Source organism: Breznakia pachnodae, from assembly GCF_030814225.1.
In the GTDB taxonomy this organism is placed as follows: domain Bacteria; phylum Bacillota_I; class Bacilli_A; order Erysipelotrichales; family Erysipelotrichaceae; genus Breznakia; species Breznakia pachnodae.
Map to the genome: position 1 here is coordinate 115,344 of NZ_JAUSUR010000001.1, position 115,343 is coordinate 230,686.

Annotated in this window: 119 protein-coding genes, 8 tRNA genes and 1 other annotated feature (2 of these 128 cut by a window edge); of the genes, 30 read left to right on the forward strand and 97 right to left on the reverse strand. The window is 31.8% G+C overall.

Annotated elements, in window-relative coordinates; translation table 11 throughout:
- Both J2S15_RS00550 and J2S15_RS00555 read right to left on the reverse strand, forming a co-directional pair.
- Nucleotides 1–167: the start of a VWA domain-containing protein gene (locus tag J2S15_RS00550; protein WP_307404446.1), read on the reverse strand. 1,597 nt of this gene lie to the left of the window's left edge; the window shows 167 of its 1,764 coding nt (coding positions 1–167); it begins with the start codon at nt 165–167; its stop codon lies beyond the left edge, outside the window.
- A 130-nt stretch (nt 168–297) separates the two neighbouring features.
- Nucleotides 298–1,482 carry a cation diffusion facilitator family transporter gene (locus J2S15_RS00555; protein WP_307404448.1) on the reverse strand — a complete coding sequence of 395 codons (1,185 nt, stop codon included), beginning with the start codon at nt 1,480–1,482 and terminating at the stop codon, nt 298–300.
- 348 nt (nt 1,483–1,830) lie between these two features.
- Between J2S15_RS00555 and J2S15_RS00560 the strand changes: the two genes are divergently transcribed.
- The 3 genes from J2S15_RS00560 to J2S15_RS00570 are packed head-to-tail and all read left to right on the forward strand — an operon-like array spanning nt 1,831 to nt 6,114.
- The gene (locus tag J2S15_RS00560) at nt 1,831–2,508 is read left to right on the forward strand and encodes a WxL domain-containing protein (RefSeq protein WP_307404450.1); all 678 of its coding nucleotides are present in this window, start codon (nt 1,831–1,833) and stop codon (nt 2,506–2,508) included.
- A 33-nt stretch (nt 2,509–2,541) separates the two neighbouring features.
- A complete protein-coding gene (locus tag J2S15_RS00565; protein WP_307404452.1) occupies nt 2,542–3,585 on the forward strand; it encodes a WxLIP family cell surface protein in 1,044 nt (347 codons plus the stop codon).
- A gap of 21 nt (nt 3,586–3,606) precedes the next feature.
- Nucleotides 3,607–6,114 (forward strand): pectate lyase-like adhesive domain-containing protein, encoded by a 2,508-nt coding sequence (locus J2S15_RS00570; protein WP_307404454.1) that lies wholly within the window; start codon nt 3,607–3,609, stop codon nt 6,112–6,114.
- Nucleotides 6,115–6,152: 38 nt separating this feature from the next.
- Here J2S15_RS00570 and ppdK read toward each other — a convergent pair whose 3' ends face one another.
- The 7 genes from ppdK to J2S15_RS00605 form a co-directional block, all read right to left on the reverse strand.
- Complete coding sequence (gene ppdK, locus J2S15_RS00575; protein WP_307404456.1) at nt 6,153–8,780, reverse strand: pyruvate, phosphate dikinase; 2,628 nt, start codon at nt 8,778–8,780, stop codon at nt 6,153–6,155.
- Nucleotides 8,781–8,923: 143 nt separating this feature from the next.
- Nucleotides 8,924–9,565, reverse strand: a complete 642-nt coding sequence (locus tag J2S15_RS00580; RefSeq protein ID WP_307404458.1) for an ABC-2 transporter permease — start codon at nt 9,563–9,565, stop codon at nt 8,924–8,926.
- Nucleotides 9,546–10,301 (reverse strand): ABC transporter ATP-binding protein, encoded by a 756-nt coding sequence (locus tag J2S15_RS00585; RefSeq protein ID WP_307404460.1) that lies wholly within the window; start codon nt 10,299–10,301, stop codon nt 9,546–9,548. Before J2S15_RS00585 ends, J2S15_RS00580 begins: the two co-directional genes overlap by 20 nt.
- Nucleotides 10,298–10,756, reverse strand: a complete 459-nt coding sequence (locus J2S15_RS00590; RefSeq protein WP_307404462.1) for a helix-turn-helix domain-containing protein — start codon at nt 10,754–10,756, stop codon at nt 10,298–10,300. The genes J2S15_RS00585 and J2S15_RS00590 overlap by 4 nt, the downstream gene beginning before the upstream one ends.
- A gap of 134 nt (nt 10,757–10,890) precedes the next feature.
- A complete protein-coding gene (locus J2S15_RS00595) occupies nt 10,891–13,509 on the reverse strand; it encodes a valine--tRNA ligase (protein WP_307406393.1) in 2,619 nt (872 codons plus the stop codon).
- A 10-nt stretch (nt 13,510–13,519) separates the two neighbouring features.
- Nucleotides 13,520–14,044, reverse strand: a complete 525-nt coding sequence (locus J2S15_RS00600; protein ID WP_307404464.1) for a GNAT family N-acetyltransferase — start codon at nt 14,042–14,044, stop codon at nt 13,520–13,522.
- 31 nt (nt 14,045–14,075) lie between these two features.
- Nucleotides 14,076–14,280: a binding site (T-box leader), on the reverse strand.
- A gap of 36 nt (nt 14,281–14,316) precedes the next feature.
- On the reverse strand, nt 14,317–15,504 hold the full coding sequence (locus tag J2S15_RS00605; protein ID WP_307404466.1) for an FprA family A-type flavoprotein: 1,188 nt from the start codon (nt 15,502–15,504) through the stop codon (nt 14,317–14,319).
- Between the two features lie 135 nt (nt 15,505–15,639).
- On the opposite strand from J2S15_RS00605, the gene J2S15_RS00610 reads away from it, so the two are divergent.
- Nucleotides 15,640–15,957, forward strand: coding sequence for a hypothetical protein (locus J2S15_RS00610; protein WP_307404467.1), 318 nt, complete (start codon nt 15,640–15,642; stop codon nt 15,955–15,957).
- A 104-nt stretch (nt 15,958–16,061) separates the two neighbouring features.
- On the opposite strand, the gene yihA is transcribed toward J2S15_RS00610, so the two are convergent.
- From yihA to J2S15_RS00755, 29 genes are all read right to left on the reverse strand, one after another.
- A complete protein-coding gene (yihA, locus tag J2S15_RS00615; protein ID WP_307404469.1) occupies nt 16,062–16,643 on the reverse strand; it encodes a ribosome biogenesis GTP-binding protein YihA/YsxC in 582 nt (193 codons plus the stop codon).
- On the reverse strand, nt 16,643–18,955 hold the full coding sequence (gene lon / locus J2S15_RS00620) for an endopeptidase La (protein ID WP_307404470.1): 2,313 nt from the start codon (nt 18,953–18,955) through the stop codon (nt 16,643–16,645). Before lon ends, yihA begins: the two co-directional genes overlap by 1 nt.
- Nucleotides 18,956–19,158: 203 nt before the next feature.
- Nucleotides 19,159–20,433, reverse strand: coding sequence for a trigger factor (gene tig, locus J2S15_RS00625; RefSeq protein ID WP_307404472.1), 1,275 nt, complete (start codon nt 20,431–20,433; stop codon nt 19,159–19,161).
- Nucleotides 20,434–20,460: 27 nt separating this feature from the next.
- The gene (locus tag J2S15_RS00630; protein ID WP_307404475.1) at nt 20,461–21,186 is read right to left on the reverse strand and encodes a DUF3196 family protein; all 726 of its coding nucleotides are present in this window, start codon (nt 21,184–21,186) and stop codon (nt 20,461–20,463) included.
- 69 nt (nt 21,187–21,255) lie between these two features.
- Nucleotides 21,256–21,669: an NUDIX hydrolase gene (locus tag J2S15_RS00635; protein WP_307404477.1), complete on the reverse strand. Its 414-nt coding sequence runs from the start codon at nt 21,667–21,669 to the stop codon at nt 21,256–21,258.
- A complete protein-coding gene (locus J2S15_RS00640; RefSeq protein WP_307404479.1) occupies nt 21,669–22,130 on the reverse strand; it encodes a methylated-DNA--[protein]-cysteine S-methyltransferase in 462 nt (153 codons plus the stop codon). Before J2S15_RS00640 ends, J2S15_RS00635 begins: the two co-directional genes overlap by 1 nt.
- A gap of 8 nt (nt 22,131–22,138) precedes the next feature.
- Nucleotides 22,139–22,432, reverse strand: coding sequence for an MGMT family protein (locus tag J2S15_RS00645; protein ID WP_307404480.1), 294 nt, complete (start codon nt 22,430–22,432; stop codon nt 22,139–22,141).
- An 8-nt stretch (nt 22,433–22,440) separates the two neighbouring features.
- Nucleotides 22,441–23,049, reverse strand: a complete 609-nt coding sequence (locus J2S15_RS00650; RefSeq protein ID WP_307404482.1) for a DNA-3-methyladenine glycosylase family protein — start codon at nt 23,047–23,049, stop codon at nt 22,441–22,443.
- Entirely contained in the window at nt 23,042–23,458 is a 417-nt protein-coding gene (locus J2S15_RS00655) for a PTS sugar transporter subunit IIB (protein ID WP_307404484.1), read from the reverse strand. The genes J2S15_RS00650 and J2S15_RS00655 overlap by 8 nt, the downstream gene beginning before the upstream one ends.
- A complete protein-coding gene (locus tag J2S15_RS00660; RefSeq protein WP_307404485.1) occupies nt 23,455–24,093 on the reverse strand; it encodes a non-canonical purine NTP pyrophosphatase in 639 nt (212 codons plus the stop codon). The genes J2S15_RS00655 and J2S15_RS00660 overlap by 4 nt, the downstream gene beginning before the upstream one ends.
- Nucleotides 24,094–24,197: 104 nt before the next feature.
- On the reverse strand, nt 24,198–24,452 hold the full coding sequence (locus J2S15_RS00665) for a GlsB/YeaQ/YmgE family stress response membrane protein (protein WP_307404487.1): 255 nt from the start codon (nt 24,450–24,452) through the stop codon (nt 24,198–24,200).
- A 29-nt stretch (nt 24,453–24,481) separates the two neighbouring features.
- Nucleotides 24,482–24,937 (reverse strand): hypothetical protein, encoded by a 456-nt coding sequence (locus tag J2S15_RS00670; protein ID WP_307404489.1) that lies wholly within the window; start codon nt 24,935–24,937, stop codon nt 24,482–24,484.
- An 89-nt stretch (nt 24,938–25,026) separates the two neighbouring features.
- Nucleotides 25,027–25,419 (reverse strand): Asp23/Gls24 family envelope stress response protein, encoded by a 393-nt coding sequence (locus J2S15_RS00675; protein ID WP_307404491.1) that lies wholly within the window; start codon nt 25,417–25,419, stop codon nt 25,027–25,029.
- A 5-nt stretch (nt 25,420–25,424) separates the two neighbouring features.
- Entirely contained in the window at nt 25,425–25,655 is a 231-nt protein-coding gene (locus J2S15_RS00680) for a DUF2273 domain-containing protein (RefSeq protein WP_307404493.1), read from the reverse strand.
- A 1-nt stretch (nt 25,656) separates the two neighbouring features.
- Nucleotides 25,657–26,226: an alkaline shock response membrane anchor protein AmaP gene (gene amaP, locus J2S15_RS00685; RefSeq protein ID WP_307404495.1), complete on the reverse strand. Its 570-nt coding sequence runs from the start codon at nt 26,224–26,226 to the stop codon at nt 25,657–25,659.
- Nucleotides 26,227–26,381: 155 nt separating this feature from the next.
- Nucleotides 26,382–27,119 carry a hypothetical protein gene (locus J2S15_RS00690; protein ID WP_307404497.1) on the reverse strand — a complete coding sequence of 246 codons (738 nt, stop codon included), beginning with the start codon at nt 27,117–27,119 and terminating at the stop codon, nt 26,382–26,384.
- A 15-nt stretch (nt 27,120–27,134) separates the two neighbouring features.
- Nucleotides 27,135–27,956 (reverse strand): endonuclease/exonuclease/phosphatase family protein, encoded by an 822-nt coding sequence (locus J2S15_RS00695; protein WP_307404499.1) that lies wholly within the window; start codon nt 27,954–27,956, stop codon nt 27,135–27,137.
- Between the two features lie 148 nt (nt 27,957–28,104).
- Nucleotides 28,105–28,416 carry a PTS sugar transporter subunit IIA gene (locus tag J2S15_RS00700; RefSeq protein WP_307404501.1) on the reverse strand — a complete coding sequence of 104 codons (312 nt, stop codon included), beginning with the start codon at nt 28,414–28,416 and terminating at the stop codon, nt 28,105–28,107.
- A 241-nt stretch (nt 28,417–28,657) separates the two neighbouring features.
- Entirely contained in the window at nt 28,658–30,559 is a 1,902-nt protein-coding gene (locus tag J2S15_RS00705; RefSeq protein ID WP_503128505.1) for an ABC transporter ATP-binding protein, read from the reverse strand.
- On the reverse strand, nt 30,546–32,285 hold the full coding sequence (locus J2S15_RS00710) for an ABC transporter ATP-binding protein (RefSeq protein ID WP_307404504.1): 1,740 nt from the start codon (nt 32,283–32,285) through the stop codon (nt 30,546–30,548). Before J2S15_RS00710 ends, J2S15_RS00705 begins: the two co-directional genes overlap by 14 nt.
- Nucleotides 32,286–32,490: 205 nt before the next feature.
- Complete coding sequence (locus tag J2S15_RS00715) at nt 32,491–33,261, reverse strand: ChbG/HpnK family deacetylase (protein WP_307404506.1); 771 nt, start codon at nt 33,259–33,261, stop codon at nt 32,491–32,493.
- A 3-nt stretch (nt 33,262–33,264) separates the two neighbouring features.
- Nucleotides 33,265–34,674 (reverse strand): PTS transporter subunit EIIC, encoded by a 1,410-nt coding sequence (locus tag J2S15_RS00720; RefSeq protein ID WP_307404508.1) that lies wholly within the window; start codon nt 34,672–34,674, stop codon nt 33,265–33,267.
- Between the two features lie 85 nt (nt 34,675–34,759).
- On the reverse strand, nt 34,760–35,593 hold the full coding sequence (locus J2S15_RS00725) for a PRD domain-containing protein (protein ID WP_307404510.1): 834 nt from the start codon (nt 35,591–35,593) through the stop codon (nt 34,760–34,762).
- Between the two features lie 14 nt (nt 35,594–35,607).
- Nucleotides 35,608–36,087 carry a PTS sugar transporter subunit IIA gene (locus J2S15_RS00730; protein ID WP_307404511.1) on the reverse strand — a complete coding sequence of 160 codons (480 nt, stop codon included), beginning with the start codon at nt 36,085–36,087 and terminating at the stop codon, nt 35,608–35,610.
- Between the two features lie 168 nt (nt 36,088–36,255).
- A complete protein-coding gene (locus J2S15_RS00735; RefSeq protein WP_307404513.1) occupies nt 36,256–37,338 on the reverse strand; it encodes a HAMP domain-containing sensor histidine kinase in 1,083 nt (360 codons plus the stop codon).
- Complete coding sequence (locus J2S15_RS00740) at nt 37,335–38,006, reverse strand: response regulator transcription factor (RefSeq protein ID WP_307404515.1); 672 nt, start codon at nt 38,004–38,006, stop codon at nt 37,335–37,337. Before J2S15_RS00740 ends, J2S15_RS00735 begins: the two co-directional genes overlap by 4 nt.
- A 292-nt stretch (nt 38,007–38,298) precedes the next feature.
- Complete coding sequence (locus J2S15_RS00745; protein ID WP_307404517.1) at nt 38,299–38,958, reverse strand: hypothetical protein; 660 nt, start codon at nt 38,956–38,958, stop codon at nt 38,299–38,301.
- Nucleotides 38,959–39,088: 130 nt separating this feature from the next.
- On the reverse strand, nt 39,089–39,613 hold the full coding sequence (locus J2S15_RS00750) for a hypothetical protein (protein ID WP_307404519.1): 525 nt from the start codon (nt 39,611–39,613) through the stop codon (nt 39,089–39,091).
- A 129-nt stretch (nt 39,614–39,742) separates the two neighbouring features.
- Nucleotides 39,743–40,087 (reverse strand): recombinase family protein, encoded by a 345-nt coding sequence (locus J2S15_RS00755; RefSeq protein WP_307404521.1) that lies wholly within the window; start codon nt 40,085–40,087, stop codon nt 39,743–39,745.
- A 364-nt stretch (nt 40,088–40,451) separates the two neighbouring features.
- On the opposite strand from J2S15_RS00755, the gene J2S15_RS00760 reads away from it, so the two are divergent.
- From J2S15_RS00760 to J2S15_RS00770, 3 genes are all read left to right on the forward strand, one after another.
- Nucleotides 40,452–41,348, forward strand: a complete 897-nt coding sequence (locus tag J2S15_RS00760; RefSeq protein WP_307404523.1) for a DegV family protein — start codon at nt 40,452–40,454, stop codon at nt 41,346–41,348.
- A gap of 156 nt (nt 41,349–41,504) precedes the next feature.
- Nucleotides 41,505–43,874 (forward strand): InlB B-repeat-containing protein, encoded by a 2,370-nt coding sequence (locus tag J2S15_RS00765; protein WP_307404525.1) that lies wholly within the window; start codon nt 41,505–41,507, stop codon nt 43,872–43,874.
- 194 nt (nt 43,875–44,068) lie between these two features.
- Nucleotides 44,069–44,995: a hypothetical protein gene (locus J2S15_RS00770; RefSeq protein ID WP_307404527.1), complete on the forward strand. Its 927-nt coding sequence runs from the start codon at nt 44,069–44,071 to the stop codon at nt 44,993–44,995.
- A gap of 39 nt (nt 44,996–45,034) precedes the next feature.
- On the opposite strand, the gene J2S15_RS00775 is transcribed toward J2S15_RS00770, so the two are convergent.
- Both J2S15_RS00775 and J2S15_RS00780 read right to left on the reverse strand, forming a co-directional pair.
- Nucleotides 45,035–46,102: a HAMP domain-containing sensor histidine kinase gene (locus J2S15_RS00775; protein ID WP_307404529.1), complete on the reverse strand. Its 1,068-nt coding sequence runs from the start codon at nt 46,100–46,102 to the stop codon at nt 45,035–45,037.
- A complete protein-coding gene (locus J2S15_RS00780) occupies nt 46,089–46,769 on the reverse strand; it encodes a response regulator transcription factor (protein ID WP_307404530.1) in 681 nt (226 codons plus the stop codon). Before J2S15_RS00780 ends, J2S15_RS00775 begins: the two co-directional genes overlap by 14 nt.
- Before the next feature lie 142 nt (nt 46,770–46,911).
- Between J2S15_RS00780 and J2S15_RS00785 the strand changes: the two genes are divergently transcribed.
- Nucleotides 46,912–47,472, forward strand: coding sequence for a DUF308 domain-containing protein (locus J2S15_RS00785; protein ID WP_307404532.1), 561 nt, complete (start codon nt 46,912–46,914; stop codon nt 47,470–47,472).
- 17 nt (nt 47,473–47,489) lie between these two features.
- Nucleotides 47,490–50,153 (forward strand): calcium-translocating P-type ATPase, PMCA-type, encoded by a 2,664-nt coding sequence (locus J2S15_RS00790; protein ID WP_307404533.1) that lies wholly within the window; start codon nt 47,490–47,492, stop codon nt 50,151–50,153.
- Between the two features lie 33 nt (nt 50,154–50,186).
- Here J2S15_RS00790 and J2S15_RS00795 read toward each other — a convergent pair whose 3' ends face one another.
- Complete coding sequence (locus tag J2S15_RS00795) at nt 50,187–50,354, reverse strand: hypothetical protein (protein WP_307404535.1); 168 nt, start codon at nt 50,352–50,354, stop codon at nt 50,187–50,189.
- Nucleotides 50,355–50,478: 124 nt separating this feature from the next.
- Between J2S15_RS00795 and J2S15_RS00800 the strand changes: the two genes are divergently transcribed.
- The 4 genes from J2S15_RS00800 (at nt 50,479) to J2S15_RS00815 (ending at nt 53,155) form a co-directional block, all read left to right on the forward strand.
- Nucleotides 50,479–50,700, forward strand: coding sequence for a hypothetical protein (locus tag J2S15_RS00800; protein ID WP_307404537.1), 222 nt, complete (start codon nt 50,479–50,481; stop codon nt 50,698–50,700).
- Between the two features lie 142 nt (nt 50,701–50,842).
- Nucleotides 50,843–51,322 carry a protein-tyrosine phosphatase family protein gene (locus J2S15_RS00805; RefSeq protein WP_307404538.1) on the forward strand — a complete coding sequence of 160 codons (480 nt, stop codon included), beginning with the start codon at nt 50,843–50,845 and terminating at the stop codon, nt 51,320–51,322.
- Nucleotides 51,323–51,359: 37 nt separating this feature from the next.
- Nucleotides 51,360–51,809, forward strand: coding sequence for a hypothetical protein (locus J2S15_RS00810; protein ID WP_307404540.1), 450 nt, complete (start codon nt 51,360–51,362; stop codon nt 51,807–51,809).
- Nucleotides 51,810–51,910: 101 nt separating this feature from the next.
- On the forward strand, nt 51,911–53,155 hold the full coding sequence (locus J2S15_RS00815; protein WP_307404542.1) for an Ltp family lipoprotein: 1,245 nt from the start codon (nt 51,911–51,913) through the stop codon (nt 53,153–53,155).
- A 652-nt stretch (nt 53,156–53,807) separates the two neighbouring features.
- Here J2S15_RS00815 and J2S15_RS00820 read toward each other — a convergent pair.
- Nucleotides 53,808–54,422, reverse strand: a complete 615-nt coding sequence (locus J2S15_RS00820) for a hypothetical protein (protein ID WP_307404543.1) — start codon at nt 54,420–54,422, stop codon at nt 53,808–53,810.
- A gap of 1,438 nt (nt 54,423–55,860) precedes the next feature.
- The gene (locus tag J2S15_RS00825; RefSeq protein ID WP_307404545.1) at nt 55,861–56,754 is read right to left on the reverse strand and encodes a hypothetical protein; all 894 of its coding nucleotides are present in this window, start codon (nt 56,752–56,754) and stop codon (nt 55,861–55,863) included.
- A 376-nt stretch (nt 56,755–57,130) separates the two neighbouring features.
- Between J2S15_RS00825 and J2S15_RS00830 the strand changes: the two genes are divergently transcribed.
- On the forward strand, nt 57,131–57,577 hold the full coding sequence (locus tag J2S15_RS00830) for a hypothetical protein (protein ID WP_307404547.1): 447 nt from the start codon (nt 57,131–57,133) through the stop codon (nt 57,575–57,577).
- A gap of 123 nt (nt 57,578–57,700) precedes the next feature.
- On the opposite strand, the gene J2S15_RS00835 is transcribed toward J2S15_RS00830, so the two are convergent.
- The 16 genes from J2S15_RS00835 to J2S15_RS00910 all read right to left on the reverse strand — a co-directional run bounded on the left by J2S15_RS00835 (nt 57,701) and on the right by J2S15_RS00910 (nt 73,292).
- The gene (locus J2S15_RS00835; RefSeq protein ID WP_370872442.1) at nt 57,701–58,516 is read right to left on the reverse strand and encodes a DUF4238 domain-containing protein; all 816 of its coding nucleotides are present in this window, start codon (nt 58,514–58,516) and stop codon (nt 57,701–57,703) included.
- A gap of 61 nt (nt 58,517–58,577) precedes the next feature.
- Nucleotides 58,578–58,748 (reverse strand): hypothetical protein, encoded by a 171-nt coding sequence (locus tag J2S15_RS00840; protein ID WP_307404550.1) that lies wholly within the window; start codon nt 58,746–58,748, stop codon nt 58,578–58,580.
- 62 nt (nt 58,749–58,810) lie between these two features.
- Nucleotides 58,811–59,698, reverse strand: a complete 888-nt coding sequence (locus J2S15_RS00845) for an SAV1803-related protein (RefSeq protein WP_307404552.1) — start codon at nt 59,696–59,698, stop codon at nt 58,811–58,813.
- 80 nt (nt 59,699–59,778) lie between these two features.
- Entirely contained in the window at nt 59,779–59,925 is a 147-nt protein-coding gene (locus tag J2S15_RS00850) for a hypothetical protein (RefSeq protein ID WP_307404554.1), read from the reverse strand.
- Nucleotides 59,926–60,011: 86 nt separating this feature from the next.
- Nucleotides 60,012–60,974, reverse strand: a complete 963-nt coding sequence (locus J2S15_RS00855; RefSeq protein ID WP_307404556.1) for a hypothetical protein — start codon at nt 60,972–60,974, stop codon at nt 60,012–60,014.
- Entirely contained in the window at nt 60,964–61,629 is a 666-nt protein-coding gene (locus J2S15_RS00860) for a hypothetical protein (protein WP_307404558.1), read from the reverse strand. Before J2S15_RS00860 ends, J2S15_RS00855 begins: the two co-directional genes overlap by 11 nt.
- A 59-nt stretch (nt 61,630–61,688) precedes the next feature.
- Nucleotides 61,689–63,311, reverse strand: a complete 1,623-nt coding sequence (locus tag J2S15_RS00865) for a hypothetical protein (protein ID WP_307404560.1) — start codon at nt 63,309–63,311, stop codon at nt 61,689–61,691.
- Nucleotides 63,312–63,400: 89 nt separating this feature from the next.
- Nucleotides 63,401–64,324, reverse strand: a complete 924-nt coding sequence (locus J2S15_RS00870; RefSeq protein ID WP_307404561.1) for a hypothetical protein — start codon at nt 64,322–64,324, stop codon at nt 63,401–63,403.
- Complete coding sequence (locus J2S15_RS00875; protein WP_307404563.1) at nt 64,324–65,541, reverse strand: MBL fold metallo-hydrolase; 1,218 nt, start codon at nt 65,539–65,541, stop codon at nt 64,324–64,326. The genes J2S15_RS00870 and J2S15_RS00875 overlap by 1 nt, the downstream gene beginning before the upstream one ends.
- A gap of 19 nt (nt 65,542–65,560) precedes the next feature.
- Complete coding sequence (locus J2S15_RS00880; RefSeq protein ID WP_307404565.1) at nt 65,561–66,265, reverse strand: hypothetical protein; 705 nt, start codon at nt 66,263–66,265, stop codon at nt 65,561–65,563.
- Nucleotides 66,266–66,520: 255 nt separating this feature from the next.
- Nucleotides 66,521–70,255, reverse strand: coding sequence for a hypothetical protein (locus J2S15_RS00885; RefSeq protein ID WP_307404567.1), 3,735 nt, complete (start codon nt 70,253–70,255; stop codon nt 66,521–66,523).
- A gap of 19 nt (nt 70,256–70,274) precedes the next feature.
- Nucleotides 70,275–70,685, reverse strand: a complete 411-nt coding sequence (locus tag J2S15_RS00890; RefSeq protein ID WP_307404569.1) for a hypothetical protein — start codon at nt 70,683–70,685, stop codon at nt 70,275–70,277.
- Between the two features lie 309 nt (nt 70,686–70,994).
- A complete protein-coding gene (locus J2S15_RS00895; RefSeq protein WP_307404572.1) occupies nt 70,995–71,270 on the reverse strand; it encodes a hypothetical protein in 276 nt (91 codons plus the stop codon).
- A 263-nt stretch (nt 71,271–71,533) separates the two neighbouring features.
- On the reverse strand, nt 71,534–72,172 hold the full coding sequence (locus J2S15_RS00900; protein ID WP_307404574.1) for a hypothetical protein: 639 nt from the start codon (nt 72,170–72,172) through the stop codon (nt 71,534–71,536).
- A gap of 82 nt (nt 72,173–72,254) precedes the next feature.
- Entirely contained in the window at nt 72,255–72,458 is a 204-nt protein-coding gene (locus J2S15_RS00905; RefSeq protein WP_307404576.1) for a hypothetical protein, read from the reverse strand.
- 690 nt (nt 72,459–73,148) lie between these two features.
- Entirely contained in the window at nt 73,149–73,292 is a 144-nt protein-coding gene (locus J2S15_RS00910) for a hypothetical protein (protein ID WP_307404579.1), read from the reverse strand.
- Between the two features lie 125 nt (nt 73,293–73,417).
- Between J2S15_RS00910 and J2S15_RS00915 the strand changes: the two genes are divergently transcribed.
- Nucleotides 73,418–73,948: a site-specific integrase gene (locus J2S15_RS00915; RefSeq protein WP_307404581.1), complete on the forward strand. Its 531-nt coding sequence runs from the start codon at nt 73,418–73,420 to the stop codon at nt 73,946–73,948.
- Nucleotides 73,949–74,032: 84 nt separating this feature from the next.
- Here the strand turns inward: J2S15_RS00915 and J2S15_RS00920 are convergent.
- From J2S15_RS00920 to J2S15_RS00950, 7 genes are all read right to left on the reverse strand, one after another.
- Nucleotides 74,033–74,109 (reverse strand) — tRNA-Arg (locus J2S15_RS00920).
- Between the two features lie 77 nt (nt 74,110–74,186).
- The gene (locus J2S15_RS00925) at nt 74,187–74,651 is read right to left on the reverse strand and encodes a metallophosphoesterase family protein (RefSeq protein ID WP_307404583.1); all 465 of its coding nucleotides are present in this window, start codon (nt 74,649–74,651) and stop codon (nt 74,187–74,189) included.
- Between the two features lie 2 nt (nt 74,652–74,653).
- Nucleotides 74,654–75,613 (reverse strand): metal ABC transporter substrate-binding protein, encoded by a 960-nt coding sequence (locus tag J2S15_RS00930; RefSeq protein ID WP_307404585.1) that lies wholly within the window; start codon nt 75,611–75,613, stop codon nt 74,654–74,656.
- An 8-nt stretch (nt 75,614–75,621) separates the two neighbouring features.
- On the reverse strand, nt 75,622–76,182 hold the full coding sequence (gene mreD, locus J2S15_RS00935; RefSeq protein WP_307404586.1) for a rod shape-determining protein MreD: 561 nt from the start codon (nt 76,180–76,182) through the stop codon (nt 75,622–75,624).
- On the reverse strand, nt 76,183–77,037 hold the full coding sequence (mreC, locus tag J2S15_RS00940) for a rod shape-determining protein MreC (protein ID WP_307404587.1): 855 nt from the start codon (nt 77,035–77,037) through the stop codon (nt 76,183–76,185).
- An 84-nt stretch (nt 77,038–77,121) separates the two neighbouring features.
- A complete protein-coding gene (gene radC / locus J2S15_RS00945) occupies nt 77,122–77,802 on the reverse strand; it encodes a RadC family protein (protein ID WP_307406394.1) in 681 nt (226 codons plus the stop codon).
- Nucleotides 77,803–77,913: 111 nt separating this feature from the next.
- Complete coding sequence (locus J2S15_RS00950; RefSeq protein ID WP_307404589.1) at nt 77,914–78,792, reverse strand: hypothetical protein; 879 nt, start codon at nt 78,790–78,792, stop codon at nt 77,914–77,916.
- 154 nt (nt 78,793–78,946) lie between these two features.
- Between J2S15_RS00950 and J2S15_RS00955 the strand changes: the two genes are divergently transcribed.
- Nucleotides 78,947–79,022 (forward strand) — tRNA-Lys (locus J2S15_RS00955).
- Nucleotides 79,023–79,095: 73 nt separating this feature from the next.
- The gene (locus J2S15_RS00960; protein ID WP_307404591.1) at nt 79,096–79,587 is read left to right on the forward strand and encodes an NUDIX hydrolase; all 492 of its coding nucleotides are present in this window, start codon (nt 79,096–79,098) and stop codon (nt 79,585–79,587) included.
- 83 nt (nt 79,588–79,670) lie between these two features.
- Here the strand turns inward: J2S15_RS00960 and J2S15_RS00965 are convergent, their stop codons facing one another.
- Together J2S15_RS00965 and J2S15_RS00970 are read right to left on the reverse strand one after the other, a co-directional pair.
- On the reverse strand, nt 79,671–80,249 hold the full coding sequence (locus tag J2S15_RS00965) for an SOS response-associated peptidase (RefSeq protein WP_307404593.1): 579 nt from the start codon (nt 80,247–80,249) through the stop codon (nt 79,671–79,673).
- Entirely contained in the window at nt 80,249–80,839 is a 591-nt protein-coding gene (locus J2S15_RS00970; protein ID WP_307404596.1) for a LexA family protein, read from the reverse strand. The genes J2S15_RS00965 and J2S15_RS00970 overlap by 1 nt, the downstream gene beginning before the upstream one ends.
- Before the next feature lie 132 nt (nt 80,840–80,971).
- Between J2S15_RS00970 and dinB the strand changes: the two genes are divergently transcribed.
- Together dinB and J2S15_RS00980 are read left to right on the forward strand one after the other, a co-directional pair.
- The gene (gene dinB, locus J2S15_RS00975; RefSeq protein ID WP_307404598.1) at nt 80,972–82,240 is read left to right on the forward strand and encodes a DNA polymerase IV; all 1,269 of its coding nucleotides are present in this window, start codon (nt 80,972–80,974) and stop codon (nt 82,238–82,240) included.
- Entirely contained in the window at nt 82,237–82,479 is a 243-nt protein-coding gene (locus J2S15_RS00980) for a hypothetical protein (RefSeq protein ID WP_307404600.1), read from the forward strand. Before dinB ends, J2S15_RS00980 begins: the two co-directional genes overlap by 4 nt.
- Nucleotides 82,480–82,531: 52 nt before the next feature.
- Here J2S15_RS00980 and J2S15_RS00985 read toward each other — a convergent pair whose 3' ends face one another.
- The 7 genes from J2S15_RS00985 to J2S15_RS01015 form a co-directional block, all read right to left on the reverse strand.
- A complete protein-coding gene (locus tag J2S15_RS00985; protein ID WP_307404602.1) occupies nt 82,532–82,705 on the reverse strand; it encodes a hypothetical protein in 174 nt (57 codons plus the stop codon).
- A gap of 102 nt (nt 82,706–82,807) precedes the next feature.
- Nucleotides 82,808–83,296 carry a DNA-deoxyinosine glycosylase gene (locus J2S15_RS00990; protein ID WP_307404604.1) on the reverse strand — a complete coding sequence of 163 codons (489 nt, stop codon included), beginning with the start codon at nt 83,294–83,296 and terminating at the stop codon, nt 82,808–82,810.
- Nucleotides 83,293–84,591 carry a 30S ribosomal protein S12 methylthiotransferase RimO gene (rimO, locus tag J2S15_RS00995; protein ID WP_307404606.1) on the reverse strand — a complete coding sequence of 433 codons (1,299 nt, stop codon included), beginning with the start codon at nt 84,589–84,591 and terminating at the stop codon, nt 83,293–83,295. The genes J2S15_RS00990 and rimO overlap by 4 nt, the downstream gene beginning before the upstream one ends.
- 112 nt (nt 84,592–84,703) lie before the next feature.
- Complete coding sequence (locus J2S15_RS01000) at nt 84,704–85,948, reverse strand: ABC transporter permease (protein ID WP_307404608.1); 1,245 nt, start codon at nt 85,946–85,948, stop codon at nt 84,704–84,706.
- The gene (locus tag J2S15_RS01005; protein ID WP_307404610.1) at nt 85,948–86,862 is read right to left on the reverse strand and encodes an ABC transporter ATP-binding protein; all 915 of its coding nucleotides are present in this window, start codon (nt 86,860–86,862) and stop codon (nt 85,948–85,950) included. Before J2S15_RS01005 ends, J2S15_RS01000 begins: the two co-directional genes overlap by 1 nt.
- A 93-nt stretch (nt 86,863–86,955) precedes the next feature.
- Entirely contained in the window at nt 86,956–87,408 is a 453-nt protein-coding gene (locus tag J2S15_RS01010; protein ID WP_307404612.1) for a hypothetical protein, read from the reverse strand.
- Nucleotides 87,409–87,609 (reverse strand): helix-turn-helix transcriptional regulator, encoded by a 201-nt coding sequence (locus J2S15_RS01015; RefSeq protein WP_307404614.1) that lies wholly within the window; start codon nt 87,607–87,609, stop codon nt 87,409–87,411.
- A 143-nt stretch (nt 87,610–87,752) separates the two neighbouring features.
- Between J2S15_RS01015 and J2S15_RS01020 the strand changes: the two genes are divergently transcribed.
- Nucleotides 87,753–88,385, forward strand: coding sequence for a flavin reductase (locus tag J2S15_RS01020; protein ID WP_307404616.1), 633 nt, complete (start codon nt 87,753–87,755; stop codon nt 88,383–88,385).
- A 38-nt stretch (nt 88,386–88,423) separates the two neighbouring features.
- Here J2S15_RS01020 and J2S15_RS01025 read toward each other — a convergent pair whose 3' ends face one another.
- From J2S15_RS01025 to J2S15_RS01045, 5 genes are all read right to left on the reverse strand, one after another.
- Entirely contained in the window at nt 88,424–89,356 is a 933-nt protein-coding gene (locus J2S15_RS01025) for an RluA family pseudouridine synthase (RefSeq protein ID WP_307404617.1), read from the reverse strand.
- Nucleotides 89,357–89,362: 6 nt separating this feature from the next.
- The gene (locus J2S15_RS01030) at nt 89,363–89,863 is read right to left on the reverse strand and encodes a phosphatase PAP2 family protein (RefSeq protein WP_307404619.1); all 501 of its coding nucleotides are present in this window, start codon (nt 89,861–89,863) and stop codon (nt 89,363–89,365) included.
- A 65-nt stretch (nt 89,864–89,928) separates the two neighbouring features.
- The gene (locus tag J2S15_RS01035; protein WP_307404622.1) at nt 89,929–91,107 is read right to left on the reverse strand and encodes an aminotransferase-like domain-containing protein; all 1,179 of its coding nucleotides are present in this window, start codon (nt 91,105–91,107) and stop codon (nt 89,929–89,931) included.
- Between the two features lie 94 nt (nt 91,108–91,201).
- A complete protein-coding gene (locus J2S15_RS01040; RefSeq protein ID WP_307404623.1) occupies nt 91,202–92,059 on the reverse strand; it encodes an SDR family oxidoreductase in 858 nt (285 codons plus the stop codon).
- 70 nt (nt 92,060–92,129) lie between these two features.
- On the reverse strand, nt 92,130–92,996 hold the full coding sequence (locus J2S15_RS01045) for an aminoglycoside 6-adenylyltransferase (protein ID WP_307404625.1): 867 nt from the start codon (nt 92,994–92,996) through the stop codon (nt 92,130–92,132).
- A gap of 137 nt (nt 92,997–93,133) precedes the next feature.
- Between J2S15_RS01045 and J2S15_RS01050 the strand changes: the two genes are divergently transcribed.
- Nucleotides 93,134–93,562: a Dps family protein gene (locus J2S15_RS01050; RefSeq protein ID WP_307404627.1), complete on the forward strand. Its 429-nt coding sequence runs from the start codon at nt 93,134–93,136 to the stop codon at nt 93,560–93,562.
- Nucleotides 93,563–93,588: 26 nt separating this feature from the next.
- Here J2S15_RS01050 and J2S15_RS01055 read toward each other — a convergent pair whose 3' ends face one another.
- The gene (locus J2S15_RS01055; RefSeq protein ID WP_307404629.1) at nt 93,589–94,518 is read right to left on the reverse strand and encodes a DUF5996 family protein; all 930 of its coding nucleotides are present in this window, start codon (nt 94,516–94,518) and stop codon (nt 93,589–93,591) included.
- A 107-nt stretch (nt 94,519–94,625) separates the two neighbouring features.
- Nucleotides 94,626–96,257 carry a flotillin family protein gene (locus J2S15_RS01060; RefSeq protein ID WP_307404631.1) on the reverse strand — a complete coding sequence of 544 codons (1,632 nt, stop codon included), beginning with the start codon at nt 96,255–96,257 and terminating at the stop codon, nt 94,626–94,628.
- A gap of 195 nt (nt 96,258–96,452) precedes the next feature.
- Here J2S15_RS01060 and J2S15_RS01065 point away from each other — a divergent pair, with 195 nt between their 5' ends.
- Nucleotides 96,453–96,911: a hypothetical protein gene (locus J2S15_RS01065; RefSeq protein WP_307404633.1), complete on the forward strand. Its 459-nt coding sequence runs from the start codon at nt 96,453–96,455 to the stop codon at nt 96,909–96,911.
- A 94-nt stretch (nt 96,912–97,005) separates the two neighbouring features.
- Here J2S15_RS01065 and hflX read toward each other — a convergent pair whose 3' ends face one another.
- From hflX to J2S15_RS01105, 8 genes are all read right to left on the reverse strand, one after another.
- Nucleotides 97,006–98,262 carry a GTPase HflX gene (gene hflX, locus J2S15_RS01070; RefSeq protein ID WP_307404635.1) on the reverse strand — a complete coding sequence of 419 codons (1,257 nt, stop codon included), beginning with the start codon at nt 98,260–98,262 and terminating at the stop codon, nt 97,006–97,008.
- A gap of 207 nt (nt 98,263–98,469) precedes the next feature.
- Nucleotides 98,470–99,291: a MerR family transcriptional regulator gene (locus J2S15_RS01075; RefSeq protein WP_307404637.1), complete on the reverse strand. Its 822-nt coding sequence runs from the start codon at nt 99,289–99,291 to the stop codon at nt 98,470–98,472.
- A gap of 90 nt (nt 99,292–99,381) precedes the next feature.
- Complete coding sequence (locus J2S15_RS01080; protein WP_307404639.1) at nt 99,382–100,242, reverse strand: aldose 1-epimerase family protein; 861 nt, start codon at nt 100,240–100,242, stop codon at nt 99,382–99,384.
- Between the two features lie 404 nt (nt 100,243–100,646).
- Nucleotides 100,647–101,258, reverse strand: coding sequence for a thermonuclease family protein (locus tag J2S15_RS01085; RefSeq protein WP_307404641.1), 612 nt, complete (start codon nt 101,256–101,258; stop codon nt 100,647–100,649).
- Nucleotides 101,255–101,845 (reverse strand): TlpA family protein disulfide reductase, encoded by a 591-nt coding sequence (locus tag J2S15_RS01090; RefSeq protein ID WP_307404643.1) that lies wholly within the window; start codon nt 101,843–101,845, stop codon nt 101,255–101,257. Before J2S15_RS01090 ends, J2S15_RS01085 begins: the two co-directional genes overlap by 4 nt.
- Nucleotides 101,842–103,020, reverse strand: coding sequence for an AI-2E family transporter (locus J2S15_RS01095; RefSeq protein WP_307404645.1), 1,179 nt, complete (start codon nt 103,018–103,020; stop codon nt 101,842–101,844). The genes J2S15_RS01090 and J2S15_RS01095 overlap by 4 nt, the downstream gene beginning before the upstream one ends.
- 53 nt (nt 103,021–103,073) lie before the next feature.
- Nucleotides 103,074–104,186, reverse strand: coding sequence for an alanine racemase (gene alr, locus J2S15_RS01100; RefSeq protein WP_307404647.1), 1,113 nt, complete (start codon nt 104,184–104,186; stop codon nt 103,074–103,076).
- Nucleotides 104,187–104,194: 8 nt separating this feature from the next.
- Nucleotides 104,195–104,620, reverse strand: coding sequence for a hypothetical protein (locus J2S15_RS01105; RefSeq protein ID WP_307404649.1), 426 nt, complete (start codon nt 104,618–104,620; stop codon nt 104,195–104,197).
- A 337-nt stretch (nt 104,621–104,957) separates the two neighbouring features.
- Here J2S15_RS01105 and J2S15_RS01110 point away from each other — a divergent pair.
- From J2S15_RS01110 to J2S15_RS01135, 6 genes are all read left to right on the forward strand, one after another.
- A tRNA-Val gene (locus tag J2S15_RS01110) sits at nt 104,958–105,033 on the forward strand.
- 5 nt (nt 105,034–105,038) lie between these two features.
- Nucleotides 105,039–105,115, forward strand: a tRNA-Thr gene (locus J2S15_RS01115).
- 9 nt (nt 105,116–105,124) lie between these two features.
- A tRNA-Tyr gene (locus J2S15_RS01120) sits at nt 105,125–105,208 on the forward strand.
- A gap of 18 nt (nt 105,209–105,226) precedes the next feature.
- Nucleotides 105,227–105,302 (forward strand) — tRNA-Gln (locus tag J2S15_RS01125).
- A 13-nt stretch (nt 105,303–105,315) separates the two neighbouring features.
- A tRNA-Lys gene (locus tag J2S15_RS01130) sits at nt 105,316–105,391 on the forward strand.
- A 12-nt stretch (nt 105,392–105,403) separates the two neighbouring features.
- Nucleotides 105,404–105,477: transfer RNA gene (locus J2S15_RS01135), tRNA-Gly, on the forward strand.
- A 179-nt stretch (nt 105,478–105,656) separates the two neighbouring features.
- Here the strand turns inward: J2S15_RS01135 and uvsE are convergent.
- The 4 genes from uvsE to J2S15_RS01155 form a co-directional block, all read right to left on the reverse strand.
- On the reverse strand, nt 105,657–106,913 hold the full coding sequence (gene uvsE / locus J2S15_RS01140; protein ID WP_307404651.1) for a UV DNA damage repair endonuclease UvsE: 1,257 nt from the start codon (nt 106,911–106,913) through the stop codon (nt 105,657–105,659).
- 26 nt (nt 106,914–106,939) lie between these two features.
- Entirely contained in the window at nt 106,940–107,647 is a 708-nt protein-coding gene (locus J2S15_RS01145) for an alpha/beta hydrolase (RefSeq protein ID WP_307404654.1), read from the reverse strand.
- A 100-nt stretch (nt 107,648–107,747) separates the two neighbouring features.
- Nucleotides 107,748–108,419: an ABC transporter ATP-binding protein gene (locus tag J2S15_RS01150; protein ID WP_307404656.1), complete on the reverse strand. Its 672-nt coding sequence runs from the start codon at nt 108,417–108,419 to the stop codon at nt 107,748–107,750.
- Nucleotides 108,420–108,421: 2 nt separating this feature from the next.
- Nucleotides 108,422–109,495 (reverse strand): ABC transporter permease, encoded by a 1,074-nt coding sequence (locus J2S15_RS01155; RefSeq protein ID WP_307404658.1) that lies wholly within the window; start codon nt 109,493–109,495, stop codon nt 108,422–108,424.
- A 305-nt stretch (nt 109,496–109,800) separates the two neighbouring features.
- Between J2S15_RS01155 and J2S15_RS01160 the strand changes: the two genes are divergently transcribed.
- Together J2S15_RS01160 and J2S15_RS01165 are read left to right on the forward strand one after the other, a co-directional pair.
- Nucleotides 109,801–112,764 carry a SpaA isopeptide-forming pilin-related protein gene (locus J2S15_RS01160; RefSeq protein WP_307404660.1) on the forward strand — a complete coding sequence of 988 codons (2,964 nt, stop codon included), beginning with the start codon at nt 109,801–109,803 and terminating at the stop codon, nt 112,762–112,764.
- 120 nt (nt 112,765–112,884) lie between these two features.
- Nucleotides 112,885–113,655, forward strand: a complete 771-nt coding sequence (locus J2S15_RS01165; RefSeq protein ID WP_307404661.1) for a formate/nitrite transporter family protein — start codon at nt 112,885–112,887, stop codon at nt 113,653–113,655.
- Nucleotides 113,656–113,668: 13 nt separating this feature from the next.
- On the opposite strand, the gene J2S15_RS01170 is transcribed toward J2S15_RS01165, so the two are convergent.
- The 3 genes in view from J2S15_RS01170 to J2S15_RS01180 are tightly spaced (each overlapping or abutting the next) and all read right to left on the reverse strand, a layout consistent with a single transcriptional unit that may run on beyond the window.
- Nucleotides 113,669–114,103, reverse strand: a complete 435-nt coding sequence (locus tag J2S15_RS01170; RefSeq protein ID WP_307404663.1) for a threonine/serine exporter family protein — start codon at nt 114,101–114,103, stop codon at nt 113,669–113,671.
- Entirely contained in the window at nt 114,103–114,867 is a 765-nt protein-coding gene (locus J2S15_RS01175; protein WP_307404665.1) for a threonine/serine exporter family protein, read from the reverse strand. The genes J2S15_RS01170 and J2S15_RS01175 overlap by 1 nt, the downstream gene beginning before the upstream one ends.
- Nucleotides 114,864–115,343 carry the 3' portion of a YgiQ family radical SAM protein gene (locus J2S15_RS01180; RefSeq protein ID WP_307404667.1) on the reverse strand. Its footprint extends 1,377 nt past the window's final position, so the window shows 480 of its 1,857 coding nt (coding positions 1,378–1,857); the start codon falls outside the window, past its right edge — the gene reads right to left on this strand; it ends in the stop codon at nt 114,864–114,866. The genes J2S15_RS01175 and J2S15_RS01180 overlap by 4 nt, the downstream gene beginning before the upstream one ends.

Here is a 115,343-nt window from a genome sequence, read left to right on the forward strand (position 1 = left end):
AACCATAAATTATCATCGGTTGTTGTTGTGCCATTTTCTAAATGAGTGAGTATAATAACATCGTTTTCTGCTGCATAGATACTTACACGATTATGATTTGGTATAGCTACAGTTACAAATGACAAGCAGATACAAACTACCATTTTAAACAGTGTTCGACGTTTCAATTTACATCACCTCTTTTTTGTTATTAATCATTTATAATTTATATACCTTTTACAACCTTATTGTAATATCTCTTTTAAAAATAAGCAAATAAGTGTCACGAAAATAAAAAAAGTGTCATTTTTTGACACTCTACTGTCCATTTTCGACAACTGCTATATAAGCATGGTCGATAGTGATAACTGCATAATTCGGTATATCACCTTGTGGGACTTTTTCTTTAATTAAATTAATCAGTTCATTATCCTTCATTTTAAATTCAATTGGCACATCCACATCAAAGATAAAATTATTGTGAGTATCACCTCTTACAACCCTAAAATCATGAATTGATAAACTGTGATCGATTTTCTTCACTTCCTTTTCAACTGCTATTCGCATTTCATTCGTGAATGCATCATTCATATCCACTGGATCCATATGAATCACCAGATTAATTTGTTCATGAGTTGCGAAGTCTTTTTCAATATTATCAATCATATCATGACTCTTCAGAATATCTACTTTACAACTTACCTCTACATGTACAGTAACAAATGTTTTTCCTGGCCCATATGTATGAACAACTAAATCATGAACACCCAGTACCCCATTATATGTTAAAATCTTTTGAATAATATTTTTAGTAAAATCTGGATCTGGTGCTTCTCCAATCAGCTTGTTTAATGTATCACTAACAATCTCATATCCACTCTTCATTACAAATAAGGCAACTACGATTCCTAAGTATCCATCTAATTGAATACCAGTAAAATATGCAATGATCGTTCCTATTAAAACAACACTAGTTGCAGCAACATCACTGAAACTATCAACTGCCGCACCATGCATAACAGTAGATTTTAAAAGTTTTGAATATTTATTGTTGTATAAGTACATATAAATCTTAACTAGAATCGAAAATACTAAAACGATAATCATCGCAATATTAAACTCTACATCACCTGGATTAAATATCTGATCAACTGAGCTCATCATTAACTGTAGTCCAAAATACATAATAATAAAAGCTACAATCATACTGAAGATATACTCTAGACGTTCATGTCCGAATGGATGATCTTCATCCGCTGGTTTGCTTGAAAAAACAAAACTGGCCAATGATATGATACTGCTTCCTGCATCACTTAAGTTATTGAAGGCATCAGCTGTAATCGAAACACTGTTGAATATTGTACCAACGACAAGTTTACTTATAAATAAAATAATATTCCAGAAGATACCATAAAAACTTGCAAGTTTTCCATAAGCAGCTCGAACTTTTGTATCTTTTATATTTTTATAATCTTTAATAAAAAATTTAATTAAGAATGACATATACCTCTCCATTTAACAGGCTTTTATTATACTATTTTTCACTACAAAAAGGAAGTGTGTCGCAATTATCACACTTTTTATAAATTCATATCATTTTGGTAGGCTATCTAATTGACGACTTTTATTCTTTCCTATATACTCGTGATGAAGCAAGAGCAGAAAATATAAAATGCTTCGAAGGGCGATATATCAAGGGCAATATCTTGTTATGATTTTTACTATCTATAGATAGTTGATATAATTCTTAAATTCGAATCTATTATTACTGGACGTGAAACCATGAAATTCTAAGGCTTCACTTTTTTACGTTTTGCTCTTTGCTTGAGAAAGAGAGGAAATATACATATAATGAAGAAATTTATTCTATTAGTCGCACTGGTATTAGGGGTATTTACATTCAGCAATACACAAGTAGTAAATGCAGAAGAAGAATCTACATCTACTGGTGCCACAATCACATTTACTGGTGATAATACGGACCCAACAAATCCTGTTGATCCAACTGATCCAGATAACCCTGGTACTGGACCTGGTACTGGAATGGAAGGGCCATTGAGTCTTGACTATGTTCCACAAATGGCATTTGGTTCTCAAAAAATAACTGGTAATGTTGAAACTTATGATTTAACAGATTTAAAGCCATATATTCAGGTTACTGATAAACGAGGTACTGGTGCTGGTTGGAAAGTTTCAGTATCATTATCTGCTTTTGAAAATACAGATGCATCAAAATCTTTTGATGGTGTCATTACTTTCAAGAATGGTACTACTGCAACAACAACTGGAAATAGTTCTGTAAGCCCTACAGCATCTGACCCAGTAACAATTACTTCTGGTAAAAGTGAACAAAAACTTGTAGGTACTACTGCTAATAATCAGGGTATGGGTACTTGGGTAACACGTTGGTTCCCTACCGAGAGTGAAGCAACGACAAATGATTCAGTTCAATTAACAGTCAACACTGCTAATGTTTCTACTGATTCATACAAAGCAAATTTAAACTGGATTATTTCAAACGCTCCATAAAGAGAGCGTTTTGTATAAAGGAGGACGACCGTAATGAACAAAATTACAAATAAAATCAAGTTTTTAACAATTATATCAATACTTATAGCTAGCTTTAGCATTGCGGTCACCTCTGCATATGCACAAAGCGAAAATCCAATCACCTTTTCTGTGAGTGCGATCATTCCAGAAAATCAGATTGATGAAAATTTAAGTTATTTCGATTTAAAGATGGACCCAGAGATGGAACAGACAATTCAAGTTATGATTACTAATAACAGTAATGAAGAAATCACAAGTTATATTGCAGTAAATTCTGCATCTACTGGGATCAATGGAGTAATTGCTTACAGTGAGCATGGGATTCAAGATAAGAGTATGAAACACTCGATTGAAGAAATCGCCGTGGTAGATACTCCTGAAGTAGTTATTCCTGCAAATAAAAGTACTGTTGTAGATATTCAGCTAACCATGCCTAAAGAATCTTATGATGGTGTGATCTTAGGTGGAATCTATATAACTGCAGAAAGCAATGCTGAAAATGAAGAATCATCAAGCGATGGTTTTGAAATTGAAAACAAGATTGCTTATGCACTTGGTTTAAAACTTACTGAAACTGAAAAACAAGTAAAACCAAATATGAATTTGAAAACAATTGAGCCATCATTAGAAGCAATGCGTACTGCAGTGAATGTTAAATTGCAGAATAGTGAACCTATTATCATGAAAAATGTAATGATTGATGCTCAAATATATAAAAAAGGCGAAAGTGAAGTTCTACACTCAGCTAAAACAGCAACTGCAGAAATCGCTCCAAATTCGAGTTTTGATTTTGTAGTTGATTGGGAAAACAATAAAATTGAACCAGGTCAATATCGATTAAAAATGCGTGTTGAATACGAAGATGATTATTGGGAATGGGATGAAGAGTTTGAAATAAAAGATGACACATCTTCATCCGTAAATGATGAAGCAATCAATGTTGATGATGAATTCCCTATTTGGATTTTTATCATTGCTGGTGTTGGTATATTAAGCTTATTATTATACCTTGCATTCATCTTTGGTAAACGTTCAAAGAAAGACGAAGACAAGTAACGTAAAGGAAGGAGTGGTCTTGTGAAGAAAATAAAAATTACCAGCTTAATTGTTATTGTTATTCTCGCTATAGTTACATTATTTTCATCAGTGTATGGAAATGAAGTGATTACAACAGAAGATAATGATGATAGTAGTGAAGAAACAACTAAAGATTCAACTGTTGAAGCTAACAAGACCAAGGAAACTCCTGTAACAGAGGAAGTAGTTGAAGTTGAAGCAAATAGTGAAAGTGAAGTGATTGAGGAAGGTCAAGTTGAGCCATCTGCATTAGCAACGAATGAAATCGTAGTGTCATCATATGGAGATCTGAAAACAGCTCTTGAATCTTCTACAAATGGTATTGATACCATTTATCTTGGTAGTGATATCACAATGGAAACGACTGGAATAACTGTTAGTAGTACAAAATCTAACGTTACAATAAACGGGTCATATGAAGGTGTACGTCATACTTTAACAGAAGGTAAAGCCGCTAGTGCGACTAGTAATATTTATATAAATAATGCTTCCATGAATAACTTTACATTAAAGAACCTTGATATTTATGGATACAATTACTATGGAACAGTCAAAGTTGCTGATGCTGTAAGTGGTGTGACGTTAACCTACGATAATATTATCTATAATGGTCCACAAATTACGCATAATCCATATGGCCATGCGGTTTACAAAGATACTACAATTAATATTCAGTATAATGGAACCTCTGCCGCAAACGAGGTTGCTGAAGTAGTGAACGTTGATTTCTATGGAACAGTAGCAATTACTCATAGTAGTGCAAATAATATTTTTTATTTCTATCAGCCATCTACTATGACTTTTCATGAAGGAAGTACAGTTACAGTGAATGCTGGAAGTAATCCAATGTTTTATAATTCAACTGTTGCAATTGTTATGGAAGAAAATGCCGCTTTTTATTATATTAGCAATGGACCTAAATTAAGTAACGTTAACAATTCGATACGTTCCATGGACCTTGGTAAAAACAGTATCTTTGATGTAAAACTTAACGGTACTACTTCCCTTGATTATGCGACTAGATTTAGTGGTGAAGTTATTATTCGTGAAAATGCGAATTTTAATCTGGCTTCAAAACCAACAATATCTAGTTATCTAATTTATGGAACTACAGCAAACAACTGGACCCTGAATGGTGGAAATGTAAATATTGAGACAAATTCCAATGTAGCAAATGTTATGTCTGCAAACAAAGTAACAATTAATAGTGGTAAATTCATCATTAACAACAATGGAACTCAAGCCATTGGTGTAACCTTATCTAATGGGATAACAGTTGAAAGTGATGGTCAATACTACCAATACAGCAAGCAGGCAACCGCTTATTCATTTAATGCAACAGGGACAGGTACTGGAAGTGGAATCAATATCAATGGTGGTTCCTTCCATATTGAAGGTGGCACTATTACTGCACAGTATTTGTTAGGATCAACAGCACCATTTATGATTGGTGAAAATTCTGATGTATATTTATATGCAGGAAGTGGACCAGGTACTGCACTTATTTACATGACAGCAGCTGCTGGTTATATAGATATCAACAATCCAAAAAGTGTATTGTTTTATAGTCCAGGAAAAAGAGTAATTCAGTATACAGGTGCACGTCAGTTCAATATGAATGCAAACCAAATAAACTATTGGACTACGGCAGCGCTTCCAGGTTACCAGATGTGGGATCCTCCCCATTATTATTGGAATAAACAATATACTGCTGATAACTATACCATTAATGGAACATTGGCTGCAGGAGCGAATGGTAGCTACAACATTACTTCATCTAACTACGAAGCTGATGATGGTTCAACTGGAAATCCTGTAAATCAGTTTACAATGAGTAATTTGAACGCACTTTCTTTAGGACGTTTGGAATTATCATTAAACCCTATCTCAGTTCAAAATACAACACTAAGTGGAAGTAGTGTTCCCAATGCAATATTATTAATTGAATATAACAGTAAAGAAGTAACGATCAATGCTGATCAAAATGGAACTTTTAGTACTACATTAAGTGATCTTAGTGTTGGTGATCGCATCAATGTAACTGCGAACAATCGATATTATTTATATCAGAGTGCAGATGTGATTGTAGAGGATAATGGTGGTTTATCATTTCGTTATGTTCCTGAAACTTTAGCATTCCATACAATTGATATTCCTTCAACCCCTACCCTTGTACAACGGCAAGTAGATGACTGGCAGATACAGGTTGAGGATACACGTACAACAAAGACTAACTGGAAATTATTTGTAACCCTTGAGCAGCCATTCGTGGATCAAGACAATAAAATTATGGATAATTTAGAATTAGTATTTGTCGATGAAAATGATGAGGAAGAAAAATTATCTTCACAGCCTTATCTTGTATACGACAGTAATGATACGCAGGAACTGACAACTATCACCTGGAATATGAGTCAGGGTATCTTGACTAAAATCTTCCCTGGTGCTGTCTATAGGGATAGTGAATACAATGCGAAAGTAACATGGACCTTACAGGATGCTCCATAAGAAAGCGACGAGAATATAATCTCGTCGCTTTTTTTAATCTATTTGTTTCTTAATGCTGCTTGTGCAGCTGCCAATCTTGCGATTGGAACTCTAAATGGTGAACAAGAAACATATTGTAACCCTATCTTGTGACAGAATTCAATTGATGAAGGATCTCCTCCATGTTCCCCACAGATACCAAGTTTGATATCAGGTCTTGTTTCTCTTCCTAATCTCGCTGCCATTTCAACCAATTTACCAACACCTTTTTGATCTAAACGAGCAAATGGGTCTTGTTCATAAATACGTTTGTCATAGTAGTCGTTTAAGAATGAACCTGCATCATCTCTTGAGAATCCAAATGTCATCTGAGTAAGGTCATTTGTTCCAAATGAGAAGAACTCAGCTTCTTTTGCGATTTCATCTGCTGTTAATGCTGCTCTAGGAATTTCAATCATCGTACCAACTAAGTAGTCTAATTTCACTCCATTTTCTTTGATAATTTCATCCGCTGTTTTTGTTACAACATCCTTAACATACTTAAGTTCTGCAACTTCTCCAACTAATGGAATCATAATTTCAGGAACTACATTAAACTCTGGATTCGCTTTATTAACATTGATTGCTGCTTCAATAACTGCTCTTGTCTGCATTTCTGCAATCTCTGGGTAAGATACTGCCAAACGAACTCCACGGTGTCCCATCATTGGGTTAAACTCGTGTAATCCTTGGATAATTCCTTTTAACTCATCCACTTCCATTCCCATATCATCTGCTAATGTAGTGATATCATAAGAAGAAGTTGGTAAGAATTCATGTAACGGTGGGTCTAAGTAACGGATTGTTACTGGTCTACCTTCCATTGCTTCATAGATTCCTTCAAAGTCTCCACGTTGCATTGGTAATAATTTAGCCAGTGCACGTTCTCGTTGCTCTTTGGTTTTCGCTACAATCATTTCACGAATTGCCTTGATACGTTCACCTTCAAAGAACATATGTTCGGTACGAACTAATCCAATACCTTCTGCCCCAAATGTTAATGCCTGTTTTGCATCTCTAGGAGTATCTGCATTGGTACGTACTTTTAATGTTCTAAATTCATCAGCCCATGACATAAAGATTTCAAAGTCTCCTGCAATTTGTGCAGGAACGGTCTTTAACTCTTCACCATATACATTACCAGTAGAACCATCCAATGAAATATAGTCATATTCTTTAAACACTCTACCATTGATTTTAAATGTTTTTGTTTCTTCATTGATTTTAATATCACCACAACCAGATACACAACAGATACCCATTCCTCTAGCTACTACAGCAGCATGACTTGTCATACCACCACGTACTGTAAGGATACCTTTTGCAGCATTCATACCTTCAATATCTTCAGGTGATGTTTCTAGACGTACTAAGATTACACGATGTCCCTTAGCTGCGTAAGAAACTGCATCTGCAGCATTAAACACAACTTGCCCTGTTGCTGCTCCTGGTGATGCCGGAAGACCTCTAGTGATTGCAACAGCATGTTTTAATGATGCTTGATCAAACGTTGGATGTAACAGTGCATCCAACTGTTTTGGATCTACCATTAATACTGCTTCTTCTTTCGTTAATAGTTTTTCTTCAACTAAGTCACGAGCAATACGAATTGCTGCTTTTGCAGTACGTTTCCCATTTCTTGTTTGAAGCATAAACAATTTCTTATTTTCAATTGTAAACTCCATATCCTGCATATCACGATAGTGAGATTCCAATTTCTTTGTAATCGCTACAAACTCATCATATACTTCTGGCATTACATCACGTAATTCACTAATGTGATTTGGTGTACGAATACCAGCAACAACATCTTCCCCTTGTGCGTTCATTAAGAACTCACCATATAATTTATTTTCTCCAGTACTAGGGTTACGAGTAAAGGCAACTCCGGTACCACTTGTATCACCCATATTACCAAATACCATCATCTGTACGTTAACTGCAGTTCCCCAGCTTGAAGGGATATCGTTCATCTTACGATAGTAAATTGCTCTTGGATTGTTCCAAGATTTAAATACTGCTTCTACTGCTTTTTTCAGTTGTTCTCTTGGATCTGTAGGAAAATCTTCATGCAATTGAGCATGATAGAACGCTTTGAAACGTTTTACCATTTCCTTTAAATCATCTGTTGATAATTCAGTATCCAAATATACTTTCTTCTCTGCTTTAATATCATCGATAATTGTTTCAAATTTTCCTTTTGATAATCCCATAACAACATCGGCAAACATTTGAATAAAACGACGATAAGAATCATATGCAAAACGTGGATTATCTGTAAGTTTTGCTAGTCCTTCTACTACATCATCATTTAGTCCTAAATTAAGAATCGTATCCATCATTCCTGGCATACTAGCTCTTGAACCTGAACGAACCGATACTAATAATGGATTCGTAGGATCACCAAATGTTTTTTCTGATAATTTTTCTAATTCAGCAAGATGATCAAAAATTTCACTAACGATAGCATCGTTAATAACCCCACCATCATCATAATACTGGTTACACGCTTCAGTAGTAACGGTAAACCCATAAGGGACAGGCATACCAAGATTTATCATCTCAGCTAAGTTAGCACCTTTTCCACCAAGCAAATCACGCATTTCACCGTTTCCTTCATGAAACGTATAAACAAACTTTTTCCCCATAAAGAGACCTCCTTTTGTAATCGCTTTCATATTTACTATTATACCTAATTCGTAGACATAATTCTACTGTTTTTAGTGTACCATAAAGCATTCCGAATGAAAAATCGACATTGCAGTAAGAAAAAGCATCTTAAAATAAGATGCTATAAGTCTACATTTTCAAAATTTTTGACTGACTTTTTATACGTTATCCAAATACTTATCGTAAACACAATGATTCCGACAATTAGTATTGGTAATTGATATATCATATCATTCATCGCAACACTATCAATCCATTGCACAAATGGAATATGTCCTAAACTCTCAATAACTAACATTCCTAAAACAACAGGAATTAGTGCCAATACAAATGATGTCCCCACCTTATAGGCAGTTTTATAAAAACGTGTAAAGAATATATAATTAAACATTGCATAAACAATAAATCCAAATCCATAGAAAGCAATATTTGCGTTTAATCCAACTGCATTCCCTTCACTAAATAAGTGGTAGCGAAGAATGGCAAATGGTACAGATAATAGAAGCTGTCCTAATTCTGCAATTAAGATAAGCATAAACTTCCCTTTGACTACATCACTTTTTTTCACTGGTAATAGTGCTGTATACACTGCATCATTGTTTTCTCTTGCAAACATAAAGGTAATTGCAGGACCAAGCGTTCCATATAAGAAAATAGTACTATATGGATAGGCTGGAACTAATACCAGACAACCAAGTGCTGCAAATATAAATAAATTTGGATGCGCAGCTAAGCGAATTTCTTTATACAATAAATTCTTCATTTCCATCCCTTCTTTCTAAACGAACCATAATCTCTTCCATTCCAACTGTTTCTTCTCCAGATTCTTTCAAATATTGATATTGTTTAATAAACGCTTGTTTATCGCAACTAGTCAGTACTTTTCCTTTTTGAATATACGTGATATCATCTGCACATTTCTCTAAATCGGAAATAATATGTGTTGAAAACAATATACTTCTTGTCTTATCTTTTACTAATGTTTGAAATAGATGTATCAATTCATCTCTTGATACTGGATCCAATCCACTGGTTGGCTCATCAAATATAAGTAACTTTGCCTGATGTGAAAGTGCCAATGTGAGTAGATATTTTACCTTCATTCCATTTGATAATTCTTTTACTTTCTTCTTTTCATCTAATTCAAAGTATTTCATATACTTTTGATAAGTCTTTTCATCCCAATTTTTATAGAAACGTTTTGTAACATTGGTAATTGTCGATAACTTCTTTAGATTATAGAAATCAATTCCACCTAATACTACACCAATTTCCTGCTTCCATTCTTGTTCTTCATTGTAGAAGTCAAAACCTAGTACATCTATTTCTCCTGAGTCTTTCTTTACCATGTTTAATACGGATTTGATAATAGTACTTTTACCCGCACCATTCTTTCCTATTAACCCCATGATTTTACCTTCTTCCATCTCAAAAGAAACATCTTTCAGTTGAAATCCAGTATAACTTTTATTTAGTTGATTAATTCTTAATGCATTCATTCTTCATCATCCTTATCTGTCGCTACATTCTTATTAATCATTGTTGTCAAATGGGTCATATATTTAGCTGGTACTAGTGCAATACCTGCAGTTCCAGGATTTTCATCAGTGAATACGATCAGTTTATCTCCTGCTTTTAAATCAAACATCTCTCGTGTGTCTTTTGGTAAGACTACCTGTCCACGTTCCTGTAATGTAACAAGTCCCATAATATGTTTTCCTTTAGGTCCAATTGGTTGTCCAATTTTTGATTCATCATGATGAAGTAAATCCTCCAGTGCTACATCATATAAATCTGCCAATGCTATGCAATTGATAATATCAGGAAGGGTTTCTCCACTTTCCCATTTTGCAATCGCCTGACGACTTACTCCAATCTTTTCAGCCACATCTTCCTGCGAGTATTTTGCACTCTTTCTTAAATATGTTAAATTCTTTTGAATCATGATTTTCATACTTTTCACACCTTTCATATATTTCGTACTTTTATTGTACAATCATATTTCCATTATCACCACCAACTTTCGATAACATTTTTTGTATGTTTTAGTTGCATAAGAAAAAGAGTGAGAAATCCCCACTCTTTGCATTACTTCTGTAATTCGTTTAAACGGTTGGTTACAATTTCAAATTGTGATTTATAACCTTCCAGTTTTTCTTTTTCAGCATTTACTTTTGCTTCAGGAGCTTTGTTTACAAAGTTAGGATTGGCAAGCATTCCTTCTCCACGTTTAATTTCTTGTTGAAGTTTTGATTGTTCCTGTTTCAAACGTTCAATTTCTTCATCAATATTTACTAGTGCTGCCAAAGGAACCGAAATCGATCCTTGAACAATTGGTCTTACCACCATTTCTTCAGCACTTGCCTGTGCAATCCAGTTGGCACGACACATTTGATTTAGTAATGATGAAATAAATTCATTCACTTCTTCGATGTTTCCTTCACTATCATTAACAATTACGTCAATCTCAGCACTTGGTTTCAACTTATAAGCAGCTTTGATTTCACGTACTGCACTTACCATTGACAACAAACGTTTTACTTCTTCCATTTCTGTATTTGAAATATCTGTAGGTATTACTGTTGGCCATGATTCTAAATTAATACTGTCTTGTGTATGTGGAAGTGATAAATAAATCTCTTCTGATACAAATGGCATAAATGGATGAACCATCTTTAAGATTCCTTCCAGTACTACTAATAATGTAGATTTAGCAGCAAGTTTTACTGCTTCATCTTCACTTTGTAGTTCGGCTTTTGATAATTCAATATACCAGCTACAGAAATCATCCCAGATAAAACTGTATAATTCATTACCAACTAATGCAAATTCATATTTATCCATATTTGCAGTAACGTTTGTTAATGTTTCGTTGAAGCGATTTAAAATCCACTTGTCAATCGTACTTGCATTTGTAAGATCAACATTGCTTACTTCAAATTCATCTCCTAAATGCATCAGTACAAATTTTGAAGCATTATAGATTTTATTAATAAAGTTACTAGAACTTTCTACTTTTTCTTCAATATAACGTAAATCTTGTCCTGGTGTTGAATTTGTTGTTAGGAAGAAACGCATCGCATCACAACCATGTTTTTCAACTACTTCCATTGGGTCTACACCATTCCCCAGTGACTTTGACATCTTACGTCCCTGATCATCACGTACCAATCCATGGATAAGTACATCCTTAAATGGTCTTGAGTCTGTACAATAACGTGCCTGGAACGCCATACGAGCTACCCAGAAGAAGATTATGTCATAACCTGTCACAAGGGTATCATTTGGATAATAACGCTTGTAATCGTCGCTCTCGTGTGGCCAACCTAATGTTGAGAACGGCCATAGTGCACTTGAAAACCAAGTATCTAGTACATCTTCATCTTGTTGCCAGCTATCTAAGTCTTTTGGTGGTTCTTCACCTACATAGATTTCCCCTGTATCTTTGTGATACCAGGCTGGGATTCTGTGTCCCCACCATAATTGTCTTGAAATACACCAGTCTTCAATTTTTTCTAACCATTGGTGAAAGGTGTGCTCAAAACGTTTTGGTGTAAAGTGAATCTTTTCATCTTCGATTTCTTGATTCTTTAATACTTCATCAGCCAGTGGTCTCATTTTAACAAACCATTGTTTTGACAAGTATGGTTCTACTACTGCATCCGTACGTTCTGAGTGACCAACCTGATGCATATGTTTTTTAATCTCTACCAGATTACCTGCTGCTTTGATATCTTCTACCAGTTGTTTACGACAATCAAAACGATCCATGCCTTCATATTTACCACATAAATCATTCATTGTTCCATCTGGATTCATACAAATTGGTTTTGGTAAGTTATACTTTTCTCCAATTGTAAAGTCATTCGGATCATGTGCAGGTGTACACTTCATTACCCCTGTACCAAACTCCACATCAATATAGTCATCTGTTATAATTGGCAGTTTTTCACCATTTGCTGGATTGATTACATGTAATCCAACAACATCTGTATAACGCTTATCATCTGGATGAACTACTACACAAACATCTCCAAACATTGTTTCTGGACGAGTAGTTGCAACATGTAACTTCTGTCCTGTTTCTACTACCTCATATACAAAGGTGTACATTGCACCTTCAATTTCTTTATGAATTACTTCGATATTAGAAAGCGCTGTCTGTGCATCTGGATCCCAGTTAATAATTCGTTCACCTTGATAGATTAATCCATCATTGTATAAATCAACGAATACTTTCTTAACTGCTTCACTTAATCCATCATCAAGGGTGAAACGCTCTCTTGTATAATCCAAAGATAAACCTAGCGTAGCCCACTGTTCACGAATATGTTTTGCATATTCATGTTTCCAGTTCCAAGCATGTTCTAAGAACTTCTCACGTCCTATATCATAGCGAGAGATTCCTTGTTCCTTTAAGCGTTCATCTACCTTTGCCTGTGTCGCGATACCAGCATGATCCATACCCGATACCCATAGTACATCAAATCCCTGCAGACGTTTGTATCTCGCAACGATATCCTGTAATGTCGTATCCCAGGCATGACCTAGATGTAACTTACCAGTTACATTTGGTGGAGGTATCACCATACTGAAGGCTTGCTTACTTTTATCTCCTGCAGTAAAGTAACCTTGTTTTACCCAGTGATCATAATATTTATTTTCGATTTTTATATGATCATATTTTACATCTAACTTGTTTCTCATATCTTTTCCTCTAACTTTCTTCATTTCTTACCACAAATAAGAAATGAGGCATATCGATTCCTCGATAGTGTTTTATATATCTTTTTTCAATGTGCATACCATTACGAATTGCAACATTCATGGAAGCAATATTCGTATCACGAATAATTGAATATACAGCATCTGTTTTTAATACATTGAATGCATAATCTCTACAGCCTCTGGCTGCTTCTGCTGCATAACCCTTATGCCAGTGATTCTTATGGAATAAATAACCAACTTCTAACAATTCCTTACCTTCCACATTCTGGACAGTAATTCCACACTGACCAATCATTTCATCATTCGCTTTTAAGACGACAGCCCATAAACCATGTCCATGTTGTTTGTAACTATCAAGTAACCAATTCATCCAATTTTTTACTTCTTCATCACTGAATGCACCTTCATAAGCATACATGGTTTCTTCATCTTGTAATATTGATGATAATGATGCATAATCATCATTGCTCATCTCTCGTAGATACAAACGTTCAGTTTCAATTAAATGATTCATTTTACCCCCTTAAAAATAAAAAAGCACTCATCCAAAGGACGAATGCTCGTGGTACCACCTTACTTCACGCCTAACAGCGCCTTTAACATGTAACGTATGTGACTCGGATCATCCTACTGTTAGTTCAGACAACCTACTCCTAGACTACCTTCCTTTAATTCGTCCATCTTTTTTCACCAACCAAAGACTCTCTATGTTTCAGATATTAAAGTACTCCTTCTATTCTTCGTATTTATTTCATATTATAACAACATCAAGGTAAATATTCAACCTTAAATCTTGCTAATGAAGTTACGTGCATATGCACGAATCTCTTCTCTTTGTGCATCACTTGGTTTAAACAATACACGATATCCATCATCAACAACTTTCATCCGTTGCTGTTTCAAACGTACCAATAAATTAGGAACGGCTTCTCCACTCCATCCATAGCTACCAAATGCAGATACTTTTTTCACTCCATGATAACCACTAATCATACGATTCATAATATTGTAAATTGGAGGTAGTGCATCAGCAAGTATTGTACATGATCCATATAAAATCGCATCTGCCTGTACCATTTCATCAAATACCATATCATTATCTGTAACTACTAAATCATACATTTCACAATCCATGTTGTTCGCTCTTACTTCTTCACAAATAATTTCAGCAATCTCTTTTGTATATCCATATGCAGTAACATAAGGAATTACAACTTTTACACGCTCATTCTTTACTTCATTCGCAAAGTCAGCATACTTTTGAATTGCATGATCAATCTCTGTATCAATAATCAAACCATGACCTGGTGCAATTAAATCAATATCCAAAGGTTTAATCTTTTCTAACGCCTTTTTGATAAATGGTTTAAATGGACTCATAATCATTGTTGTATAGTATTGGAATGCATCTTCATAATTCGTTCTGTCTTTTACATTCGACAATAACATTTCATCACTTGCATAATGTGCTCCAAATGAATCACAAGTTACAAGCGTTTTATCTTCAACAATATACGTATAAATCGTATCAGGCCAATGCAAGTTCGGTACACTTAAGAATCGTAATGTCTTATTCCCTACCTTTAACTCTTCGTTGTCTTTTACAATCATTGAATTAAAGTTTCCATTTACAATTTCATTTAAGTTACGGTTTGCGGCAAAGCTAGATACAACTGAAATGTTTGGATTCATTTCTAATAGTCGCTGTACTGATCCACTATGATCAGGTTCTGTATGTGAACATACAATATACTTAATATCTTCAATACTTGTTAATTCTTTTACCTTTTCAATATATTGGTCAAAAAACTTCACTTTCACTGTTTCAAATAACACAACACCACTATCTGTCTTCAACAGATAAGAATTGTAAGTAGTTCCATATTCGGTTTCCATTATAATATCAAAAACTTTTAGTTCTCGATCCTGAACCCCAATCCAATAAAAATCATCCTTCAATTTTAAAATATTCATGTTTGTTCTCCTATTTTCGTACATTATAAGTATATAAATTTTTCGTGTGACTTACAAACTGTTTGCTCGCTTTTGAGGCAAATTTTACATTTTATTACCTTTTATGATACAGTAAACGTAAGAAAGGAGGATATTATGTCAAAGGCAAGTATGATTGCTTCTCTACTTCTTGAAGGTAAAACAATTGAAAAGTACAAAGAAGCAGGAAATAGTATGTTGCCGATTCTAAAATCAAATCAGCCTGTAACCTTAGTTCCGGTAAGTGATATTGATTTGAAAGAAAATGATATTGTGTTTTGTAAAGTGAAAGGTAATTATTATACGCATAAAATTACTGGAATCAAAAAACAGAAAGATAATATCAAGTATCAGATTTCCAACAATCATGGATTTATCAATGGTTGGATTAAGAAAGAGAATATTTATGGAATCGTAACAAAGATTTGGAAATAGTATTTCCAGATAACATATGTTTGTATAGTTTAACGGGAAAACAGCAATAGCAGAACAAGGTTCAATTCCTTAAACAAGCACAAAAAAAAGAGGACGTGGTCCTCTTAATATAATGATTCTATTTTTTTCCAAGCTGCATCTACTCCTAATCTAGTTTCGCTAGAGAAAGGAATAATTGATTCAACTGGCAATTCAAGAACTTCACTGATTTTCAGTAGGTTCTTTTTTCTTTCGTTCTTTTTTAGCTTATCAAATTTTGTAGCAATCACAATTGTATTCATCTGATGATAACGAGCAAATTCAATCATCGTAACATCATCTTCTGTTGGTTTATGACGACTATCTACAATTAATACCAACCCAACCTTCTGTTCTCGATTTGCGAAATAATCTTCCATCATGTCGCCAAACTGCATCAGTTGTTTCTTTGAAATATTTGCATATCCATAACCAGGAACATCCACAAACATCAATTCATCATCAATGTTGAAGAAGTTTAATAATCTTGTCTTCCCTGGAGTATTTCCAACATATGCTAATTTCTTACGATTGGTAATTGTATTAATAAAACTTGATTTACCAACGTTACTTCTTCCAGCTAATACAACTTCAGGTAACGTTGTATCTGGCCAAGACTCACGGTCTGGCGCAGATATAACTAATTCACATTTGTTACAGGTTCTCATTATTTTACAAGTGCTGCATTTAACACTTGAGATACATGATCAACTGGAATGAATGTAATACTTTCTTTTACTGTTTCAGGAATATCATCTAAATCTTTAATGTTTGCCTTTGGCATAACGATTGTAGTAATACCTGAACGATGAGCTGCCATTGATTTTTCTTTCAATCCACCAATTGGAAGTACATTACCACGTAATGTAACCTCTCCAGTCATCGCAACATCATTCTTAACTGCTTTGTTGCTAAGTGATGAAATAAGCGCTGTAGTAAGCGTTACACCAGCACTAGGACCATCTTTAGGGACAGCACCTTCTGGTACATGGATGTGAACATCCTGGTTTTCAAACATCTTACTATCGATTTTGTATTTGTCAGCATTTGCTCTAACGTAGTCAAAGGCAATACTAGCACTTTCTTTCATTACATCACCTAATTGTCCAGTAACTACTAACTTACCTTTACCATCGAAGTGGTTAACTTCAATTTGAAGAATATCTCCACCAAATGAAGTGTAAGCAAGTCCAGTAACTGTACCAACTTGGTCTTTGTGTTCTTTCTTACCATAGTCAAAGATTTCTTTTCCTAAGTAAGATTGAATCATTTTCTTAGTTAATGTAATTGATTTCTTTTTATCTTTTAGAATCGCAAGTACACACTTTCTAGCAAGTGCAGCAATTACTCTTTCTAACTGACGTACTCCACTTTCTCTAGTGTAGTATTTAATAATATAAGAAATCATATCATCCTTGATTTTAAATTGGGCTGGTTTTAAACCATTTTCTTTAATTTGCTTTGGAATCAAGTGACGTTTTGCAATTTCAAGTTTTTCAACTTCAGTATAACTTGATAACTGAATAATTTCCAAACGGTCTCTAAGTGCGTGAGGAATGTTATCAAGGTAGTTTGCAGTTGCAATAAACATAACCTTACTTAAATCATATGGTTCTTCCAAGTAGTGATCAGAGAACAATGCATTTTGTTCAGGGTCAAGTACTTCTAACATTGCACTTGATGGATCCCCTTTATAATCAGCACCCATCTTATCGATTTCATCAATAAGGAATACTGGGTTTACTGTCCCTGCTTTTTTCATTCCTTGAATAATTCTACCTGGCATACTTCCTAAATAAGTACGACGGTGACCACGGATTTCTGATTCATCCTTTACACCACCAAGTGAAATCTTAACAAATTCACGATTTAGTGAACGAGCCACTGATTTTGACAATGAAGTTTTCCCAACACCTGGAGGACCTACTAAACAAATAATTGGAGCCTTAAGTGAATCCGTCATTGTTTTAACTGCCAAGTATTCCATGATTCTTTCTTTGATTTTTTCTAAACCATAGTGATCTTCATCAAGAATTTCTTGTGCTCTGTTTAAATCTTCATTATCTTGGCTTTCTTGCCACCAAGGTAAATTTAACAACCAGTCCAAGTAAGTTTTCACAACTCCACTTTCACCTGATGCACTTGGTAACATCTCATAGCGAGATAATTCTTCCAATGCTTTTTCTTTAATTGCTTCTGGATATGGGTTTTCTGCGATCATGCGACGATACTCTTCGGTATCTGATTCACGATCAGCCACATCTCCTAATTCTTCTTTGATTGCACGCAACTTTTCGCGTAAGTAATATTCACGTTGATTTTCGTCCAAACGTTGTTTCACTTTATCGTTAATCAATGTATCTAGTTCATTGATTTGCTTTTCGTTTTCCATTTCCTGAATAATGTATAACAGACGATCATTTACATCTGCTGCTTCAAGAATACGCTGTTTTGATTCAACTGAGAACGGGAAAATTTGTGCAACCTGATCTGCTAAGTGTGTAGCTGAAATTCCCTCAGCTAACTTTGTAATCATGTCTTTTGGTAAATCTTGGTTTAATACTTCAACATTTTCTAACTGACGAGCAATACGACGTACCAATGCCAATTCTTCATTCACATCTGTTTGTACATCTAATATTGGGTCAACACTTCCGAATACCATTTCATCAGTAAACTCAAGACTACTGATTTTTGCTCTTTCCAAACCTTTAAATTTTACTCTTAAATACCCGTCCATATGGCGGATATGTTGTATATGACAAATGGTACCTACTTCATATAGGTCATCCATTCTAGGATCTTCTAAAGCTAAATCTCTTTGAGCAACCAACATTACTTGGCTTTGAAAATGCTCTTGTGCCTCTTCAAGTGCGTATACACTCTTTTTTCTTCCAACATCAATGATAATTTCATTGTTAGGAAAAACAATGACACCACGCGTGCACACTACTGGTAATTCAACCTTTACATTTCCCATAACTGTACCTCCTCTTTAGCACTCTTTTTGCTAGAGTGATAATATATATTTTACACAATATTAGCACTCTGTCAACTGGAGTGATAAGAAATATCAAATTTTTATATTTTAATATCTCTTCTATACTTCTATTATAACGTAAAATGTATGCATAATATCTGCATTTGGGTGAAAAAAGACGCTGCAGCGTCTTTTCTTTTGTATTAAGCTACGCTGTCTTTTACTAATTCAACAGCTTTTTGAAGTCTTAAGTCATAATTTAAAGCATCAGGGTTGATTGCTTCTTTAACTTTGTCCACTTCCATGCCATAACGATTAGCAATTTCTTCGTATTCAACTTCTACATCTTTTTCGCTAATCTCAATTTTTTCTACTTGAGCTATTTTATCCAAAACTAAACGAACATTTACTTTTTGTTTCGCTTCAGGAATCATTTGTTCTTGAAGTTGTTCAGCAGATGTTCCAGTCATTTGGTAATATTGCTCTAATTGGAATCCTTGTTGAGCAAGTCTTCCTGCGAAGTCGTTCATCATTTGAGCAACTTCATCATCGATCATAACTTGTGGGATTACCACTTCTGAGTTTTCAATCAATTTCTCAAGTAAATCGTTTTCAAATTTTCCTTGAGCTGTTTGTTCTTTTTGTTCTTTTAAATTATTCTTTACATATTTTTTGTAGTCTTCAACTGTTTCTACACCTTCTACTTCAGCATCTTTGATTAAGTCATCATTGATTTCTGGAAGTGTCTTTTCTTTAATTTCGTGTACTTTTACTTTGAACACTACTGCTTTTCCAGCTAAGTCTTCTGCACCATAGTTTTCTGGGAATGTTAAATCGATGTCTTTTTCTTCATCAGCTTTCATTCCGATTAGTTGTTCTTCGAATCCTGGAATAAATGATCCTGAACCGATTTCCAGTGGATAGTTTTCACCTTTACCACCTTCGAAAGCAACTCCATCTTTGAATCCTTCAAAATCAATTACAGCTGTATCACCACTTTTGATTTCTCCGCCTTCTTTTACTACTAGTTCACTAAAACGTGTTTGTAGTTGTTCCAATTGTTCGTCTACTTCTTTCGCACTAACACTTACTTTGTCTTTCTTAATTTCAAGACCTTTGTAATCTCCTAGTTTTACCTCAGGTTTTACTGTTACATTGAAGTTCAACATTACTGCTTCCTTAGTTACTTCATCAACACCTAATTCTGGTCTTGCGATAATCCATAAGTCGTGTTCAGTAATTCCTTCTTGTAAAGCGTGTCCAGCAACTTCATCAATTGCTTCCATTAGAATGCTTTGTTCTGACACTTGTTTTTTAGCGATTTCATCAGGAACTTGTCCTTTTCTAAATCCTTTTACTTCAATATCTTTTGCTAGTTTTTTAAACGCCTTTTTTTGCGCTTCTAGCCATTTTTCTCCTTCAACCTTTACTTTTAATTCTCCTTGAGAATTTTCATTTAATTTCCATGTTGAACTCATTTTCTTACCTCCGTAAAGTCAATTTCATTAAATCTCGTACTTATATAATAATAAGTCATAACCCTTGTACATTGCAAGGTTTTTTTCATGAATAAAGCGTTTAAATGCTTCTTCGTCTCCATTTGCCTTATATACATACTCAATAATCGCATAAAGTGCATAATCTAGCTCATCTTCATCTACTGAAAATGGTAATTTCAGATATAATTCTTTCATCAGACTATCCACACACATTCGATAGAATGTTGGATTGTCATTTTCGAAATAATCACTTAATTTCTGCACCATAAGTTTGGTTTCATCACGATCTTGAATTCGCTGTACATAAGTTGGTTTAAATTCAACCATTAACCCTTCATAGTTCAGTTGAATCTCATCACTTACATCTTGTTCCATCAGTGTTTCAATTAAAAGGGTACGAATCAGATAATTTGGTGCTTTCTTCAAGTATGTTTCAACAACATCCAAATAATTTCTAATATTGCTTCCTTTTAATATCTCACAAGCCATACAGGCTTCATCAACACTACCAAACAATAAAGTCTCAATATCTTCTTGATGATACTTTGTTGCCCGCTTTTCAATACTCAATTCCTGTTTACACTCCAAAAACATTTTTTGTAAAGTTTCTTCATGAGTGTACGGTATATAAGGCATATTCAATTCTTCTTTTAAGATTGAATATGCCTCATTGTAGTTTTCTTCTTTCATGAGTGTGTTTACTTTATCAACTAATGTATCATAATAATCCATATTAATTCCTCACATAATAGTATACTAAATAACTATTTCCTTGAACACTGATATGATTGTACTTTGTGTTTATTTGTCATCCAATATCTTAGATTCTTTTACCAATGCTAAGATATGACCTAAATTCCCATCTCCTGCAAACTCTGTAGGATCAAAGAAATTACTGTCACAGGATTTCCAGTACAATGCATTTACTTCTTCCTTTAATTCCACTGGATGCTGTAATTTCCCAACATATACTTCCAAAATGAAATTACTACTATAATAACAAAAATCCATAAAATGATGAAGTACAATCTCTTCTTTTTGTATTCCTGTTTCTTCTAACAGTTCGCGATATGCTGCATCATCACTATCTTCATTATCTTCTACTTTTCCACCTACCAGATTATACAATCCTTTGTATGGCTCTTTTTTACGCAAACATACCAACATATTCTCTTGTGTATGGTCAAATACAGCAATCACATTCAATCTGCGCATCACAGAACTCCTTCTAAGCGCAGCAACTGCTCTTTGATGTCCAATCCACCACCATAACCAACTAGCATACCACTGGCTCCTATGACCCTGTGACAGGGATAGATGATGGCAATAGGATTCTTGTTGTTGGCCATTCCAACAGCACGAAAACCTTTGGGACTACCAATTGCCTCGGCTACATCTTTATAAGTTCTTGTTTCACCATATGGAATTTCAGATAAATAAGTCCACACCTTCTTTTGAAATTCTGTTCCATGTAACTTCATCTTCAAATCAAAGGCTGTTCGTTTCCCATCAAAGTATTCCTTTAACTGTTTCCTTGCATTCTTTAAATTATCAGATGGTTGCTTAACTGCAGTTTCATCTTCACCATCTGCAAACGATACTTCTTCAATCCACCCATCAACTTCTACTATCTTCAGTTTCACAATTGGTGAATCATAATATATTACTTCTCTCATATTCCCTCCTATGGTTTCCATTTATATAACTTCATATCTACTTTCTTATTAGGTTTCAGTTTTACCCCTTCTTCTAACAGTAAGGATTCTTGTTCATCCCAGCCCATGACTAACGTACCATCACTATGAATGACACGATGACATGGATAATCACCAAAGAATTCAGCATTGGATAAAACCTTACCAACTTTTCTGGCATTCTTGGGATATCCTGCAATCTTTGCGATATCCCCATAACTGCTTACCTTGCCTTTGGGTATTTCATTTACTACTTCTAAAATTAAATATGCAAAATCGTCCATCTCACACCTCACTCATGGGATAACTGCCATAAATATATTGAAGCAATTGAGTTATAAGGTGAAAAACGTTTACGACATTCTTCAAACGCTTCTTTCTCAATTGATTCTAGTCCATATAAACGACAGATTCCTCTATGTATTGCCAGATCTTTATAACTAAGAACATCTTTTCGTTGTAAGGAAAAGAGCATAATCATTTCAGCTGACCACTCTCCTATACCCTTAATTGAAGATAATTCCTTAACTACTTGTTGATCTGATAAGTTTTCTAATCCTTCTAAATCCAATTCTTTTGATAATACTTTGCTTGTAATATCTTTAATTGTTTCTGCTTTACGATAACTCAGCCCACAGCCTCGTAACTGCTCCACTGAGAGTTTATTAACCTTTTCTGGAGTAACTTTACCCGCCAACGTTTCAAGTCTCCCATAAATCGTTCTTGCAGCTTTAGAAGACAACAGTTGTCCAACAACTGTATCGACAAGTGCAATATATACATTAGGAGTGATTTTCCGTTTGATAACGCCATAGCGGTCAATTACTTCCGATAAAGATGGACACACAGATTTCAGATACTGCATTTCTGTTTCACCATATTCAAAATAATTATCACTCATCTCTTTCTCCTTTATAGTTGCGATAAGCAACCGTTCTTTTCACATGTAATATATTTTCTTCGCCATCAAAATGAAATGGATTCATTTTCTTTTTGGAAAATTCTTCAATCACATCCTGTGCATCAATTAAAAGTTCCATCGCACTCATTGATCCATAAATCTTCATTGGCATTATATATACCGGAACTTTATCTTTAATATGCTCTTCAATCATATTCTTAACATAATATTGAAGATGAGAACAACACATAATAATATCGTATTGATCCAGTTTATTCTTAACAAGAATAAACGCACTGTAGTCAATGGTTACAGAATTATCCATATTTGCTTCTTGCAGTTCATCTTTCAGTTTTCTAACCAATGCACTTGAAGAAGAACCATTGGTACAACAGATTAATATTTTCATTTACCCAAAAGTCCTTTCTTTACAAATTCTTTCAGCTTATCAATTTCTAATTTCATTTTTATTCTACGCTCTTGCAATTCCTGATCATCTTCAGAAATATCATAATAATATCGAAGTGACTGTTTACTTACTGATATACTATTCAAGGGTTCTCCTTCAACCATTGTCTTATGCTGTTTATCTACTATATAAAAAGAAAATGCTTTACTGTTTTGTGATTGATAAGTAAACGCAATCCCATCTTTATTAACCAGTGCATATCCATCCACGTAATACGCAGATAACTTACCACCATTTATTCGTGCTACTTTCATATAATAATCAATCATTTCATCATCATTTAACGTTTTTCCATTTATTCTTCTTATTTTATCTTTAGGTTGAATTGGATCATCCAATGCAAAGTCTTCAAAATAAAGAGCAGAATCAAATGCAATGCTGGGTAATTGAGTAGCTTTATAAAATGCCTGTGCTTTTAATAGAGCATTTTCTACTGGTGTACTTCCAGTTTCTTTCACATTAACACAAATTTCCAACTCATCAATTGTAACTAATTTCAGTTCATTTTTATCGATTAATTGCTCAAAGTATTTCTTTTTTGATGGATTGTTTGTTGCACACAATAACTTTTTCATAGTATCCCCTAATTTTAACTATTACTATCATACTATTTATTGAAGTTTTTCGAAACCTCAAAACAGAAAAAAAAGCCAAGGAACTTACCTTAGCTTTTCTATAATTAGTTATGTGCTGATTGTCTAAAGAAGAATGAGTAAACAGCAATCGTAATTACTGCACCAATCAATGCTGGTAAGATTGCGAATCCACCGATTAGTGGCCCAAAGTTACCAAACAATGAAGTACCAACCCAACTTCCTAAGAAACCAAAGATAATATTACCAATGATTCCTGCTGGATTTCCTTTACCAACAATTGCACCTGCAATCGCTCCAATTATTCCTCCGACAATTAATGACCATATAAAACTAAACATAAACTATACCTCCCTTTCCGTTCACTTTCCTAGTGTGTAGCTCTTTTAGCTTCGTTTGTAGCTTTTGTAGCTTTCGTCTTTGTATTTTTGGCTGCTTTCTTTGTTTCGTTTTCAGCTTTTGATGCTTTTGTCTTAGCGTCTTTCTTTGTATCTTTCGCTTTCTTTTCTACGTCGTTTTTAGCATCTTTTGCTTTTTTCTCAACGTCGTCCTTAGCACCTTTTGCTTTCTTTTCAACATCGTCCTTAGCATTTTTAGCATCTTTCTTTAGGTCTTCACCTTTTTCTTTTGCTTTACCACTAAGGTCTTCAGCTTTATCAACTACTTTATCTTTTAAATCTTCTGCTTTGTCTCCAGCTTTATCAAATGCATCTTTTACATCATTTGATACTTCTTTACCTTTTGCTTTGGCTTTGTCACCAAATTCTTCTGCTCTGTCGACTACCTTGTCTTTCAAGTCTTTTAATTCTTTTTTTAAGTCTGCCATAATTCTTTTCCTCCTTGAGGACCTTTCCTGTCCTATCTGCCTTTTATATTACCACTTTAAAATTCAAAATCTATTATAATGCTCGAAATCTATTCTTTCTCTTTTTTATAACGTTCATTAAACTCGTCTTCACCAAGAATATTTTCGACATGCATATTTAATTCAATTACATCTAATCCAGTCATTTTCTTTACTGCTTCTGTAGCTTTCTTAACGACTTCATCAAATGCTTTTGCTACATCTACGCCATAACGACATACAACATTTAAATCTAATGCAACTTGTTTTTGACCAACTTCTGCATCAATACCAACTGTATTTTCATCTGCACCAGTTATCTTATCCGTTACATTCTCCATAAAACTGCTATTTAATGGTTGAATACCATCTACCTCTGCTGTAGCTAATCCTACAATTTTCTTAATCACTTGATCATCATAGGTTAAACTCTTATTTACTTCTGTTTCTTTTGCTTTTGCCATTTCCTTTACCTTGCCTTCCTTTTTCTGCCTTTGTTTTTACTACTTGTGTCTAACTTACCATCGAATGCACTTCCAATCACATAACTGATTGTCAGGATGATTACTGTTAGCAATGTCTTCCAAAATCCAAAAAGTAACCATAAAATTAAAACAATTAAGCCTATTCCAATTGAAACGATTCGCCAAAAATATGGCTGAAACTCTTCTGGGAATTTACGATATAAATATACAAACATCTTAAATTACCCTTGGTGGCTTCTTTTTGTTTTGAGCCGTTCTTTCTTCTGGCGTATATTGACTTACTCTTACATTTACTTTGTCAATATCAACACCCAAAGAACCACTGACCACTTCTTTTACTTTGCTAGTTACTTCTTGAGCTAATGTTTCATAATCTACATTTGACAACACTTCTGCATTCACTTTAAGTGTTACCTTCTTATCACTTGGTTTGCCTTGTACATCAACAGCATAACGTTTGATTTCTCTAATTCCATCCAACGCGAACTGCGCAGAAGAAATGATACTTTCATCTGAGATTGTTAAATCACCAGCATCCTTGTGAATTGTAAACTCACGATCTTCCTCTTTTTGAACTACCGTTTTAACGATAAGAACGAATAATAAAATAGCTGTAATTATTAAACTTCCTACTACAATGTATTGAAGCCATTCATTACGCATGATGGTATAAAAGATATTCCAACTTACATCAGGAATTCTAATAAATATCATTGACACAACGACTGCATTCACTAGTAATAGAAATGAAAAAATAACAGCTATCCATTTCAAAATTCTTTTCATAATAGTACCTCCCTTTCCTTTCGTCCTACTAAATTTATAACACTCCTTTCTTTTACTCTCAAACAATATGCATAACTTTTTTTGATAAAAATTCCTATAAAAAATAAAAAAAGACACCTGCCTAGTAAAAGCAGATGTCATGATAACGATTGAGTTTAACTATATCTTTGAAGTGTTTTCACTCCTATAACACTTAGGATTGCTACTACAATTGTAGCTAGTATTGTCTGAATAAATAAGGTGTCTAAGTAATTATTGATTTCCCCTACAAAGGTCATAATGTAGAATACATTCATACCTAATTCTTGTTCTTGAATAAAGTTAGGAAACAGATATATTTGAATTGCTAGAAGTGCAATAATCAAAACAATAAACACTAATATTTGAAAAATACGCTTATACAGTTTTCCAAATCTTCTTACTAATGCAATACTGAAACCTGCCACAAATAAAAGTTGCAGACAAAACATAAATGTATAAACAAACAGTATCATCAACGTTCCGCCCAAGCCATAATTATTGAGTGTATTGTACATTCCATAGATACTCACTCCTCGACTTAAATGTTCAAGAATAAAACTTGTAATATACAAAGAAAGATACATGCATACTAAAATTAATGAAGCATATACAATTTTAGTAATTATTTCTTTTGTAATTGATGTGAATAAACTTGAGCTCAATTTAAATGTTCTTGATACAAATATAAATGTACCACCAATTATAAACACTAAAGACCAGATAAAAAGAAACATTAGAAAAGCAATCATTGGATTAGAGTAGTCGGATGTAAAAAGACTTAAAAGTAGTGAGAACACAATCGGAAATACATAAAAACTTACGAGTAATTTATTCTTTTTTATTAATTGATTCTTTAATATATCAAAATACATAATGTTCTCCCTTCTTTATTTCTCTAAACGAACAACACACCAAAATAAACGATGATCAGAAAATGAGGTATCCGTTACAATAATATCGGTTACTTCTAGATTGTCAGAGTAATAGATATTATCAGTAAATGCGCTTTCACGGAACGTAACAAACGTTCTATCTTTTGTGTTTAAAGATTGAAATCCATCAATTGTATAAATATCTTCAACAAAGAAGTTATTCATATCCCCCATAAAAATAGTGTTTTCTTGGTTTTTCATGATATCAGTGATTGCATCAACCTGGCTATCTCGAATTCCACGATTAAAATAATTCAGATGTGTATTATAAATATGTAAGATTTCTCCATTTACATCAATTTTTGCACCAGCCAGAATTCTAGGCTCCGAAAAGGTTCCTGCTGGCAGTTCAGTAGATGTCACTTCTAAGATAGGATACTTACTGATAATACCTAGACCATAAGAGCCATCGAATAACCACATACTTTCATAAAAATAATAGTATTCATATCCAGCACCTTCTGCCATTTCTTTTACCATATCCATATCATTGGAACGCCCAGCATTCTGATCCACTTCCTGTAAAGCAATAATATCTAAATCTAATCCTTCGATATCATTGATAAATTTATCTAAATCGCTACCATTGTTTAATAACTTTACATTATAAGTTGCGATATTAAGAGTTTCTGGAACTTCTTGATTAGATACTTCTTGATCTTGGATTGTGATTGTATAATCTCGATCACGATATCGCCAGAAACAAAACAATAGAAATGATGTCATAAATACAATTACAAAGCTTATTATCAGTATTATTTTTGTTTTCTTTTTCATGAGCCCTCCATCTCTATAGTTAAACATATATAACTTAATGTTTATTTTATCATAGATTTTATATGTTTCTAAGTATACTACTTGAAGTACACTATAAGTCAAGAAAAAAACTACATAAATTTATGCAGTTTTATCATACTTTAATAATTTAATTTCCTATTTTTTTATAAAGGTCAATAAACTCACTAGCAATAATTTTAAATGCATCCGCACTCATTAGCTGGTCTTCTGCATGAACTAACAGTAAGTTAATCTCTGTTGGTTTATCATCTGCCTCCTGTTGAATTAATTCTACATGTGCACGATGTCCTTCAACAAAATTTCTGTCCCCTTCTTCCATCATTCGCTTTGCACCTTCCATATCCCCTGCTTTGGCTAACTGCACTGCTTCAATATACAAACTTCTGGCAGTCCCTACTGATGCAATGATTTTAAATGATACTAATTCTAGTCCTTTCATATTACCTCCCAATCTATCTTTCTCATCTTTTTATAACTCTATATTTATCTACTTCCCTAGTATCACACGTTATTATCGAAGAATCAACAATTTATTCAATTGGTAAATATTAAACGCATCCACCCACATGTTTACAACTACTTTTGGTTTCATGTTCCCCTCCTATTAACAGCATTATTGTATCATGTAACTTATTAATAAAACAAAAAAACAGACAACCTTTCGATTATCTGTTTGACGATTATTCTAATTCAAATGCTCCAGTATATAACTGATAGTATTTTCCTTTTTCCTCAATCAGTTGGTCGTGTGAACCACGTTCAATGACTACTCCATGGTCCAATACCATAATTACATCAGAGTTCTTTACTGTTGATAGACGGTGAGCAATTACAAATACAGTTCTTCCTACCATTAACGCATCCATTCCTTGCTGAATGATTTGCTCTGTACGAGTATCAATTGATGATGTTGCTTCATCCAATATCATAACTGGTGGATCCGCAATTGCAGCACGTGCAATTGACAGCAATTGTCGTTGCCCTTGTGAAAGACTTTCTCCACTTCCATCAATTTGGGTGTTATAACCTTCTGGCAAGCGAGTAATGAAATCGTGTGCTCCTGCTAATTTAGCTGCAATGATACATTCATCATCTGTCGCATCTAAACGACCATAACGAATATTATTAATAACTGAATCCGAAAACAAATTAGTATCCTGCAATACAATTCCCAAAGAACGCCTTAGCGAGCTCTTTTGGATTTTATTGATATTGATTCCATCATAGCGAATCTTACCGTCCTGGATATCGTAGAAACGATTCAGCAAGTTGGTAATTGTTGTTTTCCCTGCACCAGTAGCACCAACAAAGGCAACCTTCTGCCCAGGTTGTGCAAACAATGAAATATCATGCAGAATTGGTTTTCCAGGAACATATGAGAAATCAACATCTTCCAAGCGCACGTCACCAGCTAATTTTGTATAAGTAGTTGTTCCATCTTCATGGGGATGTTTCCATGCCCATATTCCTGTTCGTTGCGGTTGTTCGATTAGTTTACCATCTTCTTCAGTTACATTTACCAAAGTTACATAACCATCATCAACTTCTGGTTCAACATCAAGCAACGTAAAGATACGTCCTGCTCCTGCAAGTCCAGTAACAACTGCATTAATCTGTTGAGACACCTGGTTAATATTTCCAGCAAACTGTTTTGTCATGTTCAGGAATGGAACGACAATACTAATGCTAAACGCAAGTCCAGAAATACTAAAGTTAGGTACATTGAATAATAACAATGCACTACCTACAATCGTTACTACAACATAAATAACATTTCCAATGTTATTTAATATTGGACCTAGAGTATTTGCATAGCGATTCGCTTTTTCTGACTCTTTAAATAGTTGTTCATTTAATTCATCAAATGCTTTTTCACTTTCTTCTTCGTGGCAGAATACTTTTACTACTTTCTGACCATGCATCATTTCTTCTATAAAACCTTCTTCTTTGGCTAATGAAGTCTGTTGACGAATAAAGTACTTTGATGCTCCTCCACCAACTCTTCTAACTACCTTCAACATAACAAATACACCAACTAATACTACAAGCATTAACCATACACTATAGTAAATCATAATGATAAAGATAGTTAATACGGTTACTCCCGAAATCAATAGTTGAGGTAAACTTTGTGATATCAATTGCCTTAAGGTATCTATATCATTCGTATAATAACTCATGATATCTCCATGATTATTTTGGTCAAAATAAGAAATTGGTAACTTCTGCATTGAATCAAACATATTGATACGAAGTTTACGCAGTGATCCCTGCGTAATGATCGCCATCATTTGATTATACGCAAATCCAGAGATTAATGATAATACATAGAATGTTGCTAAAATGCTTACAAATCCTAGAATCTGAGTACTTACACCATTCCAGTCTCCACTTTGCCAACTACTTTCAATAAGCGAAATTACATTCTGCATAAATATTGCAGGTATAGAACTTGCAACTGCATTAAAAATAATAAAGAACAGGGTCAATGGGACCATAACTGGATAAAAACGAACAAGCATTTTCAACAATCTTATAACGGTTCCTTTTTTGTTTATTTCGCCTGGATTATTCATCATCATCCCCCCTATTCTGTGAATTGTATACTTCTTGATAGATATCACTTGTCTTCATTAAATCTTCATGACTACCAATCGATTGAATCTTTCCACCATCCATAACAATAATACGATCACAATCTTCTACTGAAGATGTTCTTTGTGCAATAATAATTTTTGTTGTTTCTGGAAGAAAATCATTCATCCCTTTACGAATTAATGCATCTGTCTTTGTATCAACAGCACTAGTAGAGTCATCAAGAATCAAAATTTTTGGACGTTTCAATAATGCTCTAGCAATACACAAACGTTGTTTCTGTCCACCAGAAACATTGGTACCACCTTGTTCAATATAAGTGTCATATCCTTCTGGAAACAAATCAATAAACTCTTGTGCCTGTGCTAATTCACACGCCTCTTTAATTTGTGCATCTGTTGCTTCTTTATTACCCCACTGTAAGTTTTCTCTGATGGTACCAGAGAACAATACATTCTTTTGTAATACCATTGCAACCTGATTACGTAAAACTTCCAAGTCATATTTCTGTACATCTTCACCACCAACACATAACGTTCCATCACTAACATCATATAATCGAGGGATTAGTTGTACTAATGTTGATTTTGATGATCCAGTACCACCAATAATTCCAATCGTTTCTCCTGAACGTATATCTAAATCAATATTCGCAAGGGCTCTACGATCAGCATTTTCATCATATTTAAAACTAACATTCTCAAAACGAATGCTTCCATCTTTTACTTCCATTAATGGTTGTTCAGGGTCGTGTAATGTACTTTTTTCATTCAATACTTGTACAATTCGCTTTCCTGATTCTCCAGCTAATGCAATTACAACAAATACCATTGATAGCATCATTAAACTGTTAAGAATCATAAAACTATAAGTTAGTAATGCTGAGAATTGTCCCACATCTAAATCCATACCTCTACTTGTAATGATAGTATAAGATCCATACGATAATACAAAGATCATTACTGCATAAATACAGAACTGCATAATTGGACTGTTTAATGCCAATATTTGCTCTGCCTTTGTAAAGTCTTTACTAACATCAGTAGCAGCTGCATTAAATTTATTACTTTCATAATCTTCACGTACATATGATTTTACTACGCGCATTGCTTTCACATTCTCTTGAACAGAATTATTTAAGTTGTCATATTTTGTAAATACCTTCTTAAATAGTGGGAATGTCTTGTAAATTACAATCGCCAATGCAACACCTAAAATAGGAACAACAACCAAGAAAATCATTGCCATTCTTCCACCCATTATAAATGCCATTGAAAATGCAAATATCAACATTAACGGTGCCCGAATTGCTGTACGAATAATCATCATATATGCCTGTTGCACATTGGTAATATCTGTTGTCAAACGAGTAACAAGTGAAGAATTAGAAAAACGGTCAATATTTTCAAATGAATAGTCCTGAATTGCATAGAACATATCTTTTCTTAAGTTTTTCGCTAATCCACACGATGCACTTGCACATCGATATCCTGCCAATGTTCCAAACAATAAGGATAACATTGCTAGAATAACAAGTATTACTCCATAAAAAAGAATTGTGCTGAATTCTGCTTCTGCTTTAATTAGATTTACTAAATTCGCAATTAAAAAAGGGATGATACATTCGATCACCACTTCTATAGAAACAAATACTGGCGACATAATTGAATCTTTCTTATATTCTCGAATACTTTTTGAAATTGTCTTTATCATAAGATTCCCCCTTCACTAAAATTTCATAACTACTATTTCAATATTTCACTAATAGCAATTATGACATAATATCACAAAAACATGAACTCAATCAAACGTTTTTTTACTAAACATTAACAAAACTCAAATTAACATAAATCAGTAACTATATTACCTATCAAGAAAAGAGCTGACAGTTATTAACTGTAGCTCTCCTTTTCATAATCTAACCTTTTAATGGTATTTGTGAATATGTTACTAACTCGATGTCGTTTGCTTTAATCCAGTCTTTTAATTCATCACACATAAAGTTGTATGCATCATTACATCTTGCATTGGTTAATGATGATAACTGCATTAATTCATAATCTACATATCCTGGATGTGCAGCTAACTCATAAATATCATCACTCTTTAACATATCATCATTAAAGAAATTGATAATATCTTCTGGCTCAATTGGAATTGACCAATCTTCTTTCATAATTAAACACATATTAGGAATTACATAGTCACTGTCTGGATGATTTCCTTGCGGTAATGTAAAGAACCTTCGGACTGGCAACTGATGTTTCTTCGCCAGTTGTAACTGGATTGCTTCGGCACCAGGAATCATTTCAATTCCGTGATGCGAATTAATATGCGTTGGCAGTTGTCCTGTTAACTCCACAAAGTAATCAAACTGTGCTGTAACTTCTTTTCTTATCTCTTCAGGATCTACAACCGCATCCTTATTCATTGCATCTTTGTTCAAATTTCCATCTGCATTTACAAGTGTTTTCAAATCTTTTGTTAGTGGTTTTCCTACTGTAAGATTCAAATGAATACCAACACTTAAGTCAGGATATTCTTTCATTAATTCTACAGCATGTGGAAATCCTGGCATATTTGTCATCATACTTGTAGATGTCAGAAAGCCATATTTATAACAATCAATAATCGCATAATTACATGCTCTTGTAATTCCAAAGTCATCACCATTCACAATTAATTTCATAGGTTATAACACTCCTTCGTTATTTCTTACCTCTAAATCTTTTTTACTAAATCCAAAAAAGTATGTAAGAACTGCTGTTCCAATCAATCCTATTGCTGATGCAATTATACCATTGATTAGGTTAGTTGTACCACCACCAACATATCCTAGAACCGCTAAGAAGTTAGTAGCTCCAAGTACATACGTTGCAACACCAGTAATACCTGCATATAATCCACCAACAAATCCACCAATCGCCATCGCAATAAATGGTTTTTTATATTTCATTCCAATTCCATACAACGCTGGCTCGGTAACGCCACCTACAATTCCGGAAATAAAATATCCCAAACTTAATGATTTTTCATTTTTATCTTTTAATTTGAAGAATGCTCCTAATGCCATTCCAAAACATGACCAAGTAGCAATTCCACCAGCTACTAAAATACAAGATTCAGATCCTTGTTGCATAATGATTGTGATACCAGTTACGATTACTACTGAATGCATTCCAGTCATTACTAAGAATTCCCATAATGCCGCAATTACAGCAACAGCAATAAACCCTCCATTGTTACTGAACCACACTAATGCTTCACCAACATAATCCCCAACAAATCCTCCTAATGGAGCCAGTGCACATAATCCAACTGGAACCATTACTGCTGCAGTTAGGAATGGCACAAAGATTGTTGATAATGTAGTAGGAACAATCTTTTTAAAGAAACGTTCAACATATGACATCACCCATACAATTAATAGTATAGGCACCAAAGTTTGCCCATAGTTATTTACAACTGTTGGAATCCCATAAACAGTGAATGAAACCCCAATATTTGCTAGTTCTACAAAAGCTGGAACTACTAATATACAACCCATATACATCCCAAGTACTGGTGTAACTCCAAGCGTTTTTGCTGCTGTATAACCTAGATAAATTGGCATGAAGTAGAACCCTGCGTCATACAGGAAACTAAGTAATATATACATATCACTTTCAACCCCAAATACATTTAGCATGTCTGGTCCAAAAATTACTAATACCGTTTTAAACATTGCTGCTGTAATCATTACCGGAATAAAGGAAGACAGTGAACTAGATAAATAATTTAATATCTTTCCTCCAACATTTTTTAATGTTAATGGTTCTTTATCTAAGTTTTCATCTAATCCCGCAGTTTTAGCAAATCCTCCTAGATCACAGATTTCACTATATACTTTATCTACATTCTGACCAACAATTACTTGTAATTGTCCACCAACAATCTGACAGCCCATAATACCATCAACTTTTTTAATATCATCTACATTCACAAGACTTTGATCTTTTAAAGTAAACCTAAGTCTTGTCATACAGTGCAATACACTTGTTACATTTTCTTTACCACCAACTGCACTTAGCACATCTTCTGCTATTTTTTTATTTTTATCCATATATTTTTCCTCTTTTTGTTTTTACTTTTATATGCAAACAATATATGCGCGCTTATATATTGGTATTGCCAAACGACAACTGCTCTTAATTACTATCTAATCTGCTACATAATCGATTTACATGAAGCATTAGATACATTAATTCTTCTTCATTAACATCCCAATCAAGTGAGCCACTTAAATAAATCTTGATAGTATATACACATTTATAAATACTCGGAAACTCTTCTTTCATTGATTCAAAAATCTTTAAGTTATCCGTAGACATTTGTGTATTTGTATTCTTTCGTTTCAATAAATAATAGATATGAGATACAAACCTGGAATAATTAAATCCACTCTTATCAATTTGCAAGCGAAGTTCCTCCTCAATAATGCGAGTGACATCTTCAACAACTTTCTCATCATCAATTTCTTGACTCATATCTCTACGAATTCTTTCGGCATTAATAAAGTGAAATGCAATTCCAAATACTTCTTCATATGGCAACGAAACATTCTTCTTTGCATTTATATAGCGAACCGCTTCTTTTGCCACTTCCATTTCCAACTCATAGAAATGTTCAATCTCATGAGTAAATGGCATCTTAATATTCATATATGTTTCATTTCTCTGAAGTGCAAATTGAATATGATCAGCAAGTGTAAATACTATATTGGGATTCATCTCAATATCAATTTTTGCTCTTGCCAAGTCAACAATCTTCGCAGCAATTCCAAAGATATCTTCAGGTATCTTTTTCAATAAATCAATACATGATTCATTCACTCCATAGAATGTTCGTTGAATAATTGATAAATCATCAAGTTCATATGGAATTTCAGGAAATGAGATCCCTTTTCCAAATGCTATTAATTCATGGTTATTATTATCAACACATACTGCGACATTATTATTGATTTTTTTTACAACCCTCATGATTGTACCTCCATCTACTTAAATGTAATCAATTTCGTCTTTCCTTTAACAACCAAATCCTCACCTGGTTCAATCACAAATGTTACTTCAGCACCATTTGTGATAACCATTGGTGTGATTAAATCAACTGCTTGTTCTTCCATAAATGCTCTATCTATTTCAAGCAGTAATTCCCCTTTTCTTACTCTTGAGCCTTGTTCTACAAATCGTTTAAACCCTTTTCCTTCTAAGTTAACCGTATCCAAACCTACATGAATTAGTATCTCAGCACCATTAGTTGCAGTAATACCAATTGCATGCAAAGTGTTCGCTATCATTGTTACTTTTCCATTACACGGTGCACAGATAGCATTACCTTCTAACTCAAAAGCAACTCCATCACCCATCATTTTGGATGCAAACACCTGATCTGGCACATTCTCTAATGCAATTCTTTTTCCATCTACAGGTGAGTACAAATCTACACTTTGATTCTTCTTAAATTTTTCGAACATTTGTCTCGTCCTCTCTTTCATTATAATAGGAAAAACTCCCATAAAAAAACCAAAAAAACAAATTACTTCGCTTTTTCGGTTATGCCTCTTATGGGAGTAACAATCCTAAATTCAATTTTGTTAGACAAATAATATCATCAAGTGTAAGCGCTGTCAACACTCAAATGTTTAATTTTGATATTTCTGCTTATTTGGATACAGAGTAACAATAAACTGGGTACCTTTTCCTAAGATACTATTGACCTCAATGCTACCACCTAGAATATCAACTACTTTTTTAACTAACGACAATCCTAAACCATTTCCCTGTTGTGAATGAGAAGTGTCTCCCTGATAGAATTTATCGAAGATATGTTTTCTTGTATCACTGCTGATTCCACATCCATTGTCTCTTATTTTCATTACAATAGCATCATCTATTTCTTGCAGAGATACTTTGATGGTTCCACCATCATCACTAAATTTAATTGCGTTAGAAATAAGATTATTCCAAACCAGTTCCAACATTCCTTCATCTGAAGTAATCATCACTTCATCTAAAGAATCTTGAATCGTGATATTTTTCTTTTCCCAAAGATCTTCATATGCAAGAATACTAAATCGTAATTGTTCACTTAAATCAAAAGTTGTGTATTCTGCAGTAATCTCTTGGTTTTCAAGTTTATTTAGTTTTAGAATATTCCCTACCAGATTTGATAGTTTTTTAGAAGCCGATATAATTGTTTCCGTATATTCGATTTTTTCACTTTCGCTTAGTTTATCATCTTGTAATGCAAGAGCATAACTTTGAATCACTGAAAGTGGTGTTTTAATTTCATGTGATACATTCGCAATAAAATCACTTTTTAGTGTCTCTGTAGTGTTTAACTCTTCTACCATTTTATTAAAATCTTCATAGGTATCATTGATAAAACTATCATTATTATTTTTTAATGGCCGTATACGTACTCCATAATCCCCTTCCGTCACCTGTTCCATTGCTTCACTTAATCTGCGCATCGGTTTTTCATAAGAGAACTTACGAAGCAATACAACAATGAATCCAGCTAAGAAAGTCATTAACATCAGATAACCAATTAATGAAGGTGCAATGATAAAGTTAGAATCAATTCCACTCTCCTTAAAACTTGAATAAATCATAATCAGACAACTACTGGCAACTGCAATAACAAAGAAAATAACAATATACATTCTTACGGATAATAATGTACTGCTACTTTTTTTCTTATCCTTTTTCTTCTCTTTTGTCATTTTAAAACCGCCTTATATCCTAACCCATGTACGGTTAGAATATCAAAATAAGGATTATCCGCAAACTTATCTCTTATCTTAGTAATATAGACATCAACACTCCTAGGTGTACTTTCACTATCAACACCCCAAAATTCATCTTTTAACTGATTTCTTGTGAAAGTGCGTTTTGGATATGATAATAACTTAAATAAAATATTGAATTCCTTAACTGTTAATGGAATCTGTTCTTCATCCAGATATGCTTCCATTTCATCTGCATTTAGCGTTAGCAATCCAATCGTTAATTGTTTGCTAGTCTCAATACGTGCTCTACGAAGCAATGCTTCTACTCGTAAAACCAATTCATCCAAATCAACTGGTTTTACCATATAGTCATCAATTCCAATTTGAAATCCTTTTTGTTTTGAGCCAATATCATCTTTTGCACTCATAAAAAGAATTGGTAAGGTATCGTTTTGCTTTCTAACAAGCGAAGCAAACTCAAACCCATCCATTTCTGGCATCATAATATCAGAAACAATTAGATCAATCATATTATCAATAAGTTCATCAAAAGCATCCAGTGCGTTCAGACAAGAAATTACCTGATACCCTGCATTTTTCAAATGAATACTTACAATTTTATTTAATTTAACATCATCTTCTACAACTAGAATGTTAATCATAGTACCACCCCTTTAGTTTTATTATAAACGTATGCGAATAAAAAATATACAAGAAAATCCTTTTCAATAAAGGATTTTAAATCGATAAATGATAAGAGTATCTGTATTCGTTTTATATATTTTGTAAGAACTATGTTGAATGTTTTTCATTTTTCTCTTATCAGTTTATAAATCATAGATTTACTTCTTTCTCATATAAATAAACACACCGAACAGCACAACTGCTATTACAACAATTCCAATAATTATAGGATTCATAAATTCACTCCTTTCTTACATAGTAAATCGACTATCAATTTGATGGTAATCTTTTATAGACTGATTTTTCACTGTTCATATGAACTCTTCCTTTAACAATCATATAACCACCTATAATTGCAGCGATTCCCCCAAACAAGACACCACTGCATCCAATATAAATAGTATAATCACCACCGTGTGCAAATGACATAATTGCTGTTTGAGTAAGAACTAAAGATATCAAAGCAGTTGCTAGATTGGTCAAACGAATGGATTCCATTAGTCGATCTTCTTTTTTTCTTGCCAGAAATACACCTCTGATTGCTGCACCGATTTCAAAGAAGGTAACAGCAGCAATTGTAATTGCTCCAATCGTTGAATACTTTACTAATGGTTCTTGAATGATAAATAAACGAAGACTATATATAATAAACAATAAACTTGATACTAAAATCACTACGCCAATCAACTGATAGCAACGATAGTGTCTTCTTTCTATCTCTTCACTACTGATAGACTCTTTCGTTGTACGCTTATGTTCAGTAATTGCAAAGTATTTTGCAATCATAATTCCCAAACTATAGCATGCACTTAATATCGGAAATAGAGAAAGTGTATAAACTCCTAGAAAAATCTTAGCAAGGGCCAACACCCCATTAAATGACATTGATAATTTTGTTAACTGATATTTGCAGATATTAATCCTAGGCATATATTACTCCTCCCTGATATTTATACTATTTTGCTTTCTTTTTCAAAAATACTCTAGCTCCTACAATAAACGTAGTTGCAGTGACAACCGTCACGGCTAATGGTTTTAGTCGCATACTCACTTCTCCTTCCTATACATATATCATTTCACTTGCTTCTTCGCATGTTCGATATACTGTTTCATATTCTTCATCAATTCTAGGATTTACTTTATTTGTTTGTGCTTTCTTAACTATTTGATAAATAAAATATGGTAATGCCCATCCAATAAACCCTGGAATAGCAAGAATCACACACCATAGGATAAATCCACCTAAATAACAGAAAGTAGCTCCAGCCATAAATACGGTTCCTATCAAACCTGTAGCTAGTGCAGTAATCATTGGTCTTGTACTTTTAGTTTTCTCCAAATGATAAATTGTCTCTAATGCATGTTCACATTCCTTTTGAAGTTTATTTAAATCTGATTTATTTTGAACCCTTCGATCTCGCTTCAATTTTATTGTAATCGTATCACTGCCAATTGTTGATGATCCAAAGCCTTCAATACTCCAGCCAAAGTTTTGATAACAATCGCTGTATACTGATTTCATATCGTTGTCAACAGATAAGGTGATATATTCATATGCAATAAAGTCTGGCTTCTTAGTTTTCATAAAATCTCCTTTCGTTTTATTCTTCTTTGTACATATGTAGTATGCTCTATACATATTAATAAGTTGTCAAAAAAATGTTAAAAAAATATTAAATCAAAAAAAAAGAACCATTTGCTTTCGCAAATAGTTCTAACTTGTCTGTACTTTACACTTAGTAAAGTCAATTTCAATCTTTTCTTTTAAACTGACTAATCCTGTGTTGTGTTCCTTTAAGAAATTTAAGTATCCTTTTAATCCATTCTTTGTCTTCGATAGACGATCCAAACTTGAAACAACTACTAGTGTAACTAATCCTTCACTAATATCCATTTGTAAGTTTGCCAATTCAGGTCTATCATCTTCTTCAACATCTTTTTCTTCAAATCGTTTGATTCCATATTTCAATTCAAATTCATTTAAAAACGAATCACATTGTTCAAGATCCTTTTGTTTGTTTTCCTCGAATCCATAGACTGCAATAAACTGTGTTACCATTTGCCATGACCTCCTTATTTCATAATTCTGGTTATGTTATAATTACACAAATTCATCTCAGATTTAATAAAAAGCCAACTAGTATTAGCTGACTAAATCTAAATTATAAATATAACATCAGTAGCTTTTTTATTGTAATACCATTTTGATAAAAGATTATCCATACTCCTTTTATCTAGGTCTATTTTACCACATTTTCAACCGAAAAGTAAGTTTAATGAAAACAAATTTCAAATTTTTCATAAATTTATGAAAGAATATTCAAAAAAATACATTGATTATCAAAACAAATTCTAGTTTTCATCTCTTTTGTATAGTACAATATAAAAGATATTTATTGAGAATAAAGAAAGGTATTATAATTATGTATAAAATTATTACAGATAGTTCTTGTGATTTGCCAGAATCATCGCTTGGAGATCTAGACATTATTCAAGTACCCTTTTATGTTACATTAGATGGTGAAACACACCAAAAAGAAAAAATTGAAGTAAGTGTTGAAGATTTCTATCAGTTTTTAATTGATAACCCTAAAGTATTCCCTAAAACATCGATGCCATCCATTCAAGACTACATGGATGTCTTTGAACCGGTTGCAAAAGCAGGTAATGATATTATTTGTTTATGTATCACTACAAAATTCAGTGGATCATACAATTCTGCACAAGGTGCAAAGCAAATAATGGAAGAAACATACCCTGATATTAAGATTACAGTAATCGATACTACAATTGTAACCGTACTTCAAGGATTATTAATTATTGAAATAGCGAAGATGAGAGATGCTGGATATTCTTATGAACAAATGATAGAAGAAATCGAAAGTTTAAAAAAGACAGGAAAAATCTTCTTTACAGTTGGTAGTATGGACTACCTTATCAATGGTGGTAGAGTTGGTAAATTATCAGGTTTTGCAGCTAGTGCATTAAAAATTAAACCTTTAATTCTATTCGATAACGGTGAGATTCATAATGCTGGAGTTATCAGAAGTCGTAATATTGGAAAAAAGAAATTGATTAATCTATTGTTGGATCATTTTGAAAGTAATAAATTAACACCAGATGAATGTATGATAACTGTTGGTTATGGTTCTGACAAAGAAGAAGGCTTACAGTTTAAGCAACAAGTAACAGATGCTATAAAAGAAACATATCCACAGTGGAATGAAGAAGTAAGTGTTCATTTGATTGGTGCAACTATTGCAGTGCATACAGGTCCTTTCCCTCTTGGTATTGGTGTTATCAATAAAGTTAAAATATAATAGTGGTGATTCGTCATTATCGAAAAAAAGTGGTAATTTATTGCAATTATCACTTTTTTAGGTCATTTCAAAAGCATAATTTTTATTAATTGGTATAATGGCTGTGGATACTTATAATTTATATATGCTTTAGTATCCAGACGAGGGCGGAAATACATGAAAAAAACAAGAAAATTACTTGGTGTCTTTTTGACACTTTTGATGTCGTTTGCAATTATAAACATTGCGAGTAACAATGACATCAGCGCAGCGCCTATCGCTGTTGATAACATGGGCGAATTAGCAACAGCGATACAAGCTGCAGATGAGGATACAACAATTGAATTAAGCAATTCATTTGATACATCCCCTACAACACAGACTTCTGTGACAATTAGCAATTCTGCTAACATCACAATTGAAGGAAATGGAAAAGTGATTGATGGTAGTAACTTACCTACTAATGCAAAACACTTAACAATCACAAACAATGGAACTGGTACCTTAACTTTCCAAAATATTACGTTTGCAGGAAATCCTGGAAATAGTGGTGCATCAATTACCAAAGGTGGATTGAATTTCACTAATGGTAATTATTCATTTAATAATGTAACAATCTCTAGTAATAGAGTCGGAGTGAATTTAAACAATGTTAATAACTTTGAAGTAAATGAATCAACTTTTGATACTAATTACAACCCAGGATATGGAGCTTCAGCAATTAATGCAGAAGCAAAAGTTAATAACCTTGATATCAAAAATACTTCTTTCATCAACAACTATGGTGATGGAGGAAGTGGGGTGTCAACTGGTGCAATTTGGATTAAATATACTCAAACTGTAACAATTGATCAGTCTTATTTTAAAGGAAATACTGCAAATTCATCAGGAGGAGGAGCTGCAATCGCATTTACTGTTGCCCAAAGTAATAATATCAATATTACGAATAGTTATTTTGAAGATAACAAAACGAATTACAATCCAAGCACTGGTAGTGCTTGGGCAGACGGTGGTGCAATTTATTATTATGGTCAAGCTGGAGGAACCAATCCTTATTTCAACGTTGACAGTTGTACATTTGTAAATAACTACGCTCATGATGATGGAGGAGCAATTCTTATAGAACAACCTACTGCCAGTGGTCAGGCAATTGTGTCCAATTCAACATTTAGTGGAAACCGCGCAAATGGTAAGGGTAGTCAAGGATTCCAAGATAGTAGTGGCGGTGCAATTCAAATAGCAATCGATACAAATGTTGATTTAGTTAATAATACATTTTATGCAAATGTTAGTGGTGGCTCTGGTGCATTTCATAACAATCAAAAAGGTGGAGCTATCGCGACCCACAATGAAGGTGGTAGAAATGCACCTATAAATTCTTACAATAATATCTTTTTAGATAACTATGCTGAAGATGCAAGTGGTGTAAGAATTAATGATGAATATGCAAATGTTCATGCAGAAATTTTTATGAATTATAATAGTATCGGTGTAGACAATGGAACAGCAGTAGATTCTAGCTTAATAAATACACAAACGGTTTTCGGATCTGATACACCTACACTACAAGCAAACTATGATGTATCATCAATTGGAAATCCTAATAGTAGTTATACGATTGGATATTTACCAACGCTAACAATTGTTCCTGGTGGCTTAGCTGATGCAACTGGTACGCCTACTTCCCTTGCACCATTAGATGCAAGAAAAGTCACAAGAGAAGCAACACCTGATGTTGGTGCAATTGAAATCTCATATATGAAGTTTGATGCAAATGGTGGAACATGGAAAAATCTACCTGCATTATCTTATGATGGTACAGAGTATTATAGTGCCTCTGAAACTGATACTTATTATTTAGTAGCGTACAACACTGCCACATTAAATACACTAGATGATACAAATCTGGAAAACGACGATAAACAATTCTTAGGTTGGTCAACATCTGAAACAGCAACAACTGCTGAGTATACTGCAAACCAGGCAATTACCTTAAATGGAAGTGATACTTTATATGCAGTGTGGAGTAATGATACTACAACTACAAAGCATACTGTAACGTTTGAAACAAATGGTGGTAGTGCAATTGCTAGTGTTGAGGTAGAAGATGGAAATGCAGTAAGTAAACCTAATGAACCAATACGTGAAGGTTATAAATTCCTTGGCTGGTTCTTAGATGATGAAACATTTGCTAATACTTATGACTTCACTACTTTGGTAACTAAAGATGTTACATTGTATGCAAACTGGGAAAAAGTAACTGACCCAGTAGATCCTGTCGACCCCGTAGACCCAATTGATCCTGTAGATCCTATAGATCCTGTTGATCCAGTGGAACCTACAAACCCAACGGAACCTACAAACCCAACGGAACCTACAAACCCAACGGAACCTACAAATCCTAGTGAACCAATAGCAAAACCTGCTACAACCCAAAATGGAGTTACAAGCCCTGCTACTGGTGATACAACAAATGTAACTTTATTGCTTACATTAATTCTATTAGCTGGAAGTAGTTTGGTAATTTTAAAAAAAGTAAAACATTAATATTCACAAAACACCTTAACTAAATTTGAGGTGTTTTTAATTGTTATTTAAAATAATTAGTTAATAATAATTTCACGTTGAACAAAAAGTCAATAAACGATACAATTGATGTAGAGATGAAGGAAATAAGTATTAAGGAAATAGTATCAACAATTTTAAATTGTGATATATTTTTTTAGGAGGAAAGATAAAAAATGAAAAGATTATTAAGTTTATTGCTGGTTTTCGGACTATTCCTTACTGCCTGTGGAGGGAGCAGTAATGACAGTAGTGGTCCAAAAGAATTTGATTCTAAATCAGCCAACGCAGTAGCAAAGGTATTCGACAAGAATGGATATGAGGTTACTTTCCAATCATCTGATGGATTTGAAAGTTTGGTTTATTCTAGTGAGGATAACTTAGATTACTTTGATGTAATTGCTACAGCTGACGGAGAGAAAGTTTATGTTTATGGTGATTTAGATGCTGGATACATCATTGATGATGAAACTGGTGTTTATGGATCTGATTCAGTTGCTGACACTTCTTTTGCTTGTGTATTTAATTTAGAAAAAGAAAAGACAGTTACTGGTTATGATTGTTCTGATGACGATAAAAAAGAACTGGAAACAATCAAAACTAGATATCATGAATGGATTGAAAAGTATGAGATTAATGAAAAAGACATTAAAAAGCATTTAGATAATGTATTTGATGAAGCAAAAGCTGAAAACGAAATTAAGAATAAAGCATACGGCTTAGGAGAGACTGTAGAATATTCTGAAAATGGTGATGTGAAATTTACGCTTACAATTAATTCAGTAACATCAACTGAAGAACGTAATCAATTTGATGACAGCAATCCTGCTCAGGTAATTAAGATTAATTATACATATGAAAATATTAATGATGAAGATGGAGTTTATATCTTTTCTTCTTACTTCACTGTAATCGATGAAGGTGGTAATGTTTGTGATGCATACCCTATCAGTGGTGAATATCCAAAAGATGCACCAATTGGTGCTAAAGCTACTGCTGATGAAGCATATGGATTAAAACAGGCTAGTGGAACAATAAAGTTGCGTTTCAACCCAACAATGTTTGGTGATGAATACATTAACTTCGAGCTTCCAGTACAATAAGAAGTCAAAGTCTCAGCTGAAACTGAGACTTTTTTTATTTTAATTTTTATAGTTTACTGGTAATTCAACAATAAACTTAGAACCTTTATCTAATTCACTATACACTTCAATCGATCCTTTGCATAAGTCAACAATTCGTTTTACAAGCGCCAAGCCAAGTCCATTCCCTTGCGAAGAATGAGAGGAATCTCCCTGATAGAACTTATCAAATATATGTTTTGTTACTTCTTTATCCATTCCAATCCCATTATCTTCAATTACTACTTGAACTTTTTCTCTATCGTTTACTAACTTTAAAGAAATCGTCCCATTATCTTTTGTAAACTTTATCGCATTCGTAAGAAGATTAATCCAAACCTGATTCAGAAGTTCTTCGTTTGCTTGAATTGTACAACTGTCTAGCTCCATATCTAATGTAATATTTTTATTTTTAATACGACTTTCCAATAGTAATATAGCTTTTCGTAATTGTTCATCTAATAAAAATTCTGTAATATCATTCATTCGATCACTACTTGTAACTTTTGATAATAACAAAACATTATTAGAAAGTTGCGTTAATCGCTCTGATTCGGAAATAATAATATCTAAGTATTCGTCTTGACGTTCTTTGGATAAATTTCCTTTTTTAATTAGTTTCGCAAATCCTTTGATTGATACTATGGGTGTTTTATATTCATGCGAGATTGTACTTACGAAGTCATCCCGAAGGGTTTCTATACTTCCCAATTCTTTTGCCATTTCATTTACACTTGTTGTCAATCGACTAAACTCATAAGGGTATTGATTTTCTAAACGAATATCAAAGTTCCCTGCTGCTATTTCTTTTGTGGCATCAATGATTTTATTTAATGGTCGTAATGTTCGATTTCCTGCGATTGTTGTAATAATAATACTTACTAATAAACTAATAATAAGCATAAACATAATTATAATTGGAAAACGTCTGGATGTAAGTGGTTTTAACACATGTAAATAATCCATCAAATATATAAAAGCAACAGAAACTAACATACTTACAAATAATACAATAAAAACAAAGCATACCAGTATTGGTAATAGTTTTATCCTTGCCATTATAAATCTTTTATTTTCATTCTTCATCATACTGTACCGCCTTATATCCCAGACCTCTCACCGTAATAATATCAAAGTCTGGCCAATCATAGAACTTCTCTCTTAAGCGTCCTATATGTACGCTTACTGTATGTTCTGAAGTCTCGCTATCCATCCCCCATATTTCATCCATTAACTGAACTCTTGTGAAAATCATATTGGGATAACTCAATAATTTATATAATAAATAAAACTCTTTCTGAGGTAAGGTAACACGATTCATTTCACGCGTTACAGTTAACGTATCATAATTTAAAGTTACCTTCCCTACTGTAAGTTTTCTTTCATTTACTATCTTAGCTCTGCGAAGTAATGCATTGATACGTAAAATCATTTCTTCTTCATCGACTGGTTTTACCATATAATCATCGGTTCCTACAAAGAACCCTTTTTTTCTGTCTTTTATTGCTTCTTTCGCAGTTACCATTAAGATTGGCAACTGATAGTCTGCATCACGAAGTTGTTCCACTAAGGCGTACCCATCTACTTCTGGCATCATAATATCAGTAATCATTAAATCGATGTGTTGAGTATCTAAAATTTCTAATGCCTCTTGTCCATCTCTTGCTAATACTGGTGTGAATTGAGCATCTAAAAGTACTGCTTCCATAAGTTTTCTGGTGTTGAAATCATCTTCTACTACTAATATTTGAATCATGGTACACCCTCCTTTTATTAATCATTACCATTATAATAAGAAAACTTCAACTGAACTTCAACTAAAATGTAGATTTTATTGAAGTTCAATTGAAACTACTATTATACTATATCCCTAACATTTTTATGAAAGGAGTAGTTGTATGAAACGACAAACAAAGATTGATTGGATTGAATTGTGTAAAGGGTTATTATTCTTCATATTAGGAATTTTCACTTTACGTAATCCAAATAAAACAATGACAAACATTGTAGTTATATTCAGTATTATATTAATTATTTATGGCATTGTGGAGTTGTTCTTATATATAAAGACACGAAAACATATTGTTTTCAAAACAACAAGTTTACTAATTACAAGTATTGCAAGTTTAAGTGCTGGTGGTTTATTACTTTTAAATCCAATTATTGGAAAATGGATTTTGAATATCATTATTCCCTTATGGATGATGATTAATAGTGGTATCCATATGTGTAGAGCATATATATTAAAACCGATAACTGGTAATGTTGTATTTATTTTAGTTGAAGTATTACAGCTCATCTGTATGACATTTGCAGTAATGATGCTATTTAATTCTTCATTATTCGCAATATCATTTGGATGGTTAAGTGGAATGGTATTTATCGTTTTAGGTGTTAGTGATGTTATTGAATCCATTAATGATGTAGATGATGAATCATTTATTGAATTAGATGTATAGATGAAAGGAGAATCCTTATGGAAAAATGGTATGAACTGGAGATAGAAACAATTGAAGAATACCTGGTTACAAATATTACTACTGGATTACCACAAGAACAAGTGGATGATCGACAACAGGAGTATGGAAAGAATGTTTTTAAAACGAAAAAGAAAACAAGTTTAGTAAGAAGAATTTTACATCAGTTGCGTGATGTATCAACAATTGTATTATTAGTTGCCGCGGCATTGTCTTTTCTTTTGGCTTTTAAAGAAGGATCAAGTTTTATCGAACCAACTGTAATTTTAGCGATTGTTGTCTTAAATGTAACATTGGCGATCACCCAAGAAGGTAAAGCAGAAAAATCATTGGAAGCATTGGCTGAGATGAATTCACCTAACTGTACTGTCTTTCGTGATGATATCAGGAAAACCATCGATACTTCTGAAGTCGTAATTGGTGATATTATCATTTTAGAAACTGGTAGTATCGTTCCTGCTGATGCAAGGCTGATTGAATCTTTTGGATTGTCCTGTGATGAATTATCTTTGACTGGTGAAAGTGAACCAGTAGAAAAAGATGCTACTATAAGTATTTCTGGAACTGCTTCTGTTGGTGATCAAAGCAATATGGTATTCTCGGGTTGTATTGTCAGTACTGGACATGGAACAGCGATTGTAACTGCTATCGGAATGGACACACAAATGGGACAAATTGCCAGTCATCTTCATAATACCGAAACATTAAAGACTCCATTACAAGTTCGTTTGGATTCACTTGGACGTGTCATTAGTTGGATTGCAATCGCTTCTGCTCTTTTCTTATTGGCAATTGGTCTTCGTGGTGGTGCTGATTTTGGAACAATGATTATGATTGCTATTTCAATGGCAGTGGCTGCAGTACCAGAAACATTATCATTAATTGTCACTTTATCTTTGACCAATGGTGTACAGAAGATGGTCACAAAGAATGCTTTGATTCGTAAACTTCCAGCAGTAGAAACATTAGGTAACACTTCTGTTATATGCTCTGATAAAACAGGAACACTTACGCAAAATCGTATGACAATAAAACACCTTTGGCGTTATGGTACTCCACAAATTAGCAGTGATGATAATTTTGGTAGAAAAGAAGAAGAATTGGTGACAATGTTAGCACTTGCTAGTAATGCAACGATCGATAAAAATGAAGAAGGTAAAACAGAGTATATAGGTAATGCTACAGAAGTTGCTATTATGCAGTTATTAAGTAAAAAGGGATTAGAGAAATCCACTTTGGAAGATCGATATCCTAAAGTAGCTGAAATACCTTTCTCGTCAGAGCGAAAACGAATGAGTGTAATATTAAAAGAAACGAATGGATACCTTATTATAACCAAGGGTGCATTGGATCGATTACCCCTCGAAGAAATGTCAAATCAAAAGTATCAAGAAATCATGGCTGTACATGATTCATATGCGAAAAAAGCACTGCGAGTAATTGCAGTTGCGATTCGCTATGTGAAAAAATTACCTGATGAAAATGAATTAGAAAAATTAGAACAAAATATGTCATTTGTTGGTTTAATTGGTTTGATTGACCCTCCTCGACCGCAAGCAGCTGAAGCAATTGAAAAAGCAAAAAAGGCTGGAATACAAACTGTTATGATTACTGGTGACCACGCCACTACTGCAAGTGCAATTGCTGAAGAAATCGGAATTCTTAGTGAAGGTAAAAAAATATTAACTGGTAGTGAGTTGTCTCATATGAGTGAGCAGGAGTTAAATGATACAGTAAAGAACTATGCCGTATATGCTAGAGTCTCTCCTGAGGATAAAATTCGTATTGTGAAAGCATGGCAAGAGAATGGTGACGTTGTTGCCATGACAGGTGATGGTGTAAATGATGCTCCTGCTTTAAAAGCAGCCGATGTAGGTATATCAATGGGGATCACTGGAACTGAAGTTGCTAAGAATGCATCTGATATGGTACTTACAGATGATAACTTTGCTACTATTGTTGAAGCTGTCAGTGTTGGTAGAAATGTATATGAAAACATTAAGAAAACAATCTGTTTCTTACTTGTCTGTAACTTAAGTGAAATCGTTATAATGCTATTTGCTCAAATGGCAGGATGGGGCATCGTTCTAACACCAATTATGCTTTTACTTATCAATTTGCTTGGTGATGGTATTCCTGGCTTACAACTGGCTAAAGAGGTCTCTGATGAAGATATAATGGCTAAGAAGCCAATAAAACGTAATCAAGGATTATTTACGGCAGATATGTTACGTTTGATTCTTCGTCAAACTGTATCTTGTTCAGTTGTATCACTTCTTGCATTCTACATTGGTTCATTCATCGATGTATCTAATATTATGTCTGCAAGTCTAGATATCGGTCAAACGATGGCCTTTCTAACAATTGGATGGACTTCGATTTTACATATCTTTAATGTTCGCAGTAAAAAATCAGTATTTGAAACAACGTTATCCAACAATAAACCACTAACAATGAGTGCAATCGCGATGATTGTAGTATTTGGATTATTGGTAGCTACACCAATTGGCAATATATTTGGATTAACTCATATTGGTTTTGTTCATTGGTTAATTGTTATTGTCTTAAGCATTCTTCCTACCCTTTCTCATGAACTAGGAAGAGTTGCAGATAACAATCCTCACTCGATTAGAAGAAGAACTTACAATTATATTAAACGATAACATAAACGGATAATCTTTTCATGGATTATCCGTTTACTTTTTATTCATATTCTTTTTTTCTAATATCTGATTCATATACTCATAAGTTTCTGCAACTTCTTTACCATTCATTTTAAAAACTCTTTCTTCAGTTAAATCATTTCCCCAAGCTACTAACTCTTTATTATTCAGAATAAACCTTTTCATTTCGTCCAAGTTCATACATAACTCTCCTTCTTACAATCATTATAATAGATAATGCACTTATCTTCACTATTTCATTACGTTAAAGTTATTATTTTATACATATGCTATAATTTACATAATAAAGAAAAAGGAGGATACAATGTCAAAATTTATTAAAGTAATCAACAGAAACAAGAAAATGCTAAAGAAAAACAGTGAGAACGAACTAATTATCAATATTGATAACATCTCATTTATTGATCCTGAAGATATGGAAATCACTATGGTTTCATTACATCAATCTGGTTATGGATCAACTTCTCATACATTTGTAATTGATGATTATGATATGAGAAAATTATTAGCTAAACTTGAATACTAATCTAAACTTTTTAGTTTAGATTTTTTTTAGATAACTTACATAAAACAATATACTTTCCAAGTCATCACCTTTCATTAATTATACTTTATAATTTGTTTATAATATATTATAATATAAGTATAAGGAAGAAGGTGAAGAAGTAATGAATCAAATAAGTGATTTAGAATTGTACATTGGTACAAAAGAAGAATTTAATAACGCAAACAAAGAATATATGAAAATTGTATGTGCTTTAAACGAAGCAAATGGTTATGTTACTCATCAGTCATTGGTTAATCAGGTTGATAATGAACATACTGTAGATTCACCTGATTATTTGGTTTATGAAGATGAGGATATTATTTCATTGAATATGATTGATGATTGTAAATGTGTATGTGATGACATGATTGAACCAGCACTTGACTTTATTAGTAGCAATCTAGATAAAGGCTATAAAGTCTTTATTTACTGTAATACGGGCGAGTGCAGGAGTCCTTCCCTAGCCCTAATGCATTTATTAGAAACTGGTGTAATCAAGAAAGACGAATTCTGTTTTGATGTATTTAGAAAAAATTATTATCCTAAATATAATCCAAAAAATAGTATTAAAGATTATATCACAAACAGATACTTAAATTAATCGCTTATTATAAACTCTAACAAGAAGGAGTAAACCGATGAAAAAGATTGTTGTATTGATTTTTTGTTTAGGATTATTACCATTATTTGGATGTACAAAGAATGATATGAAAAATGGTGCAGAAATTATTGAGGAACTAAAAAGTAATGGAGTTTCAATTGATACTGCTGAAGATAACAGTTCTTCAATTCTGATAATACCTGGAGGTTCTCGCTTTCACACATTATATGACGATAGTACTGATTATTATACTATCTTTACTACAAACGATGCCAACACTGGTGTATACGGCATAGAAAGTGAAATCTATGCAAGTGACAATTGTCAGTTTCACTTACAAACTAATGAATCTATTAATGGAACAAGTTGTTCTAATGAAGATATTGATAATGCAAAAGAAACTAAAAGATTTGTTGGAGAACTTTTGGATGAATATAATCTTACAATAAATGATTTTGAAGCTATTTATAAAGAAATGATTAAGTAACTGTTTTTAATATCGCATTTAAATATAGTATGACTTACAGTTTTTCTTTATAAAAGATATAATTCCCCTTATAATAAGGATATATCATAAGGAGAAAGATAATGAGAAAATTATTTAGTTTACTATTAGTTTTAGGATTAATATTAAGCGGATGCGGGAGTAATGATTCAACAAGTAACGAAAACAAAGAAAAAGATGAAACAACAGAAAAAAAAGATATCAGTTCACTAGAACAAGAAAATTCCAATAAAGAGATATGGGATTTTTTATCTGACAAAAATGCATACTATAGAGTTAACTTTTTAAATCGTGATGCGTCTAAAGAAAGTGATTATTATGATTTTGACGGAAATGCTTATCCTGATACTGAACAAAGTTCTAAAACGATCAAACCTAGTGATGAAAGTTTCGAGGTAGATACTATCGCTATATATATGAATTCTAATGTTTGGTATGTCAAAGCAAAATTTAATAGTAAAGGTTCAATTACAAGTTTTCAATTTGATAACTATTCAAAAAACAAAGAGTATTATGAATATAGTTCGAAAAATGGTTCTTCATCAAATGATACCAAAGCAAATAATAAGTTTTATTACTTCTTGATGGAAATTGGTACGAATGAAGAAGGTTTTATAGATTATCTAGAATGGGTATATGATAACAAAGCACAAACTGCTATCAATACTGAAAAACAACACAACCAAACATATAATGACAAGTCTGAGGATTCAAAAAGCAATTCTGGTGAGAGTTCTGATAATAGTAATTCTGATAATAATTCTAATAATAATAATAATAATAATAATAATAATAATTCAAACACTACAAATCAATCAAATAATACTAACAATACTAACAGCAGTAATACTGGAGGTACTGGTGGAGGAAATAATTCATCTTCATCAGGTACATCATTAGCTAACCAAAATGCTGTGGACAAAGCACGTTCATATTTAAGCACATCTTTAGCATTCAGTTATCAGGGGTTAGTAGATCAATTAATATTTGAAGGTTTTACTGCTGAAGAAGCAGCCTATGGTGCAAGCAATGTAGGAGCAAACTGGGATGAACAAGCACTTAAGTCAGCTAAGAATTACTTAGCTACATCAATGGCATTTTCTTATCAAGGTCTAAAAGATCAACTACTATTTGAAGGTTTTACTGCTGAAGAAGCAGCCTATGGTGCAAGCAATGTAGGAGCAAACTGGGATGAACAAGCTGCTAAATCTGCAAAATCTTATTTAAGTTTTATGTCATTTAGCCGTCAAGGATTAATCGATCAATTAATCTTTGAAGGTTTTACCCAGGATCAAGCAGTTTATGGAGTTAATGCTGCAGGACTATAATAGAAAGTATCTAAGTTATGAAAAACAATTTGAAGTATAAAAGATAATAAATACCACATGTTTATATATAAAATAACCCCTTATTTTAAGGGGTTATTTATTTAAATGGCGTCCACAGAAGGAAAATCTTGAACAGTATCAAATAATCATATTTTCCTTTATTTATAGTATTATCTCACTTTTTTCTATCGTATTTTACTATGTATTATCATACTTTTTTATAAGTTTGTCCATGATTTGTCCGTAATCTGAAATTAAAATAATAATTATTTATTTAGTTCTATAATGTAATCAATTGCTTCATCAACTGTAGTATTTTCATCATTCATATCAATAACTACATTATAGATATTTTCATACATTTAGATCACCTCACTAGTATATACTCAATAATCCTTTATTCCTAAATAAAAAGTAGATACCATTGAGAATAGGTATCTACTTTAGTACTGTATCTACTCATTTTTGAACAACTATTACATATAATATAAATAGATAACTTATTTATCCTTTATAAACACAGATACAATTGTTGAAACTACAAAGACTATCATCGCATAGTCAGATGGTAATTCGTATCCTCTTAATCCACAGTATATCATAATTCCAAAACTAATAATTATAACAGCTTTAACTATTTCTTTTATTTTCATTATAGTCCAAAGTTTCTAGTTACTGTGTAATTAATATAGACATGTAAGAGCTGATCTCTTTTCATTTGAATTAATGCTGAAAACTTAATATTATATGCACTTGTAATATTTGCATTTTTACTTTGCACTTTTACTGCAGTATAACTATTTCCTGCATAAATGAAAACATCGTGAATAGCAAGAAACTTTCTCAAACTCCAGGATGTACTTCCTGTTGGTAAATAATAAGAGGCATAAACACCATAGTAAGCATTAGTGCTAATTTCTGGACGGCGATCCGTATCAGTTGGTGTATAAAATCTTGAAGTAAAATATCCATATCTAGTTTCCAATGCTCTAGGCATTTTCTCTCCACGTACTATAGCATCATTGAATCCCTCTAAATTATTCACATTTACTTTTATTTCAGCTTCTTCATATGATATATTATTAAGATCTGCAATCTCTTTAATAAATTCCTCTCTACTAAGTTCAACAAATTCATAGTCATCATCTTGCTGAACCTGTTGTGAGTTATTATCATCATTACTTGTGTTTTCTTCGGCACTTATTGCAGTTGGGACCACAACTAAAGTACATAGCAAAATAGCTAATAATAGTTTAATTTTTTTCATTCCTCTTTCCTCTTTCTTTCCTTATAACAATCCCCTCCATACCTGCGCAAATATATTTTGATTGTCAAAGAAACTTTATCACAAAAATAGTAGAATTTCTTGAATTTGTGACAATCGGTCAGTGAAAAAGGATAATTGGTAATGTCATTGTCATTTTTGGCCGGAATACTGGAAGAATCGGGAAATAAAAAGAATAGATACTTTGTTTGAATTAGTATCTATTCTTATATTTAATATTACATATTATATTTTAAAACGTAGTATCATCCATATACATAAACAGTTCACAATCTTCATCTACAAACTATCTAGTAGTTGAATCCCCTTTCTCTAGATCGTTGTAGAGCCTAAAGGTATCACCACCTACTCATGAACAATATAAATACTTTATAAGTGTTGCTACTGATGATGAATATAAATTATTATTTGAGACTTTACATTTTACTGGAATGCGCATAAGTGAGCTACAAGTAAGAAAATAGAGTGACATAGACTTCAACAATGGTACACTTGTTATCAATACTAACTATGACACAAGAAATAGAGTCATTACACAATCAACTAAGAATGGAACAGATAGAATCATATACTTAAATAAGAACCTCTTAGATGGACTTAAAAAGCACCAAGAAGAGGTTTCAAAGTTTTATGAATATAATGATGATTGGTATATCTTTGGAAGCATTAAAGTAATACCACAAAAAAAACTGTAGAGAACCGCAAGGAGTAATACATCAAACTATGGAATGAAATAAATCCTGATAATCCCCTGCCAAAAATTAGAGTTCATGACTTTAGGCACTCACACGTTTCACTTCTGATTAACAATGCTAGCAAGGAAGATTTAGATAGTTATATCATTGCTGAACGACTAGGACATTCTAAAGAAATGGTTAAAAAAGTATATGGTCATTTATTTCCTGAAAGGCGTAAAGAAATACTCAATATTTTAGAAAACCTTTGATTTTGTCCGTGATTTTTGAATAACCAAATAAAAAAACCCAGTTAAGGGTTTATTTCATAAATGGCGTCCACAGAAGGAAAATCTTTAACTATATTTAATAATTATATTTTCCTTTATTTATCGTGTTTTATTACTTTTTATCATTATATTTTATTACGTATTATCATACTTTTTTATAACTTTGTCCGTAATTTGTCCGTAAATATGACCAATTATTTAAAACATATATTTTTCCAATCCTTTCTCAAACATTTTAATACATAATTAATGTAAATTATATAAACTTACGTTTGAATTATCTATGTATCTACTTGATTTATAATATTTTAATACTTTTTATTTATGTCTCTCAATTGTTCCACAATATCTACTATATGTTGTTAGATACCAGTATACAATGTGACTAACATTAAGATAAAAACAATATCATTACTCATTTATAAAAAGTATCCAATAGCGTTATCCTTAAAAAAATTAATCATTAAATGATGAATAGAAAATCTTATTTCTTGAAGAATAATTCATATCCTTTATTGATTCAGAAAAATAGGAATTTGAAATGTCTTTCATTAGTATACACAAATTGTTAAACTCATTCTTAAGCCATAAATATTTTTCAAATACTCTTATATTGGTAATGTTTTCATCTAATCCATCTATAATTTCTTTTTTTGCTTTACTTAGTAATTCATAATAATTACTTCCAATATCTTTGTCTGAAACATTGTGCATAACTCTAAAATAAGTTAATTGATTAAACCCTACTAGTCCGTCATTATATCGTTCAATATATTGGTGATATGGATGCCTATTTTTTTTAGTATCTAATGGATAATTCAATCTTTTAACTATTTCACCAGACAAGACTATCCTCGGAAAAATAGCTTGATCCTCTTCTATTCTATAAGCATCTATTATAGCTGGTCCGAATGCTTTTGAGCTTTGAGAATTATCATCAACATGCATATCACCCCAACTTATTGCACCACGAATTAAAATACCATTAGACAAAAGTTCAGCGCCTATTTTAGATAAAACAGCAATTAATGCTGATGTTCTTTCGTTTATATGATTATCACCATTAACAGTAATAATAATTGAATCAGAAAAGCAAAAACATCTAGCCATTTTATTTATATAATAATCATCTAAATTTTTTTTCTGTGCATCTTCTTCAACATCAATTAATATTTGATTGTCTTCCCAAGTTTTTTTTAAGCGAAGATTATTGAATTTTTCAAGCGCTGTATCTATTTTAAGTAAATTATTAGCGTCGTTAATAGATTTTTTTACAAGCGATGAAAATCCAAGAATATCGATAAATGCTACTATATATTTTTTATAATCTTCTTTTTTTCTATAGTTCATAGATAAATTTCCTCCTAATTTGAGTAAGCATTACTGTATGAAATAACTTATTTATAAGTATTGCTCACTATTATAATAGTAACTAAGTTCTATAATATCGAATATGAATAACTATTTTCATTTCCTCCATATATTTTTTTATAATATAATCTTTTCACTTTCATTCATTTTAGTCAAGTTCAAAATCTTGTGTAAACGTATTTTGAATTAGTAAATGAATTATTTAGTAATCTATTTTTGTTTTATCTTCATACCTAATATACTGCCTAGTATTTGGATTAAATGATAAGTATACAATTAATAAATTCTTTGAATTTCTAGATAATGTGTAAATTATAATATATATGCTGTATAATTTATACACTGAGGTTAAATAATGAAAGATAATTATGCAATATTAAAAAAGAAAATCGACAATTTCAATTTGTTTTATGCTGAATGTAAAATTCAAAATAATATTAATAATATTTTATTGAAGGAAAAGCTGTTTGATGTTTTATCATGGATGGAAGTATGTATTATAAATATTCCATCTTTTAATGAGGAAGAAAGTAAAATCATTAGTGCAATTAAATACGCAAATAATAAAAGAAAGCATAGTATAACGATATATACCCATACTTTATCTACTTTTGATCTATTACCATCAAAAGACTTATTACCATCAAAATTCAAAATAATTTGGAATGATCTCCCTCTAGAGTCGAAAGGATTTTCAAATCAACATAAAAATTATGTTAAGTATTTGATGAAGAAAAATATTCATGAAACATTAAATAATATATTTTCAATAATAAGTAAATATTATATGGAAACACTTTGATTCAATTCAACAAAATTTTACTAATTGCTCCAAAATAATAAAACTTAAATATTATTAATTTTAAGTTTAAGTTATTTGATATTTCCTTCATAAGTTTGATCGACAAATGATTTCATCAAAATTTCACTTAATCCTTTTCTCCTTTTCATCATTTTTCATTTCTTCGTAGTATTTTTTCATAGAAGAAAGAGACCAAAGATGAACTTTGTCATTCCATTTCTTATCAGATTTTAAAATTTGCTGTTTAAGATCGAAATATTTGCTTATATTAGTTTGAAAGATAATTTTTTCAACACTTGCTTTATATTCAGTTACTAAACTAAATTCATATAGTGCTTCAGGGCAATCTTTTATACTTATTATACCAGTTTGTAGATTAGTCTTTGAATCGGATAATTTCAACAGTATTGTTGGAGATAGTGGCATAATAATTGTATCAATCATAAATTCACCAAGTGCTACACATGGGTGATCTCCAATGATAAATTGATCTTGTGGCTTATTTAAAATAAATATATTTGGTTTAGATTTTTTTATTATATTAAAAATTGCACTAAAATAGGTTTCAGTTTCTTTAAGTTTTCCTGAAAACCCATTTTCACCATAAGTACCCAATTGTAAAATATATACCATATTATTTACAAACTGTTGCTTAGCTAGGTTTAAAGAAGATTTTGATGTAATTCTATTCAAATAGCTACTAGCATCTCCAAAATAACCTTCTCTTCCTCTTGGTGTACGAATAATTTGTAATGCAAAGTATTTACTTAGTTTATCCCATTCAATTGAAGTCACTCTTATATGTTTTGTTCTCTTTATTGATTTTGATAATGTTACATCTGTGATAATTTTTTTCAATATAGGAGTAGCTGCATCTTCAATTCTTTTAATATGATTTTCCGTATCATTAGTTTTAATTAATTGAGAACTGTCTTCCATGCGAAATGTATAACCACCAGATTTTACAAAGGAATTCATACTATCAAAACCGTACAGCACTTCATAAAAAAAACGTTTTAAACATTATAGATTTTGATGATTTTGGTTTTTCATTCACTAAGTCTCCATTAGATTTTTTTCTTATAACTCCTACCTGTCCTGAATACATCCAATTATCAATTATTGTTTTTCTTTGAACAAAATGCTGATTTTTAGCAAATTTTCGACCCACAATTACCTCCTAATTTCCTTACAATTATATCATTTAAATTTGAGAGATAAAAAATATAAACATCATATAGGTTGACTATCATTTAACAGTTTTATTAAATCTTGTCTAACTATGTTAATCATGGCTGACTTGAATGCTTTTAGATCAGGATAATTTTCATTGTACTTCTGATTATATAATATATTTAAAATTTTATCCCTTGAAGTATTATAGGTTATATTCAGTTTTTTTAGTTTGGGATATTCTTTATCAAACTCAGTTTTCATCCTCAAATCACGTTTTCTAGCTAAGTTTATTCTTTCTTCCTCTTCTTTTTTTAGTAAATCATCATATTCTTCTAAACTCATATTTTTTAATTTTGCACTAAATTCTCTTCTTCTTTTCTCTTCTATATCCTTTAACATATCATTACTTTTTTTTAGCAATGAAGCTGCTTGTCTAGTAGATAAAGCAGCCCTTCTTATACACTCTTTCATCCACTCAGGTTTTGGTACTTTCCCTTCGATAAACCAATCATTAATTTTGGGCTTAAGATATTCTTCATTTCCCCCATCTCCAAATTCTCCGTTTGTTTCTTTTGTTATTAATGTATGTAATATAAAATGCTCGCAAATATCGCAATATACTAAGTTCTCCTTTTTTTGCAATTCATAAGGATATCCAAATTCTTCTATTGCTTCTTGATTAGAAATACAAATATATTTATTTTCAAAAATATGGTGACATTCTAAACCTTCTTTAGCTCTACTGTAATTTCCTTTTCCTATTTTTTTTATTTCTCCTTTTAAAAATCTTTCATATGATTTTTGCTTAAAATAATCATCTCTAACTTCTCCATATTTTTGTTGAAGGATGGTAATACATTCATTATATGATTTATCAAGCAACTTCATATACCATTCTAAATTTTCTTCTTTAATTTCTGTAGTAATAAGTTTATTTACACGCATATTATACCTCCTTCTTCCATTTTTTAACGGTAAACTTTAACCTAGTTAAAAATTAATTATATTTAACTAGAGTTATAAAGTTAATGTAACTGATAATCCACCATTAGAAATTTCCATTCATACATGATATGAGCTTCAACAATTGTTGCTTTAACAATGGCTTCCTCATATGAATAACCCTTTTTCACAAAATAGTTTAGTAATATTTTAAACGCTTCTTTAATCATAATTATACTCCTCTTATTCTTATATTCGTAAAAGAAATATGTATTCCTAAATATAACAAAAATATTAAGTACAATATTAGAAATGTTTAGTCCAGTAAATCAAGCATTTGAAACAAAATACTTGATATTGTTCCATTAACAAAACATTTATGGATAAAGCCTTCACCGAATCTCTCATTTGCAATAATGTATTTTAAATACAAACCACATTGGTTGATATTTAATTTACTAATATTCCAATTATTCTTTATATCTTGTAAGTAATCCTGATATGACTTCCCTTCTAAAAGACAATGTTCATTTATTAATTCGATAATTTTGTAGATAATGCTTTTTTCATTATAATCATTCTTTTGTAAATCGAAAAAAAGTCTACTAATCTGCTCTTTTAACTTTGAGTAATCTCTAATTATTGCTACAGTAGAATAAAACTTACCATTTTTTGAACCTGGATAATTATCATAAGTTATCCAATCAACTGAATATTCATTATTTAACTCAATTGGATGTCTTCCTTTTGTTGTTCCATCTCCCAAATTCTCTCCCCAACATTTAATTCCTTTTGTGATATTTTTTCCAATTTCAAAACTGAAATCCAGATAACCTGAGTTTTCTCTAGGTATATTTACATAGGAAGAATCATTAGTTAGGAAGACTGCATATCCTACTTGAAACGTATCATCACATTTCATAATCGATTCGATTCTACAAATATCCTTAATATAATCATAACAAGCTAAGTCTTTTGCTCCTTGTTTTTTCAAACTGTAAGGTTCATCTCCTTCGAAAACTTCAATATTGTTAGTTTTGTATTTTAATTCTATTGGTATTATTTTGTTGTTGCCATTCAAATAAATATCTATATAACAATTTTTATTATTCAAACTACATACTCTCTCTAATCGGACTTCCAAATCCTTATTCATTTCTTTAATTTTCCAAGCTAAGCTAAACTGAAAATCTGCCTCATTATGAAAAATTTTTCTTTTTTCAATTACTTGATGGATAGCATCAAAAATATCAACATTAAGATAATTATTACAATTCATATTTAGAAAGTTCCATCTTTATTTCAGCAAGTTTATTAAAACTTTTTTTAAAAGACCAGCCTACAGGTCCTCCTGTTAAATGTGGAAATCTGAAAACCCTTATTGAAGATTCATTTGATTTAATGTCACCTACTATTATTTCACTTTTCTTATAATGAGTTTCATTTACCAAATTTTCTTGATCGAAAGAAAAATTGCTGTTAGAGTCACTTATATAATAAGTTGCAGCATCAAAAGCTGAAAATGAAAAGAAAATAATGACATCTGGTTTAATTTGATTAACAACTTCATAGAAAGCCTTCGTAGACATTCTTATATCAGCTTTCCACTTTGCTTTATTTATTTTTCCATTTATTGTTCTTTGCAGTATCTTCTGCACATAATTATAGTAATACACCTCTTGCAAATTATCCTTTATAATTCCATTACATGTAAGGAATTCAGTAATATTATTAAAGAATTTAATATTCCATCTATCTGCATCCACTTGATGGAAATATCGATTCATTACTAATTTTGGAAAATCATTTAATACTTTTTCATCCCCATTGTAGTAAGTCGAATCATCAGAATAGTATGATTCTCCAACTATCAATATTTTTTTATCTTCTCTTAATTTTTCACCTTTATATACTGGTATTTTTATATCACTCATATTTACCTCCGTTTGTGTATATAATTTACTACTGTTAGATAACTAAAAATACTCAAGACTTATTCATCAATAAATTCGTCAATAATATAAGAAATAAATTCTTTATTTCTCTCGTTAGTATCTTTGATAGACTTTAAATCTAAACTTATTTCAAAAAGAAGTATGCGCATTGCTTCACTTTTATCAAATTTATTTAGACCCAAACTTGTTTGCGGTTCAACATATTCTTCCTTCATATGATTAAACCGATCATGTATTTTAATAACATCATTACTATATATATTCATTCCAGTGCGAGCAATTGTTTCATCACTAAATTCTCTTTTAAAATTATTCACAATATGATTTAATTGAATATTGTCAATATCATGTTTATTCGATGCTTTAATATAAACATTTAACCTAATTACATTTACACCTGTAAATTCCCAATATCTATCTTTCACATTTCCAAACATTGGCTCTATACCATTTCCAATTTTTAGTTTTATTAGATATTTTCTACTGCTTGAATCAAATCTTACTCCATAACTATCTAAAGATAAATAATCATCACCAAGATTAATATAACTTTCATATTTTTTTATAGTTTCTATAATGAAAGTTGAAAACCTTTTTTGATAATCTAATTTCATTGGTTCGTACAGTCTTTCTATGTTGTCATTTTTAACACCTTTACTTTTGTCTAGATTCCCAATGAAAAAATCTGTTACTGCACAATATACTTCTTCCACCATTGTTATTGAATGTTGAAGTTCTAAAATGTGTGAGTTAATTTCTTCTATTTCAACCTCTCTATTTTTGAATCTTTCTAATAATCTATTATAATAATTAGACTCTCTTGACTCTTGAATTTCTATTTTTCTTCTTTCCTCATCTTCAATTCTTTTATTCATTTCGTTTGATAATTGTGTTTTTTTTCTTTTTTCATTTTCTATATTATTCTTAATTTCTTTATGTTCTTCTCTTTTCTTCTCAAGCATTTCTATTTCATTAGTTGGATAGCCATCAATCACACCAGCTATTAACTTATAATTATAATCAATACTCGAAAATCCAGAATATTTGTTAAAAAAAGTTCTTGTAATTGATTGTCCTGTTTTTTCAAAAACAAATCGATCTCTTATATGTTTTTTTAATAATTTATAATCTGATTGACTTAAATCTTCAATAAATAATACATCTTGATTTTCAACTTTTGATAAAAAACTCTTAAAATACTGTGACTCAGTAAAATTAATTTCTTTTGTGTATGGAATTATTTGATCATTAAAGTAATCATATAAGTAGCACTCAACATTAACAAAAGCATTCTTAACAATATTTTCAAAAGTTTCAGACCCTTGTGGTGTAACTTTATAGGAAGCATATGCACCTATTCGAAACCCTTTAACCTCTCCACCATAAGTATGAGTAACTTCTTTTTTCTTTTCAAATGATTTACATTCTGAAAAAAATGTACTTTTATCAAATATTAATACTCCATTAAAAGGTTTCCCTTGTAATTCGCTATGATGTTCTACATTTAATAGCGTAACCCCATTATAATTCCATGCCTTCAACTCCATCCCATGCTCATTTCTCAAAGCAGGATCTATTAAAGAATTAAATCCACTACTAATAGATTCTTTATACTCTTCTACAATATCTATTCCTTTTAAATCAATATTATATTTTGACATTTTCTCTCCTTTTTTCAAAGTAAACTAATGAAACAATATAGTTACTATTATCATAACAATGTTCTCTATATTCTAATTATTTAATAATTTTATTCATTATCTAATTTACTGTCCCAAATTGGTTCTAAAATTTTTATTCCTTTCAAACTATTCAATTCACGTATTTTATCTTTTACAGGTTTTGATTTCAGTATTTCTTCTATTTTTCTTTTCTCATTAATATTTGTATATCTAATTATAAAAGTATAATAACAAAAATCCTTCTTCATATCCAATTCAATTGATTCATGAATATCTAACTTTTGATTAGACTTATTCCAAAATTCAATTTCATCTATTTTATCACTTAAAAAATCCTGATTAAGTTTAATATAGTTTATTGTCTTTTGAAGATGATCTTCAATTCCTGATTTTCCTAAACAAGATTGAGAATTGAACTTTACTTCTGCTAAAACTACTCGATGTTCATTCTTACAAACTCCTATTAAATCAAATCTTCCCCCACCATTATCATGTTTTTTACTTTCCTTAACAGGGTTGTATTCCATATCATAAAAAAGAAAATTAGATTCTTCATTAGAGAACAACTCCTGTTGGTATTTCTTTTCTTTCATAGGCAAATTATAATTATCACAACACTCTTTTATTAAGTCTGCATATTCTATCCAATCATTAATACCCTTGTTAATAAATTTTATAGTAAATTTTTCAGTTTCTTTATCATGGCCAAAAACTCTTTTTAAAGTAACAACTGCAACAGGTAGTTGTTTTTCAGTTCTTCTACTATTAATTTCAAAAATCCCACCTTTTACTTCTCCCTTATAGTTATTTCCATATTTGGTTATTTTGAGAGTATTATAACCTTTATAATAAATATTTATTATCTCATTACTATTAGTCTTTCGATAACATAATATAAATTCTTTGTTATTTTTTAAGTATCTAATTAACGGTTTTAAATCATTATATACAAAATCAATAAAATCATTTGAAATAATTCTTAACTGTCCCATTACACCTCAAACTCCTCTCCATAATCTAAAATAATTGAATTTTTATATTTCACATAGTCTTGTTTTCTATTTGTATGAATTGGAATTACATAATCATATTGTATCGTTTCCAAGACTCTATTTCTCGTACATTCATCAGCATGCCCTGATGTGTGAATCAGTTTTATATCTATTTCCATGTTCTCAATAGTTTCTAAGAAATGTTTCATTTTACTGTTTCTTTGATAACCACTCCACATGGAATATATTAAACATGCATTATTTAAATAACCTTTTTTATGGTACATCTCTATATCTTTCAGCATACTTTGCTTTATTATAAGAGCAAAATCTCTTTTAGTCATTTCTAAATATCCATCTTTCCTTATTGGTTCAACATATGTATTATAAAACTCACTTTTTGATTTTGCTTTGTATTCAGAACGTGAGAAGGGCACAAAAGAATAAACATTTGAAAAATCATTGGGATTGGGTATCTTATATCCGTAACTCGCTAATAATAGTGTAATATTGGCAGTAAAAATATTTTCTATAAATATCTTTCCACTTCTTGTAGCCGCTTTATATACTGTGACTATTCTATCAATATTAGTGGTGCTTTGTAAAACTAATACTTGTTTATATTTCTTGCAAACATCGAATAGATTATCACAAAGTTCTTTCTCTGACTTGTTTATAATCTCTTCTCTTGATATTGTAGTTCCTTCCATTAATAGAACATTTACTTTTTTTATTTTATTCAACGTTGGCAAAAGCAATCTTCCTTTATACCCATTTTCACGAAAATCTCCCATATGTAATATACTTTTTCCATCACACTCTATCAAATACATCAAGGAATTAAATGCTGAATGATCTACAACATAATTTTTTACTATAATACTTTTAATAGTAATTTCTTGATTTATAGATATTTTAATAACTGCTTTTGAGAGTTTTTGATTTGTAAAATCTGCAAGTAACTTATATATTTCATAGCTAACTCTTTCCATATAAACAGGTATATTGCTTGGTATATAATCGATTAATCCTGCATGGTCTAAATGGCTATGAGTAATAAAAACTGCTGAATAGTCTTCCCATTGAATATCAGGAATTTGCGTCTCATCATCTAAATCGCAGCCAAAGTCGATTAAAATTTTTGTATTATCGTTTGAAGATATTTCAACTATATTTCCACCAATGCTATTTGATCTCCTTATTATTTTTAATCTCATGATTCTCTCCTACCATTTCTTAATCAAATAGATTATTAACCCTTTTATCTAATTCCTCCTTCTGTTTGGCAAATTGCTTCAACACAAGCAAAGCCCTCTCATCTGCTAAATCTAAAGATTTATTAAATAATTCAAATGATTTAGTAGTAATTTTCTCTCTTAGTTCACCTTGTACATCATTAAATTGCAATTCAAATTCTAAAATGCTTCTAGCCTCAAATAGCATAAATCCATTTCCATTCTTAGCTTCATTAAAAATACTCTTAACGATACTTTCTGGATTGGTATACTTTGAAAAATCAATATTTACTAATTCTCCCAATCGATTTTTCATCATTATACAACCAGCATGCAATATCGCTTTATATTCTTTAAGAGTCTTACTTAAATCATCTAAATTATCTAATATTTTCAGTTGTTCTTTAATAGCATGATAAAATATATTTAAACTAAAGAAATTTATATTTTCATAATAATTATTTTCTTCACTTCTGCCGCCTTCAATTAGAATTGCAACAAACCTAGTTGATAAGTCTAAATCACTAATCATTTTATGAATCAAATTTTCCCTGTCATCTGAATCACTTTTATTACTTCTATATCCTTGATGTATTTGAATTTTAATTTGATTGTCATAGTACAAAGAAAACTGTGATCTATAAGTAATTAAAAGTCTCTCATATCCATTCATAACTTCAATAATTTTTACAGTATTATTTTCCATTTATTCTCTCCATTTTCTTTAGTTCTATTATCATTGGTACTCATTTAACATGAAACTATTGGTTTAACTTACTTTAAATTATATCATTTTATCACAAGATAAACTTATCTATATAAGACTCAATGCCTTTACTTTAATAAATCCTATATCACAAAATGATAAAAAGTATATTTATTCACTTTGATTTTATACTACATATAAATATTATTGTTATATCTCTTTTCAAGATTCTATCTCAAAAAGATGACTTCAATATTATTCAAATGTTTCATTTTCGATTCGTCTTTGCCTTTCAATTTCTTTTGTTTCTGTCTTTATTTTCTTTTTCAATTTTAATATTTCAATATTTACATCATCTTTCAAATCGTTTAAAACCTTATCATATAAATCAAGTAATAAATCTATTCTATTGCCAAGCAAAATCGGCAAGGATTGATCCTCATTGAATGGATAAATTGTTTTACATAATACCTTTAGAAGTTTATTATTTTTTGTATCGTTAACAACATTTATAATATAATTTCCAAGGTCTGTCCATTTGTGTGTCTTTGTATCTTCATCGACCATAAATGGTTCGCAAAAATCCACAAATTCAACAAGAGTTTTAATATCTTTGTTTTTTATCCACTCTAATTTTTTTTCATCAGGAATATAAGTAAGAGGACTTCCCCAAAATGAATTATATAGAAACCAGTTATGAGGAGATCTTATACCATTCTCTTCATTTACAATGAATAAATCTAAAAATTCCTTATAATAAAACTGAAGCAATGGAATGAATACTCCTTTTATATCATTAAATGAAATATAGTTTTTTGCCATTTCAAATTTGAAATTAATAAAGAATCGTGAAACTTCTTTACTAAATCTATCATCAATGAAAACATTTTTTGCAACCTCTCCAAACTCATGTTCAATTCTTGAATTAGAAGAGGTTTTATTAAAGAAATCATAATTTAAAATGGAAAGAGCACTTAAGCTAATTAACTCATCAGATAATTTTTTCTTACTTAAATAATGTTCAATTACATCTACTTTCAACTCTATTGATTCATTTGACTCATCAAAAGTATTTAGATAACATATTATTTTTTCATCTGACATATCAACAATTTTATAAGTCAAATTTAAAAACTTTGACTTTTCTATAACTCTTGCTTCCACTAAATTTATCAATCTATCAAAATCGACATCATTTATTTCTTTTACACTTTGTAAAATAGGATAAAACGAAACTGTTGTTGCATCATTACACACCATTTGAATGCATTCTTGATAATTATCTTCGTTCTCTCTTAATGCCGTAAACATGCCTTTTAGCAGTAGAGAAATCCCATGATTCGAATTGTTTTTTTCATTTACATGTCTAATAATCAACTCCAAAATGACTTTCTGAGAAACTTCCTTTGACATTAAGCCTATGCCAAATTCAACCATATAATAACTTCTTCCACCAAGTAATAGATTTATATTCTCTTGTAATATATTAAGAGAATTTGAAAATTCTTCGCCTAAATGTATAATTGTTTCACGCAAATTATCATGATCATCCTCTATTAAATCAATATCAAGACGTAGTTTATTATCACTATATAAATATATCTTAAACTTCTCCACTAAATTTATTGGCTTTACTATTTTTGCTAAATCTAAAAGTTCTGTCTTTATCTGGTCAGGTAAATCTTCTTTATCAAAATAAAACAAATGATTAATACTTAGCCATAACTCTGGAAAACTCTCTTTTTCAACCAATTTATGTATTTGAGGTTTTAAATAATTATAAAGTCCTCTTTTTAATAAACTTGGATAATTATTAGCTAAAGTAATTTTACAATTTTGATTATAATGGTCATCAAATAGATAAGAGAATATTAAATCTAATGTCGCCGTATACCATTTCCTTATCGCTTCGTGGGTTTTAGGAAAGTAACCATAATCACGTTTCATTGTTCCGAAATCTTCAATTGCAAATCCTGAAAATCCATCTGTTTGCAATAACTTATCAAGTAAACAAAATGCAAGTTCTTCTGCAGCATTATTTTTCATATCAAATAAATATCTTATTGAATTAAGTCTTTGTTCAATTGTTGCATGGGTCCCAGAAAGATAAAGTTGATATATTGTTTCAATTTGTCTTTTTACTGAATTATGTGTTTCAATTTTCCCCTCAGATAAAGAAAATCTAAATAATAATAAGATACAATCATCAAAATACTCTATATCATATAATATAAAAATTATCATATAAACATAGTCATTATAATTTTTGTTTTTTCGTGAGAAAAATGATAGGTTTTCAATTTCTAATAGTCTTTCTACAATTTTATCTGGAATAAGATACTTTAAATTTGAAAGTACCTTAACCATTTCAGATTTAACTACTTCATAATTCGTAAAGTACTTATCATGTATTGATATTGCAAATTGAATTGCCTCTTTATACGTATGGAGATATTTAATCCTTCTTGATAACGATAAAAATATTCTTGGATAGTCATCAATTATATCCAATATATCTTTCCTATTGTGTTTAATAAGAAAATCAATTGCCAGTTTATTTGCTAATCCATGGGGCAATACTGCTCTCATTTCCCCCCGTGACTGAACTAACTGCATTTTTGTTAACTCTTGAATATTCTCATACAACTCCGAGCATGATAACCCTGATATTTTAGAAAAAAACTGAAGCTCGCTTTCTATATTAAAAGAATATACTAATGAACATACCTCTGCTGTCTTTAATAAATTTATATTTAATTCGTTGTTAGAGTAAAACAATCTATCAAATAACTCATCACTCCGTAAAACACCAATTGATTCATTTTTGTCAAATGTCTTTGCAAAATATGTTGCTAGTCTGAAATTACCTCCAGAATTTTGCACAATTGTTTCAATATGTGGCAGCTCTAAATTATCATAATTTTCCTTTAGATACCTTTCGATTAAACCATCGTCACTACTTACCATATAATAATTTGCCGTGTCAAGTACATCATCTTCTTTAGCATCATATTCAATTGTTAGTAATGATACCTTACTTTCTTCTGTATTACATATTTTTGCTAACCTCGTATGCAATTCTTTCTCACAATTATCAACTATTATAATAACTCTCTTTCTCAAATTTATTAAGTATTCTATTAGTGACATGGGAGTGGGGTTAGGTTGGTTTCCTATATCACAATACAAAAGTAGATTAGAATCTAAATTAACTTCATCTAGTGACTTATCAAATAATGCAAATGCCAATCGTGTTTTACCAACGCCAGACAAACCAGCAATCCTGACAACTTTACCTATCTGATTCAAATCTTCACGTATTTTTTTTATACCAGTCTTCATATCAATTTTGTTTTCTTCTTTATATTGCTCACTATATAAATAGCTCTTTTCACTAATTAAAAAATCATTGTTCAACTCTTTGGAGCCTTTTCTCCACTCTTCATATGTTCGCCATCCTGTAAATGCAATTCCTGTTTTATTTTTCACCCAGGCACATAAGGGTGGATACATATTTATCCATGATGCTAGTCGTGTATTATCGTAAAAATCAAATACTAGGTTCTCGGAGTATTCTCCTGCAGTCTCCTTCATTACTTGTATTCTCTTCTTTAATTGAGAATCTGTAAGCTCTGCTTTAGAACTTATAATTATATATGCACCATTATCAGAAGCTAACTCAATTATACTCTCTCTTAATTTTCCTTTTAGTCTCATTTCCCTTATTATCATTGCAGGCTGCAAATCTGGCACTTTAACTTGAAAGACAGTTCTATTTGCTGGTATGTATTCATCTTGAAGACTTATATTTGATGACATTCTAATTCGAACATCAACACCACCATCTGATGAGTCTTGATTTCCTCCATATGTAATAGATTTTGTACTTATTTTAAATGAAGATAATGTTGCTTCGCAAAGTAATCCTATAAGTGTCCTTAAGTCATCATCTCTAAGTTTTTTTATATCCTCCTTTGTCACTACAAACATTTTACTATCCTCCTGTGCATCAACTGCTGCTTTCTATAATTAATTTGTTATAAGCCTTTTTAAATAAATCATAAGCTTCATCTTGTGATACATTGCGAATATAAGACCCAGCCAATTCATTTGTTTCCATATTCTTAGACTCTATTGGACCATTACTTTTCCCTGGATTATCATTCATAATGATGTCAATTGAACTAATTCTTTCTGTTGGTCTAACAAGTGAATATTTAATTATTCCCCCATCTTCTTCCACATCCACGATTAGTGCAGTTTCTATAATCAAATCAAGAGATTTGGAGCCATCATATGACTCAATATAAATAAAATAGTATCTTGATATCTCTTTTCCTAAAGTTATATCCCCATAAGTAGTTTTACATTTCTTTAAATCAACTCCCTCTATATAACTATTAAACTCGTTACTATTCATATATGCCATATAGTTATCGGTATTCGAATACTCTAAATAGGTATATTCTGTATAATTAGGAATATACTTTAACGGATTAACGACTATTTTACCACCCGAAATATCATCTATTTTTCGTATATACCAATAATCTAAATCTTCTCTATATGTAAGTAATGTTGCACTTTTAACTTTACCTTGCTCAATATCTATTTCAACAGAAGAATCACTAAATGCATTAGCATATTTAGAATTATGTTCATCCTCTTCTAAAATTTCAATTTTTTTGCTTTTATTTTATAATCCTCTGATGTATTATCTAATTCCCTATTAGTGGTATATATAAGACTTCGATTTTCTTTCTCTAATATCTCTTGTTATAGCTGAAAAAATAGTTATTCCTGCAATAACTATAGATAAGATTATATTAGTTACACTTAACCAAAATGTATCTTTTTTATAAAAAGACTTACTTTCATTTTTAATTTCAATTTTTACAGATTTTTCTTCATTAGAAAGTTTAAACTCAAAATCATTATTACTTTTTTTATCTTTTACTTCTTTTCTTAACTTTCTATTTTCTCTTTTAAGCTCATCCCTATTCATCCTATCCCCTCCAAATTAATTATAGAAATATTATATCAAATAAAAAGTACTCAATCTAGAGTACTTTTAGTAGTTTAGTATTTCGAATAATTTATTGACATAAATTTTAATATCAATAACAGATCATGATCATGCATTTCATACATAGGACACAACTAGGTTATAAATGCACATCAAAAACTTAGGAATCCCACCTCTTTCGTTTGATCATATGCAATTATTTGTACAATTATTGGATACTAAACCTTGCTCTCACAAGATAATTATTTATTCCCGTGATATTTAAATATTAAAAGCAGATAAAAAATAATAAAACAAATAAATATTAAATAGCTACCAAAAAATAGAATGGAAGACATTAGCAATGAATTGTACTCACCTCCAATTATGAAATAACCACAAAACCATGATACAAGTGGAAAAAGCAGAAAAATACCTAAACATATACAATAAAACGAATAATTATGGATAAAATTTTTATCTTCTCTATCATTCCTTAACCATTGTTCCCAAAACATAGCAGCCTCATCTATATTATTATTAACTCCTAATAATTCATTAACCTTCTTTTCTATTAGAAGTATATAAGATGATAATTTAATCTGGCGATATACTTGATCAATCCAAATCACTGATATTGAAATAGATATAACTGGAAATATTAAGCAGTAAAAATACATTGAGTGAATAATAGAGCTCAAAATATGTTGTTGAAATCCCAATGTTAACAATACACCAAATATTGTTATATAGAGAGAAATTATTGTTATTTGAATTTGTAACTTGTGAATTGACTCTGCTTTTACCTCTTTATACTCTGCCAAAATAGAATCCAATATCAATCTAATTTTCATTTCATCTTTTTTTCTTACTTCCCCTAAATAAATATGTTTTTTTCGCATTTTAGTCCTCCCTTTTCTAAGCATTAATTATAAGCTATTGAATAACCAACAATCATTTCATCACTATACAAAATAATAACTATTACTTCTCAAGTGTAATTAACATCTCATCTAACATATCATACAAATAGTCTGATGGTATTTGTCTATCATCCGTCATTTTTATCAAATCATCATTAGAGAGACTTAAAATTAATTTTCCATTTTCTCTTAAACACCCATGAATTGCTTTTTTAGCATTTTCATCTTCACCATATGGAGAAATAATTATTGCTACTGAGCGCAACGCCTTAGAATATAGATATTTTTCTGTAGTATATATTTGACCTTGCTTGATTTTATCGCTATAATTTTTAAATTCAAAAATAATATATATATTATTAAAGTAGTCATTGAGTACTTTCCACCCCCCTCAGACACATTGTCCTTAATTTTACAAATTAAGTCATATCTATATAATGACCCCTCAGTTGATGTTTGTTCTTTCCACATTGTTAATTCATCATTGAACAACTTTTCTAAAATGTCTATGCATAGTTTTTCATAATCTGAAAAACTTCTATGTTCTGGTTTCCATGTTTTCAATTCGTTTTTATAGTCCTGTAATGTCTTCACATTTGATTTAACTTCTTTAGTTTTTTTATCAAATAAAGAGATATTGGGTTTTTTTGGCAATATATCATTTACAAAAAATTTAATAATGATATTAACTTATTTTTTAGAATATCGTTCTCTCTAACTAAATATAATAAATGAGAAATGTCTAGAATTGTAATGCCTTTAAGTAATTCAATTTCTCCTGAAATTTTGTCAAAACCAATTTCGTTTGCAACAATAAAAATAATTTCACTATTTTTATTGTTCGCATACTCTTTTTGCTCAAGAATATTTTTAGAAAAAACTATTGCTTTTCTCAAATTAACTAAAGAGAAGTTTCTATCTCTATAGCATTTTACTTCTACAAAAAAATCATGATTTATCTTAAAGTCAAACCCTTTTTTTTATACCAATCATTATAATTGTAATCAATTTCTAAATCATAATAAATAAATAATTCTTCAATAAATTCTTCAAATAAAACAGCCCTTTTCATGGGGATATCTATGTTGATTGTATCCATTTCATTACCTCCAATATTAAATATATAATTATTATAACAGTTACATTATACAAAAAATAGAATGAATACTATATTTCTGGGTTCTTACTTATATTTCTTTATTTGCTCCTGATGATGAATATAAGTTGCTGTTTGAAACTTTATATTTTGCTGGAATGCGCATAAGTGAGCTACAAGCAAGAAAATGGAGTGACTTAGACTTCAACAATGGAACACTAGTTATCAATACTAACTATGACACAAGAAATAGAGTTATTACACAATCAACTAAGAATGGAACAAATAGAATTATACACTTAAATAAAAACCTCTTAGATGAGCTTAAAAAGCGTCAAGAAAAGGTGTCAAAGTTTTATGAATATAATGATGATTGGTATATCTTTGGAAGTATTAAAGTAGTTCCAGAAAAAACTGTAGAGAATCGTAAAGAACTATATATCAAACAATGGAATGAAATTCATCCTGATAATCCCCTCCCAAAAATTAGAGTTCATGACTTCAGACACTCACACGTTTCGCTTCTGATCAACAATACCAGCAAAGAAGATTTAGATAGTTATATCATCGCAGAACGACTAGGTCATTCTAAAGAAATGGTTGAAAAAGTATATGGTCATTTATTCCCTGAAAGGCGTAAAAAATACTCAATATTTTAGAAAATCTTTGATTTTGTACGTAATTTGTTCGTAATTTTTGAATAATCAAATAAAAAAGCCCCATTTAAGGGCTTATTTTATAAATGGCGTCCACAGAAGGATTCGAACCTTCGACCGCACGCTTAGAAGGCGTGTGCTCTATCCAGCTGAGCTATGTAGACAACTGCTCAATTATAATATCAAATATCTGGATAAAAGGCAAGGTCAAATTATCAAATACAGTGCGAATTTCAATATTTTATTTTAGAAACTCAAACTCTACACTAATTTCGCCTGTTTGATCATCAATCATCATGATTGCATAAGATGGTGGTCTACCATCTCTGGCATGATAAATTGAACCTGGATTAAGGATATGAATTCCATCCTTAACTTCATAGTATGCAACATGAGTATGGCCATAAACAATAATGTCACAGCCCATCTCTTTTGCTTTTTTCATCATTTTTTCTTCTCTTTTGAAATAACTGAACAAATGAGAATGAAACATAATTAATTTGTGTTTACCTAAATTCAATGTAATCTCCAATGGATAATCATAATAATCATTATTTCCACATACTGTAATGAACTTAGGATATTCACTTGGATCTAAACAAATATCTCCAGCATGTAAGAAATAATCAGCATCTGCATGTTTATCTAATACCATATCCAATGGTTTTCTCAATGAATGCGAATCACTAACTACTACTATTTTCATACTTAATTACCTATACTTTCTAACACCTTGAAATTCTCATACATTATCGTCAGATAATCCTGGTTCTTTTCCTGTTCATATTCACTCAAAGATGATATGTTACTTAACTCTATTGGAATTAAACCTAACTCTTCTACAAGCTCATTATACAAAGCTTCCATCTCCGGTGTAAGATTTTGCTCGTGAGCTATATATTGTACTCCATCATCTATAATTCTCTGTTTGATGATTGCAAGTTGATTATCATTTGGCAATGCTCCATATTTTGATAATATCACAGGATACACCTGAATGCCAAATGTATTTTGCCAATTCCCAAAAGAAGGTGTGATAGATACAAAAGAAATATTTTTATTACTGTCTTTAATAGTTTGATACTGTGCATCTAAATTCGTTAAATCAATTTCTAATTCTTCATAATTCTTTTTAAACTCTTTTTCCAATTCAGGATATTCATTAATAAGATAATCACGAATTGTTTCAGCAGAACTCAACATCATCAACGGATCCATCCAAACAAATGGATCTTTATTATAAGTATTAATATCATTAAACACATCACCATCATAGTAAGAAGATTCTACGAGGCTTGTAGTACCATCTACAGTAGTTGGTGTATAACGATTGAAATTATAAAAATGCCCAAAGGTACTTAAATCAACATAGTTAGACTGAATACTACGAATATCTTGACCATATAATTCAAAGTAAGGTTCCATTCCTGAAACATAGAATAAGATATCACTCTCCTCTAACATACTTTCATAGTCATCACTAATACCTGCTGCCTGTATAAGCGTACCATCCGACAAATTACAGGTACTAATATTGTCTCCACCTATTCTTTGTACCAGGTATTCAACTGGATATGAAGTTGTACAAACTACATGGCTCTTACTATCACATCCTGAAGTTGTGAAGATAGAACTCATTAATAATATAATTACTAAAAACCGCTTCACTACTTCACCTACTTTCTAGCTTTGGTTGCTTTATATAAGAATAATCGTTCTTCCTTTCGAATACGTAATTCTTTCTTTTTTAAATGACTGTCTCGCAGATTTGCAAAGAAAAATAAGATAACTACAAAAACTGCATTTACTACAATTGTAAGGAACATTCGATTGGTAATCCAAACCATAAAGGATACCGTTGTTTGTCCTGTCACTAACATCAGTCCATATGTAATCAGTTGCATCGCAAACAATGAACTGATACAGATTACAACACTCTCAAGCAATGTTTCTCCTAAGTGTTTTGTCCATGCTTTTACGATAATACATAATAAACTGAAAATAAATGTATATACTAAAAATGAATCCGTATAAAAGAAATCGTAAAACATTCCACTCAACACGGATAATATCATCGCATCAACAAAATCCATTTTACGGATTGTTAGAACTAGTCCACATACACCAAAACAAGATACAAAATACATATGTCCCATTGTGAAACTTACTGGAAAAATTGATTCTACTGCCCCATCAATTAAGAAGCAGACAAATACAAATAAATATTGAACTAACATTTATTTCACCTTCAATACACTTACATAATTAAAACTATCAAAGTTTACGGCTGGTTTCACAAGTACTGATTTCCCAACCTCATCATACTTATCACTAACTTCTGAAACCTTTCCAATTAAAATACCAGAAGGAAACACTTGTCCAGTTCCCGAAGTAATAATTTTCATTCCTTCTTCTATTTTCACATTAGAATCATATACATTTACCGTATACATTCCTGTATCGGGATCATATCCTTCTAAAGTTCCACCAGCTGTTGTGTCTTTGTCAATCTCCACACGTATTGAAATTTTTGTATCAGCAGATGACTCCGTTAACAACTTTACTTTAGAACTGTTTGGATTGGCTTCCACTACCTTTCCGATTAAACCTTTACTACAGATAACTGCCATATCCTCAGTAATACCGTCGTTAGTTCCTTTATCTAATGTAATTGTATTGGACCATCCTTGGGTATCACGATTTAAAATGTTTGCTGAAATACTTTCATAGTTACTGTTAGAAGTTAACTCATTTAATTCTTCTAATTCCTGTAGTTTTCTTTTCGTTTCATCCAATTCTGCTTTATACATATTTTGTGAAGCTAACTCACTTCTCAACTCATCATTTTCATCTTTTACTTGCCACAGACTGCTTAAATCTTCTGAAAATCCAGTAACTGTTTGTACTGGATGATCGATTAATGAATATCGTAACATTGAGAAAACATCATATCCATACTTTGAAGCAACATTTCCTCCAATGAATCTTGTAAAAACACCAAATCCTAAACAAATTACACAAACGGTAATTAAGATTTTCTGAATTCGAGTAAATCGAAACTTTTCTTTATAAACTTTTGAAAAACGTTCCATATATCTTATACCTTTCTATGTCCTCTATTATAAACTATTCAGGTCAAATAATAAAGAAGGGGTTTTATGTGAAATTTACCCCTTCTACTTCATTAATCCTTGTTCTTTAAAACTGAAATAATCATTATTTGAAACTACAATATGATCAAGAACAGGTATACCAATGACAGTTCCTGCATCAACTAGTGTATTTGTAAAGGTTATATCTTGTTCGCTAGGGATACAGCTCTGACTTGGATGATTGTGCGAAACAATAATACTGGCAGCATTCTTTTTTACTGCTTCTTTATAAATATCTCTGGGATGGGCTACACTGGCATTCAATGTTCCTATAAATATTGTTTTTTCAAAAATAATCTGATTCTTAATATTCAAAAACAAAACATGAAAATTCTCCTGCTGTTTAAATCCAATCTTCTTACTAAGGTATTCAACTAAGTTCTTTGGTGAATTCACCTGAAATCCATTCACAACATTTTCATAGGACACTCTTTTACTTATTTCAAATACTGCTAGAATTTCTAAGGCCTTTGATGAGGATACACCTTTTATACTCACTAGGTCTTCATAACTCATCGTTCCAATACTGGAAAAACCACTTACCTTTTGTAAAATACTGTCTGCTAAATCTAATACAGAAGTTCCTTTATATCCACAACGCAGAACAATTGCAAGCAATTCTCTATTTGATAAACTTTCAATTCCGTTTAGTATCGCTTTTTCACGTGGCCGTTCTTGAATTTGAATTTCTTTTATTTTTACTATATCACCTCATTTTAGTTTCCCTCTAATCATTTATTAGAATAAATTTTAGTTTTTCCTAACTTTTTTTACTAAAATGTATGTAATTAATTGAAAGGATAAGAAAAAAGGAGATTATTTATCTCCTCCAGTTTCTGTTTTTGAAGTATCATCACTGCCGTCGGTTGCATTTGAGTCATCTTCCTTATCTTTGGCAACTTCAGGGTTTACATACCATACTTTAACTGATTCTTTTCCATTATTCTTGACTTCATAATATCCATTTAAATAATCCTCTAAACCATTATCCGCAATGTATTGTTTCCATTCTTCTTCGGTATAGAAATTTACATAAGGTGCAGCCAATAACTGATCTTCTGGAATATACGAACAAATTTTATCTTTGTTATATAACGCATCTGCACAAGCATAAACTGGATCTGGAGTAGGAGTTGTTTCCTTCTCTTCTGTCATGATTATCACTTTTGCTTCTTTTTCAGTTGAATTTCCATGCTCATCAGTTGCTGTTACTGTAATTTTATATTCACCTTCACTAGCAAAATCAACTTTTGAACTGTCTACTGTTATTGTAACTGTACTCAAATCACGAGCATAAAAGTATTTTCTTAAATCTGAATCAATTGATCCTTTTACCAAATGAATTGTATCTTCAAAATCTTCAAACTTTGGTGCTACAGTATCTTTTACCCGAACAACTAATTTCTTTGTTTTTTCTTTTTTATCTTCTTTATATGTAATCTCACCCATGTATGCTCCAACCGCTGGGTAGTTTGCATCACCATCTGTTTTATAATCATCAAATGTAACCTTTGCACTATCTAATATAGTTGTGCTATCTGTATCTAAATAAGTAGATGGATCTGTTGATAATTTCTTTCCATATTCTACAGTAAATTCATCTTTTTTTAATTCTACTTCCTCGGTCTTTCCCCCACATGCAACTAACCCCATCATAAGACACACAGTTAATAATGAATATACTAGTTTTTTCATATTCTTCACTCCTTAAAGTTTATGCAATTATCATAGCACAACCAAAATTAATTAACATCTTTTTTTTAGTTTTTCATAATTTAATTACTTTTGTAATCTCTTTTCTGTTGACTTATAAAGGAACACTTTGATATAATCACTATGTTGGAATTTTGACTTGTTAGCTCAGTTGGCAGAGCAACTGACTCTTAATCAGTGGGTCCAGGGTTCGAATCCCTGACAGGTCACCATGTAAAAGAAATAGTGCTTATCATCTTTATTGATGTTAAAGCACTTTTTTATAAATAGAAGAGGAAATTGATTATGGAACTATGGGATGCATATAATAAAGATGGAAAAAAATTAGATATTGATTTGATTCGTGGACAGGATATTAAACAAGGGTTATTTCATCTTGTTTGTGAAATAGTAGTTCGTCATATAGACGGTAGTTATCTTATGATGTTACGTGATTATAATAAAGATATATATCCTGGCTATTATGAACTGGGTGCTGGTGGAAGTGTTTTAAAAGGAGAATCCTCAATAGAAGGAGCAGCTAGAGAGTTAAAGGAAGAAACCGGAATAGCAGCTAATAATTTAATTCTTATCTCTACTTATTGTGATAATAAAACAGCAATTTATCATAGTTATCTATGTGAGACAGATATTAATAAGAATGATATAGTACTTCAGGAAAATGAAACTATTGGTTATAAATGGATAAGTAAAGATGAACTTGTTGAATTTATGAACAGTGACTCATCTATTGCCCATCAAAAAGTACGATGGTTAAACTACCAACATATTATTTAATGTATAAGAGCAACTGATTAAGAGTCAGTTGCTTCTACAATAAAGGCTCATGATTTCATTTATCATCATGAGCCTTTTTACTATTAGAACAACGATGCTTGTTCTGGTTTACGTGGGTTTTCTAAATCCCACATTAGAATATTTGTTAGTTTTGGATGACACCACTTATCCTCATCATTACCATATAAATATTCATGAACTTCTTCATCTTCTAAAATAAATGGTAATCTTGAATGAATTGGTGCAAACTCAGTTGTTGCTTTCTGGGTCAAAACTACAAAACAGTTTTGATTTCCTATTCTTGTATAGATTCCTGCCATATTCATTAGTTTGCCATCGATTCTTCTTACAACATATTTATTCTTATACTTATCCCATTCATAAAACGATGGGACTTTTACTATACATCTTCGATGTATGAAACTATCTTTAAAGAATTCTTTAGTATTTACTGTTTCCTGTCTTGCATTGATAATCGACTGACCTTTTGACCAATCTGCCTTCATACCCCACAGCATCTTTATAACACCAGTCTTGGTAATTACAGGATACTCCATACCTGGACTAACTTCCACTGATCCATTTGTATCAAACAATTCTCTATTATCCTCTAACAGAAATAACAGTTCTTCTTTGCTAAGAGATGAGAAACGACCACACACTACACAAAACTCCGTTTCACATGCAATACATGTCCAATAATTTTCACTGGTAACAATTCTATTTCACTTTTATTAAAAATCTTATTCTCAACCTGTGGATTGGATGCCTCCAGTATCAGTAAGTCATCTTTCTTTAATACACGTTTAATAGTGACTTCTTCTTCAATCATAACTACTGCAATTGCATTGTTAGGAACTTCCTCAGCCTTTCTGACAAATACCAAATCACCTTCAAAGATGCCATCACCTGTCATTGAGTCTCCACTGACCTTTAAATAATAATCTCCTTCTCTGGCTTCTTTATCACTTACCTCCTCATATCCCAAAATATCTTCATTAGCATACAAATTGTAACCAGCCTTTACTGTCCCAATAATTGGTTTTACAAGATGTTTTGTATCTTCTTGTAATGCACTTGCAGACAGTCGTAAAACCGTTGCTAAGCGTTCCAGTTTATCTTTAGGTATTTTCTTAGTTGATCCATCCAACCAACGATATACACTAGATACACCAACGTCTAACTGTTTTGCTACTTCTTGTGGGGTTAGACCTAAAAGTGTCATCTGTGTTCTTATAATATCTACATTCATAATCTTCCTCCTATCCATATATTACCATTTTAACATCGAATTCGCAACATTATAAATAATTAATAATGTTTAATTCCCATTTTATATTGTTTTATGGGAATAAATATGATATTTTATAAATGTGAGGTACATATGTATAAAGATGAAAGAGTTATCCTACATATTGATATTAATCATTGTTATGCTCAGATAGAGGAAATGTTGCATCCTGCTTATCGTGATATTGCAATGGCAGTTGGTGGCAGTGAAAAAGAACGTCATGGAATCATACTGGCAAAGAACCTAAAAGCGAAGCCTTTTCAGATTGCTACTGCCGAACCAATTCGTAGTGCCTTGAAGAAATGTCCTGATTTATTAATTATTCCCCCTGATATGAAAAAATATCAGTATTATACTGCATTAGTTAAAAGTATTTTCTACGAGTATTCTGATCAGATTGAGGATTTCGGATTAGATGAAGCCTGGGTCGATGTCAGTGCTTCTCAATCATTATTTGGTAATGGTATGTCGATTGCTAAAGAAATACAAGACAAAGTGTTATCGGAATATGGATTGACAGTTTCAATTGGTGTCAGTTTTAATAAAGTATTTGCAAAATTAGCATCGGATATAAAAAAGCCTTCTGGTTTAATTGAAATCAGTAAAGATAACTATAAAGAAGTTGCATGGAACAGAAAAGTAGAAGAGTTACTTATGGTTGGTAAATCAACAACAAAGAAGTTACATGAACTGAATATTTTAACAATTGGCGATTTAGCAACCACTTCTATCAAATTACTAGATAAACATTTTGGAAAAACCGGAATGATGTTATGGAACTATGCAAATGGTGTGGAACATAGCGATGTCGATACTTCCAAACGTGAACGTGCTCCTAAATCCGTCAGTAACTCATGGACAGCTCCAAAAGATATTGTTACTTATCAGGATGCTCGTCTTGTATTAGAGCGCTTGAGCAACTCGGTAGCCACTCGTATGCGTGGCAAACAACTAGTTGGTAATGTGGTTACATTATCACTTCGTGATGTGAAACTGTCACGTTGTACAAGACAAAAGAAACTTGATTATTATACGGATATGAGCAAGGATATATTTTATGAGGTATCTTTACTCTTGTTGGATAATTATGACTTCTCTATCCCTTTACGCAGTATCGGAGTGGCAATCAGTAATTTAAAGCCTGCTGCAGATCACTGCCAGCTAAATCTATTTGAAGATGAAATTGAAAAACTACAGAATCGTAATGTTGAAATAACAATTGAAAATATAAGAGAAAAATATGGTTTCTTCAGTATTGATAAAGCTTCTGCTTTGTTGGACCGAAAACTTAACAAGGTTAATCCTAGAGGAGATCATATAGCGTTTGCAAGAACAATGTATAAAGGAAGTGATGAAAGATGAAATTGTTCAAGAAATATGTAAAAGTAATTTCACTATGTGACGAGGATGGAAATTTGACTCCTGGATATATTGTATGGATCAATGGACAAAAATATAAAATCGATAAAGTATTAGAAAGCAGACAGGCTGCTTCCCCTGCTGGTGGTTGTGGTATACGTTATCGTTGCTTAATTGATGGTAGAGAACGTAATTTATTCTATGAAACAAATCGATGGTTCGTAGAAACCTACAGACCTTAAAAAGAGTTCAGATATTGGCTAATCTGAACTCTCATTTTATTAGTTTATAATATTATTCATCCTCATTGTTTTTTCGTTGAATATAGAGACCGACAAGTGCAATAATAATTGCTGCAACCGCTATCGCCATAGCAACGAACCCCGATACCGTATATGGATTTCCTGTAAGAAGTAATACAAAAGCAAAAGCAATAAATAAATAATATGCCATTGAGCGAATTTTCATAGTATCTCTCCTTCCCTTTATACTTATATTATAAAACAAATTTATAATATATACATCCATTTGAACGAAAAGTGGAAAAATTGGAAGAAAAAAAGAAAGAACTTAATCTTTCTTCAATACTTTATGTAATGCTGCAAACCATTTCTCGAACAAATCAGCTTCTTTAATTGTTTGATTTGCATTACTTGTTGATGGTAAATATGTAACAACAATATCTAGATTGTGAAAATGTTTTTGAAATAAATCATAACTTTTCTTTCCATTACAAATAACCATTTGAAGCGTGGGGTATGTTTTCAAGACTTGATCAATTGGATTCACTTCTTCATTATGAATGTTGGAATCCAAACTTCCTTCTCGCTCACAAGAACCAATTACATCCCATAAAGCAATGTGATGTTTTTTTAATGTTTGAAGTTTCATTTCATAAGAATCAAATTCAACATCAAAATATCGAGCCATAATTTTCCAGAACCGATTATGCTTAAATCCATAATATTCCTGTTGCTTTAAAGAAACTACCGATGGCATAGAACCTAAAATTAAAAGTTTTGGTTGTTCTCCAACTACAAGTGGAAAGCCTTGAATCATGATACGTGAACACCAATCAAATCATATGGTAGAGCTTCATTTACTTTTACTTTCACAAAACTTCCATATGGTAGTGCCACATCACTTGTAAACACAACCATACCATCGACTTCATCTGGTGCATTCATCTTTGAACGTCCACGATACTTTCCTGTTAAACCTTCTTGAGATTCAACCAGTACTTCAATTTCTTTTCCAATAAACTGACGATTGTTTTCTAATGCAATTTCTTTTTGACGAGCCATCAGCTTATTTAAACGCTGTTCAGCGATTTCTTCATCAACTTGCTCTCTCATATCATAAGCGATTGTATCTTCTTCAGGTGAATACGTAAATGCACCCATACGATCCCAGCGTACTTCCTCAAGGAAGTCATATAGTTCCTCAAAGTCTTTCTCTGTTTCAGTAGGAAAACCAACAATAAACGTTGTACGTAATGTAGGATATTCAAATGTTTCACGAATATATTTGATTGTTTTTAAAATATCTTCTTTCTCACCACGACGATTCATCAATTTTAATAACCGATTATTGGCATGTTGCATTGGAATATCAAAATAAGGTAATACCTTTTCTAATTTCTTCATTCCAGTTACTAGTTCAGGTGTTATTTCATCTGGATACATATATAAGATACGAATCCAGTGAAGTCCATCAATTGCATTTAATTCTTGAAGCAACTTTAAAAGACTTAGTTCTCCATATATATCCAATCCATATTTCGTAGTATCTTGAGCAATCACAACAAGTTCTTTTACCCCCTGTGATGCTAGATGATTTGCTTTTTCAACCAGTTCTTCCATTGGATAGGAACTATTTCCTCCACGAATCAAAGGAATCGCACAAAAGGTACAGCAATTATTACAACCCTCTGCAATTTTCAGGTAAGCTGTATAAGGTTTACTTGACAGAAGACGTTCACTTTTATTATAAGACTTCAAAGGATTACCTAAATGATATTCTAAAATTTCATGTAAGTGAGGATACTCCTTAATACTAATAACAGCATCAACTTCTGGAATTTCCTTTTCTATATCTTCTTTATAACGCTGAGCTAAACATCCAACAACAATTAATTTCTCAAGATTTTGCTGTTTATACTCTGCCATTTCTAATATCGTGTTTATTGCCTCTTCTTTAGCAGATGCAATAAATCCACAGGTGTTAATAATAATTGCCTGTGCTTGTTTAGGGTCATTTACCAACTCATGTTTCCCATGGGTCAACATCCCCATCATTGTTTCACTATCTACTAAATTTTTGCTACATCCTAAAGAGATAAAACCAACTCTCATACTACTACCTCATTTCTTCTAACTGATTATACCTTATTTACCATTTCTTTCAAATGCTTTTACAAAAGAAAATAAACTACCAGCTGCATTAACTGGTAATTTATTATGTTTCTTAGTCTTTTGATTTTTTAAGCCACTTTAATGCATGAGTAAATTTAACTTGGTTACCATACATTAATGTACCACGACGATAAATCTTAGCAGCTGCAAATCCAATTGCTGCCGTTGATGCAACCAGAATCACAAGTGAGATAAGAACCTCTACAAGTGGTACTTCCACCATTGCCATTCTTGCAAACATCGCCATTGGTGAACTGAATGGTACAAATGAAGCAATCTTGAATACCATACTAGATGGATCCATAATTCCCATATATACCACAAAGTATACTGCAATAAATACTATCGTAATTGGTGTTGAACTACTATTTACATCTTCACTCTTAGAAACAAGTGCTCCAAGTGCTCCGAAGATAAATGAATAGAATAAGAATCCTAAAATTCCAAACACTGCAAATGCAGTAATTACAGATGTAGGAATATTAAATACCATATCCAACATTCCATTCCATGCCGCACCATTTAGTGTGTAAGTGGCAATTGCACTTCCTAAGAATAATGCAACCTGTAAGAATGCAGCTAAAGCTCCTGCAAGAACCTTACCAAAGATTAATGCATTTGTATTAGCACTGGTAACCAGTAATTCCATCGTACGATTTCCTTTTTCACTCGCTACGGTTGTTGCAATGATACTACCATACATAATAATAATCATATAGATTAAGAATATTAAGATAAATGTATAAATAATATTGTTTGCTCCATCATTTCCTAGTGTTACTGTTGTTCCTGCTGTTGTATTCTGATAATAAATACTCATAATCTGATTAGAATCTAAACCAGCTTCATCAAATGCAGCATTACGCTTAATCTGAGACATTGCTTCACTATAGATAGAACTTGTCATATCAGTCATACTTGAATCATTTACATAGTAAGTAAATGAGTAATTATCTTTAATTTCAAAACCACCATCTACTTTGTCATCTTTTACTAATTTCTCTAATTCATCAACTGAATCAACTGTTTTGAATTTAGCATTCGGGAAATACATTTTAATTGTTTCATCTTCCCCTTTTAATAAATCATTAGCATCATATACAGCATAATCACCTTCACTGGTAAATTGCTCAACAATGCTGTCGCTCATACTTCCACCATCTACTTCTCCAAGTACACTAGGAAGTGATAAACCAACAACTGAAATCAATACAAAGATGGTTGTTGTAATAATGTAAGCTTTTGCTTTTATTAGTCCTAAGAATTCAAATTTTAATATTGTAAAGAACTGTTTCATTATTCATCACCTGCTTTCCAAACAAAAATGTCTGTTAATGTAGGTTTATAATCACCAAATGTTTCAATTTCAACATCACTTTTGGTAACTGCTGTTAAGAAATCTTTCTTTGTATAACCATTAAGAAGTTCAAGAATTACAAACTCTTTCTTTTCTCCAACGATTGAAACAAGTTCAGCAAACTTATCAGCACAGATTGCTTTTAGTTCACTGATAGAATAGTTCTCAGCATTTAAAATAAGTTTCTTTTCTCCAAGATCTTTTTGAATACTTTTTAAATTACCATCCATAACAATTTCACCACGATTGATAATAACAATTTCTTCACAGAACTCTTCTACATAACTCATTTGGTGACTTGAGAAAATCACTAGTTTTCCTTCTCCAATTTTTTCATTAATTAAGTCTTTTAATAATTGTGAGTTTACTGGGTCAAGTCCACTAAATGGTTCATCCAAGATAATAATATCTGGATTGCAAATTAATGTCTGTGCCAGTTGGACTTTTTGCTGATTCCCTTTTGAAAGAGTTTCTAACTTTCTGTTTGCATATTCGGTAATTTCCAGTTTCTCCATTAAATCTTTTGCATTTACTTTTGCTTCACCTGCGCTAATACCACGAAGTTCACCAAAATAAATAAGTTGTTGAAGAACCTTCTTCTTTGGATACATCCCTCTCTCCTCAGGCATATATCCAATTCTATAATCTTTTGCACGAAATTCTTTTCCATCAATCAGAACTTCTCCTGATGTTGGTTTAAACACATCCATAAGAATACGGATTGTCGTTGTCTTTCCTGCACCGTTTCTCCCCAATAGTCCTAATGCTTTTCCATCTTCTGCTGAAAATGAAATACCATGTAAGACTTCATTGCCATCGAAACTTTTGCGGATATCTTTAATCTCTAGTTTCATCTTTTCCTCCCATAATAGTTTCATGATATCATACTTGCATATGATTGAATAGTAACTTTACACCATCTTAATAGACACTTTACTCCACCTTAATTAGTATTTTTTTGAGTAGTAAGTATGCAGAGCTATTTTCATTATTGCTAAGAACACAGCACACACAATCAATGTTGCAAATACATACTTATTAAAATATGCACTGATAGTCCCCGTAATAATAAACACATATGCACACCACAGGATTGGTTGTCCACCCGTTTTAGCATCAATAAATTGTAAACGTTCATCTTCTTCCTTAATTTTCTCTATTTTTAACTTCTCTTCATCTTTTGATATTTTGTAATATCGAAATGCCTGAGCAAAACAAGCTACAGTGACTGATCCTGTTAATCCAACCTGAAATCCACTGATGAAAGAATTGTAATGTAAATCCCCTGTTGAAGGTTCAAATAGATTTAGAATTACAACGATAACAACAATTAGTGCAATTCCTCCTCCAATAGATAACAATAAAATTCGCTTTTTTAAACTTTGTCTATATGCTTCCATTTACTCAACCTCCGAAAAATCAAATACCTCTTCAATTGACAATCCAAAATAATTTGCAATTTTATATGCCAACTGTAAAGATGCAGTGTACTTCTCTACTTCTAATGAAGTAATTGTTTGTCTGGTCGTACCAACAGCCAATGCCAGTTCTTCCTGTGAGAGCTTTCGCTCTTTTCTAAGTTCTTTAATTCTTGTTTTCACTACATCACCTCTTTTGCAAAGTGAACTTTACATAAAAAGTATAGTACACTTTGCATTTTATGTCAACACTATATTTAAAAATTCATTTGACTATCTAAAATATGAATTAAATTTTATAATAAAATTAATAAAGGAGAGAAATTATGGATAAAACGGTTTTATATGATTTAAGTTATGGTCTTTATGCAATCGGAACAAAGGATGGGAGTCGCAATTGCGGTTGTATTGTAAACACAGTATTTCAAGTGAGTAATGAAGGACCATTAATTGCAGTTAGTTTAAACAAAGATAATTACACAACTTCATTGGTACAAAAAAATAAACGTTTTTCAGTATCAATTTTATCAGAATCAACAAATTCAAAAGTTATACAGGATCTAGGATTTCGCAGTGGTAAAGATAATGATAAATGGGATGATTTAGTTCATACTGAAGTAAATGATTTACCAATTGTAAAAGATAACTGTAATGGGTATATGATTTGTGAATTAGTGGATACTATGGATGCAGATACACACTTGATTGTACTTGCCAAAGTAAAGAATGCAGGACGTGATTGTGATGTTCCACTAATGACTTATGCTTACTATCATAATGTAATTAAAGGAAAAGCACCAAAGAACGCTCCTACTTATCGTGAAGAAGAAGTTACAGGTGATAAATGGGTTTGTCCTTTATGTGGATATGTATATGATGGTGATGATTTTGAAGGTGAACCTGATACTTACAAATGTCCAATTTGTAATGCACCAAAAGAATTATTCGAAAAGAAATAGCTTTAAAAAAGACGATTTTGCCAAAACATAATCGTCTTTTATAATGTCTTAAAGTAATCCAGTAATATAATTGAAGTTAATTTTATTTCTTTATCATTCAAATAAGCAAGTGGACTTTCATCCTGTACATGAAAACATAAACGATAGGCACATAATGCCTGATAGATAAAATCTTTCTTTCCTGCTCCATAACGGAAATCTCCCAACAATGGATATCCTTCAGACGCAAACTGTGCACGAATCTGATGCGATTTACCACTATGTAGTTCTACCTCAACCAAACTGATTTTATTTCTTACATCAAGAACTTTATACTCTAATTTAACTTCTTTAGAACCTACTTTCAGATTTTTTGATATCTCAATCTTCTGATTTTCTTTTTTATGATAATGAACCCAAGTATCATGTTTTTTTGGTAGTATTCCTTCTATTAATGCTAAATAGAATTTATCTATATATCCTTCACGAATAAATCGATTGACTTCACGCAGACTCTCAGCATTTTTCGCACCAATGACAAGTCCCTGTGTATTACGATCAATCCGATGTGCCAAGGAAGGGGTGAAGCTTTGTTCATCTTCATAGTGATATTCACTCTTCTCATATAAATACTTTTTCATTCGATTGACTAATGTATCACTACTCTCATGAATATCTCCATGAGTTAACAATCCAACTGGTTTATTCATAACGATAATATTTTCATCTTCATATACCACATCAATATCACTATTTACCTGAAGAAATGTAGTATCCTTTTCTACATCAAAAAATTCTTCAGCTATATACAAGCGAAGAATATCATTTTCTTCCAGACGTTGATCAATCTGACAACGCTTTCCATTTACTTTTATCTTCTTATTTCGGATATATTTATACATTAGATTTTTTGGTAATTTTGGAAGTGCTTTACTTAAAAACTTATCTACTCTTTGATTTGCATCATTCTTATTAACTGTAATTTCTCTCATAACATCTTACAGAAAGGCAATTAAAGAAACACCAATCAACACTCCTACCAAAGAACCAAATACTACATCCGTAAAGTAATGTACTTTTAATATCATTCTTGATATTGCTATTAAGGAAGCAAAAATCAATGCAAAAAATCCATAATTAGGATAAAAATACATAATCACCATCGCACAGGCAAATCCATTTGCACTATGACCAGATGGAAACGAAGAACCATAAGGATTATCAATACTGATTTTTATATCTGGATGATCTTCAAATGGTCGATTACGTCTAAAAATTGCTTTAATAAATCCGTTATTAACAGCATTTACAATTAACATTACAATTACCAAAGCAATTGCAAGTTTACGTTCACCTCTAAAATATGCAGCTACACAATAAATAATCCAAATCAGACAAAAGTCTCCTAAGAATGTAAAAAACTTCATAAATTTTTCTAATATTGGATTATTTAGTTTGTCATTTATATAATATAATATTGTATCATCGATTCGATTCATTTCATCACCTTTTGTAATTATATCCTATTCCAGCAAAAAAGAATAGCGTGTCTATTCTTTTTCTTTTATATGTTTTCTTTTAATATTTTACCTAAACGTTGTAACCCATCCACAATTCTTTCTTCATCCATATTAGAGAAATTAATTCTGAATGTATTTTCATGCCCACCATTGGGAAAGAATGATCCACCTGGAACAAATGCAATATTCTGTTCTAAGCTTTTCACTAAAATATCTCTTGCATTGCAGTGCTCAGGCAACTCTACCCAAGCGAACAATCCCCCTTGCGGACGTGTGAATACTACAGACTTTGGAAAGTATTGTTCCATAGTTTCTACTGCAAGGTTTCTGCGATTCAAATATACTTTTCTTATTTTACTGATATGTTTATCATAATCATAGTGTTCCAGATATTTCGCAATTGCAATCTGTGACATTGTATTACACTGTAAGTCTGAACCTTGTTTCACTAATACAAATTGACGTGTAATTTCCTTTGGTGCTGCAATCCAGCCAATACGATATCCTGGACAATAGGTTTTTGAGAATGTCCCTGTACACATACAATATCCTTCTTTATCAAATGATGCAATCGATGGCAGAAACTCACCTTCAAAGCGTAATTCACCATAGGGATTATCTTCAATAATTGGAATCTGATATTGGTTTGATAAAGCAGCTATTTTCTTTCTTCTTTCCAAACTCCATGTTCTTCCTGTAGGATTTTGAAAGTCAGGAATTACATACATACACTTAATTCGATCATTCGTCTTTAACGCCTCTTCTAAGGCATTCATATCCATTCCATCATCATCGCAAGGGATTTCCAAGAACTTCGCTCCAAACATCTTAAATGCACTGATAGCAGCAAGATATGTAGGACATTCACAAACTACAATATCATCTTCATCAATGAATACTTTTCCAGCCAAATCCAGTGCCTGTTGTGAGCCATGAGTAATTAAAATATTATCTTCATCAAACTTGGTTCCCAAACGTAAATTCATACGATTCGCAATCCAATTGCGTAATGGCTGATATCCTTCTGTTGTTGTATATTGAAGAGCCTTATCCCCTTCTTCATCTAATACCAAATTATTGATGTGCTTTATTTCTTCAATTGGAAATAATTCAGGAGCTGGTAATCCACCAGCAAAAGAAATGACTTCTGGTCGTTCCGTAATTTTTAATATTTCTCTTATCTCTGAAGCCTTTAATTGACTCATTCTTTTAGCTAGTTTCATCATACTCCCCCTTAAATATTTTCTTAGATTATACCACTATGAACTGATGAATACTAGACTAACTTATGATAAGAAAAACATAATGACCTAGCCATTATGCTTCCTTTTTACGTTTTAGATATTCTTTGAATGTAGTTGGTGTTCGTTTTAACAACCAAGTTAATACATTAGCATTTCCATGAATTCCATATTTACTATATGTTTTTGATAACTCTCTGAATGCCTCTCTACCATATACATTTTCCAAATGAATACTATCCATCAGTACTTCAATGTCAATTCGTTCTGCCTTAGCCTTCTCATTATAAACTTCATTAAACTGCTCTACCAGATCAATTGGTGAAAGAACATCATTTCCTACTAACTCATAAGTAGCACCATTATGCTTATCTGTTTCTTTTAATACAGTTGCTGCAACTTCACCAACATCATCACTATCCACATAGGATAAAGGTGTATCAATATCATAGAAAATTGTATATTTTCCAGTTTCCTTTACTACTTCTGGATGGAAGTTATGCATATAATGCATTGGTTGTAAAATTGTATAATTCAGATGATCAGTTAATCCTTTGTATACCAGATACTCTTCTATTTTCATTTTCGCAGTATGTTGCAACAGCGTACTCATAATTGAGTGAGTCACCGACATCAACACAAACTGTTTCACATTTGCCTTAACTGCTTCATCAATCAATGCTTTTCCAATGTAGTATTCTTCAGCGGCAAATAATGGTGGTATAAACAATACTTGGTCAACACCCTGTAATGCAGTTCTGATAACTGAAATATCTGTTAAGTCACCAACAACCACGTCCTTTACTCCATGGCTATCTTTCAGATTTTCCACTTCTGCATTAATATCTGTTGCTCTTACATCCAAACCAGCCTTTACTAACTGTGTAATAATACTTTTTCCTGTATTTCCATTTGCACTTGTTACTAAGATCATAAAATATCCTCCTGTTTCTTATTACTATTATAATTTGTTTTCTAATGAATTGCATAGTACAGACATGAAATTAATAAATTTCTTTCGCATCCTTCGCTAATTCTTTTACATGCATTAGAAAGGCTCTACTATTAATTGCATGGTTTTTATCATACTTAAAATCGAATACATTGTTAATTGCATCAGTTAAATCATCAAATAAATCAGTCATTGTAATCACTGCATTCCACAGCGCTTTAAGATCACAAGATGAAAAGGTATTTATATAACGATCATACTCTTGAGGAACTGATGCAGACATTAGTTTCCCTGACTTTCCTGCACTCTTTTTGAAATCTGTATGTAATCCAAAATACCAAGAAAGCATTCGAAATAATTCGGTTCGTAAAAACACGAATTGATCTTGTACATATACAACCTCTTCTCTCCATAATCCTTTCGTAATATTATTGAGACACCACCAGAACTCCATATAAGTGCATTCAAATGCTTCCTGTGTTGGTTTCTTTACCCAATAATTTTGATCATTTGATATTACTGACTTTGGTAGTTTTCCAGTTTCATCATAAAGTAGTTGATATAAACTATCACTCGCACCATGTTTCAATGTATACTCTAATGTTTCCACATGTAAGTCAATTCGATTTCCATCACTTAACTGAATCAGCCAGCCATAACAATTCACTGGATCTGAGGGAACGAATATATTAGTTTCTGGATAACTTAAATATAATCGTTCGCCAAAAATATTAATCCACTCTTTATCTTCTATAAAAGGAGTTGTATCTTCCACCACATAAACTACATCATAATCCTGAAAGATATCTTTCTTAATTGTTGGATTGGTTCTTGAACCATTCATATAAGCTCCTATAATACGAGTATCTTCTTTTGCTACTTTAACTAATAATGCTAACATTTCCTTCTCATTACGCATAAGTATCTCCCATCATCTATCTAAAATTATTATAACAAATATTCTTATAAATTCATTAAGCGAATGAATTGCATCTCAATATAATTATGGTATTATATAGTTAGTTAAAGTTAACTTACAAGGAGGAAGAAGTTATTATGGAAAATAGTTTAAATAAATTATTATCAGATTTAGTAGTAGAATACCACAAATTACAGAATTTTCACTGGTATGTGAAAGGTAAAGATTTCTTTACAGCACATGCTAAACTAGAAGAATTATACGATTATATTAATGAAGCAATTGATGAAGTTGGAGAATTGATTCTTATGATTGAGGGAGAACCAAAGGCTTCTCTTGCAGACTTCTTAAAATTATCTTCGATTAAAGAAGCAGATGCAAAACACATTGCTTCAAAAGACATTTATAAAGAAGTGTTAGCTGATTTCAATTTCTTATTAAAATCAGTAAAAGAAATTAAACGTGATGCTGAATTAAAAGAAGTTGATGTGGTAGCAATTCAAATGGATGACTACATTAAAGAATTTACAAAATCTATTTGGATGATTTCTCAAGTAGTTGAATAAGTCAATAAATAAGAGATAGCAATTTGCTATCTCTTATTTTTCTTTACAATCTCACTACCTTTGGTAATTAATAATGGTTTGTTTAACCATTCTAAATTTTGCCAACCTTCTTCTTTGGTCACAATGTCATATCCACTTTGTAAGAAATCCAACAATGCCTGTTCAGGATCATCATAACTTATAATATCTTTTAAGCTGACGAAGAACTCAGCTTTTTCTTTGCTATAATATGCTTTATCCGGTTTAATTGGTGCATCACTTAAATCTTTGCTAAGAAATGGATAAGGAAGCACAAAGAATGCAGGTTCATCCACCATATCATCCCCAGGCCAGAATCCAAACTCAAGCATTTGTTCATCAAATGCTGTTTTTTCAATTACACCATTGCCTGTAAACGGCTCTTCTTTTCCACTAAATAATACAGTTGAAACATCAAATGTTCCCCAGAAGAATGATGGTAATATTTTCTTTCCTCTAAATGTTGATACAAACTTTAATAATGTATTATGAGCAAAGGTACACATTCTAAAGAAATCAAGTGCGCAACTGCTATCATAGGTTCTTGGTGTTGTATCATCTTCAAATGGGGTTCTGGTACTCATTTCCATTGGTGTAGTGCAGATTTCTGTTTCACACATAACATCGCTTAGCATACGATTAAACAAGCTGTAGTACTCACTGATTGACTTCCCTGTTTCAAAAGAGAATCCACTAGTTCTTCCATCAACTCCACTAGTGATTACACGGCCTTCCTTAATCATCAATGAAATCGTAAAACTATTTTCACCATTTGGAATTAAACCTGTTGTAAACCCATCTGCAGTTAACTGCAGTAAGGTATGATTCCACTGTGGTTGTGGTTCCATTCTCGTTAACTTTGCCTTTCCTAACATCTGTGAAATCAAATGCAGCGTTAATGCCGTATCTTTCCATTCACTGTAATTTAAAACTTTCATTAATCCTTCCTCCTTTTAATTACATTTATCAATACTGTAATTATAGCATTCACAACTTAGAATGTTCACAATAACGAATGACAAAAAAGATGATGCTTTCGCATCATCTAAACTTTAAATACTATTTCATCAAGACCGTTATCTTTTTTATCTTCACTGTCTTTTGTATCATCCGAAGTTTTTTCTTTATCTTTTGTTAAATCTTCAATTCGCTCTTTTACTTCTGGAATCACCTTTTCTTCAACAACTGCAGCAATATTTTCAATTACCTGTTGCTTATCAGTTTTCTTTTTCTTCGTTTCTTTTGCTGGTTTGTCTGACTCTTCTTTTTCAACGACTTCCGGTTTTATAACCTCGTCTTCTGCCTTTGAAGCATCAAGTGCCATCTTTGTACCTGCAAATCCATTAAGAATAGCAGCTAAATCAATACCAGTTCCTTCTTTTAAACCCTCTACTACTCCCAGTGAAGATTTCAAAGTGTCACCAACCATCTTTTCAGCATTTCCATCACCAAACATAATAATTTTTTCTGTTTTCGATAATGGTTCTGCTGCACCTTTCACGATTTCTGGTAATTTTTCAATTAACATTTGTGATAGCGCTGATTGTGTATAACGGTTTAAGGCTTCTGCTTTACGTTCAATAATTTCAGCTTCTGCAAGCCCAACCTGACGAATTGCTTCCGCACGTTTTTGCTCTGCTTCTGCTTCTCTTTCAATTTCGAATGCTAACGCTTCTGCTTCTTTTTTACGTTTGAACAATTCTGCTTCCGCTTTTTGTTGTTCACGATAACGATCCGCATCGGCAACCTTCTCTACTTCAGCACGAAGTGCATTCTCACGTACTTCAATTTCTTTTTGTTTTTGTTCTGCTTCACGTTCTGTTTTCGCAATCTCAGCATTCACTGTTTCAACTTCAATTTGCTTTCTTGAAATCTGTTGTGCAATTGAATACGAAGCATCTGATTTCGCTTGTTCAGTATCTGCCTGCGACTTCAATGTTGCACGTTTAATTGCAAGTTCATTTTGCGTAATTGCAATTTGCGTTTGTGAAGTAACATCAGCATCATTTGCCTGTGAGTTTGCCTGTGATTGAGCAATCTTAATATCACGCTCAGAGTTAGCTCTAGCAATTGCTGCTTCTTTTTGAATCTTTGTAACATTATCAATCCCTAAGTTTTCAATAACGTTGTTATCATCAATAAAGTTTTGAATTGTAAGGTTAATTACACTTAACCCCATGTTTGATAGTTCTTTTGTTGTACTCTCCTGTACATTTTGAGCAAATACATCTCTATTATGTACAAGTTCTGTAAGTTCCATCTGTCCAATGATCTCACGCATATTACCTTCTAAGACTTGTTGTGCGATTGCTGAGATATAGTTCTTATCCTTATTCAAGAAGTTTTCAGCTGCTCTGCTTACTGACTCAGGATCTGAACTTACCTTTACATTGGCAACTCCATCAACACGAACATTAATAAACTCTTTTGTTGGTACAGCTGTTTCGGTTTTAATATCTACCTGTACCAGACTTAGTTCTAATTCATCTTTTCTTTCCAGAAATGGAATTTTAATACTCGCTCTTCCAATAACATATTTTGCATTCTTTCTAAGACCTGAAATAATATAAACTTTATCAGGTGGTGCCTTAACATAACCAGACACGATAATGATTAGAACAAAAAGCCCAACCAAAATGGCCAGAAAGATTGACCAGTTTTCTAAAATATAATCCATTTAGTTCCCTCCGTTTTACTTAATCTCTATTATATCGAAACTAAGCAAGAAAAGATATAGTTACTTGAATGATTCAATCAAAACATATTTATTTATTGTAACAATTCTACAGTTCATTCTATTGAATAAAATTAGCAAAAATATGATATAATTAGCACAATTATTTAAATAATCATTTATTATGGAGGGACTTTTATGTCATATAACATTTATTTTACAAGAAGTGATGAATACTTTGATGATTCTTCACCTATCACACTAAAAGAGGTGGAGGAATTACAAGAAAAACTACCTAGAAATTTCTACTTTGATTATAGTGGAATAGTAACTACAACCACTCCTGATGGGAAAACTATATCAGCTGAGGTTGGACCTTATCTTTATTATTTAAACGAAAATGATTTAAATAGTAAAATATGTATTTACTTTTACTCTGGATGTCCGTTCTTCTCAGTGCGAGATGAAAAGAAAATGCTTCCGTTATTGGAACTTGCTGATTTATTACAAGCTAAATTACAAGGTGAAGAACTCGAAGTATATACTGAAGATTCTATTTTAAATATCAATGATAATTTTGAAAGTAATGATACTACTACAAGCAATAATAACCAAAACGATAAGAAAGGGTTTTTCAAAAAGTTATTTAAAAAATAAAAATCATGCTATATACGAACATAATTGATGTTCGTAAAAATGAAATACATAAAAAGTGATGCGCATATGTAAATGTACATCACTTTTTATAGAATTACTGTAAATATTCTTTGTATCTCTCTACAAATTCTTTTGGTACTCTTGCAATTACATGAATTCCATTTTCTTCATTTTCGTGCAAGGTAATATCAAATTTCTCATTCATCGAAGATACAGTTGATCCCATTGCATATGGAAACAAGAAGTCTCCATCGCAATAATCATTAAATAAATGTTCAGCAATCTTTGACTTTAAGGTATCAATACCTGTTCCCTGTGTTGCTGAAAGATATACACTTTCGCCTGACTTGGGAATATCAATATCCGTTACATCGATTTTATTATAAACATCGATAATTGGTACATCCTGAACCCCAATGTCTTCCAATGTCTGCAATGTTATTTGTTTCTGTTCTTTGTAATGAGGATTACTGATATCAATAATATGTAATAATAAATCCGCTTCATTTACTTCTTCTAGAGTAGAACGAAATGCTTTGATTAAGTGGTGTGGCAACTTATCAACAAATCCTACTGTATCCGTTAATAAACATTCACTATTCTTACCTAACCCAATTCTGCGTACTCTTGTCTCTAGTGTCGCAAACAACATATCTTTTGCAAATACTTGCTTTTCTTCATCGTCCTGAATAAGTGCATTCATGAGTGATGATTTACCTGCATTCGTATAACCAACCAAAGCAACTGTCTTAATATCCGCCTTTTTACGCTTCTCACGCTGCGTTTTACGTTCCTGAACCATTTTCTTTAGTTCACTTGTTTTCTTTGTTATTCTGGCTTCTATTTGACGACGATTCAATTCTAGTTTGGTTTCTCCACCACCACGGTTGGCAAGGCCTTCACCTCCACCACCACCCTGGCGGTCCAATTCATCATTCATTCCAATTAATCTTGGTAACTCATATTGCAGTTGACTAATTTCAACCTGTAATTGTGCTTCTTTAGTGCTTGCACGACTGGCAAATATTTCCAGAATCACCATTGTTCGATCAAGTACTTCGCAAGGTAGTAATTCACTTATGTTGCGAAACTGTGAAGGAGAAAGTTCATCGTTAAATAATACGGCATCAATTTCTTTTTTTTCTACCTGATCTGCAATCTCCTGCAGTTTACCTTTTCCCAAATATAAAGTTGTTTTCGTATGTTCCATTTTTTGAGTAACTTCACCTACTACCTCATAAGAGCAGGCTTCAGCTAAGTTACCAAGTTCTATCATTGTATATTCAAATGTTGTATCTTGCTGGCTTTCCACTCCAACCAGCAGTACTGTTCTGTTTTCTATTTCTTTCATATAAGACCTCCTATTTTCACAAAACCACAGAATAACTCTATGACTCAAGTAAATAAAACAGAGAATCTTTTAACTTAATAAATAATTCGCTTTCTAGGCTACTTGTATAGAGTTCACTTTTATAAACTAATTATTCTCTTTCTTATTGAGTACATGTTTATATACCTCCATTTCATTTTGTTACAATACCATAGAACCCTTAAAAACTCAACTCTTAACCACTTTCATCGAGATACGAAGAATGTAGTCTTCAGGAATTCTGGTTGATATTTCGTTCAACAAATAATCCTCATAAATATCTCGATCGACTTTATAGCCTTGTTCCTTTATAAACGTAAACATCTGATTATAAAAATCGGCTCGATCTTTAAAGTCACCATATGTATATCCAACCGCATATAAACCTTCTGGCTTATACATGTTTGAAGTTGGAACACAATAATAAAACTGTGATGCATCATCAAATCCTTCATCTTTAAAATGATTTGCATCAATATGAATCCCCCATGGAAATGCACATTCATATCCCTTTGATGCAGCATCTTGATAAAACTTAGTAACCATTTTTGATAATGTATTCTTTTCTGAATTACTTCGATAAGTATTCTTCCCTAAAAAAATAGCTTCTTTTTCACGATATTCTATTCCTATACTTCCTACTTCAATATTACTTGCCAGTTGAGCCATAGCAACCTGCATATCCATCATATCTTTAATCTGATTTAATTTTTCTATTTCAGATTCTATTGTTTTCTTTTGCTTAGTAAACAAATCAATCATCGTAGCTGGTGTACGTTTATCTGTAAACTCTTTGATTTCATTTAAAGTCATTCCAATTTCCTTTAATGTCCAGATCATATTTACTGTATATAATTTACGATAATAGTAATAACGATAACCATTATCTAATACAATATCTGGAGTAAATAAACCAATTGAATCATAATAAATTAAATTTTTACGACTGATTCCTGATGCTTTCGCAAATTCACCAATCGACAGATATTCTTTACGATCAAAATTTTCCATAGTTACACCTCTAATTTGATTTTAGGTGGATTGCACATAACTGTCAAGTTACTATACGTTAAAACGAAAAAGACAATGATTGCTCACTGTCTAGAATACTTCTATTGTATAAGATGTTGTAAACTCTTTACCAGGTTCCAACAGCATTGTTCCCTCTCTTTTTTCAAATGGTAAATCATTCTTTTCAAAATCACCATGAGAATACCAAGGTTCAATACAAACAAATGGAGCACCTGTTGCATAGGTCCACACTGCAAGAATTGGATATCCTTTGATACTCATCTTCACTGAGTGTTTTGGTCCCGTTAATGTAATATAAGAACTTTTCATTCCTTTATAGATCAATGTAGGATATGTATCAAACGTAGTGTAATCCATTGGTATAGATGAAATTGTTCTTTCTTCATAATGATGAGGTGTTTCACGTCTAGGATCACTTATTAATTGTTGTAGGTGTTCCTCGGTTTCAAAATCAATACGATAATCCTCAAACTTTTCACCTTCCAAGATTGGACAATTAAATCCTGGATGCAATCCAAATCCAAATGGCATTATTTTCTTACCTTCATTTCTAATTACATAAGACACCTCAACAACACCTTCATTTAATGTGTACGTGATTTCATACATAAAATCAAATGGATATTGCTTCTTTGTGGCTTCATCAGCTTTCAGCTGAAATGTAATTGATGTATCACTTTGATTTACACATTCTAAATCAGCATAACGAATCAATCCATGATTTTTCATCTGATACTCTTTTCCATCTATTTCATAAGTACCACTAAATGTATTTCCAACCATTGGAAACAATGTTGGATTTTTCCCTGTCCAATATGCATCACTTCCCTGCCATAAATACTGAACACCTGTCTTTTTACTAGTTAATGAAGTCATTTCTCCACCCTTAGTTGTAAACTCTACTTCGATTTGATTATTATGTATTTTCATAACAGCCTCACTTTCCATTCCTATTTTATCACGTTCATTCCCCCTTGTGTACTACGCTTGACACATTTGCAAAAAGAACTTATGATAAGAGTGTAAAGTGAAGTGTAAATATCCCTTTCCTATCTTCCTACTTCACTTTACACCCTATTTAAAAGGGATTTTTTTATTTATAAATAACAATTAATAGTATTCAATATATAATTCAAGAGATAAATTGTGTGACAATTATCTCTTTTTCTTAAATTTTTATGATTTCAAGCACCTTTCAATTAGTGTTCACAAAACAAACACAATTGGTGTGTATACTTGGAATCAGTTAGATAAGTTTCTTTCTCTCTCCCTAATAATCTTTTCTTCTTATCTAACTTTCCCTCAAAAAAGGTTCCCTGAAGGAACTTTTTTTCTTATATTCTTTTTTTGAGCTCCTTTGATAATTTATTCAAGGTACTCTTTTTTCTTGTCTTCTTAAACAAAGCAACAAAAACCATTAGAATTACAATCCCTGCAATACCTGCATAATATAGTAAGTCCTTTTCTTCTTCCGGTTCAACTCCACTCCACATATTCAGTTGCTTGCTCTTTGCTTCGTCTTCTAAGCCATATAACTCATCCGTATATACATAATCACCATAGATGTACTTTACTTCTGCCAAGCCCTGTTCTACAAGCTCTGCCTGAAGTAATTCCCCATCGACAAAAATCCATGCCAATAAACGATCATACTTATCACGCATATTACTTGGCTCATATTCAAATGAAATAACTTCTGCTTCATTTAGACGATCACATACATATTCACTAGCCTCTTTTCCATAGGCTTCTTTTTCTTTGGTATACTCTGGTGCATTAATTGCCAGAAATCGTACCTTTTCTTCTTCCCCATCCACAATAAAAGCCGCTGTATCACCATCAATACATCGACTTAAAGTTACTTCCTCACGCTCTTGTTGCGCGAATACATCAGAAGATAAAGCCACGATTATGCAACTGCACATAATCACGATTAACTTTCTCATTGTAATTTAGAAAACATCTCCTCATATATTTCTTTGACTTCTTCTTTCTCATCATCGCTCATTTTACGTTCTGTAGCATCATGATCATCAAGTGTACCCATATGATGAGCCACAACTTCTCCATCTTTCACTACAATTACTTCAGGAACATAAATACGTGGATTCCCATCATCGTCTTTGTCTAATCCATAAGCTGCATCAAGAATATCAGTTGCTGCTTGTTCCCATTCAGGATTTTCTTGATTAATATCACTCTTTTTATTTACATAATAAATAGATAATTCTTTTTCTTTAGCAACTTCATTCATAATTGGAAGTGCTTCAATACACCATGGACATGTTGGATAACCAAAATAGATAATTCCATCAAAATCATCAGTTTCTAACAACTTTGTTGCTTCATCAAAATTGATTTCAAGAAATACATGATCTTCATCATCAAAGTTCTCATACCCACTCATATCTGCTGTATCACAATCTAAGTCCACATCACATACATTTTTATTTCCAGTTTCTTCTTCCTTACCTGAGTCACAGGCAAATAGAATAAAACTCATACTTAATAATAACAGTCCTATTTTTTTCATTTCAATTCTCCTCCAGGATCAACGATAACCTTTATATTCTTCTTCTTTAGTCGGTTATTAATAAATTCACTGAATAAGTCATAAGCCAACGCTGTCACTGGAACTGCTAAAATCATACCAACAAACCCAAAGAAATCTCCTAGTACAAAAATCGATAATAACACCCATATTCCTGGTAGCCCAATACTGTTTCCAACAATTTTTGGATAAATAACCTGACCTTCCAAATTTGATAAAATCTGGAAGATAATAATAAACCAAATGGCTTGAACTGGATCAAATGCGAAAATCAATACAAAATCAATCATCATTGCAAAGATTGGTCCAAAGACTGGAACAATACTACATACAGTAATAATTGCAGCTGATAACTCTGGTAATGGATAATCAAGAATCAAAAATACAATATAGAACATAATCCCTTTGATTGCACAATCCACTAACTGTCCACCAACATATTTGGTAAAGATAAAGTTTGCTTTTTCACCAATTCTAAATATTTTATTACTTTGTCTTAATGTAAATGCAGCAAGAATTACTTTACGTAACTGATAAATCAGTTTCTCTTTTCCTGCCAACAAGTAGATACTTAAACAGAATGCCAAGAACCACTGTAGGAATGCATTGGTAAATGCAACTGCATTGGTTACAACTCCTTGTGTGAAATCACCAAAGAATTTGATGATTTGTTGGAAAACTTCTGTATCACTTGACATGTTTTGAAGTTCTTTAATATATGGAATATCCTGTAATTTAAAATCAATATTAAAATCTTTCAAAATATCATTTACGGAATTTACACTAGAATTAATCAAGGTATTAAAGCTCTTAAATACTTCTATAATACTTTCTGATATCTTTGGTAAAATAATAATCATCAGTAAGTATATTAAAATTGCTGCCAGAATCAATGTCAATAGAATCGATACGGTTCTAGCAAAACGAAGTATAAATTTATTGTTTCGAAACACTTTATTCCAACCTTGCTCAATTTTACGCATTGGAATGTTTAATATAAACGCAATTCCAATGGCAATAAACAATGGTTGCAATAATCCAAGAATTAAAAATAACGTATCAAAAATCACCTTATAATTAAGTACTATAACCAGCAGTACAATTACATAAGTACATATGAAAATGATATTTTTATTCTTTTCTAAAAACTCCTTCATTTGTTACCTCTCATAACTAACACTATTATATAATTTTTTTCGAATTAAGAAAACTATTTCGTTATCCGATTATTCACAACAGCAATGGTTTCACCATTATGTTTTATAACTTTAGTAATTCGATCACTTAACAAACACAAAACCTCATAAGGAATCATTTCAAGCTCATGTGCCACCTTAACAAGTGGAATATGTTCGCCAATAATCTCTACAGGTGTTCCTACAGGATATAGTTTATCAACTCGTATCATTGTCTGATCCATACAGACTCTTCCTACAATTTCATAAGGATGAGTGTCAATACAAACAAATCTTCCTTGATTTTTTCTTAGAAAACCATCTCCATAACCAATTGGAATTGTTGCTATAAAACTATCATTCAGACAAGTATAAGTAGCACCATAACCAATTGTTTCACCTTTCATCACTTTCTTTATATGCGTTATTGTCGAGTATAAAGAAAGAACTGGTTTTACTTGTAAAGGACTTTCCACACTTTTAATTCCATATAATGCCAGTCCTACACGAACAGCATTACTACGTTCATCATGATAAGAAAGTGTTGCATCACTATTGGATGTATGAATCCATTTAAACTTATGTGGAATCAAATCAACAATCTGATAAAACCAGTTTGATTGCTTCTCACATAATGCTTTATCTTCATTATCCGCACTGTGATAGTGAGTATAAATACCTTCAATGTTTACCTTTAAATCTTTAAGATACTGAAATGCTTTTTTTATTTCATCTAATCGTTTGAACCCAATTCGGTTCATTCCTGTATCAATTTTTAAGTGTATTCTTAGTTTTGTCATATCTACATTATTCGTTTTTATATGCTCTAACCATTCATAAGAAAAGATACTGATTGTTATATTCAAACGAATTACTTCTTCAATACTATCCGGATCTACATATCCTAAAATAAGAATATCTCCTTCAAATCCCTGATTACGTAAAGAATAGGCTTCATCATAAGATGAAACACAAATGTAAGGACAACCATTTTCATAAGCCGTCTTTGCTATATAGTAATCAGAGTGTGAATATGCATTTGCTTTGCATACACAAAAAACTGGTTTGTTTGTATATTCTTGAAGATGTTTTAAATTATCTTCAAATACATTCAAATCAATTTCACTATAAGTTCCACGATAAAGCATGGAATCTCCTAAATAATTTTCGCTGTGTAATATGAAATATATCCAGCATATGCAATCATCAGTGTACGAATAACTCCCATATTGGCAAAATCAGTTAATGATCTTAACGTATCTTGGATACTAAAAGACAGATAAGATAAACTAAAAAAGCCAAAAGCATTCATCCATGAAAAGAAATCTGCTAAAAATACACATATAACAAAACATACAACACTTAGAATAGAAAATTTAATATCTACTCCTCTTCCACAATAACGGATTGCACTACCAATCGCCCATCCAGCACCTAGATAAAGAATCGATAGATACCAGCCAGTTCCAGTAACGATTGCACCTATTATATAGGCACATACAATTGATGTTACAAGCCCTACAGCAATTGCTACAGGAAAGCGTTGTTTGTTTCTTAAGTTGTTTGGATTAAATACATTCATAATCAAACCTCCACTTTAAGTAGTATAGCACAAAATAAAACGATTTAGAATTACTTGCATCTATCTATTATGAAAAAATAAATGAAATATTATCATTCAATAAAACTGAAAAAACAGCAGTAATATGCACTCATTAGAATTAATAATTTTATATATGCATTTTCTTGTTTCCTATGTTATAATATCTTCACTGATATCGGCAGTACTTTATATAAAGATTGCAATTAAAAACTTTTTCAAAAAAGTGAAAAAAAGTGGTTGACATCATTTTCTACAAATGATAGTATATAAAGGCGCTGGATGAGACATCCGCAAGAAAACGACAATGATATTAGATGGAGGTTTAGCTCAGTTGGGAGAGCATCTGCCTTACAAGCAGAGGGTCAGCGGTTCGAGCCCGTTAACCTCCACCATTTATGCCGACTTAGCTCAATCTGGTAGAGCAACTGACTTGTAATCAGTAGGTTGTGGGTTCAATTCCTATAGTCGGCACCATTTTTTTGTGGGGGGGTAGCGAAGTGGCTAAACGCGGCTGACTGTAACTCAGTTCCTTCGGGTTCGACAGTTCGAATCTGTCCCCCCCCACCATTCGTATTGTCTATTTCTTGGGGTATAGCCAAGCGGTAAGGCACCAGACTTTGACTCTGGCATTTCACTGGTTCGAATCCAGTTACCCCAGCCAATTTATTATATGTGACCCGTTAGCTCAGTTGGTAGAGCATCTGACTTTTAATCAGAGGGTCGGGCGTTCGAATCGCCCACGGGTCACCATTCTTAATAAATGCGAGTGTAGTTTAATGGTAGAACTTCAGCCTTCCAAGCTGACTACGTGAGTTCGATTCTCATCACTCGCTCCATTAAGTAAAGTAATCACACTGAAAAGTGTGATTTTTTTATTTCATATGGTTGCCAAAAAATAATACTCCTCATGATTCAAATAGTTATTTCAACCTTTAAGATAACTCTATAATTTTCAACATTAAAAAACACACATTATAAACCAACTTTAAGAAATAGTTAGTTTATAATGTGTGTTTTAATATACAAAAAAGTACGAATCGATCAAATAACCTTTATTATATTTTTTTGACAAACGAAATAAGAAACTTTTTATATGTTGTCTCTTTTGTACTTGGTTAGAATAAGTATCTAATAAAATTTTAAACTTTTGTTTTTCTTTAATTGTTGCATCATTTTTGAAGTACCCCCATACATGTTCACTTGCATTTATAAAACCTGTTTCATTATCATTTAAAATTGCCTTATCAATTAACTGATAAAAACGCAAAGTAAAATTCTTATCTTTATCTTTTAACAATTCACGTATTTCTAAATAATTTTGATGACTTTTCTCTAAAACAATATATTTATACCTTGCCCATTCTTTTTCAATAACAGTAATAGAGAAATTATTGTCATCCATACACAAGCTACATTTAATAGCAGATAAATTTTTATCTTTCACTTCTAGCATAATGTCAATATCTTTTCTATTTAGATGATGCACAAACGCAAGAAACTGTGTTGTATCAATTGTTTTTGAATGTGCTCCTTTTCTTTTTATACTATCTTGTTGTGAATAATGTATTTTTTGAGTACCATCTTCATTTTTCCAACTTTTCTTACACAAATCAATCCAATACTGATCATCTTTATTATCACCATTGTTATTTATTTCATTATGAAGGTTATCAAATACGACTGGAATATTTGTTCTTGAACTTATTTCTAAAACATCCTTTATCGTATATAATTTATCATCATTTTCAATAACCAATCTTTTTTTAACATTATCATTTAAAGTATTATAGTTCTCTATAAATCGTTTCTTTGCTGACGCTTTATCTCCATAAACTCCTCCGATATGTAAAATTAATTTATTAGTACTATCTAGATTCATAGCATCTAAAAATTCACAATGGTAATTTAAATCAGCAATTGCTTTCTTCACTACTTCCGCATCTGGAGAATTTAAAACTGTATATTGTCCTGGATGCATAGAAAGACGAATATTGTATTTTATCGCTTTCTTTCCAATTAACTTTAATTCATTTTTAAATTCATTTTCCCAGTCATATTTTACTGCTTTATGAGATGCCAAGGGAATAATATCTGAACTAATCCGAAACATATATATTTTATTATTATAATTGTATTCCAGCATTGCATCCAATACTCTCAAATTATAGTCAATAATATTCTTCAAATTATCTGGTGTTGCATTTTTTAATGTACAAGTTTTTAAATTATATCCTTGCACTCCTTCCAATTTACATGCATAACCTATTCTCATAATTGCCTCTTTTCTTATCTTTCCTTTTATTCTTCATTTATCCATTCAAATATATAATTAACAGTTTGTTGACGCTGCTGTTGTGGTGAAATAGTTGCATCACCATCACCTGACTGCATACCATATTCCCCATAATAAGCATGATTACCTCCATCTAAAGTAATATGTTTTGTATCACTTGGATAATCTTCTTTTGCCTCTTCAGCTTTATCTTTATTAATTACCTTATCTTTACTTCCTGTAATTGTTAATATTTTTAAATCTGAATCTGATAGGTCTTTATAAGCATAAGACCCCAGAAATACAATTCCTTCTATTTTAGCTCCATATTTTTCAGCAAATATACTAGCAGATGTACCACCTAAAGAATGACCAATTATATACCACTTCTTAATATGAGGATTTTCATCAATTACATTATTTGCCTCATTATTATCTAATATACTCAAACGAAATGGCATTTTCACAATCACTACAGTATCATCGTTTCGATGCAGTTCTTCAGCTAATGGAGCATAGGCCCTTTCATCAACCTTGCCACCAGGATAAACGATAAAACCAATATCACTATTTCCTTCATAGTATAAGTCACCATCTTTATCTTTCATCTTTTCACTGATTGTTATTGCAGCATCAGTTGCATGATAATAATCATTAACATAATATACCAAGAATCCACTAATAAGTAATACAATGGATAATACTCCAATTAAGATTTTCTTTTTGATACTCATACTAATCTCCTTATATAATCATTCTTATTTTATCATTAAAGTAATCTACCAAGAAAAGATTTCACTCCGAATTTAAAATAAGAAACATTATTGATGTTTCTTATAACTCTTTTCTTTTCAGCTCTCCATCACTTATCTCATAAATAACATCACACTTTTTCGCCATCCGTATATCGTGAGTTACCATAATAACACTACGTTTTCCTTCTTTTACAACATTCGCCAACAAATCAATGACCTCATATGCTTTGTCACTGTCAAGTGAAGCAGTAGGTTCATCAGCAAGAATAATCGTTGGTTCATTGTATAAGGCTCTTGCTATTGCAACTCTTTGACGTTGACCTCCTGATAACTGATTTACATATTTATTTTTTATAGAATCAATATCTAACTTTTCAAACAATTCATTTAAATATTCTTCTTTTGGTTTGTGAGTAATTTTATCAATCAAACGAAATTGCTCTTTTACTTTTAAAAATGGTATTAAGTTAGAAGACTGGAAAATAAATCCAATTTTATCAAATCGAAGTTTTGCTTTATCTTTTTCCTGTTGTTCATTAATCTTTTCACCATTCAGATATACAGTCCCTGTTGTCGGTTTCTGTAATAATCCTAGAATTGTTAATAATGTACTTTTCCCTGAACCACTTGGTCCAATAATTGCAACAAACTGATTTTCTTCTATTTCTAAATTGGTTTGTTTTAATGCTTGTATTTTAGTTGTTCCATCTTTAAATTCTTTACTTACATTTTCTAATTTCATAATACTCATAGTTATACCCCCATAGCGATCAGTGGATCGACTTTCGTTGCTGAGCGAACAGAGAATAATGCTCCTATCAGTGAGAAAACAAACATTGACAATAGAATTGCTCCAAACAACAATCCACTAAATTGGAATGGAACGCTTTCTGGCAAAAATAATGATGTCACAAAAGTTAATAATGATCCCGTTGCTGTTCCTATAAATGTAAGAGCCAATGTCTGAGCAATTACACTTCTGCGAATAATCTTATTTGAAATCCCTTGAGCTTTCATTATTCCAAACATTGCTGTTTTCTGTACTGTTAATACATAAATAAAGATACCTAAAACAAAAGCTACAATTCCAATTAGAAATCCAATCATTAAACTAAAAGTTAACACCTGTGGACGATATCCTGGTATCTCATCAATAAACTGATTAATAGTTAATTTATCTAACGATGAATCTTGTATATCTACAGTCCCTTTATAAACAATTCCATTCACCATTGTATTGCTCATCGTTTGAGATGGCATATTAACAAAACTGCGATAATCATCCAGCGATACATAAATCACTGGTGCAGTATTAAACTTTTTATCTTCGCTGAAGCCTACAATTGTCAGTTTTGTATCAAAACTTGACAGTTCTATTTTATCGCCTATTTCATATCCATATTTTGTATTCAAACTACTGTCAACAACTGCCTCATTACTAGCTGCAAACACTTCACCTTCACTAACCTCAGGCATAATAAATCCTTTTTCTTCAATTCCAAAGATATAAGTATTTAGTGTTTCTGACTCTTCATCTCCATCAAGAGAGATGATTGATGCACTTACACTTAATAGTGCACTTTGTTTAGCATCCACTGACTTATATTGTTCCTCATTTAAATACGACATAGTTATTGAATCATTTGCATTCTTATTAAGAATAATTCCATCAGCATCCCATGCATCCACACTCGATCGATTATCACTGGCCAACCCATAGGCTAGTCCACTTAAAAAAATAGTTAGATACGTTGTAAGCATAATAACTAAAATAATTAAAATATATCTGCTCTTTGAAAATAGTATTTCTTTTATTGCTAAAAACATAAAAAAACCCCTTTCCTATCTCTTGGGTTCATTATAAAACGATTCTTCAAAGAAGAAAATTAAAATGCCTACTTTAAAAGCAGGCACCTTAATATAAAATGCACTACAAGGTTATAGATAAAAATTGGAACGATGTTTGGTTACCTTGTATTGCACTTATACTATAGCTTACTGTAAATAAAAACACACCGTCCTGTTATACAAGACAAATTTATCGTCATAAATATAATTTCTTTTCAAATTTTTAGGATTTTTTTCTTATTAAGTAAACAAACTAGTAGGACAATCTATAAGAAAGGAACGTTATGAAAAAAAGAAAATACAAATTATTATCAATACTAGGAGTAATTGCAATGTTGATTAGTCTATTCCCTGTTACACTTCAGGCACAGACTCCAACATTGTCATTTGAATTCCCCTATCCCTTAAGCTATGACAAAAATGATAAATGGAATATTGGAATTGATCAGACAGTGCATACGGAAATTGATTTTGCCAACTATTCAAGAATGTATGTTGACAACAATAAAGTTCGCTGTAGTCAGTTAGGAATCATTGCCGTTGCTGGAGCTCAATATACAGTAGATCTTTTAGATACAAAGGAATATCCAGAAAAAGTGAAAGAAAGATTAAAAGATATTGAAGCATTTGGTTATGGAATGAATAATGATACAAGTGATGAAATGGACTTTGCAACATCCATTCGAATATGGCAGGAATTAAATGCATATAATTCAAATGAACTTGCAAAGCCTACGCATATTCATCCTGATATCCAAAGTAAAATAGACATTATTAATCAACGTTTATCGATTAAAGAAAAAAATGTCTCTTTTCAAAATAACACTATTCAACTGATTGGGTATGGTGAAAAATATGGAATTACATTAAATGACAGTGAGAATGTTTTTCAGCACTATATCAATAAGAACATTGATGGGGTCCATTACAAAAGAAGTGGAAACACTATTAAAGTGTGGGTAAAGCGTGGAGATTATCCTAGTGGAACTTTGGAGTTTCAATTATTTCCAACAAATAAAAGTGATGTTTCATTAGCATATTCATCAGTTAATAAAAGTCAGGATGTTATATATTTATCTGGTGCCAAACCTAAGACAATGAGTATAAGTTATCAGGTGAATGAAGGCGAAGTAGAACTAAAGAAACAGGATATCGAAACAGGAACTATCTCACAAGGAAATGCTTCTCTTTTTGAGAATGGAAACTATCGTCTTTATTATGCCAAAGATGTTGTCATAAATAATACTGTTGTACATAAAGAAAATGAATTAGTCAGTGAAATAAATATTGGCAAAGATTTGAGCATGGTGTGGAAACAATTAATTTGTGCGGATTATTACATACAGGAAAGCAATGCCCCTACTGGTTATTTGTTAGATAGTACTAAGCACTACTTTTCAATAAATAAGGATAATAAAAAAGTTACACTACTATCGAAAGAACAAGTAAAAAAGCAAGGAGCTGAAATTATCAAGATATCTAGTAATGGTGAAAGCAGTGAAGTCATCTATTTAGAGGGAGCTGAGTTTAGTGGAAAACTATTGAGTGAAGTAAATGAAAAAGGTAAAGAGAATGCTGCAGTAATTACTAGTGTTACTACAGACCAAAATGGATATGCTAAGATTCCAGAACTTCCTTATGGAACCTATATCTTTTATGAAACCAAAACGCCTGAAGGATATTTGACAGCACAACCTTTCATCATCGAAATCACTCAGGATAGTCGCGACCCTCTTCCTGTACGTGTCGTGAATAACGTTCCATTTGAAGCTTATATTCATGGTATAAAGCAAAATGGTACTACTGCACAGACAATCACGCTCACAAGCGCTGTATTTGAGTTATACGACAGCAATGGTGATGTCGTTTCATTTAAACTTGGCAACAAAGAACTTACCAAACTATCAACTGATGAAAATGGTGTTTTCTCTACCCCTCTAAAAATAAAAAGTGGCGTTTATACAATTAAGGAAATAGAAACACCGAAAGGTTTTATTAAATTAGAGTTACCAATTACCGTAACTGTATCTAATGATACTATTTCATATGATGATAAAGGAAATGCATTCGTAGAAATCAAAATTAGTAATGAGCGACCTGAAGGTAAAGTATTACTAAGTAAAGTGTTTGAAGAAAATGAAAACTTAGATAATGAAACTTTAGAAGCAGGATTTGAAATCAGGACAAGTACTCCAATTATTGATCCTACAGATGGTAGTGTTGAATATGAAAAAGGTTCAATAATTAAAAATCCTAATCGTCAAGATGGTTTGTTTGTAGTAAAACAGTACGAGACCATAGAAATAGATCATTTACCAATTGGAGCCGAGGGTTCTACTTTTATATTCAGTGAAAAGATAGTTCCTACTGGTTATCAAAAAATTGAAGACTTTACAATAGAGTTTAAAATCACTGATGATACAACTAAAACATATACTATCCAAAAAGAAGTAGAAAACAAAATCATTACGCTGGATATTGAAATAATCAAAACTAACGAATTTACAAACGAAGTAATTCTTGATAAAGATTTCGAGTTTACAATGTATGAAGATTTAGAATGCACAAAAATTGTAGAATCTGCAAAAGGAAATCTTTCAGTAGGTAGTGTATATTTCAAAAACATTCCATATGGTGCAACTCGTTATTTTAAAGAAACAAATGCACCAGAAGGCTACCTCTTAAGTGATGAAGTTATTAAAGTTGTATTTGATGAACAATATTTAGATATTGGAGGTGTGATTCAAATAGAATACACAAATAAACCAATTCCTAAAGTTTCAACATTAGCAAAAGGAAAAGCAAATCAAAAAACTTTTGATCCAAATGTGAAAAATACTATTTTGGATATTACCCAAACCGAGGACTTTGATATTTCTATAATTTATGATCGAACTACAGAAGTAATAAGCAAAAAGGATAATAAAGCTATATTCACAATAAATGATACCGTTTCTTTTGAACAAAAAGATACAGAGTCGGTTATTGAGTTAATAATACCAGCAAACACTGTAACAGAGGATGGTGAGTACTACATTGCACAACATTATTATGACAGTAGTAATGGAGAACTATATTTATCTCACAATGATGCGAATGATAAAAATCAAAGTATTAAATTTCAAACCAAGAAACAACCAAAGACATATGATCCTACATATGCTAATGGCTGGTTGTCATTAATTGGTTTATCAATTATTACAATTACCTCTCTTCTTTATTGGAAAAGAGAGAAACTACATAAATAATTCGCTTATTTATGCATCATATAATAAAGAGTATGAGGTAATACCATTTTCGATATAATGCCGTTTCACTATTTAACCAAGTAATTAATAATGTTAAAATCCTACTATTGGAGAAAATTTATGAGTGTGTTAACAGGTATTGGGTCAAAAAAAGTAAATATGGCAAAAAAGAATCCCATTCATTATTTATTTAAGGCAATTATGGGTGGACTTTATTTAGGGGTAGCAATGATTTTATCATATACACTTGGTGCATTGTTTATCGATTCCCCTGAAATATCCAAATTATTAATAGCATTTAGCTTCGGAATTGGAATTATTCTTATACTGTTTCTTGGTGCTGAGTTATTCACTGGTAATTGTCTAACAACAACGATTGCTATGTACCAGAAAAAATGTACGATAAAAGAATTAATTCCATCATGGTTTCTGTGCTATCTTGGAAATATGATAGGAATTGTATTTATATGCGTATTATTCATTTGGAGTCAGGCAAGCAATCCTTTGTATGATAATTTCTTGAGAAATATTAATGTAGCTAAATTAGATTACAATGTTATTGAAGTATTCTTAAAAGCTGTACTTTGTAATTTCATCGTTTGTATTGCAAGTTATGCAGGCGTTAAAATTAAAGATGATACCGCAAAGACTATTATCATCTTCTTCGTAATAGCAGCATTTGTATTGCCAGGTTTCGAACACTGTATCGCCAACTTTGGAACCTTTGCATTAGGTATCGCAAAATATGGAACAGCAATTGACTGGAGTGGTATTCCACTACATACACTTGCTTCCACACTTGGAAATATGGTTGGAGGAGCATTTCTGTTTGCTACACCAATGTACTTTTTATTAAAATCAGAAGAAAAAGAAGTTGCGACCTCTGAATAGGTTACAACTTCTTTTATTTATTTACTGGTTTTCTTATTAACTTGGCAAACGTAGATACAAATAACATTCCTAGCGCTAATAAACCAGCACTGCTTAAGGTATCTAGACCGATATCTGCTGCCGCTTTTAAATCATCATTTACAATTGATAACATTGTAAGATACATTCCATTTCCTGGCACAAGTGGAATCAGTGAACTGATTGCAAATGTGGTAACAGTTGTTTTCCTGACTCTTGCTATAATCTCTGAATAAATAGAGAATGCCACTGCAGCTAAGAAGATAGAAAGATTCACTCCTAAAGATATCAATAATCCCATTTCATATACAAAATAGCCAATTGCTCCACCAAATCCTGCATAAATTAAATTCTCTTTTTTAATATTAAATAGGATTCCAAAAAATAAAGATGCTGCGAAAGAGGATATCACTTTAACTAAAATTATCATTAGACACCTCCTATATACATCATCCACACACTTAATACAACCCCTGCACCAAGTGCTAGTGCAACAGCAATAAGAACAGCTTCAATCGCTCTTGTTGCACCAGATAATAGGTCTCCTGAAATCCAGTCACGAACAGCATTTGTAATTGCTACTCCCGGAACCAATAACATTAAGGTACCAATGATTGTTGTATCTCTTGAATGAACAAGCCCAATATACGTTAAAATAAGAATCAGAAATGTCAGCATTGCTGATAATATTGTAATCTTAACAATCGAATTAATGTTTTTGCGATCAAAAATACCACCAACATACTGTACAAATGTACCAATCACTAATGCATAAAATCCATCTGTGAGGGTTCCTTCAAACAGATATGTGAAGAACATCGCCGCAAACCCTCCAGACAATATTCTCATAATAGTAGGATACTCTTGAATTTGAGTAACCTTTTTTAATTCATGAAATGCTTGTGTTTCATCTAGTTCACTAGATGCACATTGTCTTGAAATCTGATTGACTTGATTAATTCGTTCAAGATTAATTCTGCTTCCTTTGATTCGCAATACTTTTGTATAAGAATCATCATTATAATCAAAAGAAACAAACAATCCAGTTGGAGTTGCAAATGCCTGTGCATCATGCGCAAGAAAAGATTCACAGATTCTAGTTACCGTTTCTTCAACTCTTACTGTCTCTGCTCCACTCTCCAATAGTATTTTTCCAGCTAATGTTCCCGCTTTTAAAACAACATCAGGTCTCATCTCTTCTTCCTCTTTCCATATGATTTATATTGGGATTTATTATTATAGTTTTGATATTGATGACTACGATCACGAATTAAACATTTCTTTCCCTGTCCAATCAAATCGTTTCTATTTGCAAGCGTTAGTGCCTCATATACTAAGTCATAATTTTTAGGATTACGATATTGAATCAAAGCTCTCTGCATTGCTTTTTCTTTTGATGTCTTTGGTACATATACCTTACTCATATCTCTAGGATCTAAACCTGTATAATACATTGCTGTAGATAACGTTCCAGGTGTAGGATAAAAATCTTGTACCTGTTCTGGCTGATGGCGAATATCTCTTAGATACTCTGCTAATTCAATAGCAGCATGTAAATCACTACCAGGATGCGAAGACATCAGATATGGAACCAAGTACTGATCTTTATGATATTCTTCATTTAAGCGATAGTACTTCGCTACAAACTCCTGGTACAATCCTCTACCTGG

Excerpts from the sequence above, each read along its gene's own strand:
- J2S15_RS00850 (WP_307404554.1), bottom strand. The coding sequence starts at position 59,925 with ATGATTAAAGAAGCGTTTAAAATATTACTAAACTATTTTGTGAAAAAG.
- J2S15_RS01175 (WP_307404665.1), bottom strand. The coding sequence starts at position 114,867 with ATGAGACCTGATGTTGTTTTAAAAGCGGGAACATTAGCTGGAAAAATA.
- J2S15_RS00750 (WP_307404519.1), bottom strand. The coding sequence starts at position 39,613 with ATGAAAACTAAGAAGCCAGACTTTATTGCATATGAATATATCACCTTA.
- J2S15_RS00670 (WP_307404489.1), bottom strand. The coding sequence starts at position 24,937 with ATGGCAGACTTAAAAAAAGAATTAAAAGACTTGAAAGACAAGGTAGTC.
- J2S15_RS00650 (WP_307404482.1), bottom strand. The coding sequence starts at position 23,049 with ATGAGTGATAATTATTTTGAATATGGTGAAACAGAAATGCAGTATCTG.
- J2S15_RS00715 (WP_307404506.1), bottom strand. The coding sequence starts at position 33,261 with ATGAAATTAATTGTGAATGGTGATGACTTTGGAATTACAAGAGCATGT.
- J2S15_RS00630 (WP_307404475.1), bottom strand. The coding sequence starts at position 21,186 with ATGGATTATTATGATACATTAGTTGATAAAGTAAACACACTCATGAAA.
- J2S15_RS00585 (WP_307404460.1), bottom strand. The coding sequence starts at position 10,301 with ATGAATGCATTAAGAATTAATCAACTAAATAAAAGTTATACTGGATTT.
- J2S15_RS00665 (WP_307404487.1), bottom strand. The coding sequence starts at position 24,452 with ATGTTTAGTTTTATATGGTCATTAATTGTCGGAGGAATAATTGGAGCG.
- J2S15_RS01105 (WP_307404649.1), bottom strand. The coding sequence starts at position 104,620 with ATGAATGTATTTAATCCAAACAACTTAAGAAACAAACAACGCTTTCCT.
- J2S15_RS00730 (WP_307404511.1), bottom strand. The coding sequence starts at position 36,087 with ATGTTCGAAAAATTTAAGAAGAATCAAAGTGTAGATTTGTACTCACCT.
- J2S15_RS00880 (WP_307404565.1), bottom strand. The coding sequence starts at position 66,265 with ATGGAAAATAATACTGTAAAAATTATTGAAGTTATGAATGGATATGAG.
- J2S15_RS00875 (WP_307404563.1), bottom strand. The coding sequence starts at position 65,541 with ATGAGATTAAAAATAATAAGGAGATCAAATAGCATTGGTGGAAATATA.
- J2S15_RS00695 (WP_307404499.1), bottom strand. The coding sequence starts at position 27,956 with ATGAAAAAGAAAACAAAAATAATACTGATAATAAGCTTTGTAATTGTA.
- J2S15_RS00970 (WP_307404596.1), bottom strand. The coding sequence starts at position 80,839 with ATGAATGTAGATATTATAAGAACACAGATGACACTTTTAGGTCTAACC.
- J2S15_RS00700 (WP_307404501.1), bottom strand. The coding sequence starts at position 28,416 with ATGAAAGGACTAGAATTAGTATCATTTAAAATCATTGCATCAGTAGGG.
- J2S15_RS01160 (WP_307404660.1), top strand. The coding sequence starts at position 109,801 with ATGAAAAAAAGAAAATACAAATTATTATCAATACTAGGAGTAATTGCA.
- lon (WP_307404470.1), bottom strand. The coding sequence starts at position 18,955 with ATGGGAAATGTAAAGGTTGAATTACCAGTAGTGTGCACGCGTGGTGTC.
- J2S15_RS00655 (WP_307404484.1), bottom strand. The coding sequence starts at position 23,458 with ATGAAAATATTAATCTGTTGTACCAATGGTTCTTCTTCAAGTGCATTG.
- J2S15_RS01080 (WP_307404639.1), bottom strand. The coding sequence starts at position 100,242 with ATGAAAATACATAATAATCAAATCGAAGTAGAGTTTACAACTAAGGGT.
- J2S15_RS01145 (WP_307404654.1), bottom strand. The coding sequence starts at position 107,647 with ATGAGTATCAAAAAGAAAATCTTAATTGGAGTATTATCCATTGTATTA.
- J2S15_RS00740 (WP_307404515.1), bottom strand. The coding sequence starts at position 38,006 with ATGATTAACATTCTAGTTGTAGAAGATGATGTTAAATTAAATAAAATT.
- J2S15_RS01050 (WP_307404627.1), top strand. The coding sequence starts at position 93,134 with ATGGAAAATAGTTTAAATAAATTATTATCAGATTTAGTAGTAGAATAC.
- J2S15_RS00565 (WP_307404452.1), top strand. The coding sequence starts at position 2,542 with ATGAACAAAATTACAAATAAAATCAAGTTTTTAACAATTATATCAATA.
- J2S15_RS00710 (WP_307404504.1), bottom strand. The coding sequence starts at position 32,285 with ATGATAAAGACAATTTCAAAAAGTATTCGAGAATATAAGAAAGATTCA.
- hflX (WP_307404635.1), bottom strand. The coding sequence starts at position 98,262 with ATGAAAGAAATAGAAAACAGAACAGTACTGCTGGTTGGAGTGGAAAGC.
- J2S15_RS01025 (WP_307404617.1), bottom strand. The coding sequence starts at position 89,356 with ATGAGAGAAATTACAGTTAATAAGAATGATGCAAATCAAAGAGTAGAT.
- J2S15_RS00580 (WP_307404458.1), bottom strand. The coding sequence starts at position 9,565 with ATGAAGAATTTATTGTATAAAGAAATTCGCTTAGCTGCGCATCCAAAT.
- J2S15_RS00950 (WP_307404589.1), bottom strand. The coding sequence starts at position 78,792 with ATGAAAAAACTAGTATATTCATTATTAACTGTGTGTCTTATGATGGGG.
- J2S15_RS00845 (WP_307404552.1), bottom strand. The coding sequence starts at position 59,698 with ATGCGTGTAAATAAACTTATTACTACAGAAATTAAAGAAGAAAATTTA.
- J2S15_RS00760 (WP_307404523.1), top strand. The coding sequence starts at position 40,452 with ATGTATAAAATTATTACAGATAGTTCTTGTGATTTGCCAGAATCATCG.
- J2S15_RS00605 (WP_307404466.1), bottom strand. The coding sequence starts at position 15,504 with ATGAATATTTTAAAATTGAAGGATGATTTTTATTGGATTGGGGTTCAG.
- J2S15_RS01060 (WP_307404631.1), bottom strand. The coding sequence starts at position 96,257 with ATGGATTATATTTTAGAAAACTGGTCAATCTTTCTGGCCATTTTGGTT.
- J2S15_RS00725 (WP_307404510.1), bottom strand. The coding sequence starts at position 35,593 with ATGAGGGTTGTAAAAAAAATCAATAATAATGTCGCAGTATGTGTTGAT.
- J2S15_RS00820 (WP_307404543.1), bottom strand. The coding sequence starts at position 54,422 with ATGAAAAAAATTAAACTATTATTAGCTATTTTGCTATGTACTTTAGTT.
- J2S15_RS01045 (WP_307404625.1), bottom strand. The coding sequence starts at position 92,996 with ATGCGTAATGAGAAGGAAATGTTAGCATTATTAGTTAAAGTAGCAAAA.
- J2S15_RS00810 (WP_307404540.1), top strand. The coding sequence starts at position 51,360 with ATGAAAAAGATTGTTGTATTGATTTTTTGTTTAGGATTATTACCATTA.
- J2S15_RS00635 (WP_307404477.1), bottom strand. The coding sequence starts at position 21,669 with ATGCGCAGATTGAATGTGATTGCTGTATTTGACCATACACAAGAGAAT.
- rimO (WP_307404606.1), bottom strand. The coding sequence starts at position 84,591 with ATGAGAGTTGGTTTTATCTCTTTAGGATGTAGCAAAAATTTAGTAGAT.
- J2S15_RS00775 (WP_307404529.1), bottom strand. The coding sequence starts at position 46,102 with ATGATGAAGAATGAAAATAAAAGATTTATAATGGCAAGGATAAAACTA.
- J2S15_RS01150 (WP_307404656.1), bottom strand. The coding sequence starts at position 108,419 with ATGAGTATTATGAAATTAGAAAATGTAAGTAAAGAATTTAAAGATGGA.
- J2S15_RS01085 (WP_307404641.1), bottom strand. The coding sequence starts at position 101,258 with ATGAGAAAGTTAATCGTGATTATGTGCAGTTGCATAATCGTGGCTTTA.
- J2S15_RS01020 (WP_307404616.1), top strand. The coding sequence starts at position 87,753 with ATGGATAAAACGGTTTTATATGATTTAAGTTATGGTCTTTATGCAATC.
- J2S15_RS01055 (WP_307404629.1), bottom strand. The coding sequence starts at position 94,518 with ATGAAAGTTTTAAATTACAGTGAATGGAAAGATACGGCATTAACGCTG.
- J2S15_RS00590 (WP_307404462.1), bottom strand. The coding sequence starts at position 10,756 with ATGAAAATCATGATTCAAAAGAATTTAACATATTTAAGAAAGAGTGCA.
- mreC (WP_307404587.1), bottom strand. The coding sequence starts at position 77,037 with ATGGAACGTTTTTCAAAAGTTTATAAAGAAAAGTTTCGATTTACTCGA.
- J2S15_RS00690 (WP_307404497.1), bottom strand. The coding sequence starts at position 27,119 with ATGTATTTTGATATATTAAAGAATCAATTAATAAAAAAGAATAAATTA.
- J2S15_RS00705 (WP_503128505.1), bottom strand. The coding sequence starts at position 30,559 with ATGATGATGAATAATCCAGGCGAAATAAACAAAAAAGGAACCGTTATA.
- J2S15_RS00555 (WP_307404448.1), bottom strand. The coding sequence starts at position 1,482 with ATGTCATTCTTAATTAAATTTTTTATTAAAGATTATAAAAATATAAAA.
- J2S15_RS01000 (WP_307404608.1), bottom strand. The coding sequence starts at position 85,948 with ATGAAACAGTTCTTTACAATATTAAAATTTGAATTCTTAGGACTAATA.
- J2S15_RS01040 (WP_307404623.1), bottom strand. The coding sequence starts at position 92,059 with ATGATCTTAGTAACAAGTGCAAATGGAAATACAGGAAAAAGTATTATT.
- J2S15_RS00900 (WP_307404574.1), bottom strand. The coding sequence starts at position 72,172 with ATGCGAAAAAAACATATTTATTTAGGGGAAGTAAGAAAAAAAGATGAA.
- J2S15_RS00770 (WP_307404527.1), top strand. The coding sequence starts at position 44,069 with ATGAAAAGATTATTAAGTTTATTGCTGGTTTTCGGACTATTCCTTACT.
- alr (WP_307404647.1), bottom strand. The coding sequence starts at position 104,186 with ATGCTTTATCGTGGAACTTATAGTGAAATTGATTTGAATGTATTTGAA.
- J2S15_RS00600 (WP_307404464.1), bottom strand. The coding sequence starts at position 14,044 with ATGAATCATTTAATTGAAACTGAACGTTTGTATCTACGAGAGATGAGC.
- J2S15_RS01155 (WP_307404658.1), bottom strand. The coding sequence starts at position 109,495 with ATGTTTTTAGCAATAAAAGAAATACTATTTTCAAAGAGCAGATATATT.
- J2S15_RS00865 (WP_307404560.1), bottom strand. The coding sequence starts at position 63,311 with ATGTCAAAATATAATATTGATTTAAAAGGAATAGATATTGTAGAAGAG.
- J2S15_RS00610 (WP_307404467.1), top strand. The coding sequence starts at position 15,640 with ATGTCAAAGGCAAGTATGATTGCTTCTCTACTTCTTGAAGGTAAAACA.
- J2S15_RS00815 (WP_307404542.1), top strand. The coding sequence starts at position 51,911 with ATGAGAAAATTATTTAGTTTACTATTAGTTTTAGGATTAATATTAAGC.
- J2S15_RS01165 (WP_307404661.1), top strand. The coding sequence starts at position 112,885 with ATGAGTGTGTTAACAGGTATTGGGTCAAAAAAAGTAAATATGGCAAAA.
- tig (WP_307404472.1), bottom strand. The coding sequence starts at position 20,433 with ATGAGTTCAACATGGAAATTAAATGAAAATTCTCAAGGAGAATTAAAA.
- J2S15_RS00830 (WP_307404547.1), top strand. The coding sequence starts at position 57,131 with ATGAAAGATAATTATGCAATATTAAAAAAGAAAATCGACAATTTCAAT.
- J2S15_RS01170 (WP_307404663.1), bottom strand. The coding sequence starts at position 114,103 with ATGATAATTTTAGTTAAAGTGATATCCTCTTTCGCAGCATCTTTATTT.
- J2S15_RS00780 (WP_307404530.1), bottom strand. The coding sequence starts at position 46,769 with ATGATTCAAATATTAGTAGTAGAAGATGATTTCAACACCAGAAAACTT.
- J2S15_RS00960 (WP_307404591.1), top strand. The coding sequence starts at position 79,096 with ATGGAACTATGGGATGCATATAATAAAGATGGAAAAAAATTAGATATT.
- J2S15_RS00795 (WP_307404535.1), bottom strand. The coding sequence starts at position 50,354 with ATGAACTTGGACGAAATGAAAAGGTTTATTCTGAATAATAAAGAGTTA.
- J2S15_RS00765 (WP_307404525.1), top strand. The coding sequence starts at position 41,505 with ATGAAAAAAACAAGAAAATTACTTGGTGTCTTTTTGACACTTTTGATG.
- J2S15_RS00660 (WP_307404485.1), bottom strand. The coding sequence starts at position 24,093 with ATGAAAAAGTTATTGTGTGCAACAAACAATCCATCAAAAAAGAAATAC.
- J2S15_RS01095 (WP_307404645.1), bottom strand. The coding sequence starts at position 103,020 with ATGAAGGAGTTTTTAGAAAAGAATAAAAATATCATTTTCATATGTACT.
- J2S15_RS01065 (WP_307404633.1), top strand. The coding sequence starts at position 96,453 with ATGTCATATAACATTTATTTTACAAGAAGTGATGAATACTTTGATGAT.
- J2S15_RS00790 (WP_307404533.1), top strand. The coding sequence starts at position 47,490 with ATGGAAAAATGGTATGAACTGGAGATAGAAACAATTGAAGAATACCTG.
- J2S15_RS00640 (WP_307404479.1), bottom strand. The coding sequence starts at position 22,130 with ATGAGAGAAGTAATATATTATGATTCACCAATTGTGAAACTGAAGATA.
- J2S15_RS00925 (WP_307404583.1), bottom strand. The coding sequence starts at position 74,651 with ATGAAAATAGTAGTAGTTAGTGATTCGCATTCATTGAGAAAACCATTG.
- J2S15_RS00720 (WP_307404508.1), bottom strand. The coding sequence starts at position 34,674 with ATGGATAAAAATAAAAAAATAGCAGAAGATGTGCTAAGTGCAGTTGGT.
- J2S15_RS01090 (WP_307404643.1), bottom strand. The coding sequence starts at position 101,845 with ATGAAAAAAATAGGACTGTTATTATTAAGTATGAGTTTTATTCTATTT.
- J2S15_RS00910 (WP_307404579.1), bottom strand. The coding sequence starts at position 73,292 with ATGGATACAATCAACATAGATATCCCCATGAAAAGGGCTGTTTTATTT.
- J2S15_RS00745 (WP_307404517.1), bottom strand. The coding sequence starts at position 38,958 with ATGCCTAGGATTAATATCTGCAAATATCAGTTAACAAAATTATCAATG.
- J2S15_RS00755 (WP_307404521.1), bottom strand. The coding sequence starts at position 40,087 with ATGGTAACACAGTTTATTGCAGTCTATGGATTCGAGGAAAACAAACAA.
- J2S15_RS00870 (WP_307404561.1), bottom strand. The coding sequence starts at position 64,324 with ATGGGACAGTTAAGAATTATTTCAAATGATTTTATTGATTTTGTATAT.
- J2S15_RS00895 (WP_307404572.1), bottom strand. The coding sequence starts at position 71,270 with ATGAATAGGGATGAGCTTAAAAGAGAAAATAGAAAGTTAAGAAAAGAA.
- J2S15_RS00680 (WP_307404493.1), bottom strand. The coding sequence starts at position 25,655 with ATGTTTGTATATTTATATCGTAAATTCCCAGAAGAGTTTCAGCCATAT.
- J2S15_RS00735 (WP_307404513.1), bottom strand. The coding sequence starts at position 37,338 with ATGACAAAAGAGAAGAAAAAGGATAAGAAAAAAAGTAGCAGTACATTA.
- J2S15_RS00855 (WP_307404556.1), bottom strand. The coding sequence starts at position 60,974 with ATGAATTGTAATAATTATCTTAATGTTGATATTTTTGATGCTATCCAT.
- mreD (WP_307404586.1), bottom strand. The coding sequence starts at position 76,182 with ATGTTAGTTCAATATTTATTTGTATTTGTCTGCTTCTTAATTGATGGG.
- yihA (WP_307404469.1), bottom strand. The coding sequence starts at position 16,643 with ATGAGAACCTGTAACAAATGTGAATTAGTTATATCTGCGCCAGACCGT.
- J2S15_RS00805 (WP_307404538.1), top strand. The coding sequence starts at position 50,843 with ATGAATCAAATAAGTGATTTAGAATTGTACATTGGTACAAAAGAAGAA.
- J2S15_RS00595 (WP_307406393.1), bottom strand. The coding sequence starts at position 13,509 with ATGAGAAACAAGTTAGATGTAAAATATGATCATATAAAAATCGAAAAT.
- J2S15_RS01005 (WP_307404610.1), bottom strand. The coding sequence starts at position 86,862 with ATGAAACTAGAGATTAAAGATATCCGCAAAAGTTTCGATGGCAATGAA.
- J2S15_RS00825 (WP_307404545.1), bottom strand. The coding sequence starts at position 56,754 with ATGAACTATAGAAAAAAAGAAGATTATAAAAAATATATAGTAGCATTT.
- J2S15_RS00800 (WP_307404537.1), top strand. The coding sequence starts at position 50,479 with ATGTCAAAATTTATTAAAGTAATCAACAGAAACAAGAAAATGCTAAAG.
- J2S15_RS00890 (WP_307404569.1), bottom strand. The coding sequence starts at position 70,685 with ATGAATAGTAACGAGTTTAATAGTTATATAGAGGGAGTTGATTTAAAG.
- J2S15_RS01035 (WP_307404622.1), bottom strand. The coding sequence starts at position 91,107 with ATGAAACTAGCTAAAAGAATGAGTCAATTAAAGGCTTCAGAGATAAGA.
- J2S15_RS00785 (WP_307404532.1), top strand. The coding sequence starts at position 46,912 with ATGAAACGACAAACAAAGATTGATTGGATTGAATTGTGTAAAGGGTTA.
- J2S15_RS00980 (WP_307404600.1), top strand. The coding sequence starts at position 82,237 with ATGAAATTGTTCAAGAAATATGTAAAAGTAATTTCACTATGTGACGAG.
- J2S15_RS00645 (WP_307404480.1), bottom strand. The coding sequence starts at position 22,432 with ATGGACGATTTTGCATATTTAATTTTAGAAGTAGTAAATGAAATACCC.
- J2S15_RS00835 (WP_370872442.1), bottom strand. The coding sequence starts at position 58,516 with ATGGAAGACAGTTCTCAATTAATTAAAACTAATGATACGGAAAATCAT.
- J2S15_RS01030 (WP_307404619.1), bottom strand. The coding sequence starts at position 89,863 with ATGAATCGAATCGATGATACAATATTATATTATATAAATGACAAACTA.
- J2S15_RS00675 (WP_307404491.1), bottom strand. The coding sequence starts at position 25,419 with ATGGCAAAAGCAAAAGAAACAGAAGTAAATAAGAGTTTAACCTATGAT.
- J2S15_RS01075 (WP_307404637.1), bottom strand. The coding sequence starts at position 99,291 with ATGGAAAATTTTGATCGTAAAGAATATCTGTCGATTGGTGAATTTGCG.
- J2S15_RS01010 (WP_307404612.1), bottom strand. The coding sequence starts at position 87,408 with ATGGAAGCATATAGACAAAGTTTAAAAAAGCGAATTTTATTGTTATCT.
- J2S15_RS00885 (WP_307404567.1), bottom strand. The coding sequence starts at position 70,255 with ATGTTTGTAGTGACAAAGGAGGATATAAAAAAACTTAGAGATGATGAC.
- dinB (WP_307404598.1), top strand. The coding sequence starts at position 80,972 with ATGTATAAAGATGAAAGAGTTATCCTACATATTGATATTAATCATTGT.
- J2S15_RS00985 (WP_307404602.1), bottom strand. The coding sequence starts at position 82,705 with ATGAAAATTCGCTCAATGGCATATTATTTATTTATTGCTTTTGCTTTT.
- J2S15_RS00860 (WP_307404558.1), bottom strand. The coding sequence starts at position 61,629 with ATGAGTGATATAAAAATACCAGTATATAAAGGTGAAAAATTAAGAGAA.
- J2S15_RS00990 (WP_307404604.1), bottom strand. The coding sequence starts at position 83,296 with ATGATTCAAGGCTTTCCACTTGTAGTTGGAGAACAACCAAAACTTTTA.
- amaP (WP_307404495.1), bottom strand. The coding sequence starts at position 26,226 with ATGAAAAGAATTTTGAAATGGATAGCTGTTATTTTTTCATTTCTATTA.
- J2S15_RS00560 (WP_307404450.1), top strand. The coding sequence starts at position 1,831 with ATGAAGAAATTTATTCTATTAGTCGCACTGGTATTAGGGGTATTTACA.
- uvsE (WP_307404651.1), bottom strand. The coding sequence starts at position 106,913 with ATGAGAATAGGTTATGCATGTAAATTGGAAGGAGTGCAAGGATATAAT.
- ppdK (WP_307404456.1), bottom strand. The coding sequence starts at position 8,780 with ATGGGGAAAAAGTTTGTTTATACGTTTCATGAAGGAAACGGTGAAATG.